The sequence below is a fragment of the Pseudomonas monachiensis genome (assembly GCF_047345015.1).
Taxonomy (GTDB): Bacteria; Pseudomonadota; Gammaproteobacteria; order Pseudomonadales; family Pseudomonadaceae; genus Aquipseudomonas; species Aquipseudomonas monachiensis.
In genome coordinates this window covers 3313532-3426448 of the sequence record NZ_CP178857.1, presented here as the reverse complement: position 1 = coordinate 3426448, position 112917 = coordinate 3313532, and the positions used below count along the sequence as shown (strand labels likewise).

Genomic DNA, 112917 nt, shown 5'->3' with positions numbered 1-112917 from the left:
CGGCGTCAGCAAAACGCTCGGGCTTAGATGTTACAATTTGCATTAATTAGTTACATTTATAGAATTAGCTGATCAATCCAACGGTCCCTCTCGAGTAGTCCCCCATGGCGATCAACTTCGACCTCAATGACCTGCAGGCCTTCCGTGCCGTGGTCGAGCAGGGCAGCTTTCGCAAGGCAGCCGATACGGTGCGCATTTCCCAGCCAGCCTTGAGCCGGCGCATCGAAAAGCTTGAAGACGCCCTCGGCGTGCGGCTGTTCGAGCGCACCACGCGCAAGGTCAGCCTGACCCAGGCCGGACGGGGGTTCATGCCCAGCGTCGAGCGCCTGCTGGACGATCTGGACGTGGCATTGCTGGGCATCAGCGAAGTCGCTTCGACCCGGCTCGGCCATGTCACGGTTGCTTGCGTGCCCTCGGCGGCTTACTACTTCATGCCACGGGTGATCGCGCATTATCACCGGCAGTTTCCGCGGATCAAGGTCAAGGTGCTGGACTCCAGCGCCCACGACGTATTGAGCGCGGTGGTCAATGGCGAAGCGGATTTCGGCCTGAGCTTCATGGGCACGCTGGAAGCCGAAGTGGATTTCGAGCCCCTGGTGCAAGAAGGGTATGTCGTAGCGTGCCGGCGCGATCATCCACTGGCGGGGCGAAGCAGCGTCACCTGGGACGAGTTCTATCAGCAGGATTACATCTCGCTGGATAAAACCTCGGGCAACCGTTTTCTGCTGGATCAGGCGTTGACCGGCGTGGTGCCGCAGCGGCCGAGTATCTGCGAAACCCGTCACGTGACCACTATGATCGGTCTGGTGGAGGCCGGGTTGGGCGTGGCGGCGGTGCCGCTGATGGCGATGCCGGCAGCGGACCATCCGATCCTGACGCGGGTACCGTTGACCGATCCGCAGGTGATGCGCAGCGTCGGTCTGATCAAGCGCCGGGGTCGAACCCTGACCCCGGCGGCATTGGAGCTGGAACGGCTGGTGGTGGAAATGAAAGTCCTGCAGCCGTCGGTCAGCGACTGACCGAGTCCAGCCCGGTCGCTTTCACGTCCGGTTGAGCCTGGGCCGAGGCCATGTATTGCAGCAAGGCCTTGGCTTCGGCCGGGTGCCGGGCACCTACCGGGATGCCGGCGGCAAACCGGGTGACCGACTGCACCGACTCCGGAATCTTCGCCACGAAACTGACCCCCGGCACCGGCAACAATTCGCTGACCTGCTGGAAGCCCAGTTGATAGTCGCCAGTGGCAACCACCGAGCCCACGGGGACTTTCGGCACCATGGTCGACTTGGGCTTGAGCTGGTCCTCGATCCCCAGGCGCTTGAACAGTTGCTGCTCGATGTACACGCCGCTGGCGCTGTCGGAGTAGGCCACTGATTTAGCGTCAAGCAGGGTCTTTTTCAGGCCCTCGACGTTGCTGATATCCGGTTTCGGTGCACCTTCGCGCACCACCAGGCCAATGCGTGAGTCCGCCAGTTCGACACGGGAAGCCGGATCGACCTTGCCCTGCTTGATCAAGTCGTCCAGTGCGTAGCCGACCATGATCACCACGTCGGCTTGCTCACCCCGGGCCAGGCGATTGGGAATCGCTTCCGGGGCCTTGCCCATGGAGGGACCGAGCGCGGTGTCGAGTGTGTTGCCGGTGGCGGCGGCGAACTTCGGGCCGAGGATCTTGTAGGCTGCCGTGAAGCCGCCGGAGGTCATTACACGGATCTCTTCAGCCTGGGCAATGCTGCTCAAGCCCAGGCTGGCCACCAATGCGAGGGCGGCAAGATTGAAGATTTTTTTCATGGTCATGTTCTCGATGAAGGGCCGGTTCACGACGCCACCGGTTGCAGATGATTCGAGGCGCGGCGATAGAGCATTAGCGTGGCGCACAGTGCGCAAAGTGCTGCAAAGCTCATCCAGTAACCCGGTGCCGCCTTGTCGCCGGTGTACTGGATCAGCAAGGTCGACATCGCCGGGGTGAACCCGCCGAACACGGCCGTGGCCAGGCTATAGGCAAGGGAGAAACCGGCCACCCGGACTTCCACGGGCATGATCTCCGTCAGCGCAGGGATCATCGCGCCGTTGTACAGGCCGTAGATGAACGACAGCCACAACAGCACCATTAGCATGTGGAGGAAGCTGGGCGCGTTCACCAGATAGGTCAGCACCGGGTAAGTAGTGGCGATGGCCAGCAGGGCCATGGCGATCAACACCGGGCGTCGACCGATGCGGTCCGAGAGTGCGCCGCCGATCGGCAGCCAGATGAAATTCGAAACGCCCACCAGCAATGTCACCAGCAACGCATCGGACGTGCTCAGGTGCAGCACGGTTTTACCGAAGGTCGGCGCGTACACCGTGATCAGGTAGAACGCGGTGGTGGTCAGGGCGACCATCATCATGCCCGCGAACACCGTCAGCCAGTTTTTCCCCAGGGTGCGGAACACTTCACCCATGCTCGGGCGGTGTTTGCGGTTGGCGAACTCTTCGGTTTCCTCCAGGTTGCGGCGCAGCAGGAAGATGAACGGCACGATCATGCAGCCGACGAAGAACGGAATCCGCCAGCCCCAATCGACAATCACACTCGGTGCCATCCACTGGTTCAAGGCGTAACCCAGGGCAGCGGCGACAATGATCGCCACCTGCTGGCTGCCCGACTGCCAACTGGTGAAAAAGCCCTTGTGGCCGGGTGTGGCGATCTCGGCGAGATACACCGATACGCCGCCCAGTTCCGCACCGGCGGAAAAGCCCTGCAGCAGCCGCCCGATCAGCACCAGGGCCGGGGCGAACAAACCTATGGTTTCGTAACCGGGCACCAGCACAATCAGGATGGTGCCGCTGGCCATGATCGACAGGGTCACGATCAACCCTTTGCGTCGACCCACATCATCGATATAGGCGCCCAGCACCACGGCGCCCAACGGACGCATCAAAAAGCCTGCACCGAACACGGCGAAGGTCATCATCAGAGAGGCGAATTCGCTGCTGGCCGGAAAGAACACGGCAGCGATCTGCGTGGCATAGAAGCCGAAAAGGAAGAAGTCGAACTGTTCGAGGAAGTTGCCCGAGGTGACCCGGAAAATGGCACTGGCGCGAGAGCGTCCGCGCGGGATTGAGGCTGTCATCGATAAGTACTCCACCGCTTTTATGACATGCGCTGCCTGGACGCGGCGCACGGTTCTTATTGGGGCGGATAGTGGAGCAGAGGCATCGATATGTTAATTGCATTGTTGGCATGCATTGATGCGCGAAGTGAATCAATGCATCGGTGGACTCGCTCGTGCAGTTACCGGTACAGGCACCCGTCGACGAAACGCTATTCGCTATGTGCCCGCACCACGCTTTCGGTGCCCAGCCGATACTGATTGTTCCCACTGCGCTTGGCCTCATACATCGCCAGGTCGGCAATGTGCAGCAAGCGGTCAATGCTTGGCGCATGATCGGGGAACACGGCGACGCCGAGGCTGGTGCCGATGTGGCGCTGGTCGTTGCCGATGGTGACGGGCGGGGAAAGTTCGACGAAGATTTTCTGGCAGATGGTGCGCGCTTCGTCTTGCAGGCTTTTGCCTTTGGGCAGGTCCTGGAGGATGACCACGAATTCGTCGCCACCGATCCGGGCGACGGTGTCGGTGCCGCGCAGGATGCGCTTGAGCCGTGTGGCGGTCGTGACCAGCACGCGGTCGCCGGCGGCATGACCATAATGATCGTTGATGGCCTTGAAACCATTGAGGTCGACAAACACCAGCGCCACCCGCGTGGCACTGGTGCGCGCGAGCTCCAGGGCTTCGGACAGGCGCTCTTCGAGCACCAGGCGATTGGGCAGACCGGTCAAGGGGTCGTAATGGGCCAAGTGCTTGAGGTAGTTGGCCGAGGCCTTTTCTTCGGTGATGTCGCGCACCACGCCCATCATCTTGATCGTTTCGTCGTGGTCGTTCTTGACCACGTTGCCGGTTTCCCGCAGCCAGCGGATCGTTCCGTCGGGCCAGACCACGCGGTATTCCTCGTCATGGTTTTCGCCGGTTTCCAGGCAGCGCATTTCGCCGGCCCGAACCCTGGGCCGGTCGTCTGGATGAACGCAGGAGCAAAACAGCGCGTAGGAGGGCGTCACTTCGCCGATCTTGAAGCCGAACATGCCGAAAATCGCATCTGACCAATACAATCGGTCGGTGTCGACATCCCAGTCCCAGGTGCCGATGCGGGCAAAGTACTGGCTGCGTTTGAAGCGCTCGACATCGCCGTCCTGGTGGATGCTCTGGCCTTCGGAGAGGCGGGTGACGATGCTGCGATATTCGGCCAGTTGTTTTTGCAGCGAACGTTCGCGCCAGACCAGCGCGACGATCAGGGTAAGCGTCGTTGAACCAAGGATGACGCTGGTCCAGAGCAGGATCATTCGGGGATGGCCATCAGGGCGGTGAACCGTAGGGTAATTGTTGATTATTTTAGTTCAGCAAACAGCTTTAAACGTCGCGCGGGAGGTGGCAATGGTTGCCAATCAAGGGCAAATCTGGGAAAACGGCGCCCATCAGGCCCTTGAGGGCGAGAGAGCATACGAGTGAATTCAATGAAAGACGAGCTTCAGGTAATCGATCTTCAGGTGGGTGACGGAAAAGCCGCCGTAAAAGGCGCACTGATCACTACCCAGTACCGTGGCTGGCTGGAGGACGGCAGCGAATTCGACTCTTCCTACAGCCGGGGCAAACCCTTCCAGTGCGTGATCGGTACCGGGCGGGTCATCAAGGGTTGGGACCAGGGCATCATGGGCATGCAAGTCGGTGGCAAGCGCAAATTGCTGGTACCGGCGCACCTGGCCTATGGCGAACGCACCATGGGCAAGATCACGCCGAATTCGAACCTGATTTTCGAGATCGAGCTGCTGGAAGTGCTGACGCGGGATGATTGACTTGTAGTTGGCCAGCCAACTTGCCAGGTTCTGCTCTTTCGGCGAACATACGCGCCATATAGGGGTAGGGGGTATAGGTATGTCGCACATTCACGAACACAAGGATGACTTGATCAAGCGGGTCAGACGGATTGCCGGGCAGGTGGAAGCCGTGGAGCGAGCGCTTGAGTCCGACGCCGATTGTGCCAAGACCCTGCACCTGGTCGCCGCCATCCGGGGCGCGGTCAATGGTTTGCTGGAGCAGTTCATCGACGCTCATGCCCGCGAGCACGTGGCCCATCCGGACTTGAGCGATGAGGATCGCGCCCAGGGCGTGGAAGACTTGTTGCTGGCCATCCGCCGCTATGCCAAATAGAGGCCTGAATCCCATGAAACAGACACCCCAGGCTTCGCGTTTTGCCCATGACCATGTGTTTCTCGGTGCATCCCATGATGAAAACGCCCGACGCACCTTATGGGTGGTGGCGCTGACGTTCGTGATGATGATTGGTGAAATTGCCGCCGGTTACCTCACCGGTTCCATGGCGCTGCTGGCCGATGGTTTTCACATGGCCACCCATGCCGGGGCCTTGGGCATCGCGGCGGCGGCCTATGGATTCGCACGGCGCAATGCCAATAACGCGCGTTACAGCTTCGGCACCGGCAAGGTCGGGGATCTCGCCGGATTTGCCTCGGCCATGGTGCTGGGGGTGGTGGCGATCGGCATTGCCGGTGAATCCGTTTATCGTCTGTTTCAACCAACGACCGTGGCATTCACCGAAGCGACGGTGATTGCAGTGGTGGGGCTGGCGGTGAACATCGCCAGTGCCTTTTTGCTGGCGGGCGGCCACGGTCATCATGGCCACGATCACGGACACAGCCATGAGCACGGCCATCATCACCATCACGACAACAACCTGCGCTCGGCTTATGTCCATGTGCTGGCCGATGCCTTGACATCGGTGCTGGCGATTGCCGCATTGCTGGCCGGGCGCTATCTGGGGTGGGTGTGGCTGGACCCGGTGATGGGCATCGTGGGCGCCATCGTGATCGCGAAATGGGCCGTTGGATTGATGCGTGACAGCGCTGCGGTGTTGCTCGATGTCACGGATGAGCACGTTGCCGATGAAATCCGTGAACTGCTGGAGTCATCGGACGATGTGCGCATCAGCGATCTGCATGTCTGGCAGGTCGGCCCCCAGGCACGGGCCGCGATTGTCAGCGTTGTGGCCGCGGCCAATGTCAGTGCCGACACCATTCGCGAACGCCTGGCGCCGGTCCATGAACTGTCTCATCTGACCGTCGAATACCGCACGGCTTGAGCGGTTTTCGCTCAATCACTGAACAGCGCAATCCGTCCATTCGTGGATGGGCGGTATTGCCATTTCAGCTGCTCCAGTGCCGGCCCTATCGCCAGAAGCTGCTTGAGCGTGGCGCCGGCAATGCTCAACGCCAGGTGTTGCCCCGGACATTGATGGCGCCCCGCACCGAAGGTAAAGCTGCGCCGGTTCGGGCGCTCGAGCAGGAAGGTGTCGGGGTTGTCGTTGAGCTGCGGGTCGCGATTGGCCGAGGCCAGCAGCACCAGGATCACGTCGGTGGCGTTCAGCCTCACGCCATCAATTTCGCAGGGGGCGGTGACGAAGCGGCGGGTGTTCTGTACCGGCGGGTCGAAGCGCTGCACTTCGGCCAGCAGGTCTTCGACAGGGGGTGATTCGCTGCGCAGCGACGGGTGTTCAATCAATGTCAGCACGGCGTTGCCGATGAGCCCGGCAGTGGCCTCGAAGGTCTGGGAGAGCAGGCCTATCAGGTTGGCGATCAGGGTTTGCGGTGCGCCGGATGCGAAGCGCTGGCCGATACCTGCAAGCAATTGGCTGTGGTTGTGCGCATCGTCGAGCAATTCGATGAAGTAACCGCTCAATTGTTCGGCGGCAGCGTGGGCGGCGGTCAATTGTGCCGCGTTGCTCAAGGGCGACAGGCAGGCGACGAAATCCGCCGTCAGCTCGCTGATGGCGCGGCCCTGGGCCGGGGTGAACCCCAACAACGCCGCCACCACGCACACCGGTCCACGAAACATGGCATTGTACAGGCCAGCGGCATCCGCGGTGATCAATCGGGCGCCAACCAGGGCTTCGACTTCCCGCGCGTCGATCAACTCCAGCCCCGGCGCAATCGCCGACCGTGGGCAACGTTGGCGCTCACCTTCATTCATGCGCATCAATTGGCCGAACACCTGGCCGGCCATGCCGTCGGCAATTGCCCTGGGGACTGGTTCGTGCGCGGGGCGAACGTGGCAATCGGGATGCGCCAGCACGGCGGCCACCGCCCGGGCGCTGCTGGCCACCCACAGGTTCAGCCCCGGATGAAAGGCCAGCCCACCTTCGGCACGCAATTGTGCGTAGTAGGAATAAGGATCGGCATGGGTTGCAGCGATGATCGGGTCCATGGGGCACAGCCTTTTGTTGTTGGAAAGTGTTGCTACTATCTCCAGTCCGAAAGGGCATTGATTCGTCCGGGAGCGAAATATGAGCGCAGAACAACACGACATCGGCGTCTCGCAGGTGGCGGCAGCCATCGCTGAGCCGGCACGGACGAAAATCCTCTGCTCGCTGATGGACGGCCACGCCCGCACCAGCACCGAACTGGCGGCGGTGGCCGAAGTCAGCGCGTCGACCGCCAGTGCCCACTTGGCCAAACTCAAGGAACTGGCACTGGTGCGGCTGCACGTTCAGGGACGTCACCGCTATTACAGCCTGGCGGACAAACGCGTGGCCCAGGCCCTGGAGGCACTGATGGTGATCGGCCAGAACAGCGCGCCAAGTTTCCAGGCGCGCACCCCGGATCGCCTGCAATTTGCCCGCACCTGCTACGACCACATGGCGGGAACCCTGGCCGTGCTGTTGCATGACCGGATGCTTGAAGCGGGCTGGCTTGAGGAAACCGACGAACAGGCCTATCGCTTGAGCGACAGCGGTACGGCAATGTTTCAAGGACTCGGGATCGAAGTGCAGGACTTGAGCACCTTGCGCCGTCGTTTTGCCTGCCCGTGCCTGGACTGGAGCATGCGCCGGCCGCATCTGGGCGGGTCGCTGGGGGCGGCGTTGCTGCAAACGGCGCTCAGGCGCAAGTGGGTGACCCAGGATCTGGACAGTCGGGCATTGGCGTTGACGGCGTTGGGGCGCAGGGAGATGGCGGGGCGGTTCGGGGTTGAGTTGCGGTTGGATATTGAGGAGAAGAGCAAAAGATCGCAGCCTGCGGCAGCTCCTACAGGGGCTGCGAAATATCCATTGTAGGAGCTGCCGCAGGCTGCGATCTTTTTACGCTCATGAAAAAGCCCCCCATCGGTCACCCGATGGGGGGCTTTTGTGCGTCTGGCGTCAGGTCAAACCTTGACGATCCAGCCCGCTGGCGCTTCGATGTCGCCGGTTTGCACGCCGGTCAGCTCTTTGTAGAGCTTCTGGGTGACCGGGCCGACTTCGGTTTCGCTGTGGAACACGTGCAGGTGGTCGTTGTAGTCGATCCCGCCAATCGGCGTGATCACCGCAGCGGTACCGCAAGCACCGGCTTCCTTGAAGTCGGAGAGCTTGTCGATGAACACGTCGCCTTCGATCACTTCCAGGCCCAGACGGGTCTTGGCCAGCTCGATCAGCGACAGACGGGTGATGCCCGGCAGTACCGATGGCGAGTTCGGGGTCACGAACTTGTTGTCGTGGGTGATCCCGAAGAAGTTGGCCGAACCGACTTCCTCGATCTTGGTGTGGGTCATCGGATCCAGGTAGATGGCGTCGGCGAAGTGGGCTTTCTTGGCCTTGGAGCCCGGCATCAGGCTGGCGGCGTAGTTGCCCCCGACCTTGGCGGCTCCGGTGCCTTGTGGCGCGGCGCGGTCGTAGCTGGAAATCTGGAAGTTGTGCGGGGTCAGGCCGCCCTTGAAGTAGGCGCCGACCGGAATGCAGAAGATCGAGAAGATGAACTCGGGGGCGGTACGCACGCCGATGTTGTCACCCACGCCGATCACGAACGGGCGCAGGTACAGCGCGCCGCCGGTGCCGTACGGTGGAATGAAACGCTCGTTGGCACGCACCACTGCCTTGCAGGCTTCGATGAACTGCTCGGTTTCCACCTGCGGCATCAGCAGGCGGGCGCAGCTGCGCTGCATGCGCAGGGCGTTCTGGTCCGGGCGGAACAGGTTGATCGAGCCGTCCTTGCAACGATAGGCCTTCATGCCCTCGAAGCATTGCTGGCCATAGTGAAGGGCTGTGGAGCCTTCGCTGATGTGCAGCACGTTATCTTCGGTCAGGGTGCCTTTGTCCCACTCGCCATTGCGAAAGTACGACAGATAGCGCTTGTCGGTCTTGATGTAGTCAAAACCCAGCTTGTCCCAATTGATGCTTTCGTTACCCATGACACCCTCTATCACTGAACAACCGTCGAAACGGTTCAAGGCTTCTGACGTTTTTTGGATGGGGACAACAATACTTCATTCTTGGGCTAAATCGCAGCCCAGACGATAGGGGGAGAAGCAGATTTATTAGCCTGCTTATTAAACTTCCCGGTTCTTCGTCGAAAAGATCGCAGCCTGCGGCAGCTCCTACGGGATCGGCGGCCACCTGTAGGAGCTGCCGAAGGCTGCGATCTTTTGATCTTTACAGGTGCAACGCATGCCCCAGAGCGCGCAACGCCGCTTCCTGCACCGCCTCACCCAGGGTCGGGTGCGCATGGATGGTGCCGCCGATGTCTTCCAGCCGCGCGCCCATCTCCTGGCTTTGCGCGAACGCCGTGGACAACTCCGACACGCCGACGCCCACCGCCTGCCAGCCGACAATCACATGATTGTCCCGACGGGCGACCACCCGCACGAAGCCGCTTTTCGACTCCAGGGTCATCGCCCGGCCATTGGCGGCGAACGGGAAGCTCGACACGATGCAATCCAGGCCGGCGGCATTGGCCTCGTCCGGGGTCTTGCCGACCACCACCAGTTCCGGGTCGGTGAAGCACACGGCGGCGATGGCGGTCGGGTTGAACTCACGGGATTTACCGCTGATCAGCTCGGCGACCATCTCGCCCTGGGCCATGGCCCGGTGCGCGAGCATCGGTTCGCCGCTCAGGTCACCGATGGCATACACGTTGCGCATGCTGGTCTGGCAGCGGTGGTCGATCTTGATCGACGAACCGTTCATGTCCAGGTTCAGCGCTTCGAGGTTCCAGCCCTGGGTGTTCGGCTTGCGACCGACGGCCACCAGCACCTGATCGGTTTCCAGGTTCAGGGTCGCGCCGTTCGGGGCCAAAATCTGCAAGGTATTTTCTTTTGAATCAAAGCCTTGCACGCTATGCTTCAAGTAAAGCTTCACACCGAGTTTTCTCAGTTCGTCGTGCACCGGCTGGGTCAGTTCGGCATCGTAGGCCGGCAGGATGCGTTCCTGCGCTTCCACCACGCTGACCTCGGCGCCGAGCTTGCGATAGGCAATGCCCAGCTCCAGGCCGATGTAGCCACCGCCGACCACAATCAAGCGCTTGGGCACGGAGGTCGGCACCAGGGCTTCGGTGGACGAGATGATCGGTCCGCCAATCGGCAACATCGGCAGGTTCACGCTTTTCGAACCGGTGGCCAGCACCAGGTGCTCGCACTGGATGCGCGTGTCGCCGACATCCACGGTTTTACCGTCAACCACTTTGGCCCAGCCTTGGATGACCTGGACCTTGTTCTTTTTCAGCAGCGCGGCAACGCCGGTGGTCAGGCGATCGACGATGCCGTCTTTCCATTCGACGCTCTTGGTGATGTCCAGCGTCGGCGCGGAAACGCTGATGCCCAGGGGCGAAAGCTGATGGTGGTGCCGGGTCTGGTGAAACTGCTCGGCGACGTGAATCAGTGCCTTGGACGGAATGCAGCCGATGTTCAGGCAGGTGCCGCCCAGGGATTGGCCTTCTACCAGGATGGTCGGGATGCCCAACTGGCCGGCACGGATCGCTGTCACATAACCGCCAGGACCGCCGCCGATGATCAGCAGCGTGGTGTTCAAAGTTTGCATGGTGCTCTCCAACAAAAATCAGTCCACAAACAAGGTAGCGGGTTGTTCGAGCAAGCCACGGATGGCCTGGATGAATAGCGCCGCGTCCATGCCGTCGACCACGCGGTGATCGAAGGAGCTGGAGAGGTTCATCATCTTGCGGATCACGATCTGGCCTTTGATCACCATTGGTCGTTCGACGATCTTGTTCACGCCGACGATCGCCACTTCCGGCAGGTTCAGCACCGGCGTGCTGACGATGCCGCCCAAGGCGCCAAGGCTGGTCAGGGTGATGGTCGAGCCGGACAGTTCATCGCGGCTGGCCTTGCCGTTGCGCGCAGCGTTGGCCAGGCGAGCGATTTCCGCCGCGCTGTCCCACAGGCTGCGAGCTTCGGCATGACGTACCACCGGTACCATCAGGCCGACATCGCTCTGGGTAGCGACGCCCACATGCACCGCGCCGAGGCGGGTGATGACCTGGGCTTCGTCGTCGTAGCGAGCGTTCATTTGCGGGAAGTCGCGCAGGGCGACGACCATGGCGCGGACCAGGAACGGCAGCAAAGTCAGCTTGCCACGGGTCGCACCGTGTTTTTCATTGAGGTGCGTGCGCAGCTCTTCCACGGCGGTGACGTCGATTTCTTCGACATAACTGAAGTGGGCGGCACGCTGGGTGGCGTCCTGCATGCGCTGGGCGATCTTGCGGCGCATGCCGATCACCGGGATCTGCTGTTCATCGGTACGTTGGGCGTAAGCAGCCGCCACCGGTGCCGAAGCGTTCGACTGACCCTGGGTCAGGTAGGCCTCGAGGTCTTCATGCAGTACGCGGCCGGCGGGGCCGGTGCCACGCACCAGGCGCAATTGAATGCCGAGGTCCAGCGCATGCTTGCGCACGGCCGGGGAGGCCAGCGGACGCTCATCGGCTGCGCGAGCCACCATCGGGCCCTGGCAGACGGCAGCTTTCGGCGATGGGGCAGCGACCGGTTTGCTTTCAACTACGGTTTCAACTTTGGCTGCGGCCACCGGGGCTTCTTTAACAGGTGCCGGTTGCGCCGACTCCTTAACGTTGCCCGCGCCTTCGACTTCAATGCTGATCAGCACACTGCCGACCGCCATGACTTCGCCCGGCTGTCCGCCGAGGGCGATGACCTTGCCATGCACTGGCGACGGGATATCGACCATCGCCTTGTCGGTCATCACATCGGCCAGTACCTGATCTTCGACGACCATGTCGCCGACCTTGACGTGCCATACCGACAATTCAACTTCTGCAATGCCTTCACCAATGTCCGGCATTTTAATGACGTGCGTGCCCATTCAAACCTCCATGACCCGTTTCAACGCCGCGCCCACTCGGGACGGACCTGGGAAATACGCCCACTCTTGCGCGTGCGGGTAAGGGGTGTCCCAACCGGTGACGCGTTCGATCGGCGCTTCCAGGTGATGGAAGCAATGTTCCTGCACCAGCGACACCAGTTCGGCGCCGAAGCCGCAGGTGCGTGTGGCTTCGTGCACCACCACGCAACGGCCGGTCTTTTTCACCGACTTGACGATGGTTTCCAGGTCCAGCGGCCACAGGCTGCGCAGGTCGATGACTTCGGCGTCGACGCCGCTTTCTTCAGCAGCGACTTGCGACACGTACACGGTGGTGCCGTAGGTCAGCACGGTGACGTCCTTGCCCGGACGGGTGATCGCAGCGACGTCCAGCGGCACGGTGTAGTAGCCATCCGGCACTTGCGCGGCGGGGTGCTTCGACCACGGGGTTACCGGGCGGTCGTGATGGCCGTCGAACGGGCCGTTGTACAGGCGTTTTGGCTCGAGGAAGATCACCGGGTCATCGTTTTCGATGGAGGCAATCAAAAGGCCCTTGGCGTCGTACGGGTTGGACGGCATCACCGTGCGCAAACCGCAGACCTGGGTGAACATCGCCTCGATGCTCTGGCTGTGGGTCTGGCCGCCGTAGATGCCGCCGCCGCAAGGCATGCGCAGGGTCATCGGCGCGGTGAACTCGCCGGCCGAGCGATAACGCAGGCGGGCGGCTTCGGAAATGATCTGGTCGGAGGCCGGGTAGACGTAGTCGGCGAACTGGATCTCGGCCACCGGACGCAGGCCGTAGGCGCCCATGCCCACGGCGACACCGACGATGCCGCTTTCGGAGATCGGCGCGTCGAACACGCGGGAGGTGCCGTACTTGTTCTGCAGGCCTTCGGTGCAGCGGAACACTCCGCCGAAGTAGCCCACGTCCTGGCCGAAGACCACGACGTTGTCATCACGCTCAAGCATCACATCCATGGCCGAGCGCAGGGCCTGGATCATGGTCATGGTGGTCGTGGTCATGGCGGTTTCCAGCTCGATATTGTTGTTGTGATCGTTCATGTCAGATCCCCAACTCTTGGCGCTGGCGCTTCAAGTGCTCCGGCATCTCTTTGTAGACGTCTTCGAACATGGTCGCGGCGCTTGGAATCTGGCCGCCGGCGAGGGTGCCGTACTGTTCGGCTTCTTTCTGTGCGGCGATCACTTCGGCTTCCAGCTCGGCGCTGACCGCAGCGTGCTCCTCTTCGGACCAGTGACCGGTCTTGATCAGGTGCTGCTTGAGGCGTGCGATCGGATCACCCAGGGGGAAGTGGCTCCAGTCATCGGCGGGACGGTATTTCGACGGATCATCGGAGGTCGAGTGCGGGCCGGCGCGGTAGGTGACCCATTCGATCATGGTCGGGCCGAGGCCACGGCGCGCACGTTCGGCGGCCCAGGCCGAGGCGGCGTAGACCGCATAGAAATCGTTGCCGTCGACCCGCAGGGAGGCAATGCCGCAACCGACGCCGCGCCCGGCGAAGGTGGTCGCTTCACCACCGGCAATCGCCTGGAAGGTGGAGATCGCCCACTGGTTGTTGACCACGTTGAGGATCACCGGCGCGCGGTACACGTGGGCGAAGGTCAGGGCGGTGTGGAAGTCCGACTCGGCGGTGGCGCCGTCGCCGATCCAGGCCGAGGCGATTTTGGTGTCGCCCTTGATCGCCGAAGCCATGCCCCAGCCCACGCCCTGGATGAACTGGGTGGCGAGGTTGCCGGAGATGGTGAAGAAACCGGACTCCTTGACCGAGTACATGATTGGCAACTGACGTCCCTTGAGCGGATCGCGCTCGTTGGACAGCAACTGGCAGATCAGGCCGACCAGCGGCACGTCGCGGGCCATCAGGATGCTTTGCTGGCGGTAGGTCGGGAAACACATGTCGTCGATGTTCAGGGCCAGGGCCTGGGCGCTGCCGATGGCTTCTTCGCCAAGGCTCTGCATGTAGAACGACATCTTTTTCTGACGCTGGGCGACCACCATGCGGTTGTCGTAGATGCGGGTCTTGAGCATGGCACGCATGCCCTTGCGCAGGATCTCGCTAGAGACGCCTTCGGCCCAGGGACCGAGGGCATTGCCCTGGTCGTCGAGCACGCGAATCAGGCCACGGGCCAGGTCAGCCGTGTCAGCCGGTTCAACGTCGATTTGGGGTTTGCGCACCGTGCCGGCATCGGTCAGATGCAGGTAGGAGAAGTCGGTTTTACAGCCGGGACGGCCCGAGGGTTCGGGGACGTGCAGGCGCAGCGGTTCATACGCTTGGGTCATGGCTTCTACGCTCGATCTTGTGAATTTCTTGTAGTGAGCTGACAGATTTCGTTCGGTAGAAGAAATCTTGTCCTACAACAATCATAGGCCCGCCGAAGAAGAATATTTCTCTCTGTTTCGTTGCGCTGAAGATCATTTGCAGATAAAAAACCTGCATAAACATAAAAAGCAGGTGTTTTTATCTCATGCGCAAACTGGACCGTACCGATATCGGCATTCTCAACAGCCTTCAGGAGAACGCGCGCATCACCAACGCCGACCTGGCGCGTTCGGTGAACCTGTCGCCGACGCCGTGTTTCAACCGGGTCAAGGCCATGGAAGAACTGGGGGTGATTCGCGAGCAAGTGACGCTGCTGGACGCCGACCTGCTGGGGCTGCATGTGAACGTGTTCATTCACGTCAGCCTGGAGAAACAGGTGGAGGAGGCGTTGCAGCATTTCGAAGAGGCGATTTCCGATCGTCCCGAGGTGATGGAGTGCTACCTGATGGCAGGCGACCCGGACTATCTGATCCGGGTGCTGGTGCCGACCATTCAGTCGCTGGAGCGTTTCATGATGGACTTTCTGACCAAGGTGCCGGGGGTAGCGAACATCCGTTCGAGCTTTGCGCTCAAGCAAGTGCGGTACAAGACCGCGTTGCCGTTACCGGCCAATGGGTTGACGCTGGATAAATAAGGATTGGCGGTGTCACTGCTTTTACTGACGCAATAAGTCACAGCTGTACAACGCCGTTCTACAGTTTGAGCTTGTATTTGTGTGGTGCGGTTTTCTTTATGTTTTGCTCTCCACTATTGATTAACTAGAGTGAAACATAATGAAGTCTGTATTAGATAAAATTGCTTTGGCCTACTCGCTGGACGTCAATCCAGATGATCTGGATGATTACGGAAATATAAAAGAATATGTTCCTCCTGTTTTTGAGCCCTTTGTCGAGGACATGGGTGGAACTGATTTGATGGATATCCAGGCCGCTCTGGACGGAGGGCCGGGTCCATCTGCCCTGGAGAGCGATATTGGAATTACCGCCGGTTGGTGCCCGAACGGGAGCTGGAGTGGCGGGATATGCAAACCCTTCAATAATATTCGTACCCACTGGATGCGCGCGCACGGTGTTGTCAACAATTTGCCGATTCATATGGCGATTCTACCCGGCACTCACAATTCGGGTTTCGACAAACAAGCAGCATCTACCCCAAGTTCGGAAGTATGTCAGGACGTCGCGCCGTACCATCAATTGACCGCCGGTATTCGAGTACTGGATCTCAGAGTTCAACATTATTGGGGATACCCGGTTGGTGATCCACGGCGTTATTCGATTTTTCATTCGACAAACAACGGGCGAACGGTCCAGGGCGATATTCTCGATGCTGTGCGCATGTTTCGTCAAAGCTCTGATGGGGACACTCAACGCGAGATCGTGATTCTGAATTTTCATCAGTTCAGGAATTTTACGGCCGATGCCCATCGTGAACTAGCTGGAATAATAAAGTCCTATTTGGGCGAATCGATCATATCGCCTGTGTATCGAGATCTAACGGTGTCGCAAATATGGACGTTGCCAAACTATAAAAATGTCGTCATTTCATACAACTCCGATCCTAGGGATGCGCTTTTTTGGAAAGGCGTCAATCAACGCTGGATAGGCTCCAACACCCCCTCCGACAAAGAACTCAAAGCCTTTATTGACAGGGTGGGCAACGAGGTCAAGCCGGCAGGTGAGCTGAGGGCGATTCAGGCCCATCGAATGGCACCGGTTATTTATATACCCAGCGATATTTCGGGCTCGTTGATGTCATGGTTTGCTGCCGGCTCCGCCAGCCATCCGATCATGAAGTACTACATCATCAATTGCGATTGGTCGTTACGGCATCGCCTGGTGGACAACATCATCTTTTCCAACCAGTTCCGCAGCCGAGCGTTGGGCATTCCTGATGTTGTACAGGCCAGCCCGACGAGCATTGGCGTTCAAGGCATGCCAAGCGCCCGGCATATGATCTTGCAGATCGATGACGCGCACTGGACTGAAACAGTGGCGCTGCCGCCGATTCTTGATGAAGAGCCACACCGGTTGCTGGTTTGCTCGGATGCGGACGCCGAATGTGAGCTGGATCTGCGTGGCAGTGATGTTCCGCTGCCTGGCGTCCGTCTATCGAAGGGGGAGGTGGTTGCCCTGGTGTGTCTTGATGGCTCGCGCCAATGGGCGTTGCAGGTGCGCGAATGCTCGCCGAATGAGCACGGACATGTGATTGCGGCGCCTTGCGACGGCGAGAAATTTATTCGCTATACATTGTCGATCGGCAATTACGCGCCGTTGGTGTACTTGCCGGCGGAAGCTCCCGCCAACAGTGTGGTGCTGATCGTGTGCGATGCACTCTATACCACCCGAATCGGCCACTCCCAGGGCACGGATGAACTTGAACATGTCATCTCTGCCGGTCAGGTTCTCGCGTTTACCTACAGCACGGCGTCCCGGCAGTGGCACAAGCAGGAGGTGCTGCCCGGCAGTCACAACTGATTGATCGGAATCTTCAAGTAAGTCACACCATTGTCTTCCGCGGGCGGCAAGTTCCCCGCCCGCACATTCACCTGGATCGCCGGCAGCAACAGTGTCGGCATCCCCAACCCCGCATCGCGCCGGGTGCGCATTTGCACAAAGGCCTTTTCGTTGATGCCGTCTCGCACGTGGATATTGCTTTTGCGCTGTTCACCCACGGTAGTCATGCATTGGGACACGCGACCCTCGGGCGGATAGTCGTGGCACACGTAGAGGCGCACGCTGGCGGGGAAGGCCAGCAGTTTCCGGATCGAGGCAAACATCTGGTTGGCATTGCCACCGGGGAAGTCACATCGGGCAGAGCCGACGTCGGGCATGAACATCGTATCGCCCACCAGAATCACATCACCGTCGATCAGGTAAGCCATGTCCGCCGGGGTATGGCCAGGCACGTGCAGGGCGGTCGCCTTGAGGTTGCCGATCATGAACGATTCGTCGGGGGCGAACAGGTGGTCGAACTGGGAACCGTCGACGTGAAAGGAAGGCTCCAGATTGAACAGCGCCTTGAACACGTCCTGGACCTTGCTGATCGATTCGCCAATGGCGATTTTGCCGCCAAGCTCCCTGCGCAGATACGGCGCGGCGGACAGGTGATCGGCATGGGCGTGGGTTTCCAGCAGCCATTGCACTTGCAAGTGGCGGGCGCGAACGAAGGCGATGATCCTGTCGGCCTGGGTGGTCGCGGTACGCCCGGAGGCCCCGTCGTAGTCGAGCACCGGGTCGACAATCGCACACTGCCCGCCATCAGCCTCGTAGACCACGTAGCTGTAGGTCGAGGAGGCGGGGTCGAGGAAAGCTTCAATCAGCGCGGGCATGGACACGAACCTGTGCAGGGGTAGAAAAGTCGGACGACGGAAAGTCAGCCATGGGTTGCAACACTTTATGTAAAGACATAATGTTCGCAGCTTAAGTGACGTTGAAGGCATCCTGCAAATGCAATCCAGTCTGACCGAATGTGAAGTCGCCCAACTGCGCGCATCGGCCTCCAAGGCCTGTGCGCTGCTCAAGGCCCTGGCCAATGAGGATCGCCTGTTGATCCTGTGCCAGCTGACCCAGGGCGAACGCAACGTAGGCGAACTGGAAAAAATGACCGGCGTACGCCAACCGACCCTGTCCCAGCAATTGGGGATCCTGCGCGATGAAGGACTGGTCGCGACCCGTCGTGAAGGCAAGTACATTTTTTACGGTCTCGCCAGCCACGAAGTGATCCAGGTGATGAAAACCCTCTCCGGGCTTTATTGTGGGGCGGTGTTTAAAAGCTGGGTTCAGCCCTGATGCCAGCCAACTCAACATAACCCTGTGGGAGCGGGCTTGCTCGCGAAGGCGGTGTGTCAGCCAACGTTTATGTCTACTGACACAATGCTTTCGCGAGCAAGTCGAATCGTCGCACCGCCGCTCCCACATTGGTTTTGTGTATTGACTAGAAAAATCCTTGCGTGCAGCAAAAGGAACAAGCAATGAACGATCAACACTGGGGCCCATCCATCAGTGCAGATATCGTGGTCATCGGCGGCGGCACCGCAGGCATCGGCCTGGTCGCCAGCCTGCTCAAGCGTAGCCCGCAGCTGAACATCACCGTGATCGAACCCGACTCCCGGCACTACTATCAACCGGCCTGGACGCTGGTCGGCGGCGGTGCCTACAACGTGGAAAACACCGTGCGGCCGATGGCGTCGGTGATGCCACGCGGGGCCCATTGGCTGCAGGCTGCCGTGACGGGCATCGATCCCGACAAGTGCCAACTCACCCTCGGTGACGGGCGCACGGTCAGCTATCAAAACCTGGTGGTCTGCCCCGGCCTGCGCCTGGCCTGGGAGAAAATCGAAGGCCTGGAGGACACCCTCGGCCAGCATGGTGTGACCTCCAATTACAGCTATCGCCACGCGACCTACACCTGGGACCAGGTGCGGAAATTGCGCGGCGGCAAGGTACTGTTCACCCAGCCGGGCATGCCGATCAAGTGTGCCGGCGCGCCACAAAAGGCGCTGTACCTGTCCTGCGATCACTGGAACAAGACCGGTGTGCTGAACAACATCGAGGTCGAGTTCAATCTTGCCGGCGCGGCGCTGTTCGGAGTGCCGACCTTTGTCCCGCCGCTGATGAAATACATCGAGAAGTACAAAGCCCGGTTGGCGTTCAACTCGAATCTGGTCAAGGTCGACGGCCCGGCGAAAACCGCGTGGTTCGACGTCAGGGATGCCGATGGCAGTGTCACCCGCCAGGCAAAGACCTTTGACCTGCTGCATGTCGTTCCGCCTCAGGTGGCCCCGGATTTTGTCGCCCGCAGCCCGTTGGCCGACGCCGCCGGCTGGTGTGAGGTCGATCCCCACAGCCTGCAGCATCCGTGTTACCCCGGCGTCTTCGCCCTGGGTGATATCTGCGGCACCACCAATGCAAAAACCGCCGCGGCGGCGCGCAAGCAGATCGTGGTGGTGGCCGAAAACCTGTTGGCCTGGCGCAAGCAACAGCCGCTGCCGCTGAAGTACGACGGCTATGGCTCCTGTCCGCTGACGGTGGAGAAGGGCAAGGTGATCCTTGCCGAGTTCGGGTACGCGGGCAAGTTGCTGCCGACCTTTCCCCTTGACCCGACGATACCGCGCTGCTCGGCGTGGTGGCTGAAGGCGACACTGCTGCCGTGGTTCTACTGGAACGGCATGCTCAAGGGCCGCGAGTGGCTGACACGTGTGTCCAAGGTGGACTGAGAACTCCCTATGTTGCTGGCAAGTCTGTTTGGTGTAGTGATGGGGTTGGTGCTCGGCTTGACTGGCGCCGGCGGCGGTATCCTTGCGGTCCCGGCCCTGGTGTTGGGACTGGGCTGGAGCATGACCCAGGCCGCTCCGGTGGCGTTGTTTGCGGTGGGCAGTGCGGCAGCGGTCGGCGCCATCGACGGCTTGCGCCATGGCCTGGTGCGTTATCGCGCGGCGCTGCTGATCGCCGCGCTCGGTGCGGTGTTTTCGCCGGTGGGCATCTACTTTGCCCATCAGTTGCCGGAAAAAATCCTGATGATCCTGTTCAGCCTGCTGATGGTCGTGGTGGCCGGGCGGATGTTGCGCCGCGAGCGCAAGGACGAGGGCCCCAGCGATCACGGTCAGGCCAACTGGGGCCAGAAGAACTGCATGCTCGATCAACAGACCGGGCGCTTTTCCTGGACCGCCAAATGCACCGCGACCCTCGCCGCGCTCGGGGCTGTGACCGGTGTGGTCTCGGGATTGCTGGGGGTGGGCGGCGGCTTTCTGATCGTCCCGGCGTTCAAGCAACTGACTGATGTGCAGATGCGCGGGATCGTTGCCACGTCGCTGATGGTGATCAGCCTGATTTCGGCGATCGGCGTGATCGGCGCCTTCCATGCCGGGGTGCGCATCGATGGTTTGGGCATCGCCTTCATCGTCTCCAGCATCGTTGGCATGATCATCGGCCGCAAGCTCTGCGCCCGGGTGCCGGCGCGGGCGTTGCAAGTCGGTTTCGCCAGCATCTGCGTCGTGGTCGCCGCCTACATGCTGTTTCGGGCCAACGCCTAGCCGGTACCGGTTCCTGTGGACGCCACCGGGGTCCACAGGCCTACATCCTAAGTGGCGAGCCTCGCCGACCGGCGGTCTTACGCCATGGTGCTCACGCACCGCCGGCCCATCCAAAGCAGCTGCAAACCAGCCCCAAGGCAGCGTATGGCGCCGCTCGTCAGGTTTCGATAATCGCCTCCGACACTCAGTCCCCGTTTCGGAGCGCGCCATGCACAACAATAAGAACGTCACGCATCGTTTTCTGCCTGCCTTCATCGCCAGCCTGTCTGCCCTTGGCCTGAGCCAGGTGGCCGAGGCGGATATCATGCTGTACGACAAGGACCAGACCACGTTCTCCACCGACGGCTACATCAACGCCTTCTACGTGAACAGCGATGTCGACCGCGCCGGCGATCAGTTCGACCGTCGACAGGCGCGGGTCAAGATGGGCTTTTTGCCCAACTACCTGGGGTTCAACATGGGCAAGCAGGTAGACGACCTCAAGCTCGGTGCCCGTGCCTCGTTCTGGGTCACCATCAACGACAGCGAAACCAACGGCACCGACACCGCCATCGATGTGCGGCAGTTCTTCGGCACCGTGGCCAACCCGGAATGGGGCGAAGTGCTGATCGGCAAGGACTTCGGCCTGTTCGCCCGTTCCAACATCCTGCTCGACGAAATGCTTGCCGGTTATGGTCAGGTCAGCGATACGTTGGGGCTGGTGGATGGCGGCGGGGTGTCGTTCGGCAACATCGGCACCGGTTACCCGTATCCGTTCCCGACCTCGCAGATCACCTATCGCACCCCGGTAATGGACGGTCTGCGCGTGGCGGTCGGCATCATGGACCCGGTGGACACCAACGACAGCAGCCCGACGGGCAAGGCCTACCAGGAAAACCCGCGTACCGAGAGTGAAGTCACCTATCAGTTCGACCTGGCCGGTGCCAAAATCTACAGCTGGGTCAACGGCAGCTACCAGACCTCGGACAACACCGATTCCACGGTCGATACCGTCACCTCCAAGGGTGTCGGTTATGGCGTGCAGGCGAAGATGGGCGGCTTGTCCCTCACCGGGTCCGGTTTCCAGGCCAAGGGCATCAACCCGTTTTTCACCAACAATGCCGGCGAGCCGACCCTGCGCAACGTCGACAGCGACGGCTACCTGATGCAGGGCTCCTACAAACTGGGCAAGAACCGCCTGGCCTTGTCCTACGGCAAGACCAATGACGATGGCAACGGCGTGGTCGGCAGCGGCGCGGACTACGAGACCCGCGGCATCGCGTTGTTCCATGACGTGAACGACAACCTCAAGCTGGTGGCCGAGTACAACCAGTTCGAAATCAACGGCCACGACACCGACGAGCAGAACGAAGACACCGACACCTTTGCCGTGGGTGCGGTGCTGACCTGGTAACCCCGGGAGGTGGCCCTGGCCGTGCGCATCGCGGCGAGGGTCGCCAACCGTCTCATCCCATCGAAGCGGCTACCCGCTACCCAAGTAGCATTCGTCGCACCCCACGGACTTCGTACACTCGTGCCTCATACACACGCACCTGCGGGAGGTAAGGATGCAGCAGAGCGAAGGCGTCATCAGTGCAATGTCCCAGGCCGCCGATGCCCGGCAGGTGGCGCAGGAACTGGCACGACAGTTGTTGCATCCGCACCTGGGGTTCGTGCTGTTCTTCTGTTCCGCCGAGTACGACTTGCAGGCGCTGGGCCAGGCCTTGCAGCAAAGCTTCGGCGGTATTCGCCTGGTGGGCTGCACCAGCGCCGGGGAAATCACCCCCCTGGGCTACGGGCGCAATTGCGTGACGGCGGTGGGTTTCGATCACCGGCACTTTTCCATTGCGATCGAGCTGATCGACCAGATGGAGCACTTCAGCCTGATCGACGCCCAGCAAATGGTCGAGCGCCTGGTCAGTGGTTGTCGCAGCAACACCCTGGCGCCGATCAAGGGCAACAGCTTTGCCCTGACCCTGCTCGATGGCCTGTCCAGCCGCGAGGAAATGGTCCTGGCGGCCTTGAGCGCGGCACTGGGCGACATTCCGCATTTCGGAGGTTCGGCCGGCGACGACAACTACCTGACCCATACCCATGTGTACTTCGATGGCGAATTCCACAGCGGCGCGGCCGTGGTGGTGCTGGTCAATACCTGGCTGGATTTCGAAGTGTTCACCACCCACCACGTGCTGCCCCGCGCCGAGAAGCTGGTGGTCACCGGGGCCGACAGCGCCTTGCGCCGGGTCTTCGAACTCAATGCCGAGCCGGCTGCCGAGGAGTACGCCCGGCACATCGGCGTGCCGGTGGCGCAGCTCGATCACCGGGTTTTCGCCGCGCACCCGTTGGCGGTGCGGATCAACCAGCAGTACTACGTGCGGGCCATCCAGCAGGTGCATCCGGACCTGAGCCTGAGTTTCTACTGCGCCGTGGAAAACGGCATCGTCCTCACCGCCATGACCCCGGGGCCGATGCTGCCGAACCTGCAGAGCCTGTTCGAGGGGTTGCAGGAGCGTCTGGGCGATTTGCTGCTGACCATCGGTTGCGACTGTTTCCTGCGGCGTCTGGAACTCGAAGACGACGGCAGTCTTGATCAGATCGGCGCGTTTTTGCGTGAGCAACGGGTGATGGGTTTCAACACCTACGGAGAACAGTTCAATGGCATGCACATCAACCAGACCTTCACCGGCGTTGCCATTGCCCGCGGCCGTGCCCCGGGACATCGCTGAGCTGCAGGCCGAACTGGCCAGGCTGCGCCTGGAAAACCATAAACTGCAGCGCATCAATGGCGCGCTGATCGAACGGGTCGAGTCCGGGGGGACTCGCGGCAACGATCCGTACGCGGCATTCCAGCATTCGGTGGTGCTGGCCGAGCAAGTGCGCGAACGCACCGATGCCCTGAACCAGGCCATGGCTGAACTCAAGGCCGGTAATCATCTGCTCAGCGAAGCCCGCCTGCGCGCGGAAACCGCGCATCAACACCTGATCGATGCCATCGAAAGCATTTCCGACGCCTTCGTGTTGTTCGACGCCGACCAGCGCATCGTGCTGTTCAACAGTCGCTTCAAGGCGTTCTGGAGCAACAGCCGGGTGCGGATCAATGCCGGCATGCGCCTGACCGAGGTCAAGCGGCTGATGATGAACAACGCCCTGTTCACCGAAGAGCCTCGCGGGCACGCCGACGAAAACCTGCTTTACCGTCTGCAGAACGGGCGTTGGCTGCAAGTCAGCGAGCGGCCGACCCAGGAAGGGGGGCGGGTGATTCTGTTCACCGACATTACCGACGTCAAACTCAGCGAAACCATGCGCCGCGAGCAGGCGGTGGCGCAGAAGTCGCACCTGTTGCAACGGGCGGTCGACAACCTGTCCCAAGGGGTGGCGATGGTCAGCGCCGAGGGCATCCTGGAATTGTGGAACCGGCGCTTCCTGGAATTGAGCGGCCTGGCGCCGGTGGCGGCCCATCGCCCTTTTGCCGAAGTGATCGCCGACAGCGAGTTGAACCTGCTGACCCCTGCCAGTCGCGACGGCAACGGGCGACCGGTCCGCGAATGCGAGCAGCGCCTGTACGATGGCCGGGTCCTGGAAATCCGCACCCATCCGTTGCCCACCGGCGGTTTCGTCAATACCTTCACCGACATCACCGAACGCTACCAGCACGCCGAAGCGCTGAGTGAAAGCGAACACTGGATCCGCCTGATCACCGATCACGTACCGGCATTGATTGCCTACCTCAACGCCGACCTGGTCTACGAGTTCACCAACAAGGTCTACGAGGAGTGGTACTGCTGGCCCCGCGGCGTGATGCTCGGCCAGAGCCTGCGTGAAGTGCACAGCGAACAGCATTACCAGCGCCTGGAGTCCTATGTGGCCAGGGCACTGGCCGGCGAGAGCGTGACCTTCGAGTTCGCCGAAACCAACGTCAACAACCAGGAGCGCTACATGCTGCGCTCCTATGTGCCCAACCGTCTGGCCAGTGGCGAGGTGGTGGGGATTTTCGTGCTGATCCGCGACATCACCGAACGCCGCCGCACCGCCGAGGCGCTGCATCAGGCGTATCAGAACCTTGAGCTGCGGGTACGCGAGCGCACGGCGGAGTTGACCACCCTCAACGACCAGTTGCTGCGCGAGATCGATGAGCGGCGCCTGGTCGAGTCACGCTTGCGCGAAGCCAAGCAGGAAGCCGAGCAAGCCAACCTGTCGAAAACCAAGTTCCTCGCCGCCGTCAGCCACGACCTGCTGCAACCGCTGAATGCGGCGCGATTGTTCACCAGTGCCTTGCTGGAACGCCGAGAGCCGATGTCCAGCGAGATTCTGGTACGCAACGTGAGTAATTCCCTGGAAGACGTGGAGAACCTGCTCGGCACCCTGGTGGATATTTCCAAGCTCGATGCAGGGGTGATCAAGGCCGACATCGCGCCGTTTGCCCTCAGTGAACTGCTGGACAACCTGGCCGCCGAATACACCCAGGTGGCGCGCAGTGAAGGCCTGCAACTGCACTTCATCGGCTGTTCGGCGCTGGTGCGCAGCGACATCCAGTTGCTGGCGCGGATTCTGCGCAACCTGCTGAGCAACGCGATTCGCTATACCTACAGTGGTCGCGTGGTGCTCGGTTGCCGGCGGCATCATCAGTGCCTGACGATCGAAGTCTGGGACAGCGGCATGGGCATTGCCGAGCATCGCCTGGAGGAGATTTTCCAGGAATTCAAGCGCGGCGATGTGCAGCGACCGGATCAGGATCGCGGACTGGGCCTGGGCCTGGCGATCGTCGAGAAAATTGCCGGCATCCTCGGGCATCCCATTCATGTGCGCTCGTGGCCGGGCCGGGGTTCGATGTTCTCGGTCGAAGTACCCTTGAGCGCCACCGCGCCGACACCGCCGCCGACGCTGCAGATGAGCGAGCCGATGCTTGAGCGCCTGCGGGGTGCCAGGATATGGGTGCTGGACAATGACGCGACCATCTGTGCCGGCATGCGCACCTTGCTGGAGGGGTGGGGGTGTCGGGTGGTGACGGCGCTGTCGGAGGAGGACCTGGCACGGCAAGTGGACAACTACCGCGCCGAGGCCGACCTGCTGATCGCCGACTATCACCTGGATAACGATCAGAACGGTGTCGATGCAGTGGCCCGGATCAATGCCCGTCGTGCCTCACCGATCCCGGCGATGATGATCACGGCCAACTACAGCAATGAGCTCAAGCAGCAGATCCGCGAACTGGGCCACACCCTGATGCACAAGCCGGTGCGGCCGATGAAACTGAAGACGGCGATGAGTCATTTGCTCGGCAGGCCTTGATTTTCTGGGTGTCGGTGCTGGCCTCTTCGCGAGCAAGCCCGCTCCCACATTTGATCTTCATCAAACACAGATTTTGTGTACGACGCAGGTCCAGTGTGGGAGCGGGCTTGCTCGCGAAGGGGGCGCCGCGGCCTGGCTGACTCAACGCCGCAGATAAGACCCGAAATCAATATCCCCGGCACTCAGGATCGCCTGCACCCGGTTGTGCACGTTGAGCTTGCGCAGGATTGCCGAGACGTGGGCCTTGACCGTGGTCTCGGCGATTTCCAGGGTGTAGGCGATCTGCTTGTTCGATTCGCCCTTGGTCATGCGCTCCAGCACTTGCAGTTGCTTGCGGGTCAGGGCCTGGAGCAGTTCGGGCGGGAAGCTCGGGGTGTCGTTCATCCGCCGGTGGGTGCTGCTTTTGGCGGTGCGGATGATGTCCGGGGGCAGGTAGACATTGCCATTGAGAATCTGCTGGATCGCATCGGTCATCTGGGCGCGGGGTGACGATTTGGTGATGAAACCCACCGCGCCGTAGGTGATGGCTTGCAGCACGATCTGTTTGTCCTGCTCGGCGGAAACAATCACCACCGGAATGGTCGGCGCTTCGTTGCGCAGGTTGATCAGGCCATTGAGCCCGTGCATGCCGGGCATGTTCAGGTCGAGCAGGATCAGGTCCAGGTCGTCGTGTTCCTGGGTCAGGGCCAGGGCGCTGTCCAGGTCGGCGGTTTCCATCACTTCGCTGCCGGCAAAACCGTCGCTGATGACGTTGTGAATGGCTTCACGAAACAGCGGGTGATCGTCGGCAATCAGGATTTTGTACATGGCCTTTCACCTCATTATTTTGATTATGGTGTGGCAACAACACGCACGCGTAAAGCTCAGGGAAAGGGTTCGGGCCGGGCAGGCGAAACCGGCAGGTTGGCCGCTTGCCAGGCGTCCAGGCCATCGCGATACCAATACAGAGTCTTATAGCCCATGGTGGCTGCGCGCTTGACCGCATTCCAGCTCAACCAGCAGTCGGAGCGGCAATAGAAGACCAGCGGTTGGGTCGGGTCGCCGGCGGTCAGCTTTTGCAGGTTGCCGGCGAAGTAGTCCTGCCATTGCGGCGTCAGGTCGCCATCCCCGGTATTGGCCAGCCAATGGCTGCCGGGCAGGTTTTCATGGGGCTGGTCTTCGATGAATTGCCCTTGCAGCCACTGACGGCGGTAGACGTCGATCAGCAGTGGGCGTGGGGTTTGGCCGAGCAGGGTTTGCAGGGTGAGGGTATCGACGATGGTTGCGCCTTGCAGTTGGTCGGGCGTCGGGCTGCGGTACAGGCCGATGCGATAACCCTCGGCGGAGAACAGCGCTGTGTCGGCCTGCGCGGTGCTCAGCAGCAGGCCCAGCGACAGGGCGGCGAGAGCGGGGCGCAACAGGCAACGTCGGGCACGTGGCATGGGTTCGGTCCTTATAGTTATGGACCTATTACATGCCAGTCGGGGGGGCGTTGGGAATGCGACGATAGACAGGTAAACCAGTACTAAAGTAGTAATTCTCCCTGTTCAATGAAGATCCCCCACCGGGGATTGTGGTGTTAGCTGGCTTTGCGCAAGGCAGCATGCTGCGGGTTGAAGGTCAGCACGGCGAGCAGGGCGAACAGCAGCGTCAGGCCCACGCACACCGCCAGCGCCAGCGGATTGAAGCGTTCATACAGGGCAAAACGCACCAGTTCCACCGCATGGGTAAAGGGATTCACCGCGCACAGCCAATACAGCCACTCGCTGGCCTCGCGCATCTTCCACAGCGGATACAGCGCCGATGACAGGAAAAACAGCGGGAAGATCACGAAATTCATCACCCCGGCAAAGTTCTCCAGCTGGCGGATCGCATTCGACAGCAACAGGCCCAAGGCGCTGAGCATCAACGCCACCAGCAGCAGGGCCGGCAACGCCAGCAACAGGCCCATGGCCGGTGGCTGCACGCCGTAGACCCAGGCAATCGCCAGGAACGCATACACCTGCAACAGCGAAATCAGCGAGGTGGCCAACAGTTTGCTGCACAGCAGAAAGGTGCGGGGCAGGGGGCTGGTCAGCAGCACGCGCATGCTGCCCATCTCGCGGTCGTAGACCATCGACAGTGATCCCTGCATGCCGTTGAACAGCAGGATCATGCAGGCCAGGCCGGGAATAATGTAGACCTCGTACGGGATGTAGGTGTCGTAGGGCTCGATGATCGCGATCCCCAGCGCTGCGCGAAAACCGGCGGCGAACACCAGCAGCCACAGCAGCGGCCGCACCAGGGCGCTGAGAAACCGCGTGCGTTGCAGCACAAAGCGCAGCCACTCGCGCAGCACGATGCCGCTAAAGCATTGCCAGTAAGCGTTCATTGGGCAACTCCCGATGTTGTCAGGCGGGTGAAGGCCGAACCGAGGTCACCGCCGTGTTCCAGGCTCAGGGCATCGGCCTGCCCACTGGCCACCAGCCGGCCTTGATGCAGGATCAGCAAGTCATCCCTGGGCTGCACTTCGTCGAGCAGGTGGGTGGTCCAGAGCACGCTGATGCGCTCCTCGCGACACAGGCCGCGGATGTGCTGGTTGAGTGCCAGGCGACTCGCCGGGTCGAGGCCGACACTGGCTTCATCGAGCAGCAACAGGCGCGGTTCGTGCAACAGGGCACGGGCAATTTCCACCCGGCGACGATGGCCGCCATTGAGTTCGCGCACCCGTTCGCGACGGCGATCGGTCAGGGTCTGACGGGCCAGTTCGGCGTCGACCCGAAGGTCGGTCTGGCGCCGGGACAGGCCATGCAATGCGGCGTGATAACGCAGGTTTTGCTCGACGCTGAGGTCCAGGTCCAGGGTGCTTTGCTGGAACACTACACCCAATTGCTTGAGTGCCGGGCGTGCCGCGCTGCGCAATGAATTGCCACCGACGCGGATCTCGCCGTGCTGCAGATCATAGAGCCGGGTGAGCAGGGCAATCAGGGTCGACTTGCCCGCGCCATTGGGACCCAACAGCGCGGCGAAACGCCCGGGTTCCAGGCTGAAACTCACCTTGCGCAAGGCCTCTCGGGCGCCGTAGGCGAAACTCAGGTCGCTGACTTCAAGGGCGTTCATGGCGTCACCACTACGCCCCAAGGGTAGCGTCCGACTTTCACCGATTTGCTGACCTTGAGGCTGTCGACATCGATCACCGAGACATCGCCGCTGACGCCGTTGGTGGCCAGCAGTTGCTTCTGATCCGGGGTGAATGCCATCTGCCAGACTCGTCGACCCACCAGCAGGTAATCGAGAATCTCGAAGGTCTTGGCATCGATCACCGCCACATGATTGGCCGGGCCCAGTGCGACGAAGCCGTACTTGCCATCGGCGCTGAGCTTGATGCCGACCGGCTGGACCTTGTCCGGGTGCACGCCCTTGATCTGGAAGTTCAGGGTCTTGAGCACGGTGCGGCTGGCCACATCGAGAATGGTCACGGTGCCGCCGATTTCCGCCGAGGCCCAGAGCTGGGCGCCATCGGGGGAGAACTCGACGAAGCGCGGGCGCTGGTCGACCAGGGTGCTGTCGGCCAGGGTCTGGGTGCTGGTGTCGATCCAGTGCAGCATGTTGGTGGTTTCGCTGGTGTTGACCGCCCACTTGCCGTCAGGGCTGACGGCCATGCCTTCGGGTTCGACACCGACGTTGATCTGGCCGAGCACCTTGGACGTCTCGGTGTCGATCACCGTGACCAGCGCATCGTCCTCGTTGGAGACGTACAACCAGCGATTATTCGGATGCAGGGCGAATTGCTCGGGGTCTTTGCCCGAGGGCAGTTCCTTGATGATCTTGCGCGTGGCCACGTCCATCACCTGGACCCGGTCCGAGTCGCTGGCGCAGATGTACAGCAGTTTGTTGTCATGGGACAGCAGCAGGCCGCGGGGGCGCTGGCCGACGGGCAGGGTGTCGGTGACTTGCAGGGTCTGCAGGTCGATCAGGCTCAGGCTGTTGTCCTTTTCGTTGGAGACCCAGGCAGTGCTGGCAACGGCATGGCCAGCGGCGAGCAGCATGATGCAAGAGAGCAGGGTGCGGCGCATGGCGGATTCCTTGTTGTTGTGATTATCGGATCAGGGAAAACGGCAGCTGACCTCGGGTTTGTCGTAGCCCAGGCTGTCCATCTCGTTGAAGGGGTGCAGAAAGCCGTCCTGGGGTGAGGTGCTGACCAGCGCCCGTGGCTGGACGATGGGAATCGGCTGGCGCAACTGGCCGTTCCACGGCCGATAGCTGAGCTTGCGGCCCTTGAAGCCGTCGAGGGGCAACTGGTCGCTGATTTCCAGCGTACGGATCGCCCTCGGCTCGGCCTGGCGCAGTTTGCTCACGGCGCTGGCGATACTGCGCACGGCCATCCATGCCGCGAAATCACGGTCATTCATCCAGCGCCCGGTCAGGGCTTCGAAGCGTTTTTGCAGCTGCGCGGCGCCGTAGGTTTCCACGGTCTTGTGCCAGCCCACCGGGGTCAGGCCCTGGGTGCCGGCGACCGGGCGCGGGTACCAGGTCTGGTAGGGCACGTATTCTCCGAAGTCGCCGCGTTCATCGGCCACCAGTACCACGTCGTACTCGGCGGTCTGGGTGAACAGCGGCATGTCCGCCTGGGCGCTGCGGCGTTGGTCGTTATCGAAGCTCCAGGGTTTTTCCGCCACCAGTTGCAAGCCAAAGCGCTTGGCCCCGCGGCGCAGGGCGGCGGCATAGGCTTGATCGTCGGGCGTCGGGCCGACGATCAGCAGCGCCCGCTGCCATTTGCGCAGCACCAGAAACTGCGCCAGCGCATCGGCGAGCATCGCCCGGCTCGGCAAGGTATGCAGCACGTTCGCCAGGCAATCGGTGGTGCGCAGGCTGTCATCGGGGCTACCGGCGTTGAACAGCAGACTGTCGGGCAGTGCTGCACTCAATTGGCGCAGGCTGGTCGCGGGGGCATTGACTACAAACAGGCGCAGGCCTTGTTCATGCTGCGCCTTTGCCGCTTCGAGCAAGGCCTCGGGGCTGTCGACATTGGCGCTGACCAGGCTGTAGCCGTGGTTGAGAAAACGCCCGGTGCTGTTGCTGTCGGTGATCGCCAGTTCGGCGCCGCGCAGCCCGGCATCGGTGGGCTCGGGGATGACGCTGGACAGCAGCGGGCCGGGGTCGGGGCGATAACCCAGGTAGCCGATCCGCACCTGCAAGGGCGCTTCGCTGGCCTGGCTCTGGGTGGCCAGGCCGGCGGCGCAGGCAATCGCCAGCAGGTAGATCAGGGCGTAAGGGATGAGCGGGCGCATAGGGCACTCCATTACAGGTAGCGCCAGCTTAGGTAGCCCGTGAAGCTGAGGAAATATGCAGAAAGTACCGGTGGTGTCCATCCAGCGCCTTACTACCAAGGGACTAGGTGGCGACCACCAAAGCAGCATGGGGTGAGTGCGATACCGTTTCTAAGATGGCTGCCATAGCCTCTGCCAAGAGGTTTTGCGTGCAATCCAGAGGGCATAACAATGACAACAAGACGCAACGCCTTGCTCGTGACCGGGCTATTGGCCAGTTTGATCAGTGCAGGTTCCGTCTGGGCCCACGGCAACGTGGTGCCACAGGCCGTGGCCACCCCGGGGCTGACCCCGATCAAGGACGCCGGTGTGCAACTCGATGCCGATGGCTGGGCCGCGGTGAACCCGTATCGCACCGCCCCGGAACATGACAAAGCAGTGGAAATCGGTGCTTCTGCGTACACCCAGAACTGCGCGGCCTGTCATGGCCTGGAAGCCAAGTCCGGCGGTATCGCCCCCGACTTGCGCATGCTTGATGTCGGTGAGTCGGGCGATGAATGGTTCGCCGAACGGGTGCGCCATGGCGCGGTGCGCGACGGTCGGGTGTACATGCCGAAGATGGCCGACTACCTGAGTCAGGAAGCCCTGTGGGCAGTGCGCACTTATCTGGACACTGTGCACGTCGAGGAGTGACCCATGCGCCTGCTCGCGGTGTTGATCGGCGCTCTGTGGCTGTGCTGCCAGGCGGCGCAGGCGCAGGTTCGCAACTACGACGAAATGATCGCCGCCGGGGAGCTTAAGGTGGCGGTCTACAAGGACTTCGCCCCCTACAGCTTTGAACGCGCCGGAAAGCCCCAGGGTGTCGATGTCGAGCTCGCCGAGGCCCTGGCCAAGGCGCTCGGCGTGCGCCTGACACTGATCTGGGCACCGGCCGGGGAAAAGCTCGACGACGACCTGCGCGATTACATCTGGCGTGCCAGTGCCTTGCACAACCAGCAACTGGCCGACCTGATGATGCGCGTGCCCTACGACCGTGACTACGCGCAGAAGCGCAACGAGTTCGGCGAACTGGTCAACGGCCAAGTGGTGATGTTCGGTCCGTACCAGAACGAACAATGGCAGGTGGCCTATGACCGCCGGCGGCTGGACAAGGTCGCCAGCGTCGCGGTGTTCGAGCATCACCCGATTGGTGTCGAAGTCGACAGCGTGCCGTCGTTCTACCTGACGTCGGTGTTCAACGGCATGCTCGCTGGCAAGACCCATCACTATCCCGGCGTGCCCCAGGCGTTTGCCGGGATGAAGGCCGGCGAGGTCGACGCGGTGATGGCCATGCGCGGCGAAATCGACTGGCAGGTCCATGAAGCGGCCGACCCGCAAGTGGCACTGGCTGAGAACGCCTACCCGAACATGGGCAAGCAACTTTGGGAAATCGGCATGGCGGTGCACGAAAGCAACCGGCAACTGGCCTATGCCGTGGAAGAGGCGCTCGAAGGCCTGATCCGCGAGGGTTCGGTGAAGACCATCTACGGCCATTACGGCCTGCAGTACGACGTGCCCGAGATGTATCAATAAGGAGCAGGCGATGAAATGGCGAGGGAGTTGTCTGTTGGCCTGCTGGTTAAGCCTGGCGGCACAAGCTGGCGCTATCGATCCCGGTAAGGACCCGGTGCCATCGGTGATGTGGAATTTCTATCAGCAGCAGTTCCTCGGTAATGCGCCGTTCGTTTTCGATGAGCGGGTCAAGTTGCTGGCGCCGCCGTTTGCCGAAGATGCCCGGCAGGTGCCGCTGGAAATCGACGCCCGGGCGTTCAAGGGCGAGGTGGTGAAAATCCTCGCCTGGGCAGAGCTGAACCCGTTGCCGAAAATCGTCGACTTCCAGCCGCTTGATTCGGTTTTGCCTTGGCTGTCGTTGCGCATTCGCATCGAACAGGCCACGCCCTTGCGCGCGGCGGTGTTGACCCGCGACGGCGTGTGGCATGTCGGCTCGACCCTGATTGATGCGGCGGGTGGCGGCTGCACCGCGCCGAGCGTGGTGCGCACGCAACCAGGCTGGGAAGAGCACATCGGCGAAGTGTTCGGCGGCCGTTACCCCCGGGGCGAATTCAGCCGTTTGCGGTTGCAGGTGGCCCATCCCATGGACAATGGCATGGTCAGCGGCATTCCGGAGTTCTTCATCAACCATGTCGAGTTGCGCGACCACAACGAGCAGGTGCTGGCCCGGCTGGAGCTGTTTCCCGCAGTCAGCGAAAACCCCAACCTGGCCTTCGACATCGAAGGAGCAGGGCAAACGCGCCTGTTAATACGGGACAACAGTGGCAATGAGTTCAATGCGTCGATCCTCTGACCCCAAGGAGCGTGACCTCAAGGAGCGTGGCATGCGCTGGATCCTGTTGATGGTGCTGAGCGTCAGTCTGCCGGCCCTGGCCGATCTCGAGTACTCACTCAAGCCCCGGCAGATCGCCCGGGACACTTGGCTGCTGGAAGGCAGCACCGATAATTTTGCCAAGGCCAACGGCGGCAACATCGTCAACACCGCGTTCATCGTCACTGACCGCGGTGTGGTGGTGATCGATACCGGTCCGTCGAAGCGCTACGGCGAAGCGATGCGCAAGGCCATTGCCGCCACCACCGACAAGCCAGTGATCGAGGTCTTGCTGACCCATCATCACCCGGACCATGTGCTGGGCAACCAAGCCTTCAGCGACGTGCCGATCGGCGCCTTGGCCGGCACCACCGAGCTGTTGCACCGGCAAGGCGATGCCATGGCCGAGAATATGTACCGGATGGTCGGCGACTGGATGCGTGGCACCGAAGTGGTGATGCCTACCCAGGTGCTGACACCCGGCGTGAAAAGTTTTGGGAATCACGATCTGCGTCTGCTGAGCCTGGGTGGGCATACGGGCGCGGATCTGGCTATTCTCGACCAGCGAACCGGCGTGTTGTTTGCCGGGGACCTGGTGTTTTATCAACGGGCGCTGACCACACCCAACAGTCCAGGGCTGGCAGTGTGGCTGGCGGACATCGCGACCCTGCAAGGCTTGCCCTGGACGCAGGTTGTGCCGGGCCATGGCCCGGTGGCGAGCGACCCACAACCCTTCGAGCAAATGCGCGATTACCTGACCTGGCTCGATCAACTGATGCGCGACGGCGCCGCCAATGGCAGCGACATGGCCGAGATGATCCGCAGCCCCATCCCCGAACGTTTCGCCGGGATCAACCTGAGCCGCTACGAACTGATCCGCAGCGTCAGTCATCTGTACCCGCGCTACGAGCGTGGGCGGATGACGCGGGTGGATTCCAACGCGCAAAAGTGAGCAAACACAGACCCCTGGGGGACTTTCATCGGGCACAAAATCCGCGGCTCATCACCCCCCACCCTGTACCAAGGAACTAGCAATCTCCTCATTGCGGGCAATTGTTGCCAGGGCGGCGGCGCTCAAGAATCTGCACCAGACCGGGAAAATTTTCCGGACATAACAAAAATCCGCAGAGGAAGCCGTCATGACCCAACCCGCACGTCGCCAGCCCTTCGTCTTGAGCCTGCTGCTCAGTGCCATGCTGTTGTCCGGCCAGGCATTGGCCGGGGTTTCCGACCAGGACATTCTCCAGGACCCGAAGAACCCGGAACAAGTCGTGACCAACGGACTCGGCGTTCAAGGGCAGCGCTACAGCCCGCTGGATATTCTCAACGTCGACAACGTCAAGGAGCTGCGCCCGGTGTGGGCGTTTTCCTTCGGCGGTGAAAAACAACGTGGCCAGCAAGCGCAGCCGATGGTCAAGGACGGCGTGATGTACATGACCGGTTCCTATTCCCGGGTGTTCGCCGTGGATGCGCGCACCGGCAAGAAACTCTGGCAATACGATGCACGCCTGCCCGATGACATCCGTCCTTGTTGCGACGTGATCAACCGCGGCGTCGCGCTGTATGGTGACCTGGTGATTTTCGGCACCCTCGACGCCAAGCTCGTGGCGCTGAACAAGGACACCGGCAAGGTGGTGTGGAGCAAGAAAGTCGCCGACCACAAGGAAGGCTACTCGATCAGTGCCGCGCCGCTGGTGATCAACGGCAAGCTGATTACCGGCGTGGCCGGTGGCGAGTTTGGCGTGGTGGGCAAGATCGAGGCCTACGACCCGAAAAACGGTGATCTGCTGTGGACCCGGCCGACGGTCGAAGGCCATATGGGCTACGTCTACAAGGACGGCAAAGCGGTGGAAAACGGCATCTCCGGCGGCGAGGCAGGCAAGACCTGGCCGGGCGATCTCTGGAAAACCGGCGGCGCGGCCCCGTGGCTGGGCGGCTATTACGACCCGGAAACCAACCTGCTGCTGTTCGGTACCGGCAACCCGGCACCGTGGAACTCGCACCTGCGCCCTGGAGACAACCTCTACTCCTCATCGCGCCTGGCGCTCAACCCGGACGATGGCACCATCAAGTGGCACTTCCAGAGCACGCCCCACGACGGTTGGGACTACGACGGCGTGAACGAGCTGGTGTCGTTCAACTACAGCGAAGGCGGCAAGGAGATCAAGGCGGCGGCCACTGCCGACCGTAACGGCTTCTTCTACGTGCTGGATCGTACCAACGGCAAATTCATCCGCGGCTTCCCGTTCGTGGACAAGATCACCTGGGCCACCGGCCTGGATAAGAACGGCCGGCCGATCTACAACGAGGCCAGCCGTCCCGGTGCCCCAGGCTCGGAAGTCAAGGGCAGTTCGGTCTTCGTGGCACCGGCGTTCCTCGGCGCGAAAAACTGGATGCCGATGGCCTACAACCAAGACACCGGGCTGTTCTATGTGCCGTCCAACGAGTGGGGCATGGACATCTGGAACGAAGGCATCGCCTACAAGAAAGGCGCGGCGTTCCTCGGCGCCGGCTTCACCATCAAACCGTTGAACGAAGACTACATCGGCGTGTTGCGGGCCATCGATCCGAAAACCGGCAAGGAAGTCTGGCGCCACAAGAACTACGCGCCGCTGTGGGGCGGGGTGCTGACCACCAAGGGCAATCTGGTGTTTACCGGCACGCCTGAAGGCTTCCTGCAGGCGTTCAACGCCAAGACCGGCGAAAAGGTCTGGGAATTCCAGACCGGTTCCGGCGTGCTCGGCTCGCCCGTGACCTGGGAAATGGACGGCGAACAGTACGTCTCGGTGCTCTCCGGCTGGGGCGGCGCGGTACCGCTGTGGGGCGGTGAAGTGGCCAAGCGGGTGAAGGACTTCAACCAGGGCGGCATGCTCTGGACCTTCAAGTTGCCCAAGGACCTTGTCGCCAAGCATTAACGTCAGGACCACCACATAACCTGTGGGAGCGAGCTTGCTCGCGATAGCGGTCTGACAGTCGACATCAATGGCGAATGTGCTGGCCTCATCGTCGGAACGCCGCCCGGAGCAAGCTCGCTCCCACAGTGTTTTGTGTGAAATCTACGACCAAATAACGAGAGCCCCTCCTGCCAACGATGCATTCGTCTGGCACGCGGGGCTCTCTAGTATCGGTTCATCGCCTGTCAGTACGACAGGCATCGACCCAGACAGAGGCCCACCATGATCTACGCACAACCCGGAACCCCAGGCGCCGTCATTACCTTCAAGCCGCGCTACGGCAACTTCATCGGTGGCGAGTTCGTTGCCCCGATCAATGGCGAGTACTTCACCAACACCTCGCCGGTCAACGGTGAAGTGATCGCCGAATTCCCGCGCTCCAGCGCCGCCGACATCGACAAGGCTCTCGACGCTGCCCATGCCGCTGCCGACGCCTGGGGCAAAACCTCGGCCCAGGACCGCTCCCTGGTGCTGCTGAAAATCGCCGACCGCATCGAGCAGAACCTGGAAGTGCTGGCCGTCACCGAAACCTGGGATAACGGCAAGGCCGTGCGCGAAACCCTGAACGCCGACGTGCCGCTGGCGGCCGACCACTTCCGTTACTTCGCCGGCTGCATCCGCGCCCAGGAAGGCGGGGCTGCGGAGATCAACGAGCTGACCACGGCCTATCACTTCCATGAACCCCTGGGCGTGGTCGGGCAGATCATTCCGTGGAACTTCCCGCTGCTGATGGCCGCCTGGAAACTCGCCCCGGCCCTGGCCGCCGGCAACTGCATCGTGCTCAAGCCTGCCGAGCAAACACCGCTGTCGATCATGGTCTTCGCCGAGCTGATCGCCGACCTGCTGCCGGCGGGCGTGCTGAACATCGTCCAGGGCTTCGGTCGCGAAGCCGGCGAGGCCCTGGCCACCAGCAAGCGCATCGCCAAGATCGCCTTCACCGGCTCGACCCCGGTGGGCGCGCACATCATGCATTGCGCCGCCGAGAACATCATCCCGAGCACCGTCGAGCTGGGAGGCAAGTCGCCGAACATCTTCTTCGAAGACATCATGAACTCGGAACCCGAGTTCATCGAAAAAGCCGCCGAAGGTCTGGTGCTGGCGTTCTTCAACCAGGGCGAAGTCTGCACCTGCCCGTCCCGGGCGCTGGTCCAGGAGTCGATCTACGAGCCGTTCATGGCCGAGGTGATGAAGAAAGTCGTCAAGATCAAGCGTGGTAACCCGCTGGACACCGAGACCATGGTCGGCGCCCAGGCGTCCGAGCAGCAATACGACAAGATTCTCTCGTACCTGACCATTGCCCAGGAGGAGGGCGCCGAGCTGCTCACCGGCGGCGCGGCCGAACGTCTGGAGGGCGACCTGTCCAGCGGTTACTACATCCAGCCGACCCTGCTCAAGGGTCACAACAAGATGCGTGTGTTCCAGGAAGAAATCTTCGGCCCGGTGGTGGGGATCACCACCTTCAAGGACGAAGCCGAAGCCCTGGCCATTGCCAACGACAGCGAGTTCGGCCTCGGTGCCGGCCTGTGGACCCGCGACATCAACCGCGCCTACCGCATGGGCCGGGCGATCAAGGCCGGGCGCGTGTGGACCAACTGCTACCACCTGTACCCGGCGCACGCGGCGTTCGGTGGCTACAAGAAGTCCGGCGTCGGTCGGGAAAACCACAAGATGATGCTCGATCATTACCAGCAGACCAAAAACCTGCTGGTGAGCTACGACATCAATCCGCTGGGGTTCTTCTGATTCCTCAAGAACACTGAAAAACCTGTGGGAGCGAGCTTGCTCGCGATGAGGCCATGACATCCAACATCTATGTTGACTGTTGCGCCGTCATCGCGAGCAAGCTCGCTCCCACATTGGTTTTTGGTGTGTACAGAATTTGTGCAACACCCCCTACCAAATCACCCCGCCAACTCCTTCGAAAGTAGCATTCGGGCCCTCGTCGCCCCGTGCATTAATGGCTCTACCGGAATCACCCGGGCACAAGAAGAGGAATGACCCATGTGGACTAAACCCGCGTTTACCGATCTGCGCATTGGCTTCGAAGTGACGATGTATTTCGCCAACCGTTGATTGATCACCCGGCCAGCCGATGCGTTGGCCGGGCCTGCCTTCTGGAGCATCCGCCATGCACATCCGCGTTCTCGGTTCCGCCGCTGGCGGTGGTTTCCCCCAGTGGAATTGCAACTGCCGCCAGTGCGCCGGGGTGCGCAATGGCAGCCTGCGGGCACAGCGCCGTACGCAGTCGTCGATTGCCCTGAGTGACGACGGTGTCGAGTGGGTGCTGTGTAACGCGTCACCGGACATTCGCGCGCAATTCGAGAGTTTTGCGCCGTTGCAACCGGCGCGGCGCCTGCGTGACAGCGCCATCGCCGGCATCGTGCTGCTGGACAGCCAGATTGACCATTGCACCGGTTTGCTCAGCCTGCGTGAAGGTTGCCCGCATGACGTGTGGTGCACCGAGCGCGTGCACCAGGACCTGAGCAGCGGTTTCCCGTTGTTCAACATGCTCGGACACTGGAACGGCGGATTGCACTGGCAACCGGTCGGCCTCGATCGCCAGCCATTCAGCATCGCGGCCTGCGGGCATCTGCAATTTCGCGCGGTTCCCCTGGTGAGCAACGCGCCGCCGTATTCGCCCAATCGCGGCAATCCGCAACCGGGCGACACCATTGGCTTGTTCATTGAAGACCTGCGCAACGGCGCATCGCTGTTCTATGCCCCGGGCCTTGGTCGAATCGACGATGAAGTGCTGGGCTGGATGCAGCGCGCCGATTGCCTGCTGCTGGACGGCACAATGTGGCGCGACGACGAGATGCGTATTTGCGAAGTCGGCCAGAGCCTGGGCAGCGAAATGGGGCACCTCCCGCAAAGCGGCCCCGGCGGGATGCTTGAAGTGCTGGAGGGGTTCAACCGCCAGCGCAAGGTGCTGATCCACATCAACAACACCAATCCCATTCTCGATGAAGACTCGGCCGAGCGGGCGCTGCTGGAGCGGCGGGGGATCGAAGTGGCTTATGACGGCATGGATATCGTGCTGTAGCGACTGACACCTTCGCGAGCAAGCCCGCTCCCACAATGGATTTCTGCAGTACATGAAATTTGTGTTCCCACCGAACACCTGTGGGAGCGAGCTTGCTCGCGATAGGGCCAGCGCGGGCACCGCAAAAATTCCCGGAGAACAAAATGACTGACACCCCCATGTCCCCCACAGAATTCGAAGCCGCCCTGCGCGCCAAGGGCGCCTACTACCACATCCACCATCCCTTCCACCAAGCCATGTACGCCGGCCGCGCCAGCCGCGAGCAGATCCAGGGCTGGGTCGCCAATCGCTTCTACTATCAGATCAACATCCCCCTGAAGGACGCCGCGATTCTCGCCAACTGCCCGGACCGCGACGTGCGCCGGGAATGGCTGCAACGGATCCTCGACCACGATGGTGTCCCCGGCAGCGAGGGCGGCATCGAAGCCTGGCTACGCCTGGGCGAAGCGGTGGGGCTGGATCGCGAGCAGATCCTCTCCCAGGAACGGGTGCTGCCCGGCGTGCGTTTCGCGGTGGACGCCTACGTCAATTTCGCCCGTCGCGCGTGCTGGCAGGAAGCGGCCAGCAGTTCGCTGACCGAACTCTTTGCCCCCCAGATCCATCAGTCGCGACTCGACGCCTGGCCGACCCACTACCCATGGATCGACGCTGCTGGCTACGACTATTTCCGCACGCGCCTGAGCCAGGCGCGGCGCGATGTCGAGCATGGCTTGCGCGTCACCCTGGCGCACTACGTGACGGCCGAGGGGCAACAACGCATGCTGCAGATTCTGCAATTCAAGCTCGACGTGCTGTGGAGCATGCTCGATGCCATGAGCATGGCCTACGAGCTTGCGCGCCCGCCGTATCACACGGTTACCGATAACAAAGTCTGGCACCGGGGGATCGCCCTGTGAGCCTGATCAATCGCCAACAGTCACCGGCCTTGCGTCGCGGTTTTCGTCTGCAATGGGAGCCCCGTCAGGACTGCCACGTGCTGCTGTACCCCGAAGGCATGATCAAGCTCAATGCCAGTGCCGGACAGATTCTCGACCTGGTGGATGGCCAGCGCAGCGTGGCGGCGATCATCGAGCGATTGAGCGCGAATTTTCCCGGCGTACCGGGGATCGACGAAGACGTGCTGGCGTTTCTGGAGGTGGCCCATGCGCAATTCTGGATCGAGTGAGACGCTGCCCGGACCGCCGTTGTGGCTGCTCGCCGAGCTGACCTACCGCTGTCCGCTGCAGTGCCCCTATTGCTCCAACCCGCTGGATTTTGCCCGGCACGGCGAGGAACTGAGCACGGAGGAATGGATTCGTGTATTCCGTGAAGCACGGGACATGGGCGCCGCGCAATTGGGCTTTTCCGGTGGCGAGCCGCTGGTACGCCAGGACCTCGCCGAACTGATCAAGGCCGCCCGGGACATGGGCTACTACACCAACCTGATCACCTCCGGCATCGGCCTGACCGAGCAGAAGGTGCGTGACTTCAAGGTGGCCGGGCTGGACCATATCCAGATCAGCTTCCAGGCCGCCGACGAGGCGGTGAACAACATGCTCGCCGGTTCGCGCAAGGCCTTCGCCCAGAAACTCGCCATGGCCCGTGCGGTGAAAGCCCAGGGTTATCCGATGGTGCTGAACTTCGTCACCCATCGGCACAACATCGACCGGATCGCGCAGATCATCGAACTGTGCCTGGAGCTGGAAGCGGACTTCGTCGAATTGGCCACCTGCCAGTTCTATGGCTGGGCCGAACTGAATCGCGTCGGCCTGTTGCCCACCCGCGAGCAATTGCAGCGTGCCGAGCGCATCACCAACGAGTACCGCCAACGCCTTGAAGCCCAGGGCCACCCGTGCAAGCTGATCTTCGTCACCCCGGACTACTACGAAGAGCGTCCCAAGACCTGCATGAACGGCTGGGCCAACCTGTTTCTCGACATCACTCCCGACGGCACGGCCTTGCCTTGCCACAGCGCCCGGCAGTTACCGGTGCAGTTTCCCAATGTGCGCGAGCACAGCCTCTCGCACATCTGGAACGACTCGTTCGGCTTCAATCGTTTTCGCGGCGATGACTGGATGAAGGAGCCATGCCGCTCCTGCGATGAAAAGCACAAGGACCTGGGCGGGTGTCGCTGCCAGGCTTTCATGCTGACCGGCGATGCCAGCAATGCCGACCCGGTGTGCAGCAAGTCTGCGCACCACGGCGTGATCCTCAAGGCCCGGGAGGAAGCGCAGGCACCGGGGTTGGGGATCGAACACCTCACGTTGCGTAATGCGAAGGCTTCGCAGCTGATCTATCGCGGATAGTTCTAGCGCCGCAGATCCCCTGTGGGATCTGTTACAGCCCGGGCAGTGCTGTTCTTTGGTCTGATTGCATTCACAGCTGGATGGTTTAGTGTGGTTTCTACCTTCCAAAACAATAAAAACAGGCTTTCCAATGAGCCAGAGTCTCAACCAGCTGCGTAAGTTCGTTTCACCTGAAATCATCTTCGGTGCCGGTAGCCGGCACAGTGTCGGCAATTACGCCAAGACCTTTGGCGCACGCAAGGTCCTGGTGGTCAGTGATCCCGGCGTGATTGCCGCTGGCTGGGTCGCCGATGTCGAAGCCAGCCTGCAAGCCCTGGGTATCGAGTATTGCCTTTACAGTGATGTCTCGCCCAACCCTCGGGTCGAAGAGGTAATGCTCGGTGCCGAGATGTACCGGGAAAACCACTGCGACGTGATCGTCGCCGTCGGTGGTGGCAGCCCGATGGACTGCGGCAAAGGCATCGGTATCGTCGTTGCCCATGGCCGCAGCATTCTCGATTTCGAGGGTGTGGACACCATCCGCGTGCCCAGCCCGCCGCTGATCCTGATTCCGACCACCGCCGGCACCTCGGCGGACGTCTCGCAGTTCGTGATCATTTCCAACCAGCAGGAACGCATGAAGTTCTCCATCGTCAGCAAGGCGGTGGTGCCGGACGTTTCGCTGATCGACCCGGAAACCACCCTGAGCATGGACCCGTTCCTGTCGGCCTGTACCGGCATTGACGCGTTGGTGCATGCCATCGAAGCCTTCGTGTCCACCGGCCACGGGCCGCTGACCGACCCCCATGCGCTGGAGGCGATGCGCCTGATCAATGGCAACCTGGTGCAAATGATCGCCAACCCGACGGACATCGCCCTGCGCGAGAAGATCATGCTCGGCAGCATGCAGGCCGGGCTGGCGTTCTCCAACGCCATCCTTGGTGCCGTGCATGCCATGTCCCACAGCCTCGGCGGCTTTCTCGATCTGCCCCACGGCCTGTGCAACGCGGTCCTTGTCGAGCACGTGGTGGCCTTCAATTACAACTCGGCGCCAGACCGCTTCAAGGTGATCGCCGAGACGTTGGGCATCGACTGCCGAGGCCTGAATCACCGGCAGATCTGCGGGCGCCTGGTCGAACACCTGATCGCCCTCAAGCACGCCATCGGCTTTCACGAAACCCTTGGTTTGCATGGCGTCAGGACCTCGGATATTCCGTTCCTGTCGCAGCATGCGATGCACGACCCGTGCATCCTGACCAACCCGCGCGAATCCAGCCAGCGTGATGTCGAGGTCGTCTATGGCGAAGCCCTCTGACGAGCAACAACGGGCCCTGGCCGGGCTGCTGGGGCTGGGCAGCCACTCGGCGCGCAAGAGTCATTACCCGGAACTGGCCGCGCGCCTGGATGATCTGGAAGCCGAGCGTAATCGCTACAAGTGGCTGTTCGAAAACGCGGTGCACGGCATCTTCCAGGCCAGCCTGCACGACGGCATGCGCGCCGCCAACCCGGCACTGGCACGCATGCTCGGTTACCAGGACCCGCAGGAGGTGCTGTTCTCCCTGACTGACCTGGGCAGCACCCTGTTCGTCGACGGCGCGCAGGAGCTGGAAAGCATTGGCGAAATCCTCCGGCACCAGCGCAGCCTGCACGGCTATGAAACCCGTTTGCGGCGCAAGGACGGCAGTCACCTGGATGTATTGATGAACCTGCTGCTCAAGCCCGGCCAGGAGGGGCTGGTGGAAGGGTTCGTCTCCGATATCACTGAGCGCAAACTGGCCCAGCGACGCCTGCAGCAACTCAATGACGAACTGGAGCAGCGCGTCGTGGCGCGCACCGATGAATTGCTCGAGGCCAACCGTAACCTTCAGCAGCAGATCACCCAGCGTAAACAGATCGCCAAGGCCTTGCGCGACGCCCGCGATGCCGCCGAGGCCGCCAATCACAGCAAGGACAAATACCTCGCCGCCGCCAGCCACGACCTGCTGCAACCGCTGAACGCCGCGCGGTTGCTGATCTCGACCTTGCGTGAACGCAAATTGCCGGAAGCCGAACAGGTGCTGGTGGAGCGCACTCACCAGGCCCTGGAAGGGGCCGAAGACCTGCTGACGGATCTGCTCGACATTTCCCGGCTCGACCAGGCCGCGGTCAAACCGGACGTTGCGTTGTACCGCCTCGACGAACTGCTCGGGCCGCTGGTGTCGGAGTTCCAGTCTGTCACCCAGGCGGCCGGCTTGAACCTGCGGGTGCGCATGGCCGATTACGCCATCAGTACCGACTTGCGCCTGATGACGCGGATCCTGCGCAACTTCCTCAGCAATGCCTGCCGCTACACCGATGAAGGCAGCATCCTGCTGGCGGCAAGGCGTCGGGGCGAGATGTTGCGCCTGGAGGTCTGGGACACCGGGCGTGGCATCGCCGCCGACCGGCTCGATTCGATCTTCCTCGAGTTCAACCAGCTGGACGTCGGCCGCGCCGCCGACCGCAAGGGCGTGGGCCTGGGGCTGGCGATTGTCGAGCGCATCGCCAAGATCCTTGGCTACAGGATCGGCGTGTACTCGTTACCGGGGCGGGGTTCGATGTTCAGCATCGAGGTGCCGATATCCGACGAGGTTCCGCTGCCCGTGAGCCAGGCGGTGCCACAACCGGGCACCGGCAACCCGCTGCCGGGCCGCCGTTTACTGGTGATCGACAACGAAGTGAGCATTCTCGACAGCATGAGCGCGTTGCTCGGGCAGTGGGGCTGTGACGTCCTGGTCGCCACCGATGAAGAGGCTGCGCTGGCGGCGCTGCGCGGGCAGGCGCCGGAACTGATTCTGGCGGACTATCACCTCGATCACGGGGTGGTCGGCTGTGATGTGGTGCGACATTTGCGCGAGCATTTTCACCAGGACATTCCCGCGGTGATCATTACCGCCGACCGCACCGACCATTGTCGGCGTGCGTTGCAGCGACTCAACGCACCCTTGCTGAACAAACCGGTGAAGCCCGGCAAGTTGCGAGCGGTGTTGAGTCAATTGTTGGGGGTATCTGCCTGAAGCGGCCGGTACTGCAGGGTGAAGCCCAGTTCGGTGGATTGACCCTGTTCCAGCAAACGCAACCCTGGCCGGCCGGGCAGGTGGTGCGCGTTGACCGGGTGGCTCACCGGTTCGATGCAGAAAAACCCCAGGCCCACAGGGCAGTAGAGCAGGTAGTAGTCGCTGCCGGTGGCCTGGCAGTCGAGCGCGTAACCAAGATCCGCTTGCTCGATCAGGCAGTGGCCGTTCCATTCGCAGAAACTGTTGTCCACCAGGGATTGTGGCAATGCCTTCAGTTGCTGGAAATCCCACTCGACCGGCAATGCGCCGAGTTCGGTCGGCAGTTTTGCCCCGTCGCACATCCACACATGCCGGGCGGGCGCCTGTAGGCGGGTGTTCGGTGTGCGCGGCAGGTACGGATGCAGTCCCAGGCCATGCCACGCAGCGTGTTCAGCCAGGTGCGTGACGTGCAGTTCGATGCTCAGCTTGCCCGCGCTCAAATGGAAACGTTGCCGGGCGCGATAAGCGAAGGGGGTTGTGCTGTCGAGTTGCAGGAGCACTTCATTTTTCGACCGCGAAACCACGTCCCACGCCTGCTGCCAGGCGCTGCCGTGAATCGGCAGGGGATCGGTGAGGCTGTTGGGCGCCAGTGCCAGCCAGCCATCGGGGCAATCGAAACCGCCATCGGCGATACGGTTGGACCAGGGGATCAAGGGAAAACAGCCGAGCTTGCCGGGCAGGCCGGTGTTCAGGGCATGAGCATCAGCGTGTCGCAACAAGGGCTGGCCAGTGCTGCGCACGGTCCAGTTGACGAGGCTGGCGCCGAGTTCCGGGGCGAGGGTGAGGTGGGTGAATTCGTCTTCGAGTTGCAGAAGGTTCATGGTTTATCGATTCGCGTTCAATGGTGGAAAAGATCGCAGCCTGCGGCAGCTCCTACAGGAAACCGTGTCCGACGCAGGAGCTGCCGAAGGCTGTGATCTTTTTAAGGGTTTACAACACCAAATGCGGCAACCACAGCGACAGTGCCGGAATGTAGGTCACGGCCAACAGCACCAGGAACAGCACGCCGTAGAACGGCAGCAGGGCTTTGACGGTGGACTCAATGCTGACTTTACCCACGGCTGACCCCACAAAGAGTACCGCACCCACCGGCGGTGTAATCAAACCAATGCCCAGGTTCACCAGCATGATCATGCCGAACTGCACCGGATCCACGCCAATGCCGAGGATCACCGGCATCAGGATCGGCGTGAGAATCAGGATCAACGGCGCCATGTCCATGACCGTACCGAGCAACAGCAGCATGACGTTGATGCACATCAGGATCACGTAGCGGTTGTCCGACAGGGTCAGGAAAAGCGTGGTGATCTTCGCCGGGATCTGCATCAGGGTCATGATGTAGCCGAAGCTGGCGGCGAAACCGATCAGGATCATCACGATCGAAATCGTGCGCACGGTGCGGTGCATCAGTTTGGGCAGTTCGCTCCATTTGTAGTCGCGGTAGATGAACATGGTCACGAAGAACGACCACAGCACGGCAATCGCCGCCGACTCGGTGGCGGTGAAAATACCCGACAGGATGCCGCCGAGGATGATCACCATCGCCATCAGGCCCCACAACGCTTCGCCGCAGATCTTCAGCGCTTCGCGCATCGGGATGACTTCGCCTTTCGGGTAGTCGCGCTTCTTGGCGAAGATCAGGCACAGCACCATCAGGCACGCGCTCATCAACAGGCCCGGCACCACACCGGCCATGAACAGCGAGGCAATCGACACCGTGCCGCCGGCGGCCAGGGAGTAGAGCACCGAGTTGTGGCTGGGTGGTGTCAGCAGCGCTTGCACCGAACCGCTGACGGTCACTGCCGTGGCGAATTCCCGGGGATAACCACGGCGTTCCATTTCCGGAATCAGCACCGAACCGACCGAGGCGGTGTCCGCCACCGAGGAGCCGGAGATCGCGCCAAAGAAGGTCGAGGCCATGATATTGACCAGCGACAAGCCGCCACGCACGAAGCCCACCAGCACCCCGGCGAACGCCACCAGGCGCCGGGACATGCCGCCCTCGGCCATGATCGCGCCCGCCAGGACGAAGAACGGAATCGCCAGCAGGGAGAACTTGTTCACGCCCCCGGCCACCTGGATCATCAGGGCCTGGAACGGGATGTCGATCCACCACGCGCCGATCAGTGCGGCAAACCCCAGGGCGTAGGCGACCGGCATGCCGATCAGGATCAACGCGATAAAACTGCCCAACAGAATTAAAGCGTCCATTCAGGCAGCCCCTTCGTTTTCTTCAACGAGGTCGAAACGCACGACCCGACGGTTGCTCTGGTCACCGAGCAAGAGTTTTTCCAGGACAAACACCAGCGTCAGCACGCCGCCAATCGGAATCGGCATGTAGGTGATGCCCACGCGCAGGGTCGGCAGGGCGCTCATGAACTGGTTCCAGGTGGACATGCACAGCTTGCTGCCCCAGATGGCCATGAACAGGCAGATGGTTGCCATCAACAGTTGCGCGGCAATGGCCGCGGCCTTGCGCAGGTTCGGCGCAAGGCGATCGGTGAGCATCGCCACCGCCATGTGCGAACCGGACCGGTAGCTGGCGGCGGCGCCGATGAAGGTGAACACCATCATCAGCAGGATAGCGGTGGGCTCCGGCCAGCTGGAGCCGGTACCGAGCACGTAACGGGCAAAAACGCCCCAGGGGATCATCAGGGAAATGGCCAGGACCGACAGGCCGGCAACCCAGATGCAGGCCATGTAAATCCTGTCGTTGATACGCAGCAGCAGATTCTTCATCGGGTTCCACCGTAACCGGGCGCGCACTGACGTACACCAACGTCAGCGGCGCCGGGCCTTTCTTGAATGCAGGGAGGGTTACTGAACGGCTTCGATGCGCTTGATCAGGTCGGCGTAGGGCGCGCCGTATTTCTCGCGGATCGAGGCGGTGGCCTCGTAGAAAGGTTTCTTGTCGACGGTGATGAACTCGACGCCGGCGGCCTTGAGTTTCTCTTCGCTGCTGGCCGATTTCGCATCCCACAGGGTGCGTTCCTGGGCCTGGGCCGCCTTGGCGGTTTTCTTCACCAGGGCCTGCTGCTCGGGGGTGAGCTTTTCCCAGGTGATTTTTGACATGACGATCGGCTCGGGCAGGATCAGGTGGCCGGTCAGGCTGTAGTACTTGGCGTTCTGGTAGTGGTTGTGTTCGAGCAGGGTCGGCGGGTTGTTTTCCGCGCCGTCGATCACGCCGGTCTGCAGGGCGCTGAAGATTTCGCCGGTGTCCATCGCGATACCGTTGCCGCCCATGGCGTTGATGGTTTCGATGAACATCGGATTGCCTTGCACGCGGATCTTCATGCCCTTGAGGTCTTCAAGGCTGCGTACCGGTTTCTTGGTGTAGAGGTTGCGCGTACCGCCGTCCATCCAGGCCAGGGCGACCAGGTTGAATTCGGAGTTGGTGATCTTGTCGAGGATTTCATCGCCCACCGCACCGTCGATGACCTTGCGCATATGCGCCTGGTCACGGAACACGAACGGCATGTTGAACACGTTCACGTCCGGCACCACCGGCCCGACGATGCCGAGGCTGACCCGGGCCATCTGCACGGCACCGACCTGGGCCTGTTCGACCACTTCTTTTTCCGAGCCGAGCACGCCACCGGCGAACATCTTGAAGGTCAGCGCGCCATTGCTGTCGGCCACCAGGGTTTTGCCCAGTTGCTCTTCAGCCACCACGGTCGGGTAACCGGCGGGGTGGATGTCGGCGAATTTGATTTCCAGTGCCTGGGTGGCACTGCTGAGGGAGAAGGCTAATGGAAGTGCAGCGGCGAGCAAGGTGCGTTTGAAGTCCATGGGGGTGTCTCCAGTTTTATTGTTTTTTTTTATTCAAGGCACAGCGATGCAGCGGGAGCGCTTTTCTTTCGAGAAGGTCAGTCGTTGAACAGGGGTTCGGGTAAGCCTTTTACTCCGGGGGCTAGGGCGAACACGCCACCGGCCAGTGATTGCCGGTCATGGTCGTCGCCGGGGCGGATCGAGGTCACGAACAGTGTGTCCAGTCGAGGGCCACCGAAGGCGCACATGGTGGGTTTTTTCACCGGTACGGCGAGGGAACGGTCAAGTCGGCCATCGGGGGTAAAACGGTGGATCAAGCCAGCGTCGTTGGCGCAAATCCAGTAGCAGCCATCGGCGTCGACCGCTGCGCCGTCGGGGCGACCTTCATACTGGTTCATGTCCACGAACACGCGGCGATTCGAAGGCGTACCGGTGTCGATGTCATAGTCGAAGGCCCAGATCTGCTGGACCTGAGGGTGAGAGTCGGACAGGTACAGGGTGCGTCCGTCCGGGCTGAAGCCCAGGCCGTTGGGCACGATGAAACCGCTCAGTCGCGCGTCGAGTGGCCCGGGTTGCCCGGCGCTGTAGCGATACAACGCCCCCTCGGCAGCGTTGGCGCCCATGTTCAGCACCATGCTGCCGGCCCAAAAACGTCCCTGACGGTCACAGCGGCCGTCGTTCAAACGCATGTCGGTGCGGACATGCTCGATCTGGGCCAGCGGTTCACTGTCGAGGCTGCCGTCGTGGCGCGGATGCAGGCGGAAGAACCCGCTCTCCATGCCGGCGACCCAGCCGCCGTCCCGGTGACGGGCGATGCAAGCGAGCATCTGCGGGGTTTTCCAGGCATCCACTTGCCCGGTGTCGGCACTCCAGCGCTGTAAACCGCCAGCGGGAATATCGACCCAGTACAGCGCGTTTTCCTCAGACACCCAGACCGGGCTTTCACCGACCGCGTTGCGGGCGTCGACAATCAGTTCAGCTTGCATGGCAACTCATTCCCTTGGTTTTTGTCGGGGGCAAGCAACGCGCGAAGGCTCAGTCACCGAAAGGCCCGGCTGCGCAGAAGGCGCCGCCCTGATAGAGCCGCGCCGGGTCATCGGCGGCGGGCATCGGCTGGGCTTCGACTTTTTCGCGGAACACTTCGGAGCTGTCCTGCGGGGCAAAACCCAGGGCCGTGGCATAACGGTTGTCCCACCAGATCTCCTTGTTGTCGGACATGCCATAGACCACGGTGTGGCCTACATTCGGGGTGTACAGGGCGCGCTCGAGCAGTTGGGTCAGGTCGCCGAAGCTCAGCCAGGTGCTCATCATCCGGCGGTTGTGCGGTTCCGGGAACGACGAGCCGATACGCACGCTGACGGTCTCGATGCCATAGCGGTCGAAGTAGAAGGTGGCCATGTCTTCGCCGTAGGACTTGGACAAGCCGTAGTAACTGTCCGGGCGGCGAGGGGAGTGGGCATCGATGACTTCGTCCTGGCTGTAGAAACCGATCACGTGGTTGGAGCTGGCGAAGATCACTCGTTTCACACCGTGGCGGCGCGCGGCTTCGTAAATGTGGAACACGCCGCAGATGTTGGCGCCGAGGATCTCTTCGAACGAGCGCTCGGTCGACACCCCGCCGAAGTGCAGGATCGCATCCACGCCTTCGACCAGTTGATGCACGGCTTGCTTGTCGGCCAGATCACACGGCACGACTTCTTCTCGGTCATCGATGGCTGGCGCAATGTCGGCGATGTCCGACAGGCGAATCACATTGGCGTAGGGGCGCAGGCTTTCGCGCAGGACTTTCCCTAGGCCACCGGCGGCGCCGGTCAGCAGCAGGCGATTGAAAGGGATGCGGGCGGTTGTGGTGGTCGTCATGGGAATCCTGGACAAACAGTTGTTGTTATTGGTTCGTTGTAGGTTGTCGTATGACTGTGCTGAGTATCATTAGGGTTTCCGGCTCTTGTCAACGCGACATTGGTTGAAAATGACGGAGGGTCGTTTCCTTTGGCTGAACCAAGCCGCACGCACTGAAATACCATCCACAGGGGGGTTACAGCAGGCTGATCGGATAGCTGATGAAAATCCGGTTCTCATCGAATTCGTTGGTGCTGAAGCTCTTGCGAATCGTTGCGTTACGCCATTTCAAGTTGAGGTTTTTCAACGCACCACTCTGCACGGTGTAGGCCAGCTCCGATTCGCGGCCCCATTCCTCGCCGTCGGTAATTTTCCCGGTGTGCACGTTGTCACCGCTGATGTAGCGGTTCATCAGGGTCAGGCCGGGGACGCCGAGCGCTGCGAAGTTGTAGTCGTGGCGCACCTGCCAGGATTTCTCCCGGGCGTTGTCATAGCTGGAGTTGTAGCTGTCGTTGGCCAGGGTGCCGCCGCTGGTGCCGTTGACCCGCATCCAGACGTCATCGCCGGTGAGTTTTTGCAGGCCGACGTAGAAAGTGTTGCCGCCATATTTGGCCGAGAGCAGGGCGAACGCGGTCTTGTTGTCGAGGTCACCGGCCAGCGCGCTGCCGTCCTCCTTGCCGATGAAGTAGCCGAGGTTGGCGCCCAGGGTCCAGTCGCCCAGGGGCTGGCTGTGGGTCAGGTTGAAGTATTGCTGCTGGTAAATGTCACTGAGTTCCGAGTACCAGACACCGACCTGCGTGCGCTTTTCATTGAACGCATATTCACCGCCGCCGAAGTTGAAACGGTCCGAGGTGAACGCCGCTTTACCGTTCATGAACATGTCTTCCATGCTCGCGTCGTTACGCGGGCTGTTTTTCTGGAATTGACCGCCATAGAGCGTCAGGCCGCTGATTTCGCTGGAGGTCACCTGAGCGCCCTGGAAGGTCTGCGGCAGCGAGCGGCCATCGTCGGAACGCAGGATCGGCAGCACCGGCATCCATTCACCGACCTTCAATTCGGTTTTCGAGATCTTGCCTTTGAGCGCCACGCCGAGCCGGCCGAAATTGTCGGCGGGGCGGCCGTCGTCGTGGATCGGCAACAGTTGGGTGCCGCCGCTGCCTTTGCCGCCATCGAGCTTCTGCGAGTACAGGCCCAGCACATCGACACCGAAGCCCACAGGACCCTGGGTGAAACCGGAGCGGGCATCGAGAATGAAGTTCTGCGTCCACTCTTCAGCCTTGCCCTGGGGGTAGGCCGGGTTGGTGTAGTTGCGGTTGATGTAGGCGTTGCGCAGGTTCAACGTGGCCTTGGCGTCGTCGGTGAAACCTTCGGCCTGGCAGGTGATGGGCAGGACGAGGGCCAGGCCGCTGCAGCCGATCAGGCTGAGAGAATGGCGACGGGTGAGGGTAGGCCGTGAACTACGGATTGACGAATTGCGGGCGAGCTTGCTCACTGTGACGCTCCCTTTCTTTTTTGTTTTTATTGTTTGTCATACGTCATCGTACAACATTGGCGGCGATTATTTACAGGCCGCTTCAGTGTTGTCAATCGGAAGTTATACGATGACCTGTCTGGCAGATGGGGAGTGAAATGTTTGGTTTGACTCTGTCGCCGCGAGCTAGAGCGGATGCTAGTCTTGCTCAACGTTGGGGTCGGGGATCCGCATGGGCAATCACAAGATCGAGATACGTCGCAGTAACGTCGAAAAAATCCTGCTGGGGGCGGAAAAAGTCTTCGCTGAAAAGGGCTTCGGCAGCACCGCCATGGCCGACATCGCCGCTGAAGTGCAACTGCCGCGTTCCAACCTGCACTACTACTTCAGCACCAAGACCGAGTTGTACAGCGCCGTGCTGTTCGACTTGCTGGAAGTCTGGAAGCAGGACGCGCTGTGCTTCGAGATGTTCGATGACCCGCGCGTGGTACTCAGCAGCTACATCCGCGCCAAGATGAACCATTCCCGCAGCCGGCCGTATGGCTCGAAAGTCTGGGCCAACGAAATCATCCATGGCGCGCCGACCCTCGGCGAAGCGCTGGATGCGAGCCTGTACGACTGGGCCAAGATGAAGGAAGCGAAAATCCGCCAGTGGGTGGAGGACAAACGCATCCTGCCGGTGGAGCCCTCGAGCCTGCTGTACATGATCTGGGCCTCGACCCAGCACTACGCCGACTTCGATCACCAGGTGAACATTCTCAACGATCATCAGCCACTGTCGGACATGCAGTTCGAAAAGGCGGTGCAGACGGTGACGAGCGTGATTTTGCGGGGGATCGGGTTGGAGCCTTGAGATCTTACAGGCAGAAAAGATCGCAGCCTTCGGCAGCTCCTACAAAGAAATGCGTCCCCTGTAGGAGCTGCCGAAGGCTGCGATCTTTTGATCTTATAATTCAAACCACGACGTGATACGGATTCCTCGGATCATGATTCCAGTCCAGGAACGGCTTGCCGGTCTCCACCGGCACCATCTCGATGCAGTCCTGTACCGGGCAGGTGATCTGGCACAGGTTGCAGCCTACGCACTCCTCATCGATCACTTGATACTTGTGGGTGCCGTCCGCTTGCTTGAGGCTGGCCACGGCCTGGTGCGAGGTGTCCTCACACGCGATATGGCAACGACCGCAACCAATACACGCCTCCTGATCGATTTTCGCGATCACCTGGTAGTTGATGTCCAGGTACTTCCAGTCTGTGGTGTTGGCCACCGCGCGGCCGGAAAACTCCGAAATGCTGGCATAGCCCTGACTGTCCATCCAGCGTGACAAACCGTCCTTCATCTCTTCGACAATCCGGAAACCATGCAACATCGCTGCCGTGCACACCTGCACCGAGCCACTGCCCAGGGCGATGAATTCCGCGGCGTCGCGCCAGTTGCCGATACCGCCGATGCCGCTGATCGGCAGGCCCTGGGTCTGCGGGTCGCGGGCGATTTCGGCGACCATGTTCAAGGCAATCGGCTTGACCGCCGAGCCGCAGTAACCGCCGTGGGTGCTTTGGCTGCCGACCATGGGGTTGGCGACCATGCGTTCGAGGTTGACGCTGGTGATCGAATTGATGGTGTTGATCAACGACACCGCATCGGCACCGCCTCGGTGGGCGGCACGGGCGGCGACGCGGATGTCGGTGATGTTCGGCGTGAGCTTGACGATCACCGGCAACGAGCAATACGTCTTGCACCAGCGGGTGACCTGTTCCACGTATTCCGGCACCTGGCCGACCGCTGCGCCCATGCCGCGCTCCGGCATGCCGTGGGGGCAACCGAAGTTCAGCTCGATGCCGTCGGCGCCGGTGGCTTCCACCAGTGGGAGGATGTGTTTCCAGGACTCTTCGACGCAAGGCACCATCAAGGACACAATCAGCGCGCGGTCCGGCCAGTCCTTTTTGACCTGGGTGATTTCCCGCAGGTTGATCTCCAGCGAGCGGTCAGTGATCAACTCGATGTTGTTAAAGCCCAGTACCTCCCGGTTAGCCCCGAAGTGCGCCGAGTAGCGCGACGACACGTTCACCGCCGCCGGGTCCTCACCCAGGGTTTTCCAGACCACGCCGCCCCAGCCGGCCTCGAAGGCGCGGACCACGTTGTAGGCCTTGTCGGTCGGCGGCGCGGAGGCCAGCCAGAATGGATTGGGTGCTTTGATGCCGGCGAAGACAATCGACAGATCGGCCATTTACGCAGCCTCCACGTTGAGCATCAGTTGAGCATTGATCGCCTCGGCGGCGCGCTTGCCATGCTGCACGGCTTGCACGGTGAGGTCTTGATCGAGGCTGGTGCAGTCACCGCCGGCATACACGCCGGGGATGCTGGTGCGCAGGTTTTCATCGACTTCGATGCGCTCGCCCTGACGCTTGAGTTCCCGGGCCAGCGGATCGCTGAGGGCGCTGCCGTCGAAGGCCTGGCCGATGGCTTTGAAGATCGCGTCGGCGGCCAGTTCGAAGGTTTCACCGGTGGTTTGCAGGCGACCTTCCACCAGATGAGTGCGGGCGAAACGCATGCCGCGCACGCGGCCCTGGTCATCGAGCAGCACTTCTTCGGGTTGTGCCCAGGTCATCAGCCGCACCTGATTGGCCTTGGCAATCTCCTGTTCGTGATGGGTGGCCCCCATGTCCTCGACGCCACGGCGATACACCAGATTCACATCGTGGGCACCGAGGCGGGCCATTTGCACCGCCATGTCGATGGCGGTGTTGCCCGCGCCTAGGACAATGCAGTGGTCGGCCAGGGGCAGTTGGCTCAGGTCATCGGCCTGGCGCAGTTCGCGAATGTAATCGGTGGCGGCGAGCAGGCCGGGCGCGTCTTCGTGGGCCAGGCCCAGTTGTTTGCTGGCATCGAGCCCGAGGCCGAGGAACACCGCGTCGAACTGTTGGTGCAGTTCGCTGAGGGTCAGGTTGTCCCCGAGTTTTTGCCCGTGGCGGATTTCAATCCCGCCAATCTGCAACAGGAACTCAAGCTCCTTTTGCGCGTAGTCATCCACCAGTTTGTATTTGGCGATCCCGTACTCGTTGAGGCCGCCAGCCTTCTCCCGCGCCTCGAAGATCACCACGTCATGCCCGTGCATGGCGCTGCGGTGGGCGCAGGACAAACCGGCCGGACCGGCACCGACCACGGCGATGCGTTTGCCGGTGGCGGCAGCACGCTGGAACGGGTGCGTGCTGAAGTGGGCGTTGTCCACGGCGTAGCGTTGCAACAGGCCGATCATGACCGGCGCGCATTCGTGAGCGTTGTTGCGCACGCAGGCTTGCTGGCAAAGAATTTCCGTCGGGCACACCCGGGCGCAACTGCCGCCGAGGATGTTGGCCGAGAGGATCTTCTGCGCGGCGCCTTGCACGTTGTCCTGCGCAATGTTGCGGATGAATGAGGGAATGTCGATTTCGCTCGGACAGGCATTCACGCAGGGCGCGTCGTAGCAATACAGGCAGCGCGAGGCTTCCAGGTGCGCCTGGCGCTCGTTGAGCGGCGGCGCCAGATCGGTGAAGTGGCCGGCGAGGGCGGCCGCATTCTCTTGGGGATGCGGGAGGTGGTCCAGGGTCTTGATCACGGTTTTGGCCTCACGGTTATTTGAGGTGCTGCCTCTGAATGGGCATTATTTGAATCTTGCTCAGTCCCCCCCGTAGGAGCTGCCGAAGGCTGCGATCTTTTGATTTTGCTTTTTTAGATCAAAGTCAAAAGATCGCAGCCTTCGGCAGCTCCTACAGAGGGATGGGTCGTTCTCAGCGTTTCACAGCAACCGGCTTGTGCAACTCAGCCCGCTTGCTCAGCAAATCAAACACCGCCGGGTACGCCGGCCGTTCGATGTAGCGCCCGGCGCCACGCTCGGCCCGCAGGTCGCCGTCGGCCCAGACCACGCGGCCCTGGCTGATGGTGTGGCTGGGCACGCCGCGCACGGTCTTGCCTTCGAAGATGTTGAAGTCCACCTGCTGATGGTGGGTCTTGGCGGAAATGGTCCGCGTGCCTTGCGGGTCCCATAGCACCAGGTCGGCATCGGCACCCACGCGTATCGAGCCTTTGCGTGGGTAGAGGTTGAAGATCTTCGCTGTGTTGGTGGAGGTCAGCGCGACGAATTGCTGCATCGAAAAGCGTCCGCTGTTCACGCCTTCCTCCCACAACACGGCCATGCGGTCTTCGATGCCGGCGGTGCCGTTGGGGATCTTGCTGAAGTCGTCGCGGCCAGCGGCTTTTTGCTCGGCGCAGAAGCAGCAGTGATCGGTGGCGGTGGTGTGCAGGTTGCCTGACTGCAGGCCATGCCAGAGCGCCTCTTGATGGCCGCGAGGACGGAACGGCGGGCTCATCACGTAACCGGCGGCGGTTTGCCAGTCCGGATCGCGGTAGACGCTGTCGTCCAGCAGCAGGTGCCCGGCCAGCACTTCGCCGTAGACCGGCTGGCCCTTGCCCCGGGCGTAGGTGATTTCGTCCAGGGCTTCCTTGGTCGAGACGTGGACCAGGTACAGCGGCGTGCCCAGGGTTTCGGCGATGCGGATCGCCCGGCTCGCGGCTTCGCCTTCAACCTGGGAAGGACGCGACAGGGGATGCGCTTCCGGCCCGGTGATGCCCTGGGCCATCAGCTTGCGTTGCAGGTGATACACCAGTTCACCGTTTTCCGCGTGAACGGTCGGCACTGCGCCCAATTCCAGGCAGCGTTCGAAACTCGCCACCAGGGTGTCATCGGCGGCCATGATCGCGTTCTTGTAGGCCATGAAATGCTTGAAGCTGTTGACGCCGTGCTGGCTGACCAGCTCGGCCATTTCCTCGCGGACCTGTTCGCTCCACCAGGTGATGGCGACGTGAAAGCCGTAGTCCGACGCCGACTTCTCGGCCCAGCCGCGCCACTGATGGAAGGCTTCGAGCAAGGATTGCTGCGGGTTGGGAATCACGAAGTCGATGATTGAGGTGGTACCGCCGGCCAGTCCCGCCGCCGTACCGCTGAAGAAGTCTTCGCTGGCCACTGTGCCCATGAAGGGCAGTTGCATGTGGGTGTGCGGGTCGATGCCGCCGGGCATCAGGTATTGGCCGCTGCCGTCGAGCACTTCGGCGCCTGCGGGTACATCGAGATTTTCGCCGATGGCCTTGATCACGCCGTCTGCGCAATACACATCGGCGCGATAACTTTCATCATGGGTAATAAGGGTGGCGCCACGGATCAACAGAGACATTCCGAGTTCCTCGCAGGCAATGACCGGCTTATGCCGGTTCTAGATGTTCTATTTAAAAAACAGCCCGGCCAGATTGATTCCTGTCAGTACTGTCAGGATTAAACGCTAGCTGCAGTTTTACGAATCGGCAAGAATATTTTTTATAAGCTTATTCTGTTACTAACTTATTGATATTTAAGTATTAAATTTAAGAATCACCAAAATGGTGAGGCTGTTCACCATTTTGACGCACTTGACAGGATCGAAAAATAGTCAAGATTTCTTATGTGAAATCAGCTGTTTGAGTATGGTCTATGGTTGATGCGCAGCCATTGAAAAAAAGATCAATGCACCAGTTTGAGTCCTGACTGTTTCGACAACTTGCCTGGCATTCGGCCTGAGTGGCCTGACAAATAGTCGAGTCAGCGAATAAAACTGATAAACATCAGTGGGTTGCAATGTGTTTATGGAACTGCCCGATGCGTATTCGGGGTACACGGCACGTTTATTGATGTCGCCAGCCCCCGATGAGCAACAATAATCAAAAGAACAGTGGAGCGGCCATGCAACAGATCAGATCGCAAGTGACCGAGCGCGACGGCTTGTTCGAGCTTGAAGCCGGCAGCGATGTCCTCGACAGTCCCCGTTACAACCACGACATTGCACCGACCAAGGTGCGCGAACGCACCTGGAACAAATGGCACATCACCGCGCTGTGGGTCGGCATGGCGATCTGCGTGCCGACCTACACCCTCGGTGGCGTGCTGACCGCGTACTTCGGCCTGTCCGTCGGTGAAGCGCTGCTGGCGATTCTGTTTGCCAACATCATCGTGCTGATTCCCCTGACGCTTAACGCCTTTCCCGGCACCAAGTACGGCATTCCCTTTCCGGTGTTGCTGCGCTCGTCCTTCGGCGTGCTCGGCTCCAATATTCCGTGCCTGATTCGCGCCCTGGTGGCGTGCGGCTGGTTCGGCATCCAGACCATGTTCGGCGGGCTGGCGATTCACCTGTTCCTCGGCTCGGTGTTCGAGGGCTGGAAGTCCCTGGGCGGCACCGGCGAGGTCATCGGCTTCATGGTGTTCTGGGCGCTGAACCTGTGGGTGGTGATTCGCGGCGCCGAGTCGATCAAATGGCTGGAAACCCTGTCGGCTCCGCTACTGGTGCTGGTGGGCGTAGGCCTGTTGGTCTGGGCCATGCCCAACGTGTCGATGACCGAATTGCTGGCAATTCCGGCCAAGCGTCCCGAAGGCGCCGGCGTGGCCAGCTACTTCGCCGCCGGGCTGACGGCGATGGTCGGCTTTTGGGCCACGCTGTCACTGAACATCCCGGACTTCAGTCGCTACGCGAAAAGCCAGAAGGACCAGATCGTCGGGCAGATCATCGGTTTGCCGCTGACCATGTTCCTGTTCGCGTCCCTCGGCGTGGTGATGACCGCCGCGTCGGTGAAACTGGTGGGGGTGACGGTGTCCGATCCGGTGACCTTGATCGGCCATATCCAGAGCCCCGTTTGGGTCGCACTGGCAATGGCGCTGATCATCATCGCCACGCTGTCGACCAATACCGCAGCCAACATCGTGTCGCCGACCAATGACTTCCAGAACATCGCGCCCAAGGCGATCAACCGCACCAAGGCAGTATTGCTCACCGGGTTTGTCGGGTTGGCATTGATGGCCCATGAGCTGCTGAAAAAACTGGGCCTGATTGTCTCGGACGTCAGTCTCGAAACCGTCTATTCCAACTGGTTGCTTGGCTATTCCAGCCTGCTGGGGCCGATCGCCGGGATCATGGTGGTGGACTATTTCCTGATCAAGAAACAGCAACTGGACCTTGCGGGCCTGTATCGCGATGACGTGTATCCGGCGTGGAACTGGAGCGGGTTCATCGCGTTTGGTGTGCCGGTGGTGCTGACGTTGTTGTCCCTGGGCAGCGATGCGTTCAGCTGGTTCTACAGCTATGGCTGGTTTACCGGCTCGGCGCTGGGTGGGGTTATTTATTATGGGTTGAGTGTGATGCGGCCCAGCCCGTCTGTTGCGAAATCTGCGGTGTGAACACCGGCCCCATCGCGAGCAAGCTCGCTCCCACAGGTCTTGTGAACACCCGAGAACCCTGTGGGAGCGGGCTTGCTCGCGAAGACGGCCGCACAAACACCAACAAATTGCCTGAAGAAACACACAAGAACAGCCTGAGGAGATCATCATGAACGCGGCCGTAGACGTTCTGCAGTCCAGCCATCAGCACATCAACCGCGACCGCCTGTGGCAATCGCTCATGGAACTGGCCAGGCTCGGCGCCACGGTCAAGGGCGGCGTGTGTCGCCTGGCCCTGACCGACCTCGACCGCCAGGCCCGGGACATCTTCGTCAAGTGGTGTGAGGAGGCCGGCTGCACCGTCAGCATCGACGCTGTCGGCAATATCTTCGCCCGTCGTCCCGGGCGCAATCCCGACCTGCCACCGGTGATGACCGGCAGTCACATCGACACCCAGCCCACCGGCGGCAAGTTCGATGGCTGCTTCGGGGTGCTGGCGGGCGTCGAAGTGCTGCGCACCCTCAATGATCTGAACATCGAAACCGAAGCGCCGCTGGAAGTGGTGGTCTGGACCAACGAGGAAGGCTCGCGCTTCGCCCCGTGCATGATGGGTTCCGGCGTGTTCGCGGAAAAATTCACCCTCGAGGAAACCCTGGCCAAGGTCGATGCCGAGGGTGTGACCGTGGGTGAAGCACTGAATGCCATTGGCTATGCCGGCCCACGCAACGTCAGCGGCCACAAAGTCGGTGCCTACTTTGAAGCTCACATCGAGCAAGGCCCGATCCTTGAAGACGAACACAAGACCATAGGCGTGGTCATGGGCGCCCTCGGGCAGAAATGGTTTGACCTCAAGTTGCGCGGTGTCGAAGCCCACGCCGGCCCGACCCCGATGCACCTGCGCAAGGACGCCCTGGTCGGCGCCGCGGTAATCGTCGGTGCGCTCAACCGCGCCGCCCTGAGCCACCAACCTCATGCCTGCGGCACCGTGGGTTGCCTGCAAGCCTATCCCGGCTCGCGCAACGTCATACCCGGCGAAGTGCGCATGACCCTGGACTTCCGGCACCTGGAACCGGCGCGCCTGGACTCGATGATCGCCGAAGTGCGCGAAGTCATCGAAACCACCTGCGAAGAACACGGCCTGACCTTCGAACTCACGCCAACGGCCGACTTCCCGCCGCTGTACTTCGACAAAGGCTGCGTCGAAGCCGTGCGCGGCGCCGCCCAAGGCCTGGGCCTGTCGCACATGGACATCGTCAGCGGCGCAGGCCACGACGCAATCTTCCTCGCCGAACTCGGCCCGGCCGGGATGATCTTCGTGCCCTGCGAAGGCGGCATCAGCCACAACGAAATCGAAAACGCCGCGCCGGATGACCTCGCGGCCGGTTGTGCGGTGTTGTTGCGGGCGATGCTGGCGGCTTCGGCGGCATTGGCTGCTTGATCAGCAAAAGATCGCAGCCTGCGGCAGCTCCTACAGGGGACGCATTCTCCGTAGGAGCTGCCGCAGGCTGCGATCTTTTGATCGTGATTCTTCAAACCCAAATGGCATCCCACAACGGATAATCCCCAATTCGCTTCACCAGCCCTGCGCGCAAGGGATTCATAACGATGTAGCGGGCAGCGTCTTTGATGTCTTCCTCTTTGCGCAGTGCCCGATCGTAGTAGCCGCGTTGCCACACTTGGCCTAAGTCTCCCAACATCAGATTGATCGACCGGCTGCTTCTGGATTTGATGCGACACATAAGCTCGGCCAATGTGCCTTGGTTCAGTTCGACCAACCAATGCAAATGGTCCGGCATCACTACCCAGGCCAAGGAATTTACGGTGGCGCTTTCATCGGCACTGCGCAGTTGACTGACAAGCTGACGTCCCAAATGAACGTCTGAGAACACCGGTCGACGTTGATGAGTGACTGCGGTCAGCAGATAGATACGCCCTGATTCGGAAACCCGAGCTTTACGCAGACGGCATCCTTTTGCAGCGATAGGCATTCCGTTGCCCTCTTTGAACGAGTGGATCATTGAACACTAGCCGAGAGTTTTCGCTCCATTTGCCCGAGGTTTTTCGGTTTGTTTCGAGTAACTTGAAAAGATCGCAGCCTGCGGCAGCTCCTACAGGGGATGCATTCTCCGTAGGAGCTGCCGCAGGCTGCGATCTTTTGATCTTCAACCCACCGCTACGACCTCAAGCTTTTCACTGATCGACAGATCCGCCGGGTGAATCGGTTTGCGCCGATGCCTGAGCATCCCGCCCTGGCGTTGATTCATCACCGCCGTCATCTCCGCGAGTATCGACAGCGCCACGTTTTCCGGTGCATCGCCACCCAGGTCGAGGCCCATCGGGTAATACAGGGCGCACGTGCCCGGACCGATTTCAGCCAGCAAGCGCTCCGTGCGCTCCTTCGGACCGAGTTGGCCAAGGTAGGCGGGCGCGGCTTGCAACAGTTGTCCGAGCCAGTGCCGGTCCTGGCAATAGCTGTGGGTCATCACGGTCACGGCGGCGCCGTCGGTCAGGGGGCGCAGGTCGAACGGGTTGTCGAGGCTGGCGAAGATCACCGCATCGGCCTGGGGGAAGCGTTCGGGGCGAGAGAAGTGGCTGCGACTGTCGATCACCGAGACGTGCCAGTTCAGCAGTTTGGCCATGCGCACCAAGGGCTGCGCGTCGTGGCCGGCACCGAAGATCACCAAACGAGGTGGCGGGGCGATGTATTCGAAAAACACTTCGACTTCACCACGGGCGTCGGTGTAGAGGCGTATCGATGATTTTTTTTGCGCCAGTGTCTTGCGCAGGTCCTGGCGAATCGCGATTTTCAATGGCAGGTTGCGCAGGGTGCCATCGGTGTCGGACAGCAGACGGTCACCGACCCGCGCCGAGGCATTGCGAGACGTGGCGATCACCGTGGCCATGGCGGCCGGTTGTTGACTGTCACGTACACGGCGCAGCAGTTCGATTGCAGGTGAAGGCGACTTTGCGTGCAGGCGTTCAAGCATGACGAATACCGTGCCGTTGCAACCCAGGCCAAAGGTCAGGGCGCTTTGCTCATCGTCCTCATCCTCGGTGGCGCCGGTGCTGTAGCGGCGCACCACGGGTTCGCCGGAGTCGGTCAGCCACCAGGCTTTTTTCGCCAGGTCCTGCTCCAGGCAACCGCCGCTGACGGTGCCGACGGTGCGGCCGTGCAGGGGAATGAGCATTCGTGCGCCGGGGCGGCGATAGGCCGAGCCTTCGACCTTGACCACGGTGGCGAGGATGGTTTCTTCGCCGGCCTGGGCGCCGGTGTCGATGGCTTGTAGAAGTTCATTGAGGCCGGACATGGCATCTCTTCCTGAAAATGAACGCGATCCTGTAGGAGCTGTCGAAGGCGGCGATCTTTTGACCTTGATCTTAAAAAAAGCAAAATCAAAAGATCGCAGCCTTCGGCAGCTCCTACAGGGGGATTTGTGTTGGTGGTGGGTCAGTCGTCCACGCTCATCAACTGCCGCACCCCATCCCACGCCTCGGCCCGCATCCGCTGCACATCCAGCCCCGGAATCACGCCGTTATCGACCACCACCCGGCCACCGACCAGGCTGTACTTCACCGCAATCGGTTCGCCCGCCACCACGGGCGCCACGGCAATGTCGTGGAAGCCGAAGAAGCGCGGATGGTCCAGACCGTAGATCACCAGGTCCGCCGCCTGACCGATTTCAAGGGTGCCGACCGCACCCAGCCCCAGCACCTGTGCACCACCCGCCGTGCCCCAGTGGATGACATCTTCGGCGGTGGTGGCCGAGGCGCCTTGCCCGGCCCGGTGAATCAGCCACGCGGTGTTCGCTTCACCGACCATGCTTCCGGATTCGTTGGACGCCACGCCATCCACGCCGAGGGAAATCGGCACCCCGGCTTCGAACATCTGCGGCACCGGTGCCACGCCGCTACCCAGGCGCGCATTGCTCACCGGGCAGTGGGAAATGCCGGTGCCGGTTTGCGCGAGCATGCGGATTTCACCGGGTTGCAGGTGCACCGCGTGGGCGAACCACACGTCCGGGCCGAGCCATTCGTGTTCGGCGACGAACTCCACCGGCAGGCAGTTATATTTCTCGCGGCAGAAATTCACGTAGTTCTGGGTTTCCGACAGGTGCGTGTGCAGGCGCAAGCCAAGGCCCCGGGCGGTGTGGGCCAGTTCCCGCAGCAGCGTCGGCGGCAGGGAAAAAGTCGGCGTGGTCGGTGCGACGACCACCCGGCGCAAGGCGTCCGGGGTGTCCTGGTGATAACGGGATTTCAGTCGTTCGATGTCACCGACCATCTGGTCCAGGGTTTCCGGTTGCAGCGCGGTCTTCGAGAAACCCGGATGGGCGCTGGCCGACTCCAGCGCGCCGCCCCGGCACAGCACGAAACGCAGGCCGAATTCCCCGGCCATGTCGAACAGCAGGTCACCGGTCTCGGTGCTGCCGTTGGCATGGTAGAGGTAATGGTGATCGGCGCAGGTGGTCACCCCCGACAGTAGCAACTCGGCCATGCCCAGTTGTGCGGCGATCCGCGCCAATTGTGGGGTGAAGCGGTTGAGGCGCGGGTAGGGCACGCTGGCCAGCCAGCCTTGCAGGTCCTGGTTCAAGCCTTCGGGCACGGCTTTGAGCAGGTTCTGGAACAGGTGATGGTGGGTGTTGATCCAGCCCGGATACACCACCGAGTTGCGCGCATCGATCACCCGTTCACCGGGTTGCGCGTCAAGGCCGGCGGCCATTTCGGCGATGCGACCGTTGACGATGCGGATATCCACGGCGCCGGCCCGGGCCCGTGGGCCGCGCAGGCCGGTCATTACCGCCAGCGGGTTCTTGATCAGGATGTTTTGCAGTTCAGTCATGGTCGGCTCCGGTCAGAGGCTGTGGGTGGCGGATTTGCTGGCGGCGGCATCAGGCACGCTGACACCGTTGAGGGTGGCGTTGAGCAACACCGACACCAGGCAGGCGATGACCACGCTGCTGTGCAGGAACGGCTGCGACCACTCGGGCAGTTGCTTGAACAGGGCCGGGGCCAGCACCGGCACCAGGGCGGCGGCGATGGTGAAGCCGACGATCAGCACGTTGTAGCGATTGCGCTCGTAGTCGACCTTGGCCAGGGTCTGGATCCCCGCCGCCGCGACCACGCCGAACATGGCGATCCCGGCACCGCCGAGGGCTGCGGTCGGCATCGAGGCGATGATCGCGCCGGCCTTTGGCACCAGCGCCACCGAGCACATCAGCAGGCCGCTGACCGCGACGACCCAGCGACTGCGCACGCCGGTGAGGATCACCAGCCCGACGTTCTCCATGAAGGCAATGAACGGAAACGCCGCGAACATCCCGGCGATGGTGCTGGCCAGGCCATTGGCGCGCAGGCCGTTGATCACCTGTTTTTCTTCCACCGGTTTGTCGACGATGTCGCCGATGGCCACGAACAGCCCCATGGACTCGACCATCTGCACGATCATCACCACCACCATGGTGGCGATGGGGATCAGGCTGAAGGTCGGCAAGCCGAAGTAGAAGGGGTACGGCACGGTGAGCCATGGCGACTCCTGCACACTGTGAAAACTGCCCATGCCCAGCCCGTAGGCCAGCGCCGCGCCCACCAGCATGCCCACCAGCACCGCCATATTGCGCAGCATCGGGCTGCCGTAGCGGTTGACCAGCAGGATGCTGAGCAATACCACTGCCGCAACAGCCAGGTACGCCGGTGCCCCGAAGTCGCTGGCATGCCGCCCGCCGCCGACCCACTCATAGGCAATCGGGAACAACTGCAAGCCGATCACGGTGACGATGCAACCGGTGACCACCGGTGGAAAGAAGCGCCGCAGTCGACCCACGAAGGGTGCCATCAGCATGGTGAAAATCCCTGCGCCGATCACCGCGCCGCAGACTCCGGCGAAACCGACTTGCGGGTTGGTGCCGATGGCGATCACCGGCCCCACGCTGCTGAACGCCACGCCCTGCAGGATCGGCAGGCGCACGCCGAATTTCCAGAAACCGACGGTTTGCAGCAGGGTGGCGATGCCCGAGCAGAACAGCGTGGTGCTGATCAGCACCACGGTATCGGCCTGTGACATCTTCAAGGCGCTGGCGACAATCAACGGCACGGCGATGGCGCCGATGTACGAGACGGCCATGTGTTGCAGGCCGAGGGTGAGCATTTGCCGTACCGGCAGAATCCGGTCGACGGGGTGGATGGTGGACGTTACAGGGGTATTGGCTGACGACATGGGGAATCACCTCTTGCTGTTTTTATGCTGTAGAGAGGGGTATTCGTTCTGATGCCGGAGAGTTCAGGTTCACAGTGATCCCGGTGGGAGCGGGCTTGCTCGCGAAAGCGGTGTGTCAGTCAACGAAGATGTTGAGTGTGACGGCCTCTTCGCGAGCAAGCCCGCTCCCACAGGTTCTGTGTTGCCTTGACCGATTGGCATCAGTCATTCGTGTGCCCGGAACCGCCATCCACCGGCTCCGATGCCTTTTTTCAGCCTGCCAGGCAGGCGGCAAAGCCCTGGTTCAGGGCCGCGCGGTCCAGGTCGCGGCCGATGAACACAATCTTGCTGGAGCGCGGTTCGGTGCCCCATGAAGTGGAGGCCCGGAACTCGACGAGGCTGTGCACCCCTTGCAGCACATAGCGCTGGTCTTGATCGGCCACCGCCAGCACGCCCTTCATGCGGTACAGGTTGTCGGCCTGCTCGGTACGCAGTTTCGTGATCCAGCGATGGAAATCACCGAGGTTGACCGCGCCGTCCACGGCGATGCCCACCGACGACACGCTCGGGTCGTGCTCATGGTCGGGCTCGTCATGGTCGTGATGATGCTCATCGGCGCGGTGGTCGTGTTCGGCGCCGATTTCCATGAGTTTCTGCGTGGACTCGAAGGCACCGATACCAAGGATCTTCGACAGATCGATCTCGGCGTAGCTCGAGGTCACCAGGTCCGCCGTGGCATTCAGGCCCCGGATTTTGTCGCTCAGGGACGCCACTTCGGCGGCGCTGACCAGGTCGACCTTGTTGATGACGATGCGGTCGGCGCAGACGATCTGGTCCACCGCCTGGTTGTCCACGCCGTCGAGTTGCAGGTCTTCCAGGTGCTGGGCGATGTGCTTGGCATCGACCATGGTGACGATGGCGTCCAGTTCCACTTCATCGGCAATCGGGTCGTTGATGAAGAAGCTCTGGGCCACCGGGTAGGGGTCGGCCAGGCCACTGGTTTCGATCAGGATGTGGTCGAGCCGCACGGGCCGCGCCACCAGTTCGCGGACGATGCGCACCAGGTCCTCGCGGACCTCGGCGGTGCAGCACACGCAGCCGTTGACCATCTCGTAGATTTCTTCGGTTTCGGAGCTGAGCACCAGGTCGCCGTCGATGCCGACTTCGCCGAATTCGTTTTCGATCACGGCGATCTTGCGTCCGTGGTTTTCCTTGAGGATGTAGTTGAGCAGGGTGGTTTTGCCGGCGCCGAGGAAGCCTGTGAGGATGGTCACCGGGATTTTGGTGTTCGGGGTCGGGGCGTTGAATGGGGTGTTCATGTGATGCTCCTTGGTAACGATCGGTCGGAGTGCTTTCAACTGTGGGAGCGAGCTTGCTCGCGATGAGGCCATATCAGCTGGCATTGATGCGGACTGACCCACCGCTATCGCGAGCAAGCTCGCTCCCACAGGGGGTTGGGTGTTCTCTCCAGCGTCGCGCTGTCCCGGCGTCGAGGCCGAACAGGTCGAGGACACGGCCGAGGCTGTGGTCGACCATTTGCGCAAGGTCTTGCGGGCGGGCGTAAAAGGCCGGCACGGGCGGGGCGATGATCCCGCCCATCTCGGTGATTGCCGTCATGTTGCGCAGGTGGGCGAGGGTCAGCGGGGTTTCCCGGGCCATCAGCACCAGGGTGCGGCGTTCCTTGAGGGTGACGTCGGCGGCGCGGCCGATCAGGCCCGAAGAGGTGCCGGTGGCGATTTCCGCCAGGGTGCGCATGGAGCAGGGCGCCACCACCATGCCCAGGCAACGGAACGAACCGCTGGCGATCCCGGCGGCCACGTCGTCGGCACGGTGGTAATGGCTGGCCAGCGCGGTGACGTCGGCCAGTTTGTAGTCGGTTTCGTGGGCCATGGTCAGCAGTGCGGCGCGGCTGATGACCAGATGGGTTTCGATGTTCAACTCGGCGAGCAATTGCAGCAGGCGCACGCCGTAGATAAAGCCCGACGCACCGCTGATGCCGACCACCATGCGCTGGCGGTTCATGATTGCAGGCCTGCGAGCAGTTGGCGGGCACGCTCGACCACCTCCTGGTCCAGCTGCGCCTTGATCCCGTCGAAACCAGAGCCGCGAGTGGCGTCCAGGCCCATGCGCGAGGTGGTGCCGTTGACCGAGGACGACGGGTCCAGCGGGCTGCCGGGCAGGCCATCGATGACGAAGATGTCCTGATGCGGCTGGAAGTGCGTGGCCAGCGCCCACAGCACCTGGCTGTCGTCGCCGATGTCGATGTCGCTGTCCACCGCGATCACGGTCTTCAGGTACGGGTCCCAGCCGAGCAGGGCGAGCATGATCTGCCGCGCCTCGCCGTCGCGGCTCTGGTCCAGGGCGACGTAGCAGTGGAAATGGGTGCCGGAATTGGGGTAGTGCACGGCGGTGACGGCGGGGAAGCGAGCTTTGAGTTTCTCGCTCATTTCCGCTTCCCGGGGCAGCCGCGCCAGGGTCAGGTGTTCGGCATATCGCCCACCGACCACGTCCACCAGCCAGGCATCCTTGCGCCGCATCAGGGTGTCGACCCGCAGCACATTGTTGGTCGAACGATCCGAGGAATAGCCGCTGAACTCACCGAACGGGCCTTCTTCGGCATAGGCCGTCGGATCGATGGCGCCTTCCAGGACAAACTCCGCAAAGGCCGGCACGCCGATGCCGTAGCGCGGGGTTTTCACCAGCTCCAGCGGCGCGCCGAACAAGCCGCCGGCCACCGCGCGCTCATCGCTACCGAACGGCAAGCGTGCCGCCGCCGCCAGCATGAACAGCGGGTGCGCGCCGACCACCATGGCCACGCGCAATTCTTCGCCGCGCTCCCGGGCGGTTTGCAGCATGCGCCACAGGTGACCGCGTGAATGCAGGCTGGTGGCGAGGGTCTGCCGTGCATGGCGCATCGAGCGGTGATAGCTCATGTTGGCAATGCCGGTGACCGGGTCTTCGGCAATGATGATCGCGTTGGTGATATAGGGGCCGCGGTCACTGTCAAAGTGCTTGAGCATTGGCAGCAGCGCAAGGTCCACGGCTTCGCCTTCGAAGATTTCATCCAGCACCGGGCCGGTTTCCACGTAGCGCGGGGCGATGGGGTTGTTGGCGCGCTTCTGGAAAGTCTCGTGCAATTGCGCCGGGGCAACGCCGAACATCCGGGCGATGCGGGTGCGGGAGGCGAACAGGTTGGTGACCACCGGCGCGCCGAAGTTGCCGACTTTTTCGCAGATCAGCAGCGGATCGCGGCCCTGGGTGGCGAGGGTGTCGACCAGGGCGGTGACGTCCTGGTCGGCTGAAAGGGATTGCCGGACGGTGAGCACATCGTCCGGGTATTGCCGGCGATAGGCGTCTAGAAAATCGTGAAAATCCTGGGTATCGCCGAGCGTCGAGAGGGTCATGGTTTCACCTCGTGAAAAGCAATGCTGTGCGTTCAAGTAACTCTTGAAGCTAGCGAGAACCCTGTGGGAGCGAGCTTGCTCGCGATAGCGGAGGGTCAGTTGACGTCAGTGTTGAATGTGACGCCGTCATCGTCGGAACGCCGCCCGGAACAAGCTCGCTCCCACAGGTTCCGAGGCGCTAGAGGTAAGTCGTGGTCAGACGAATGTCCGCCTCGATCAGGTCCTTGGGCGGCGGTGTCGGTTCGATGCCGCACAACCGGGCGATGTTGTTGCCCAGGTAGTCCTCAAGGTGATCCTCATCGATGCCCAGGCCTTGCGGCGCAGGCGAGCACAACACTTCGAGTTCGCGTAGCCACATGCCCGGTTCATTCGGCGGCGAGTCAGTGCCGAACACGATCTTGTTACGCGGCAGGTCCTTGGCGAACTCGACGATCCGCGACTGGAAGCACCAACCGGATTCGCAATAGACGTTCGGCGTGTCCATCGCCATCCAGAACGCTTCGAACGAGTAGTTGCCGCCGGTCTGGATGCCGAAGTGGCCGATGATGAAATTGACCATCGGAAACTCGCGGATGATCGGGTAGAACATCGTCGGGATGGTGTACGGCCCGTCCCCGGTGTGGATCAGCACCACGATGTTGTACTTGGCGCAGACCTTCATCGCCGGACGCAACCAGTCCAGCGCCCGGTCCGGGCGATAGCCGTGCATGTTGGCGTGTAGCTTGAGCATCTTGAAGCCGTATTCCTTGATGTGGAATTCCAGCTCCGCCGCACCGTTTTCCGGTCCCCAGCGCGGGTTGAAGTTGAAGTTGCCGATGAAGCGGTCCGGGTATTTCACGCACAGTTCGGCGACGTAGGACATGTAGTCACGCACACCCTCACGACCCCGGCGGTTGCCGTCGCGATAACCAGTGTTGCCTGGTGGCGGCTGGATGAAGCCCATGTCGATGCGGCGCGGCTTGCCGTTGATCATGTACGGGCCGTCCATCAGCTTGAGCATGCGCTCGCCGGTGAAGGGTTCGCCGGTGTGGCGCCAGGCCTCGTCGACCAGGTTGGTAGGGTGCAGATGGGTATCGATAATCATCGGTTCAGCTCCTGGCCAGTTGCGTGGTGACGGGGCGCTTGAGCTGCGCCTCTGCTTCGCAAACAGAACGAGGTGGCGGGGTCGGTTCGAGGCCGATCATCCGTGCGGTGTTGTTGCCCAGGTACTCTTCGAGGGTGTCCTCGTCGAGGTTCAGGCCCTGCGGCGGTTCGTGGCACAACACTTCCAGCAGGCGCAGCCACATGCCGGGTTCGTTCGGCGGCGTATCGGTTCCGAACAGGATCTTGTGGGTCGGCAGGACCTTGGCGAACTCGACGATCCGCGACTGCAGGCACCAGCCCGATTCGCAGTAGACGTTGGGCAATTCCATCGCCCATTGCATCGGCTCGAACACGTAGACCCCGCCGGTCTGCACGCCGAAGTGGGCCATGATGAAATCGACGTTGGGGAATTCCTTGATCATCGGCACCCATTCCGACGGGATGCTGTAAGGCCCGTCGCCGGTGTGCAGCTTGACCGGGATGCCCAGCTCGGCGCATTTCTCGAAGGCCGGGCGCACCCAGTCCAGGGCGCGGTCCGGACGGTAGGCGTGCATATTGGCCTGCATCTGGACCATCTTGAAGCCGTGTTCCTTGACATAGCGCTCGATGGCCTCGACGCCGTTCTCCACGCCGCAGCGCGGGTTGTAGACGAAGCAGCCGATGAAACGGTCCGGGTAGGTCTGGACCATTTTCAGCGTGTAGGCCATGTAGGCGTCGATGGACTCGCGGCCGGTCAGATCGCCGTCGGTCCAGGTGTAGATGGTGTTGCCCTGGGGTGGCTGGATGAAGGCTTTGTCGATGCGGCGAGGTTTGCCGTTGACCATGTACGGGCCATCCATCATCTCCAGCAGACGCTCGCCGGTGAACGGGTCACCGTCATGCCTCCAGGCGAGGTCCACCAAATCGGTGGGATAGCAGCTGATATCGATGATCATTGAAGTCGATCTCCTGATAGCGGGGAAGGGAACCTTGCGGTTCACAGCAGCCACGTCCCGGGTAATCGGCCATTTCTATGCGCAAAGCATCACGCATTCCCTCGCCTGGTCGCATCCGGCTCGGGACGCTGGCTGCTTGGGGGCAAGTATTGGAAGGGGGTGTCGGGTTCGTACAATATTAATTGGGCGAGGGGTTGATATGCGTTCGATATGGGGGAAGGAAAATCAAAGATCGCAGCCTTCGGCAGCTCCTACGGGAGACGAGTGCAGGAGCTGCCGAAGGCTGCGATCTTTTGACCCTAAAGCAATGTGTTTTCAGCCAACTGCTTGACCGCCTCAACCACCGGCGCCACCCGCTCGGCCTGCCCCGGCGGCCACACCGCATACAGGTTGTAATGCGCCGCAATCTGCGCCTCGTTCAGCACCACCAGCCGACCGCTGCGCAACGCATCCGCCGCCAGCAACCCACGCACCAATCCTGCACCGACGCCGGCCTCGGCAGCGGCAATCAGGTTCGCTGCGTTATCGAACACCACCCGCGCCGCAGGTTCGACGGGAGGCATGCCGGCCGCATCCAGCCACGGAATCCATGACCGTCGCGTATACCCCAGCAATGGCAGTTGAAGGATCTGCGCCGGACTCAACGGCAGCTCCAGACCATGACGTTTCAGCAGTTCCGGTGAAGCCACCGCCATCACCCGGTCCCCGCAAATCTGCGTCATCTCGCAGTCGTCCCAGTCGCCATAACCGTAGCGCAAGGCCAGGTCCACCCGTTCGAATGCACTGCGGTCCGAGCGTGGCATCGACAACAGCACCACCTCATGGTCGGGCAACAGGTCCAGCAGTTGCGGCAGGCGCGGATTGAGCCAGCTCTGGGCCAGTTCGCTGTCGATGTCGAGGGTCAGGCGCTGGGCCACGCTGCGGTTCTTCACCGAAGACAGCGCCCGGTCGATCTGCGCCAAGCCGTCGGACAACACACTGGCGAACAGTTGCCCGGCATCGGTCAGGTTGCTGCCGCCGCCTTCGCGCACGAACAGCGGCTGGCCGATGAAGTCTTCCAGCGAGCGGATCTGCTGGCTGATGGCGCTGTGGGTCAGGTCGAGTTTGCGCGCCGCGCTGGAGAAACTGCCGCTGCGCGCCGCCTGGATGAACGCGCTCATGGACTGCACCGACGGGTATCGCTTGTACATGCTGTTAGTCCTACTTACACAGGATGGCAGAAATCGTCGCTGGCCCGTTTTTCCCAAGGCTTCCAATAATCGATCACCAGGCCTGCACAAAGACGGGCCGCTCTCTTGGAGCCTGACAATGATCGAATTCACGGTAAACGGCGAACGACGCGAGCTGGCAGAGACATCACCCTCCATGCCCTTGTTATGGGTGCTGCGTGACCACTTGAAACTCACCGGCACCAAGTTCGGTTGCGGCATGGGCCTGTGCGGTGCCTGCACCGTACACCTGGACGGCGTCGCGGTGCGCTCCTGCCAACTGCCGGTCGCCGCCGTGGCGGGGCACAGCATCACCACCATCGAAGGCTTGTCGCCGACTGAGCAGCATCCGCTGCAACTGGCCTGGGTTGCCGAAGATGTGCCGCAATGCGGTTACTGTCAATCGGGTCAGATCATGTCCGCCGCCGCGTTGCTCAACACTGGTGCCGCGGTGACCGACGATTCGATCCGCAATGCCATGTCCGGCAATCTGTGCCGCTGCGGCACTTACGGGCGGATCAACAAAGCGATCAAGCACGCGGCAAACGCGCCGAAGGAGGCGTGATGACGATCTCCCCGATGGATGTTTCGCGACGGGTGTTTCTCAAGCAAACCGCGACTGTTGCTTCCGGCCTGGCCATTGCGTTTTACCTGCCTTCGAGCCTTGCCGCGACTGACCCGAAAGCCCCGGCACCTGCCGGTGAATTCGAACCCAACGCCTGGGTGCGTATCCTGCCCGACGGCACGGTAAAGCTGGTGGTGCATAAACACGATTCCGGCACTGGAACACACACGGCCCTGGCCGCCTGCGTGGCCGAGGAACTGGACGTCAATCCGATGACCGTGCAGGTGATCTCGCCGGAAGATCCGTTCTTCGAAACCTACATTCACCCGATCTGGAAAGTCTTCTCCACCGGCGGCAGCACCAGCGTCTCGCTGGAATACGACCGCCTGCGCATGGCCGGTGCCACGGCCCGGGCGTTGCTGATCACGGCGGCTGCCAAACAGTGGAAAGTCAGCCCCGACAGTTGCATCACTGAAGAAGGCCGCGTGGTTCATGGGGCGAGCAAGCGCAGCCTCGGTTATGGCGAACTGGTGGGTGTCGCCGCGCATCTGCCGGCACCGGCCAAGGTCACGCTCAAGGACCCGGCGCAGTTCAGGTACATCGGCAAGCTGCGGCACAAGCGCGATGCCCAGGCCAAGGTCTGCGGGCGCTTCAAATACAGCATCGACGTGGTGTTGCCGGACATGCTGGTGGCGGTGATTCAGCGCGCTCCCGTGCTGGGGGCGACCGTTGTGTCGATGGACAGCGCGGCTGCGCTGCAGGTACCGGGCGTGCGTAAGGTGATCAAGGTGCCGGGGCGTCCCGATGTCCTCGGCGGTAACGTCGAAGGCGTGGCGGTATTGGCGGATAGTTACTGGGCCGCGCATCAGGGGCGCGAATTGCTCAAGGTGCAGTGGAGCGACTCGCCGCTGGCGGGTTTCGACAGTGATGAACTGGCCAAGGCCCAGGTAGCGGCGCTGGCGGACCAAGGCGCGCAACGGGTGTCCGCCATGGCTGCGGGTGATGTGAACGCACAATGGCCGAATGCGGCAAAGCTGCTCGAAGCCGATTACCGCATGCCCTACAAGGTGCAGAACCCGCTTGAGCCAATCTGCATCACCGCGCAGGTCAAGGACAACGCCATCACCTATTGGGGCGGGGTGCAGGTGCCTTCGTCGGCGCTGGAAGCGGCGCAAGTCATATGCAAGTTCACCAAGGACAAAGTCACCATCAACGAACGGGTGTCCGGCGGCAGCTTCGGAGCGCGGGAGGCCAAGTATTGGTTGTTCGAAGTGGCCTACCTGGCGCAGCAAGCCAGGGTGCCGGTGAAGCTGATGAACAGCCGCGAAGACGAAATGCGTTCATTGTTCATGCACCCGGCCACGCTGCACCGGGCCAAAGGTGCGCTGGATGCGCAGGGTCGCTTGACCGCGCTGCAGCTCGACGCGGTGTCGCCGGCCTCGCCGGAGCAGTGGGAGCCGGGCTATTTCGAGCGCCCCGACAAAATGGACTACAGCACCACCGAAGCCATCACCGCTTGGGATTTCGCCTATCGCCCGGCCAACCTCGACCTGACGTGGGTCAGGCACGAGAGCCAGGTGCCCAGTGGCTGGTATCGCTCGGTGAGCTTCATCCCCAATGTGTTCGCCGTGGAAAGCTTCATGGATGAACTGGCCCATGGAGCCGGGCAAGACCCGTTGGCTTTTCGCCTGGCCAACATGCAGGACCGGCCACGGCATGTCGCTGTTTTGAAAAGCGCTGCCGAGCGTGCCGGCTGGGGGCAGCCGCTGCCCGAAGGCACGGCGCTGGGAATCGCCACGAACCAGGGTTACACCAGTTTCATTGCGGTGGTCGCGCGCCTGTCGCAAAAGGACGGCGTGATCAAGGTCGAGAAGCTCACCTGCGTGGTCGATTGCGGCCTGGCGGTGTCGCCCGGCGGCGTTGAAGAGCAGATCTACGGCGGCTTGATGTGGGGGCTCGGCCACGCGTTGTTCGATCGGATGGACATCAAGCAAGGCAGGGTGGTGCAGAGCAACTTCCATGATTACCGGGTGACGCGCATGTCGGACATGCCGGCGGTGGACATCCTGCTGGTCGACGGCGATCCGGCCAAGCCCGGTGGTGTCGGTGAGCTGGGCAGCCCGTCGGTGGCCCCGGCCATTGCCAATGCCCTGTTCAGCCTGACCGGCGTGCGCCAGCGCTCTACACCGCTGAACCTGGGATAACGGGCATGGACTTGCGCTTGCTGAGGTACTTCATGGCCCTGGCTGAAGAGCTGCATTTCGGCCGGGCCGCCACCCGCTTGCATATCTGCCAGCCACCCCTGAGCCAGCAGATCCGTCTGCTGGAGGAGGAACTGGGCACGCCATTGTTCGAGCGCAGCCATCACCGGGTCGAGTTGACCGCCGCCGGGCAGATGCTCAAGGAACAGGCGCCGCTGGTGTTCGAACAACTCAACCGCGCGCTGGACCTGACGCGCCAGACCGGCCGTGGCCAGTTGGGCGAACTGGAAATCGGCATGATCAGCTCAGTGATGGTCGGGGTGCTGCCTCGGGCTTTGCACCTGTTTCGCGAGCGTTATCCGCAAGTAAACTGGCGCCTGCATGAGATGACCCCGGCGGCGCAGGTCAAGGCGCTCAAGGAAAAACGCATCGACGCCTGTGTGTTCCGGGTCGGGTATGACGACCCGCAGTTGCGCAATGAACTGCTGATCTACGAGCCGATCCGGGTGGTCATGCCGGTCGATCATCCGTTGGCAAAGCGTGAAACCCTGGCGCCGTCGGATCTGGCTCAGGAGCCATTCGTCGCCCTGGAGTTGAAGCAATCGCGGTTCGCCGATTTTCTCTTCCAGTGCTGCATCCAGGCCGGGTTCACCCCGCAGATCCGCCAGCAGGTGATCGAGGTGCAAACCTTGCTCAGCCTGGTGCGGGCAGGTTTCGGCGTGGCGTTGCTGCCGGCATCCATCGAGCAATTGGCGCCGGCGGGCCTGGTGTTCCGGCGCCTGACCCCGGCGTTGCCGGAGGTGCCGCTGTACGCCACGTACCGCGCGGACGATGATTCGCCGGTGCTCAAGCTGTTTCTCGATACGTTGCGCGAACTGGTGTTGCAAAACTCCAACTGAACACTAATTCCTGTGGGAGCGGGCAAGCCCGCTCCCACAGGGTTCGTTGCACTAACCTTAAGCTCGAAGGTCGTACTCTTCACAGGGTCACCATACTTGTGGGGTCGCAATGAGCCAGGACGTCCTGACCACCGAAACCAATCGTCGCCAGTTGCAGCAGATCATCGCCGGGCTGTCCGACGGGGTGATCCTGCTCGACCCCGACCAGACCATTCGCTGGGCCAATGAGGCTGCCCTGGCCATGCACGGCGTCTCGCAGGTCAGCGATCTGGGGCCCGATGCCAAGGCCTACGCCAAGCGCTTCGTCCTGCGCTATCGCAACAATCACCTGGTGCCGGTCGACAGCTATCCAATCAACCGTGTGGCCCGTGGCGAGACGTTTAGTGACGTGCTGGTGGTGGTGGCATCGGCGGCCGATGAAGAAGAGCACAGCTGGGTCCATCGCGTGCGCAGCCTGGTACTGGCCGACAGCCAGGGCGAACCAGAGTCGTTGGTGCTGATCATGGACGATGTCACCGAGTGGGCCAGCGCCGAGCAGCGCTTCGAGAAAACCTTCGCTGCCAACCCCGCGCCAGCGGTGATCTGTCGCCTCAGTGATCTGCGCTACATCAAGGTCAATCCCGGCTTCCTTGAAATGACCGGCTACTCCCGCGATCAGGTGATCGGCACATCCACCTATGAACTGGATGTACTGGAGCAAGCCGAAAACAAGGCATTGGCCAAGCAATGTTTGCGCGAAGGGGGGACCATCGCGCAGATGCAGGCCGAATTGCGGCTACCGGATGGCGGCAGCAAGCAGGTCATCGTCGCCGGCCAGCCGCTGGAACTCAACGATGAGGCCTGCATGCTGTTTTCCTTCGTCGACATGGAGCCTCGACACAAGGCCGAAGTGGCTCTGCGCCAAAGCGAAGAACGCTTTGCCAAGGCGTTTCGGCTGTCTCCGGTGCCAATACTGGTGTGTGGCGCGGGTGACCAGGTGGTGCTGGACGTCAACGAAGCGTTCCTCGATACGCTCGGTTATCCGGGTGAAGAGGTGCTGGGCGAGAACATCGCGCAGATCGATTTCATCGACGACAAGGGCGCACGCACTCGGTTGTTCGCCGCATTGGAGAAAACCGGCAGCCTGGATCGCATCGACGTGCGCCTGCGCAGGAAAGACGCCGGGCTGATCGATTGCGCGGTGTCGGCGGACACCGTGAACATTCAGGGCATCCCCTGTTATCTGCTGGTGCTGATGGACATCACCGAGCGCAAGCGCACCGAGCTGGAACTGGTGTCGGCCATCGAGGAGGTGATGAAGGACGCCTCATGGTTCAGCCGCACGCTGATTGAAAAACTGGCCAACGTGAAGCGCTTCAACTCACCGGAACTGCCCGGTGTGTCCTTCGCCGACCTGACCGCCAGGGAGCGCGATGTGCTGGGGCTGATCTGCGAAGGCCGGGCCGACAAGGAAATCGCCGCGCGCCTGAAGCTGGCGCCGAACACGGTGCGCAACCATGTGGCGACGGTGTATTCCAAGCTCGGTGTGCACAGCCGCAGCGAGGCGATTGTCTGGGCGAGGGAGCGGGGACTGTTCTCCAGTGAATGGCGACCCAGGGGGTAGCGTTAAGGTGCAAATGCACTAGAGCGCAGGGTGCAAATTCATGTGTCGACCCGGTGTGGTGGTTTTTAGGCTGAGGAGGTGCGGCAGATGGCTTCAAGTCGTCGGCGCCGCCTTGGTAAACCGCCAAAAGGAACAGCCTCATGAGCCAGTTACCCGATGCTTCAACCCGCCAGGCCTCGCTGTAATGATTACCCAGGCGCAACTGCGGATGCTGATCGAGCGCAGTTTTTCACCCCTGGCTTGCGAATGCAGTGTCACCGGCGACCATTCGCTGACCGTGAAGCTCTACCACCCGGTGTCGGGCCAGGTGGACCTGGTGGTCAGTGGCCTGCACATGAGCACGTTGCAGACGGCGCAGTCGGTCACTGCATTGATCGAAGAACTGCGTTACGAGCTGGACAGTAATTCCTTGCAACGGCCTGATACGGCGATGTAAGAACTGTCAGCTTTTACGGGTGTTGGCCACGGGCTGCGCTATGGGTGATTCGCAGATATTTATTTTTTTGACAGGTGTATGGACTTTGCGCGCCGGTTTTGTTGTCACAAAAAATGTGTCTATCACTTATCGCGGGTCAACCTATGAAAACTCTTGGGAAACGCGTTATCTCACCCTTGTCGCTGGCATTGTGCGTGGCGATCCTCGGCGGCTGCTCCAGTCCGCCACCCCCGCCTGTGGTCACTCCACCCCCTCCTGAACGCACCTGCCAGGCCATGGATAAAACCGATGTCCTGGGCGATGTACGGGCTGAAGACGGGCAGGTGACCCGAGTCACCACCACGACGCGTTGCGTCACGCAGTAAATCGGGTTTTTACGCTGTGGGAGCGAGCAGGCTCGCTCCTACAGGGATTTGTGCTGTTCAGACGATCAGGACAGGAAACCGCCATCCACATTCAGCGAAACGCCGGTGGTGTAGCTGGAAGCATCGCTGGCCAGGTACAACACTGCGCCGGCCATTTCGCTTGGGTCCGCCACGCGCTTGAGCGGGATCTGTTGCAGCGCGGTGTTCAGGATGGCTTCGTTTTTCACCAGTGCCGAGGCGAACTTGGTGTCGGTCAGGCCCGGCAGCAAGGCATTGCAGCGAATCCCGAACTGCGCGCATTCCTTGGCGAAGACTTTGGTCATGTTGATCACCGCCGCCTTGGTCACCGAGTAGATGCCCTGGAAGATGCCCGGCGAAACACCGTTGATCGACGCCACGTTGATGATGCTGCCGCCACCGTTTTCGCGCATCAGCTTGCCGGCTTCGACCGACATGAAGAAGTAGCCGCGGATGTTCACGTCGACGGTTTTCTGGAAAGCGCTGAGGTCGGTGTCCAGCACGTTGCAGAACTGCGGGTTGGTCGCGGCGTTGTTGACCAGGATGTCGAGACGGCCGAACTGTTCCTTGATGCCGGCGAAGACTTGGCTGATCTGTTCCATTTCGCCGATGTGGCAGGCAACGGCAGTGGCCTTGCCGCCGGCGGCGATGATCGCGTCGGCGACGTGCTGGCAGCCTTCGAGCTTGCGGCTCGACACGATCACGTGGGCGCCTTGCTGGGCCAGCAGTTTGGCAATGGCTTCACCGATGCCACGGCTGGCGCCGGAGACGAAAGCGATCTTGCCGTCGAGGTCGAACAACTGAGTCTTGGACATGGGATTCCCTTGTAATGAAGCCGATCAGAGGCTGGATTTCGATATGACCTGCAAGCTCATCTGCTCCAGCAGCTTGTTCATGTGAATGAACTGCGCGAAGCGTTTGTCCTGGGTCTGGCCGTGGTAGAAGCGGTAGTAGATCTGCTGCACGATGCCCGCCAGGCGGAACAGGCCGTAGGTGTAGTAGAAGTCGAAATTGTCGATGCGGATGCCCGAGCGTTCGGCGTAGTAATCGACGAACTCGCGGCGGGTCAGCATGCCCGGCGCATGGCTCGGCTGGCGGCGCATCATCTGTACCGGCGCCGGATCATCGGCTTCGATCCAGTAGGCGAGGGTGTTGCCCAGGTCCATCAGCGGATCGCCCAGGGTGGTCAGTTCCCAATCGAGCACGCCGATGATCTGCATCGGGTTGTTCGGGTCAAGGATCACGTTGTCGAAGCGGTAGTCGTTGTGCACGATGCTGGAGGTCGGATGGTCGGCCGGCATCTTGTCGTTGAGCCAGGCCTTCACCGTGTCCCAATGTGGCGCATCGGGGGTCAGGGCCTTTTCGTAGCGATCGCTCCAGCCTTTGATTTGCCGCGCCACGTAACCTTCGGGTTTACCCAGGTCACCCAGGCCGTAGGCGTTGTAGTCGACGCGGTGCAGCTCTACGAACTTGTCGATGAAGCTCTTGCACAGGGCTTCGGTTTTCGCCGAGTCCAGGCCCAGTTCCGGCGGCAGGTCTGAGCGCAGGATGATGCCGTTGACCCGTTCCATGACATAGAACTCGGCACCGATCACCGATTCGTCGGTGCAGTGCACGTAGGCTTTCGGGCAGTACGGAAAACCGTCGCGCAGTTGATTGAGGATGCGGAATTCACGGCCCATGTCGTGGGCCGACTTGGCCTTGTGGCCGAAGGGCGGGCGACGCAGGACTAATTCCTGTTCGGGGTATTCCAGCAAGTAGGTGAGGTTTGAAGCGCCGCCCGGAAACTGGCTGATCCGTGGCAAGCCGCTGAGCCCCGGAATATGGGCCTTGAGATACGGATCGATCAGGCTGGCATCGAGCTCTTCGCCGGTGCGGATACGGGTGGACTGGTCGTTAAGCGCCATGCTTATCCCTTCTGCTTATTCTGGAGGCCTTGAACTATTGGCTAATCTAATGCGCACACTGCGCACCTACAACCGCGAACGGCTCTTATAGGTGAGCGTGTTGCCGGCCAATCATTGTTTTTGATACAGCTGTTTGACTCGCCATCAATGGGCGAGCTGGCTCTCGGCCGACGGTAGTTCGATCGGTGTGAGCACCGGTTGGCCGGAGAAAAATGCCACGAGGTTCTTGCCCACCAGTTCGACGGTGCCCTGGGTGGCTTCCGGGGACAGCCCGGCGACATGGGGAGTGAGGATCACGTTGCTCAGGGTCTTGAGTGCATCCGGCACCTTCGGCTCGGCGTCGAACACATCCAGCGCGGCACCGGCGATCCGGCGTTGCTCCAGGGCGGCGATCAGGTCGGCCGTGGCAATCACGCTGGCCCGGGCGATATTGACGATAAACCCGTTGGGGCCCAACGCGTCCAGCACCTGGCGATTGATCAGTTGCCGGGTGCCCACGCCGCCGGGGGTGGCGACGATCAGGAAGTCCGAGGCCCGTGCCAGTTCGGTCGGGGTCGAGCACAAGGTGTAGGACACATCGCTGCGACGCTGGCGATTGTGGTAGCAAATGTCCATGTCGAAACCGGCGCTGGCGCGTTTGGCAATCGCCATGCCGACCGCGCCGAGGCCGAGGATGCCCAGGCGTTTGCCGGCCAGGGAAGGGCGCATGATCTTCGGCCACTCGCCGCGCCGTACGGCGGCGTCACAGCGAGGAATGTCGCGTACCAGCGACAGCAGCAGCGCCATGGCATGGTCGGCGACGGACGAGGCGTTGACCCCGGCGCCATTGGTGACGGTGATGCCCCGGTTCGCCGCGGCCTGCAGGTCGACGTGTTCATAGCCGGCGCCGATCACGCAGATGATCTTGAGGTTGGGCAGGGCGGCGATTTCATCGGCATATAGCCCCAGAGGGCCACGGGTGAGGACGGCGTCGATCTGCCCGGTGTGGCGGGCGATGGCTTCGGCGCGCTCGGTGGGCGTCGGGGCCAGGATCAGGTGAAAGCCCTGATGTTCAAGGATAGGCAGGTAATCATTGATGGTTTCAACCAGTACCAGAACGGTTACGGGCATGCTTGGCTCCCTGGGCATCGAAAAATCGGTTCGAACGTCACTTGAGATTGCTGATTTCAGGGTGGCTTGGCAACCACCAGCGATCGCGGCCCGTGGCAGCTCCTGCGCCGTTGAGGGCACTGCGCTGAGTGTAGGATCTGGCGAAGCCTGCGATCTTTTTATTGCGTGGGGGCGGGCGATTTACTTCGACGGCGTGAGGGCGGCCCGGGCAGCTTCGAGAATTTCATCCGACAGCGGATCGCCGCGGGTGGCCCGGGACAGCATCAGCGCGCCGAACATCAGCGAATACTGCACCAGCGCCTGCTGCCGTTTGCCGGCTTCGTCCTCTGCGTCCAGCAGCGAGCCGAGGGAATCAAGCAGGTTGTTCAGGCCTTGCAGATAGGTTTGGCGCAATCCGCTCTCGGCGGCCTCATGGCACATGTCCCCGGCAAACGCCACCACTGGGCAGCTGTCGCCCGGATTGTCCCGGCTTTCGTTGGACAGGTAGGTTTCGAGCACGGCGCGGCGGGCTGCGTCCTTGCTGTCATGCTCGGCCACCCGTCCCAGCCAGCGTTGCGCGGCCTGATCGAAAGCCCGGCCACTGGCCTCTTGCGCCAGGGCTTCCCTGGATTCGAAGTGCCCGTAGAAACCGCCGTGGGTCAGGCCCGCGGCGGCCATCACATCGACCACACTGATCCCGTGCAAGCCGCGTTCACGAAACAGCCGTGTGGCGGCATCGACTATGGTCTCGCGGTTGAGGTCGGCTTGTTTGCGGGAAACTCGGGGCATGGGTCATTCTCGGTTTGCAGGTTGGACATCAGAGGGCGTATTGGGCAACTCCGTTGCCGAATGACCAATTCTCTTTTTTCACTTCCACCAGATTAATGAAAACGTCTTCCAGGCGCACGGCCAGCTCTGCGTTAAGGCTTTCGGCGATGGTTTTGTAGAGGTTTTTTTTCTGCTCCAGGGTTCGCCCTTCGTTGAGGGTGATCTGGATGACGACCAGGTTGTCGCTGCGGTTGATGCCCAGATACTCGGGATCAAAGATGAAATGCTGCTCGTCGTGTTCGGCCAGGATCTGGAAGTTGTCGTGTTCCGGTACGCCAATGGTCTGGCGCATGGCGGCATAGATCAGCTGCCCTATGCGTTTGGCGTGGGTGGGGTCCCGGTGTTTTTTGATGTCGACGCGAACCAGTGGCATGGGAAGACTCCGGAAGGAATGTTGGTCGGTTATAAATACATGATGGTAGACCTTTATCAAGCGCGCATTGCGTTTTGGCGATGACGCGCAGTTGCACCGCAGGTCCTTGTGGGAGCGAGCTTGCTCGCGATGGCTGCGGCACATGCAACCTATTCTCCGACTGATACACCGCTATCGTCGGAACGCCGCCCGGAGCAAGCTCGCTCCCACAGGGGATATCCCACAGAGGATTTTCGTCTATCTGGTACCACCGTTCCTCACCTAAGTCTTTGCTTCTGCTCACTAATCCCCCAGAATGCCGCCCCTGTTTCGGCCGGACGCCGCCTGTCGGGTATTCCGACGCGTCCTGGCCGGGTGGCAAGTGACCGGAATGTGGAGATCCCACCGGATGAATGATCAGGCCAATAGCGTTAACGAACGCTATGTAGAAGCGACACCCGCGACGCTTTCAAGCTGGAATCGCCAGGACACCACCTGGATGCTGGGCCTTTTTGGCACGGCGATTGGTGCCGGAACCCTGTTTTTGCCGATCAACGCAGGCCTGGGCGGCTTCTGGCCGCTGCTGATCCTGGCGTTGCTGGCGTTCCCGATGACGTTCTACGCGCACCGCGGGCTGACCCGGTTCGTGCTGTCCGGTCGCGAAGGCGCCGACATCACTGAGGTGGTGGAAGAGCATTTCGGCATCAAGGCCGGCGCGCTGATCACCTTGCTGTACTTCTTCGCGATTTTCCCGATCCTGCTGATCTACAGCGTGGCCCTGACCAACACGGTCGGCAGCTTCATGGAGCATCAACTGCACATCATGCCGCCACCGCGCGCCGTGCTGTCGCTGGTGCTGATCCTCGGCCTGCTGGCGGTGGTGCGTTGCGGTGAGCAATTGATCGTCAAGGCCATGAGCCTGATGGTCTATCCGTTCATCGTCGCGCTGCTGTTCCTGGCGGTGTACCTGGTTCCGCACTGGAACGGCGGCATCCTCGCCACCGCGAGCAACGTGCCGGCGCCATCGGCGCTGTTGCATACCCTGTGGCTGGCGATTCCGGTGATGGTGTTCTCGTTCAACCACTCGCCGATCATCTCGGCGTTCGCCGTGGACCAGAAGCGTCGCTACGGTGAGCACGCCGAGGAGCGTAGCTCGCAGATTCTGTCCCGCGCCCACCTGCTGATGGTGGTGATGGTGCTGTTCTTCGTCTTCAGTTGCGTGCTGACCCTGTCGCCAGCGCAACTGGCTGAAGCCAAGGCGCAGAACCTGTCGATCCTCTCGTACCTGGCCAACCACTTCAGCAATCCGACCATCGCCTTCGCGGCGCCGTTGATTGCCTTCGTGGCCATTTCCAAGTCGTTCCTGGGGCATTACATCGGCGCCAGCGAAGGCCTCAAGGGCCTGATCGTCAAGAGCGGCAAGCGTCCGTCCGCCAAGGCCCTGGACCGTATGACTGCCGCGTTCATGCTGGTGGTGTGCTGGATCGTCGCTACGCTGAACCCGAGCATCCTCGGCATGATCGAAACCCTCGGCGGCCCGGTGATCGCGGCGATCCTGTTCCTGATGCCGATGTACGCCATCCGCAAGGTGCCGGCGATGGCACGCTATCGCGGTCAGGCATCCAACGTCTTCGTGACGGCGGTGGGCCTGGTGGCGATCACGGCGTTGATCTACTCGCTGACCGCATGATCGACCGGCCTGCTCGCGCAGTGCCGGATTGACAGCTACAGTGGCCGCTGCACGTGATACGTGCAGCGGTTTTTTTTCGCCTGGAGGCACTGGATTGTCGAACGCCCCAAAGGCTAATCCCACCGAGCAACCCAACCGCTGGCAGGACCTGTTGGCCGGTTTGTCGATTGCCGGCCTGTTGCTGCCCGAAGCGGTCGCCTATTCAAGCATCGCCGCACTGGCGCCTCAGGCCGGGGTGATCGCCTTGTTTGCCGGGCTGCTGTGTTATGGCCTGTTCGGCACCAGCCGCTTTGCGATTGTCTCGGCCACTTCATCCTCCGCCGCCGTACTGGCTGCGGCGACCGCCACCCTGGCCAATGGCGACCCCGGGCTTCGCTCGACCCTGGCCTTCGGCCTGGTGCTGGTGACCGGGGTGTTTTTTTTGCTGGCCGGGATGTTCAAGCTCGGCGGCGTGACCTCGTTCATTGCCAAGCCGGTACTGCGCGGCTTTGCCTTTGGCCTGGCGCTGACCATCATCCTCAAGCAGGTCGCCAGCGTGGTCGGCGTGCATTTGACCGATGCCAATCTGGTGGGGTTTCTGCCGCAACTGCTGGAGCAATTGCCGCAATGGAACCGGACCGCAGCGGTGGTCGGTGCCGTGGCGTTGGCCCTGTTATGGCTGTTTGCGCGGTTTCGGCGTTTGCCGGGTGGTTTGTTGGTGGTGGTGATCGGCATTGCGGCAGGACAGTGGCTGGACCTGCCGGCCTATGGCGTGAAGCTGATCGGCGTGATCGACCTGAGCCTGGAGGTGCCGAAGCTGCCGGTGCTGCCGTTTGCCGACTGGTTGCGTCTGGGGGAATTGGCGTTCGCCATGGTGTTGATTCTGTATGCGGAATCCTATGGCTCGATCAGTGCCTATGCGCTCAAGCATGGCGACCGCGTCAACTCGAACCGCGACCTGCTGGCGCTGGGGGCTTCCAACCTGTTGTCCGGCCTGTTCCACGGCATGCCGGCGGGCGCGGGGTATTCGGCGACGTCGGCCAATGAGGCAGCCGGTGCCACTTCGCGCCTGGCCGGTATCGTGGCGGCGCTGGTGGTGCTGGTCATTGTCCTGACGGTGCTGCCTTACATCGCCCTGACCCCGGAACCGATCCTCGCCGCCATCGTCATTCATGCCCTGGGGCGGGGCTTGAGCCTGCAGCCGCTGGGACGCTATTTCATCTGGCGCCGAGACCGCTTGCTGGTGATCTGCGCCGTGGGGGCTGTGTTGCTGCTGGGGGTGCTGGACGGTTTGCTGGTGGCGGTGGCGATCAGTGTGTTGCTGATGCTCAAGCAGATGTCGGCGGCGGATATCCAGATCCTGGGGCGCATCGATAGCGGTCACGACTTTGTCGACCTGCAGCGCCATCCAACGGCGCAAACGGTGCCGGGCGTGTTGATTGTGCGGCCGGGTGAGGCGTTGTTTTTTGCCAACGTCGAGCGGATTCTTGGCGGTGCCTTGCACTTGATCCGGCATTCGCAAACGCCGGTTCATACGGTGATCCTCAGTCTTGAGGAATCGCCCGATCTGGATGGCACCAGCATTGAGGCGTTGCAGGAGTTTTTTGTGCGGGTGCATCAGGGGGGCAAACAGCTGATTCTGGCGCGTCTGAAAGACGACGCACAAGCGGCGTTGGCGGTGTTGCCGCAGGCGGAGGTTAGTGGGGTGGTGCTGAGTGGGTTGAGTGTGGATGGGGCGGTGCAGCAGGCCCTCCAGTTGAATGCATGACCCTCTGTGTGGGCGGTGTTCAAATTGAAGGCATAAAAAAACGCCGCTCATCTCACGATGGGCGGCGTTTTTCATTGCGTTGCTACGTTAGGCTTGAACGACCGGGATGTTGGCGTTCGCAGCAGCTTCACGGAACTCGGCGATCTGGTCGAAGGACAGGTAGCGGTAGACATCGGCCGCCATGCTGTCGATCTTGCCGGCGTATTCCATGTACTCCTCGACGGTCGGCAGGCGACCCAGGATGGAAGCCACGGACGCCAGTTCAGCCGAAGCCAGGTAGACGTTCGCGCCGTCACCCAGACGGTTCGGGAAGTTACGGGTCGAAGTCGACACCACAGTCGAGTTCGGCTCTACACGTGCCTGGTTACCCATGCACAGTGAGCAACCCGGCATTTCCATGCGCGCGCCAGCCTTGCCGTAGATGCCGTAGTAGCCTTCTTCGGTCAGTTGGTGAGCGTCCATCTTGGTCGGCGGCGACAGCCACAGACGGGTTGGCAGCTGACCCTTGACCTGTTCCAGCAGCTTACCGGCAGCGCGGAAGTGACCGATGTTGGTCATGCACGAACCGATGAACACTTCGTCGATCTTCTCGCCAGCAACGCTGGAGAGCAGGCGGGCGTCGTCCGGGTCGTTTGGCGCGCAGAGCACAGGCTCCTTGATGTCGGCCAGGTCGATCTCGATGATTTCAGCGTATTCGGCGTCTTTGTCCGCTTGCAGCAGCTCAGGGTTGGCCAGCCAGGCTTCCATCGCTTGAGCGCGACGTTCAAGAGTACGTGCATCGCCGTAGCCTTCGCCGATCATCCAGCGCAGCAGGGTGATGTTGGACTGCAGGTATTCGGCAATCGACTCTTTGGACAGCTGGATGGTGCAACCGGCAGCCGAACGTTCAGCCGAGGCGTCAGACAGTTCGAACGCTTGCTCGACGGTCAGCTTAGGCAGACCTTCGATCTCCAGGATGCGACCGGAGAAGGCGTTCTTCTTGCCTTTCTTCTCTACGGTCAGCAGGCCAGCCTGGATCGCGTAGTAAGGAATGGCGTGAACCAGGTCACGCAAGGTGACGCCTGGTTGCAGTTCGCCTTTGAAGCGAACCAGGATCGACTCAGGCATGTCCAGCGGCATGACGCCGGTGGCAGCGGCGAAAGCAACCAGGCCGGAACCGGCCGGGAACGAGATGCCGATCGGGAAACGGGTGTGGGAGTCACCACCGGTACCGACGGTGTCTGGCAGCAGCATGCGGTTCAGCCACGAGTGGATGATGCCGTCGCCCGGACGCAGGGAAACGCCGCCGCGGGTCATGATGAAGTCAGGCAGGGTGTGGTGGGTGGTCACGTCGATCGGCTTTGGATAAGCCGCGGTGTGGCAGAAGGACTGCATCACCAGGTCGGTCGAGAAGCCCAGGCACGCCAGGTCTTTGAGTTCGTCACGGGTCATTGGACCGGTGGTGTCCTGGGAACCGACGGTGGTCATCTTCGGTTCGCAGTAGGTGCCTGGACGCACACCAGCTACGCCGCACGCCTTGCCGACCATTTTCTGCGCCAGGGTGAAACCCTTGGTGCTTTCAGCCGGAGCTTCAGGCTTCTTGAACAGGGTCGAAGGTGGCAGACCCAGCTCGGTGCGAGCCTTCTCGGTCAGGCCACGGCCGATGATCAGCGGAATACGGCCGCCAGCACGAACTTCGTCCAACAGTACCGGAGTCTTCATTTCGAAGGTGGTCAGGACTTCGTCGGTGCCGTGCTTGCAGACTTTGCCAGCATGCGGGTACAGGTCGATCACGTCGCCCATGTGCATGTTGGAAACGTCGAATTCGATTGGCAGTGCGCCGGCATCTTCCATGGTGTTGTAGAAGATCGGAGCGATTTTGCTGCCGAAGCAGAAACCGCCGGCACGCTTGTTCGGCACGTAAGGAACGTCGTCGCCGAAGAACCACAGTACGGAGTTGGTCGCCGATTTACGCGAAGAACCGGTACCGACCACATCGCCGACGTAGGCGATAGGGAAGCCGGCGTTGCGCATTTCTTCGATCTGCTTCATCGGACCGGTGACGCCTTGTGCGTCAGGCACGATGCCGTCGCGAGCCATTTTCAGCATGGCCAGGGCGTGCAGCGGGATGTCTGGACGGGACCAGGCATCAGGCGCAGGGGACAGGTCGTCGGTGTTGGTTTCGCCGGTGACCTTGAACACGCGCAGGCTGATCTTGTCGGCCAGGGTCGGGCGCTTCACGAACCACTCGCCGTCAGCCCAGGATTGCAGCACGCCTTGGGCGTGAACGTTACCGTTCTTGGCTTTTTCAGCGACGTCGTGGAAGGCGTCGAACATCAGCAGGGTGTGCTTGAGTTCTTCAGCCGCTACTGGAGCCAGTTCGGCGTCATCCAGCAGGTTAACCAGAGTCACGATGTTGTAGCCGCCCTGCATGGTGCCGAGCAGTTCAACAGCGCGCTTCTTGTCGATCAGGGGGGATTTGGCTTCGCCTTTGGCGATGGCGGACAGGAAGCCGGCCTTTACATAGGCAGCTTCGTCCACTCCAGGCGGAACGCGATTGGTGATCAGGTCAACGAGGAATGCTTCTTCGCCAGCCGGGGGATTTTTCAGCAGCTCGACCAGGCCTGCAGTTTGTTCGGCGTTTAGCGGCTGGGGAACGATACCCAGTGCTGCGCGCTCTTCGATATGTTTGCGGTAGGCTTCAAGCACAGTTATTACCCTCATCAGTGGTCCCAAATGGGTGTCCGGGACGCTCATCCCGAAATTGCCGTACTCATGCGCTGCATGGCGTTGTGAGCCACTTAGCCAGAATTACCGGCAATTCCTTACAGAAGCTGCTTTCAAAGTTTTACGCCTGCAGAACGGGAGCTGATGAGGGTTGGCGTTGGGCTTTTCCCCGCTGGAAAAACCCCTCGCCAACACCGCTCTGAAGGAACGACTGTGCTCGTGACGCTTTGAAAACAGCTTCTAACGGACATTGGCGCCTAAAAAGGCAGGCTGATTCTACGGCAAAAAAAAATTAAAGGTAAGTCAGTGTTTATTGGACTTTGGTGGAGGCGCTCAGCAGAGCCCGATTCTCCATGGGCCCTGAACTTTGAGGGGTGATCAATGGCCGACAAAGGGCTAACATGCGGGCCTGTTCTGCTTTCTCGCGTTTTTGCCTATCTATGCCCAATCAGACCATCAAGACCCCCTGCGTCGGCCTCTGCTCCACCGTTTACGGTGACCTGGTGTGCCGTGGCTGCAAGCGTTTCCACCACGAAGTGATCCACTGGAACGGTTACAACGAGGAAGAAAAGCGCGCGGTATGGCTGCGTCTTGAGCAGTTGCTGTCGCAGGTGATGGCCGCCAAGGTGGAAATTTTCGATCCGGCGCTGCTCAGAATGCAGCTGGAGCAACGCAAGATCCGCTTCGTGCCCCATCAGTCGGAATATTGCTGGGCCTATCAGTTGATTGCGCGAGGCGCGCGGGTGATCAACAACCTGGAAGCCTACGGGATGGTGCTGCTGCCGGAGTTTCGTGAGTGGAACCTGCCGGAATTGCGCGACGCCATTGATCGGGAATTTTTCCTGCTCTCCGAAGCCCATTACCAGCGCTACATTGCGCCGGGGTTCCTGAAAGATGCCTTTGGTGGGTAGCCCTTAAAAGCATCGCGAGCAAGCTCGCTCCCACAGGGGATCTGTATCGTTCACAAATCCTCTGTGGGAGCGAGCTTGCTCGCGATGGCGTCCGGCCAAACAGCAAAGATCTCAATGCTTGTCGGTAATCTCCTCAAGATGATCCGCCACTTCCATCGGCTTGAGCACCAGCACGTCGCTCTCGACCGAATCGAGCACCACTTCCGCCGTATTGCCGATCAGTGCCCCTGATAACCCGCTACGTGCCACGGTACCGATCACTGTCACCGCCGCCTGCAGCTTGTGCACCATGAACGGAATCAACACGTCCGCCGGGCCTTCCTCGATGTGCAGGTGATCATCGTCGATGTCGAATTCCGCCTGGAACGCCTTGCACTGTTCGCGATAGCGCGCCTGGATGGTTTCGCTGAGTTGAAACGTCGGGTCGGCCGCCGACAGCATGGGCGACGGGTGGGCGCTGATCACGTGCAAGTGGGCCTTGGCCAGGGTGGCGATGTCATAGCCATGATCAATGATGGTGTCGTGCAAGTGGCGGTGTTCGAGATCGGTGTTGCCGACGTCGACGGCTGCCAGAATCACTTTGTCTTTCCATGAACCGGCGGTTTTCACCAGCAGCACCGGAGTCGGGCAGGACCGCAACAGTTTCCAGTCCTCTGGGGTCAGCAGGGCTTTTTTCAACGGGCTGTCGGGGAAGTGCTGCTTGACCACCAGACCGCAGCCTTCGGCTTGCTGCACATCAATGATGGTTTCGTGCAGGCTCTCGTTCCAGGCCTGCTCGGTGGTGACGACGTAGCCGTCCTCCGTTAATGCGGCCTTGAGCACACCCAGCATGCCACTGTGATCATGCTTGCGGTCGCACACCAGCAGATGCAACTGTGCCTGGGTCACGCTGGCAATCAGTTTGGCCCGTTTGAGCGCCAGGCTTTCCGAGTGCTCGGGTTCGATGACCACCAGAATGCTGCGAATGGCTTGCATGTGCGGGATCTCCTGAAAATAAAAAAGCACGGCGTTGCACAACTATAGTTGCTGTCTGCGATTCGGGGACTTGATGCATATCAACGGTTGGCGACTGGTGGTCTGCGGGCAGGCCGGTATAATCGGCGCCCTTCGTTTTGAACCTATTTTTCCGTGAGCCCCATGATCCTTCCCGAAATTCACGAGTTCCTTGGCTGCCGCACCCCCGACGGCTGGATCCAGGCCGCGCTGGCCGATCAGGAAACCCTGCTGATCGACCACAAGAACTGCGAATTCAAGGCCGCCAGCACCGCGTTGAGCCTGATCGCCAAGTATCACTCCCACGTCGATCTGATCAACATGATGTCGCGCCTGGCCCGGGAAGAGCTGGTGCACCACGAACAGGTCATGCGCCTGATGAAACGGCGCAAGATCGAACTGCGCCAGCTGTCCGCCGGGCGTTACGCGTCGGGGCTGCGCAAGGTGGTACGCAGTCACGAGCCGGTGAAGCTGGTTGACACATTGGTGGTGGGCGCGTTCATCGAGGCCCGCAGTTGTGAGCGTTTCGAAGCGCTGGTGCCGCATCTGGACGAAGAACTGGGCAAGTTCTATTTCGGCTTGCTCAAGAGCGAAGCCAGGCATTTCCAGGGTTACCTGAAGCTGGCTTATCAATATGGAGACGCCAAGGACATCGCCCAGGTGATCGACAGGGTCCGCGCCGCCGAGCAGGAACTGATCGAGTCGCCGGACGTGGAATTCCGTTTTCATAGTGGTGTGCCGGCGGCGTAATCCTGCACCACCCAGTCATGAACGGCTCAAACCCAGCCGTTCATGCCATTGCGCGATGGACTCTTCGGGGTACACATCGAACTGTTTATCCCCGGGTTGCGCCTCGACTTCCACCCACGTTGCCTTCGAACCCAGCATCAGGTGCGTGTGTTCCGGCGGCACCGGCAACGGTGTATCGATGGCCGAGGCGAACGGGTGAATCAACTCCGGCCACTGCGGACTGAACAACCACAGGCCCGAGCCGCAGACCGAGCAGAAATGCCGCTCGGCGGTGCTGCTGTGGGCGCGCTTGTCGCCTTCTTCCTTGAGTCGCGCATGGTAAATCGCGATGTGTTTGCGTCCGCGAACCTTGAGGCTGGCGGCATCGCCACCGAGGTTGATCGCATAACCGCCGCCGCCCTGGGTCTTGCGGCAGATCGAGCAGTAGCAGCGCTGGTAAGGGTAGGGGTGGACGCTGGTCAAACTGAACGACACCGCGCCGCAATGGCAGGAACCTTCGAGTTGCATGGGAGCCTCCGGCTGTCTGGAACGTACCCCGGACAGCCTAGACCGTCAGGGCTACTCGACCGGCACCAGGATCGCGTCGCCGGTCGCCACCAGTTTCAGTTGATCACCGGTTTGCGCGAACAACTCGGCGCGGGCGAACACCTGCTTCTTGCCAGCCTTCACCACCCGGCCCCGGGCGATGAACACTTCACCGATCGCAGGCGCCAGGCAGTTGACTGAAAAGTGCGAGGCCAGCACGTTGCCTGCCACGGTTCCAGCCGCGAAGCCACAGGCTGTGTCGAGCATCGCGCCAATCAGGCCGGCATGCAGGAAACCGGCGTATTGCGCCATGTCAGTCTTGCGAAAAGCCATGGTGAGTTCGACTTCGCCGCTTTCGGCGCGGGTGACTTCGAAGCCGGCCCAGCGGTTGAAGGCCGAGGTTGCGTTGATCTGTTTGAGTGTGTTGAGCATGGCGAATCCCTCCGGTTGAAGCATCAACATGCGCCGGGTGCGGGTGGATGTCATGGTCCATAAGGGAAGGTGATGGGCTGGTTGGTTGGTGGTGAATGGGCTGGCCTCATCGCGAGCAGGCTCGCTTCTACAGTGAGTGGTGGTGAACACAATCTCTATGTTCGACCGCAAAACCTGTGGGAGCTGGCTTGCCTGCGATGAACGATAACGCGGTCCCACTGGACGCCCACCAAAGGCCAAGTCAGCATGTCCCCCTCGAAACCGGGACACGACCTGATGCGACGACTACCCTCCCTGGCAGCCCTGCGAACCTTCGAATGCGCCGCCCGCCACGCCCATTTCGGTCGGGCGGCGGCTGAGTTGTGCGTCACCGACAGCGCGGTCAGCCACCAGATTCGCCAGCTCGAAGAGCAACTCGGCGTGCCGCTGTTCGTGCGCGAGGGTCGGCAGATTCGCCCGACCCTGGCTGCCGGGCGCCTGATGCAGAGCTTGCAGCAGGCTTTCGAACTGATCGGCGATGCCTGCGATGAACTGCGCGACCCTTCATCCCTGGCGGTATTGCGTCTGGCGGTCACCGCCGAGCTTGCGCAAAAGTGGCTGATGAGCCGGCTCACGGATTTCTACGCGCGCTACCCGCACATCACCTTGCATCTGTACGAACAGCCGATCGACGCCACGGCGCCCGGAGAAGATATCGACCTGGCGATCACCTACGGCACCGGCCCGGTGGACAGCTCCGCGTATTTCGTCCGGCCGCTGCCGGCGTTGCAGTTCTTCCCGGTGTGCAGTCCCGGCCTGTTCAACCAGGGCACCTTGAAAACCCCGAAGGACCTGGCTCGCCACTGTCTGCTGCACGACGACCAGGACGGCAAGACCTGGACCGCGTGGCTCACCAGCCATGCCGGTGACCAGCGCCCCGACCGGCAACTGTATTTCGCCCACGCCGGGCTGGCACTGGAGGCCGCGGCCCAAGGGCAGGGCGTGGCCATGGGCGACAACCTCACAGCCCAGGAAGATTTGCTCAGTGGGCGGCTGGTACGGCCGTTTACGTCGAGCATGACTGCGCTGGGGCAATACGCACTGGTGTGCGAGCGGCTGCGGCTGGAGCGCCCGGCGGTGGCGCAGATGCTGGAGTGGTTCAACGATCAGTTGCTCGATTGATGAGTTAGATTCAAGTATTCCGAAATAATCATCGTTGGCGAGCCAGTCGCCAACGCCCTTAGCCTGTGGTCATTCCAATCCCCGTTGAAGAGGTTTGACCATGGCCCGCTTGCTCGACACCACTCCCAAACAGGACGGTTTCCGTCTGCCCGGCGAATTCGAAACCAAGTCCGGTTGCTGGCTCGGCTGGCCGGAGCGCACCGACGTCTGGCGCAACGGGGCCAAGCCTGCGCAGAAAGTCTGGGTGCAGATCGTCACCGCCATTTCCATGAGCGAACCGGTCACCGTCTGCGCCTCGGCGGCTCAGTTCGCCACCGCCCGTCGCCAACTGCCGCCGCAAGTGCGCGTGGTGGAAATGACCTGCAACGACACCTGGTTCCGCGACAGCGGCCCATGCTTCGTGGTCAATGACCAGAGCGGCGAAGTGCGCGGCGTCGACTTCGAATTCAACGCGTATGGTGGCCTCGATGGCGGCTTGTACTACCCGTGGGACAAGGACGACCAGATCGCGAGCAAGATCCTCGAAATCGAGCGCTTCGACCGCTATCGCGCGCCGTTGATCGCCGAACTGGGCGGTATCCAGAGCGACGGCCAGGGCAGCATCCTGACCACCGAGCAATGCCTGCTCAACCGCAACCGCAACCAGCACCTGGGCAAGGACGAAGTCACCCGTCGCCTGACCGATTACCTCGGCGCCGAGCAGGTGATCTGGCTGCCACGGGGCTGCAAGTTCGACGAAACCGACGGCCATGTCGACGACCTCGCGTGCTTCGTGCGCCCCGGTGAAGTGGTGCTGCAATGGACCGACAACCGCGACGACCCGCAGTGGGAAATCTATCAGGAGGCCTACGACATCCTGCGCAGCACCCGCGACAGTCGCGGCCGCGAATTGATCGTGCACAAGCTGCCGCAGCCGGATGTGCTGGAGTGGACCGCCGAAGAAGCCGAAGGCCTGGACCAGCAGGACAGCACCCATACCCGCCAGGCCGGGACGAAGATCTGCGCGTCGTACATCAACTACTACGCCGGCAACAGTTCGATCGTGGTGCCGCTGTTCGGTGATCGCAACGACAAGGTGGCGCTGGCGACCCTGGCCGAGCTGTTCCCGAAACACAGCATCGTCGGCATCGAAAACTCCCGGGAAATCCTTCTCGGTGGCGGCAACGTCGCGTGCATCACCATGCCGCAGTACGCCGCCCCCCACTCCAACAAGAAAGGAGCGTGACCGTGGGCCTGCACAAACTGACTCAAGCAATACTGCTGGTGCTTGCACCCCTGTGTGTGCAGGCCGCCGACACCGCCAAACCGGTGGTCAACCTGTACATCTGGGGCGAGTACCTGGCCCCGGACACCTTGAAGAATTTTGAAGCGAAAACCGGCATCCATGTGGTGGTCGACCACTTCGACTCCCTGGAAACCGTCGAGACCAAGCTGCTGACCGGTCGTAGTGGCTACGACCTGGTGCTGACGGCGGGGCAGCATCTGTCCCGGGCCATCGAGAGTGGCGCGGTGCAGCCGGTCGACAAGCAGCAACTGCCGCATTTCGCCGGGGTCGGCGAGGAGTTCCGCCAGCACATGGCGGTGTTCGATCCGGGCAACCGCCATGCCGGGATCTACGCCTGGGGCACCACGGGCGTGGGTTATCAGGAGCAGGCGGTCAAACAGCGGCTGCCCGACGCGCCGACCGACAGTTGGGCGATGCTGTTCGACCCGGCCGTGGTGTCGAAATTCGCCGATTGCGGGGTCAGCCTGCTCAACGATCCCAACGAAGTGTTTGCGGCGGTCATGAAGTACATGGGCCTGGACATCAACCGCCAGAACCTCGATGACCTGAAGCTGGCCGAGCAGCAACTGGCGAAGATTCGGCCGTACATTCGCTATTTCGACAACGACCTGAACATCAGCGACCTGGCCAACGGCAACACCTGCGTGGCGATGTCGTGGAACGGCAACGTGGCCATCGCGGCGGGCCAGGCCGAGGCGGCGGGCAAGCCGTATTCGCTCAAGTACCGCATTCCGAAGGAGGGCACGTTGATCTGGTTCGATGCCATGGTCATTCCCAAGGATGCGCCGCACCCGAAGGCCGGCCTGGCATTGATGGACTACCTGATGATCCCGCAAGTGATCGCGCCGATCACCGACACTATCCATTACGCCAATGCGATCACGGCGGCGGACGCCCTGGTCGACCCGGCGATTCGCAACGATCCGGGGACGTATCCGCCGGCGGCGGTCAGGGCTTCGCTGTACAGCAAGAATGACAATGGCAAGGCGTTCAACCGGGCGTTGATCAGGGCGTTCAGTCGGTTGAAGTCGGGGTTGTGAGGTCAAGCCGACCCCTGTAGGAGCTGCCGAAGGCTGCGATCTTTTGATTTTGTTTTTCAGGATCAAGATCAAAAGATCGCAGCCTTCGGCAGCTCCTACAGGGACCGCGATGTGGTCTAACGGTTGGGCACCCGCCACAAATACCAGGAGGCCACCGTCCGGTAGGGACTCCACGCCAACCCGATCTCGATCATCTGCTTGCGCGTCGGCTGCATCTCCAGGCCCTTGAGTCGTCGATAACCCTCGCGCACACCAAAATCATCGGCCGGCAGGATATCCGGCCGCTCCAGGCTGTAGATCAGCAGCATCTCCACGGTCCAGCGACCCACGCCGCGCAGGGTGATCAAGCGCTCGATCAGCGCTTCATCGTCCATGGCCAGCGCCGTGGCGTAATCCGGCACCACGCCGTCCAGCGACGCCTGTGCGATGCCCTGGATAGTCGCGATCTTGCTCGCGGAAAACCCGCAACTGCGCAGTCGGTCGAAATCCGTGGCGACGATCTGTTCCGGCCTGGGAAACGAACCCGAACCGAACAGCGCCAGCAACCGGCCGACAATCGCATCCCCAGCCTTGGCATGCAGTTGCTGATAGGCAATCGCCCGCACCAGCGACTCATACGGATCATGTGCCGCATGCGGCTGGTGCAGGCACGGGCCGATGGCGTCGATGTGGCGGCGCCAGTCATCATCGATGGCCGCCAGGAACGCACTGGCCGCCTGATAGCCGTCGACCATGGGCTCAGGCTTTCCCGGACGGTTGCAGCAGGGCGTTCACTTCGCCGTAGGTCAAGGCCTTCAGGTCGTGGCTATCGAACTTGCCGGTTTGCAGAAAGCTTTTGGCGATGCCGGCCATGGCACCGTAGAGGAATTCGGCGATGCCTGAACCCGCGGTCAGGCGGCGTACACCGAGTGCCTCAAGCGCTTCGGGGGACGGCAGGCCGGGGAACCCCAGCACATTCAGTGGCAGCGAGGTTCCTTGGCACAACGCCTTGATCTCGTACTCTGCAGTAACGCCGGCGGCAAACAGGCCATTGGCACCGGCGGCCTGATACAGCGCGGCGCGCCTGAGGGTTTCGGCGACGCGATCTTCGGCGGGCACCAGGCCCCGCAGGTAAACATCGGTGCGCGCATTGATAAACAGGTTCACGTTGCGCCGGTCGGCCACCTGGCGCGCGATTTCGATCTTGCGTACCAGCAACTCCGGCGGTGAGGAACCGTCTTCGATGTTGATCCCGACAGCGCCGGCGGCGATCACCGCATCAACCACCTGGGTCACCCGTTCCAGGTCATCGGAATAACCGGCCTCGATGTCCACGGTCAGCGGTACCGAAATGACCCGGGCAATCGACTCGACCGTCGAGACCAGGCGCTCAAGGGGCAGGGTGTTGCCGTCCGGATAACCATGCACCCAGGCCACTGCCGCGCTGCTGGTGGCTACGGCCTTGTTGCCCAGTTGTTCTACCAACCGCGCCCCGGCGGCATCGGCGACGTTGGTGAGGATCAGCAAACCCTCGTGATGCAGTTGGTGCAATTGATTGTCGAGCCTGTCCATCGGGTTTCCTTCCTTTTGAAAAAGTCGTGGGGATCAGAACGCCAGTTGCTCCGTGAGCTGCACCGCCGCGTTCTCCAGCCTGAGCAAAAACGCCTTGCGTGGCTGGCCTCCAGCGTAGCCGGTCAACGAGCCGTCGGCGCCGATCACCCGGTGGCAGGGCACGACAATCGATAAGCGGTTATGCCCGTTGGCCAGACCCACCGCCCGGCTGGCACCTGGCTTGCCCAGGCTCGCCGCGATGGCGCCGTAGGTGGTGGTCCGGCCGTAGGGGATCTTCGCCAGTTCGGCCCAGACCCGGCGGGAGAACTCGCTGCCGGGCATGTGCAAGGCCACGCTGAACTCAGTGAGCGTGCCGGCGAAATACGCGGACAATTGTTCTTCGATCTGCTGCAAATGCGCGTTGTGCCCCGGTGCCACGGCATAACCGAAACGGTTTTGCAGCGCTTCGACCGCTGGGTTCAGCGAGGCCTGGCCGAGAAACTCCAGCAGCACCAGTCCACGCCGCTCGGCCATGGCGATCATCGGTCCCAGCGGCGTGGTCAGGCGCGTGAACAGCAGCGGCTCGCTGTTGGCCGCGCGGCCCGGGGTGATGTGAAACGATTTCTGGAAGGCATCGCGAAATCCGCTCAGGGACTCGTAGCCCGAATCGAACGCGACGTCGTCGATGGAGTCGCCCTGTCTGATCCCGCCCAACGCCATGCCCAGGCGTCGGGCGCGCAGCCAGGCGTGGAAGGTCATGCCGAAATGCTGCTTGAACCAACGGCGCAGTTTCAGTGGTTCGATGCCTTGGGCCAGTAGTTGGGCGTCGGTCCAGCGCTGCTCCGGGTCGGCGTCTAGCGATTTGAACAGTGTCTGCACCCAGTCCGGCGCGCTGGCGGCGGTGTCCAGCGGTTTGCAGCGCAGGCAGGCGCGATAGCCCGCCGCCAGGCATTGTTCGGCGTTGGCAAAGAACTCGACATTCTCAGGCTTCGGGCTGCGGGCGGTGCAGCCGGGGCGGCAGAAGATGCCTGTGGTCTTGACCGCCGTGAAGAACACCCCCTCGTAGGAGGTGTCTCGCTCGAGCATGGCGCGAACCATCTCGGCACGGGGTGGAAGCAGCGTTTTCTGTAGGTTCATGGGCGCAGCATAGATCGCGTCATGGGCGACCTCCACCGGAGAATCGACAGTGAATTTCGCTCCTTTGATCACTGCGAGTCAATGTGGGAGCGAGCAAGCGCGCTCACATGGGGAAAATATCGACTTCAGGCGCGTCTGGCCATCAGAAGCACCGAAGCTGCCGCCGACAGTAACCCCGCACAGCAACGGTTGAACATCCGCTTGCCCGACGGCCTGGCGAACCAACGGCGCATGTGCAGGCCCATGTAGGCGTAGGCGCCGATGGCGATCCATTCCAGCACCAGAAACAGCGCGCCCAACACCACGAATTGCGGCCCGATGGCGTGGGTCGAGTCGACGAATTGCGGCAGGAACGCGGTGAAGATCAGGATGGCCTTGGGGTTGCCGGCCGCCACCAGGAACTCCTGCCGGGCCAGCGCCAGCGTGCCCACGGGGGCTGAGGCCACGACGTTTTCCACGCCCGGATCGGCGCGCCACAATTGCCAGGCGAGGTAGAACAGGTAGGCCGCGCCGAGGATCTTGATCGCGTAGAACAGCAGCTCGGAGGTTTGCAACACCACCGCCAGCCCCGCCGAGGCCAGGGCAATCATCCCGGCGAACGCCAGTAGCCGGCCGATCCCCGCCACACACGCGGTGCGGTAGCCATAGCGGGTCGAATTACTGACCGACAGCAGGTTGTTGGGGCCGGGTGCCATGTTGAGGGCGAAGCAGGCCGGCAGGAACAGGGTGAGGGTGGCGAGGTCCATGGTGGGCTCCTGTAGCAAGAGCGCTATTTTTATCACGGCTCAGCGGTGGCCAGACCCATACAGTCATGGGCGCAAACCACCGTACACAGGGCTATCTGGCGAACTTTTTCGCCCCGGCGACGCAGAGGATCACGGCGACGGTGACACCCAGCATGCCGATGCTGACATGTTCATGCAGCAGGGTGGCGGCCAGCGTCAGCCCGAAAAACGGCTGGAGCAGCTGCAATTGCCCGACGGCGGCGATGCCCCCCTGGGCCAGGCCGCGATACCAGAACACGAAACCGATCAGCATGCTGAACAGCGAGACGTAAGCCAGGCTGAACCAGGCCGGCGTGCTGATGCCGCTGAACGAGGCCGGCATGCGCATCCAGCTGAGCACCGCCACGACCGGCAGCGACAGCACCAGCGCCCAGCTGATCACCTGCCAGCCACCGAGGGTGCGCGACAGCTTCGCGCCTTCGGCATAACCCAGGCCGCAGGCGAGGATGGCCAGCAGCATCAGGATGTCGCCTTGGGGGGAAGCGGTCAGCCCCTGGGACAGGGCAAACCCGACCACCAGCAAGCTGCCCAGCACCGAGAAAATCCAGAACGCCGCCCGTGGCCGCTCGCCGCCGCGCAGGACGCCGAACACCGCTGTCGCCAGGGGCAGCAGGCCGACGAAGACGATCGAGTGCGTGGACGTCACGTATTGCAGCGCCAGCGCGGTCAACAGGGGAAAGCCGATGACCACGCCCAGGGCAACGATGAGCAGCGGTATCAGTTGCTGGCGCGCCGGGCGTTTTTCCTTGAACAGCCACAGCAGGCACAGCGCCAGGACCGCTGCGATGGTCGCGCGTGCGACGGTCAGGAACACCGGGTCAAACTCCAGCACCGCCACCCGTGTCGCCGGCAGCGAGCCGCTGAAGATCACCACGCCGATCAGGCCGTTGATCCAGCCGCTGGTGCTGTTTTCCAGCGTCCGGTGTTGCAGGTTCGAAGTCCGTTCCATTTGGCTCACGCTCATTGTCTGATTGCACGAAACTCATCCTATGAGCGACTATCGATACAATCAAAAAATTGTCATGGATACATCTCGACATGCCTCGATCCCGCTACAAAACCCTGGTGGATGCCTTTGCCGCCGACATCCGCTCCGGGCGTCTGCCGCCCGGCACGCGCCTGCCGACTCACCGGCAACTGGCCACCGAGCACGGTCTGGCGCTGGTCACCGCCAGCCGGGTGTATGCCGAGCTGGAGGGCATGGGCCTGGTCAGCGGCGAAACCGGGCGCGGTACCTTTGTCAGGGAAACCTCGCTGCCGCCGGGGCAGGGCATCTCGCAGCACGTGGTGGCGGCGGGGATGATCGACCTGAATTTCAACTACCCGTCATTGCCCGGTCAGGCCGACCTGTTGCGCATGGCCTTGCGTCAGCTGGCGTTGTCCGGGGACCTGGAATCGCTCCTGCGCTATCAGCCCCACGCGGGACGCCTGCATGAGCGGGCCTCGGTCGCGCGTCATCTGCTTGACCGCGGGCTGAGCGTGCCGGCCGAGCAGGTGTTGATCGTCAGCGGTGCCCAGCATGGCCTGGCGGTGGCGATGATGACGCTGCTCAAGCCCGGCGATGTAATTGCCGCCGATGCGTTGACCTATCCCGGTTTCAAGACCTTGGCCGAAACCCTGCATCTGGAAGTCTTGCCGATTCCGGTCACCGATACCGGGCCTGATTTGCCTGCCCTGGAAAAACTCTGCCGCAGCCGATCGGTACGGGCCGTGTACTCGATGCCGACCTTGCATAACCCGCTGGGCTGGGTGATGGATCTGGATCAGCGCGAGCAGTTGGTAGCGATTGCGCGTCGGCATGAGTTGACGATCATCGAGGACGCTGCCTACGCGTTCCTGGCCGAAGACGTACCGCCACCGCTGGCCGAGCTGGCACCGGAGAGAACGGTGTACGTGTCCGGCCTGTCGAAGAATGTCGCCACCGGGCTGCGCGTCGGTTTCATCGCCGCACCCGCGCAATGGGTCGCCGCCTTCGAGCGCACGATCATGGCGACCACCTGGAACACCCCGGGCGTGATGACCGCCATCGCCACGGCCTGGCTCGACGACGGCACCGTCAGCCAGTTGGAGGCGCAAAAACGCGCGGATGCCCGGGCCCGGCAAACCCTGGCCCGCGAGGTGCTGGCGGGGCTCAGGACCGTCAGCCACCCGAACTCTTATTTCATCTGGCTGCCGTTGGCGGAAGACGCCCGGGCCGACCAGATCGCCATGGCGCTGATGCGCGAGCAGGTGTCGGTGTCGCCGGCCGAGCCCTTTGCGATTTCGGCCTATGTACCGCACGCGATACGCCTGGCCCTGGGTTCGGTGGACATGGATTCGCTGCGTATTGCCCTGGGCAAGGTTGAAAAGATCGTTGGCTATTACTCATAGCGCTGCAGGGCAGTTTTCTTCAATACGCGAGCCGCTCGGCTCTTTACCTTGGGGGCCTTGTTCAATCCGATGGAAGAAGGTGTGCAATGAATCTGATGATGTCCATGGCGGCGTTTGCGCTGGTCGCTTCCATCACGCCGGGGCCGGTCAACATTGTGGCGTTGAGCTCCGGCGCACGCTTTGGTTTCCGGGCCAGCCAGCGTCACGTGGCCGGGGCGACGCTGGGGTTTGTCTTGCTGTTGGTGCTGATGGGGTTGGGCCTGCATGAGGTGTTGCAACGCTGGCCGGCACTGACCCAGGTGGTGCAATGGGCGGGGGTGGCCTTTCTGTTGTACATGGCCTACAAGCTGGCGGCCGACAATGGGCAGGTGCAGGCCAGTGAGTCGGCCCAGTCGCCATCGATGCTGTATGGCGCCATCATGCAATGGCTCAACCCGAAGGCCTGGCTGGCCTGCGTGGCCGGCATGGGCGCGTTCGTCGCCGATGGCGAGGCGCGCCTGGTCTGGCAGTTCGCCGCGATCTATCTGGTGATCTGTTATGTGTCGGTCGGTTGCTGGGCGTATGCCGGGACGTTTTTACGCGGCTTCCTGAACAACCCGGCGGGTATGCGCCTGTTCAATCGCGCCATGGCGTTGTTGCTGGTGGTGAGTGCGGTGTATCTGGTGTTGCCGTAACGGCAGTCACCACGGTTTTGTGGCGAAGTTACAGCTTTTGTGGCGAGGGAGCTTGCTCCCGCTGGGCTGCGAAGCGGCCCCGCTTTCCTTCAGACAAATCTTGCATGCCGGTTTTGCGACGGCTTTGCCGCCGAGCGGGAGCAAGCTCCCTCGCCGCAGGTTCAACCAAATCACAGGTTCTGTAAGGCCACAGACTCATACAACGCTTCACCCCCGATACTGCCCCGGCGTAGCCGCCAGATGCTGTTTGAAGGCCCGTTGAAAATGCGCCTGATCGGAGAACCCCGCTTCCAGCGCCACGTCCGCGATCAGTTTGCCGCTGCGCAATTGATCCTGGGCGTACTGGATGCGCCGGTTGACCAGGAACGCGTGGGGCGTCATGCCGTAATGCTGTTTGAAGGCGCGGATCAGGTAGGACGGTGACAGTTGCGCCGCCTCGCATATGTCTTCGAGCCTGAGGGTTTGCGTGCAGTGGTCGCGGATGTAATCGGCTGCGCGTTCCAGCTTGAAATTGGGTTCGCGCAGCGGCGGGTTGGCCGGGTTGAGTCGTAGCTGAACCTCGGTAAAGAACTCCACGGCCACGCTGTGTTTGCGCAGCACGTCCTGCTGGGGATCGACCAGCACCTCATGCAAGCCCGCGAGGCCGGCAAACAGTTGGGCGTCCCGGGTGTGGGTCAGCGAGAAGCGGCGAAACGCCGCGTCATCGCTGAAGCCGAGCTGATGCTGCAAATCGGTCAGCCATGGCGTATCGACGTACAGCATCAGGTACGACCAGGGTTGGTCTTCGATCGGGTTGCAGGCGTGGACGTCGCCGGGGTTCATCAGCACCACCGTGCCGACGCCGACCTCGAACGCCGACTGCTCATGCAGATAAGTACTGCGCCCGGCGGTGATCGCCCCGATGGAAAAGTGCTCGTGGGCGTGCCGGGTGTAGCAGACTTCGCGCCCGTCGGCGATGGAGCGGGCTTCGATGAAGGGCAGGGCATCATCACGCCAGAAGCGCGGGGCCTTGTCGGCGTTCTTGGCAACGGCGTGCTTCATGCTCACTCCTCGGCAGGTCAGCGCCCGAGTGTATTAGCTCTCGCCGTCAAAGGCTCGTTGCAGTGTGGCGATATCGAGTTTTTTCATCTGCATCATCGCCTGCATGGCCCGCTGGGATTTCTTCGTGTCGGGGTCCTTGATCATGTCCATCATCGCGACGGGGACGATCTGCCACGACAGCCCGAACTTGTCCTTGAGCCAACCGCATTGCTGGGCTTCGGGCGCGCCACCGGCCGACAGGTTGCCCCAGTAATGATCGACTTCATCCTGTGTCAGGCAATTGACCTGAAACGAAACCGCCTCGCTGAACTTGAACAAAGGCCCGCCGTTGAGGCCGGTGAAACTCTGCCCGTCGAGCTCGAAGCTGACGGTCATGACCGAACCCACGGGCCGGCCGTGGAACTCGAATCCGGCGTGGCCGTAATGGGTGATGGCAGTGATTTTCGAGTGGTCGAAGATCGAGCAATAGAATTTCGCCGCCTCTTCGGCCTGATCGTCGAACCACAGGCAGGGCGTGAGTTTTTGTACGCGTAGCATGGCGCCAGCTCCTCTGCAGGTAACGCATGTTCCGGACTTTCAGCGTAGTCAGCCTCTGGTCGTCTGGCCGTACCGTAGATCGAGAAAATTGCCGCAGGGTAGCGTGACGGTAGTCAAAATGACTTTAAGTGGAGTCAAACAGACTATTTTTGCCGTGGGTCGTTATGACTCGTATATGCGCAAGTGCCTGGATTTAAAGGGGCAAAAAGCTGGCACGGGACTTGAAGAGGTAAAGGTGCAACTGAACGCCTTCAGGAGTACGCACAATGTTCAACTTCTTCAGCAACCCTCGGAACGTTCTTCAATGGTCGAGCCGTATGCTCGGCGCGTATCGCCTGAGCCAGTTCCCGGCTCGAGTGGTGGCTTGATGCGTCGGCTTGCCGTTGCACCAGTCTTCAGCCTGGGCTTTCGCCCCTTCTTTCTGGCGGGGGCCGGGTTCGCGGCCCTCGCCATCGCGATCTGGGCCTTATGGCTGTACGGCCGCTTGCCCGGTGCGCAGCCGGTGGGCGGCATGCTCGCCTGGCACCGACATGAAATGCCTTTCGGATTTGCCACGGCCATCATTGCCGGGTTCCTGCTCACGGCGGTGCCCAACTGGACCGGCCGGCCAGGGCTCAAGGGTTGGCCGCTGATCGGCCTGGTGCTGGTGTGGCTGCTGGCACGGCTGGCCTGGTGCCTGCCGATACCTGCGCCCTGGCTGCTGGCCTTGCAGGTTCCGTTTCTGCCGTTGCTGGCGTGGGCGTTGGGGTGCGATCTGCTGGCGGCGGGCAAACGCGAGAATTATCCGATTCTGTTGATGGTGACGCTGCTGGCCGGGTGTCAGGCGTTGACGTTGCTGGGGCTCGCCGTTGAAGACGCCAATCTGCAACGTCATGGCGTGCTGGCTGCCTTGTGGCTGGTGGGCGCGCTGATGAGCGTGATCGGCGGACGGGTGATTCCGTTTTTTATCCAGCGCGGCTTGAACCGTCCCGCAACGCCTGCTGCCCATCCATTGCCGGGCAAGGTGTTGCTGATCAGCGCCATGCTGGCAGCGGTGTCCTTTGCCGCCGGTTTGAATGACGTCCCACGGGTGTGGCTGGCGCTGATGTTTGCGTTGATCAGCGGTTTGCATCTGCTGCGATTGTGGCGCTGGCATGATCGCGGCCTGTGGCGCGTGCCGCTGCTGTGGTCGCTGTACCTGGCTTACGCCTGGCTAGCGGTGGCGACGCTGGCCATGGCGCTGTGGCACCTGGGCTGGATGCCGCAACAAAGCCTGGCCACCCATGCGCTGGCCGTCGGCGGCATCGGCGGGCTGGTTCTGGCGATGATCGCCCGGGTCAGCCTGGGGCATACCGGGCGCTTGTTGCAGCCGTCCAAAGCGATCGTCGCGGGGTTTTCCCTGTTGCTGCTGGCGGGTGTACTTCGAGTGTGGTTGGTGCCGTTTTCCAGTCATGGCCTGGCGCTGTCGGCGTTGCTGTGGTGTAGCGCTTTCGGTGTTTTTGTCTGGCGCTACACCGGCATTTTATTGGGGCCGAGGCTCTAGCCAAGACCTTCAGGGCCGCCTTTCGAGGCGGCTTTTTCATGACCGGTGGTCGATGCGCCACGGCCTGCCGGCAAATTTGCGCTTAGCTGAAGGGATAGCCTGAGGCGCGCGCAGGTTTTACAAGGCCGCAGCGACGCCCCTTCAGATCACCCTGAGTCTGAGGAACTGCGCCATGCTGACCCTGAACATCAATGGCCAGGATCAGGAGCTGGATGTCCCCGCCGACATGCCGCTGCTCTGGGTCTTGCGCGATGTTGCCCACCTCACCGGCACCAAGTTCGGCTGTGGCATCGCCCAATGCGGGGCTTGCACCGTACACGTCGATGGCGCGCCGCTGCGCTCGTGCATCACACCGGCCACGGCCGTGGCCCATGGGCAAAAAATTCTCACCATCGAAGGCCTTTCCGCGGACGGCTCGCACCCGGTGCAACAGGCCTGGGCGGAGCTTGACGTGGTTCAGTGTGGTTACTGCCAGTCCGGGCAGATCATGTCGGCGGCGGCATTGCTGGCGAAGATTCCGAAGCCAACCGACAACGACATCGATCAGGCGCTGTCCGGCAACATCTGCCGTTGCGGCACTTACCCGCGGATCCGTGCGGCGGTCAAACGCGCCGCCGAGCTGGGTTGAGGTGGCCATGAACATCATCAATGCATTATCCCGTCGTGGTTTTCTCAAGGGCAGTGCCGTGCTGGGCGGTGGACTGGTGGTCGCGTTTGCCATGCCCGGTGCGCACCGTTTCGCCATGGGCGCGGAGAACCAGGGCAACGTGTTTGCGCCCAACGCCTTCCTGCGCATTGGCAACGACAACAGTGTCACCGTGTTGCTCGGCCACTCGGAAATGGGCCAGGGCATCTGGACCGGCCTGACCATGCTGATCGCTGAAGAACTGGACGCCGACTGGACGAAAATCCGCGTCGAGCATTCCCCGGCCTCGGCCGCCGACTACGGCCTGCCAGGCTTTGGCGGGATGCAAATCACCGGCGGCTCGACGTCCACCTGGATGGAGTTCGACCGCTATCGCCAGGCCGGCGCGGCGGCGCGCTTGATGTTGATCGACGCGGCGGCCAAGCGTTTCAGCGTCGCGCCATCCGAGATTCATACCGAATCGGGGGTGGTTATTGCCGGTGAACACCGTGCCACCTATGGCGAATTGGCCGATGACGCCGGGCAGTTGCCACGGCCAGATCCGGCTTCGATCAAGCTCAAGGACGCGAAAGACTGGTGGCTGATCGGCAAGCCCACCAAGCGTCTGGACACACCGGAAAAAATCACTGGCCGTGCGAAATTCGGCATGGACGTGCAGTTTGACGGGCTGATGACTGCGATGGTCGCCCGCTCACCCACCTTCGGCGGCAGCGTCAAATCCTTTGAGGGCGCCGAAGCGCTGGCGATTCCGGGGGTGCACAAAGTGGTGCAAGTACCGACGGGTATTGCGGTGATTGCCGATCATTTCTGGGCGGCGAAGCTGGGGCGCGATGCGCTGAAAATCGAGTGGGATCCGGGACCGAACGCCGGGCTCAATAGCCAGGCGCTGCTGGAAAGCTTCCGCAAACTCGCCACCACCTCAGGCACCAACGCCGGTCAGGCGGGGGATACCCAGGCTGCGCTGGCGAAAGCGACCAGGAGGATCGACGTTGAATACAGTGTGCCGTATCTGGCCCACGCGCCGATGGAACCGCTGAACTGCACGGTGAGCATTACCCAGGACAAATGCGAAATCTGGACCGGCACCCAGTTCCAGACCCTGGACCAGATAGTCGCCGGGAAAATCACCGGTCTCAAACCGGAACAGGTGGTGATCCATACCGAGTTTCTCGGCGGCGGCTTCGGGCGCCGGGCCAATCCGACGTCGGACTTCGTCAGTGAAGCGGTGTATGTCGCCAAGGCCGCCGGTGCGCCGGTGAAAACCGTGTGGGCGCGGGAGGACGACATCCGGGGCGGCTATTACCGCTCGGCGTTCCTGCACCATGCGCTTATCGGGGTGGGCGCCGACGGTCTGCCACTGGCCTGGAAACATGTGATGGTCGGACAGTCGATCATGGCCGGGACCTCGCTTGAAGCGACCATGGTCAAGGACGGGATCGACAAGACCTCCGTCGAAGGCGTGGCCGACAGCCCTTACTTCGAAGGACTGGCCAATCACCAGATCGAACTGCACTCCCCGCAAACCGGCATCAGCGTGTTGTGGTTGCGTTCGGTGGGGCACACCCACACCGCGTTTGTCATGGAGTCGCTGATCGATGAGCTGGCCACGGCGGCCGGCAAGGATCCGGTGGAATATCGGCGCACCTTGCTCAAGGACCATCCGCGCCACCTCGGTGTGCTGAACCTTGCGGTGGAGAAGGCCAACTGGACGGCGCCACTGCCGGACGGCCATGCCCTGGGTGTGGCGGTGCATGAGTCGTTCGGCAGCTACGTGGCCCAGGTGGCCGAGGTGTCCCAGGACAACCTCGCCATCCGCGTGCACCGGGTGGTCTGTGCGGTGGACTGCGGTATTGCAGTCAATCCGCAGAGCATCGCCGCGCAGATGGAGTCGTGCATTACCTTTGGCCTCAGCTTCGCCTTGCACAGCAAGCTGACGCTCAAGGACGGGCAGGTGGTGCAGTCCAACTATCACGACTATCAGGTGCTGCGGCTCAACGAAATGCCGGTGGTCGAAGTGCATATCGTGCCCAGCAGTGACAAACCCGGCGGTATCGGCGAGGCCGGTGTGCCACCCATGGCGCCGGCGGTGGCCAACGCGGTGTTTGCCTTGACCGGGCAGCGCCTGCGGGAGCTGCCCTTGCAGCTGTCGGGGGTGTGAAATGAAACGACATCACTGGTTGGTTGGGACGGTGATCCTGATCGTTCTCGTCGCTTACGCCTCCCACGTGTTCGCCGATGACCGCGAGGCCTTGCAGGCGTTCGATACTGTGAAGAAGGTCTTCCAGAGCCCCCGTTGCCAGAACTGCCACATTCCCGGGGAATCGCCGCTGCAATTCGATGCCGGCGTTCCCCATGCCATGAATGTCGTGCGGGGCATGGACGGCAAAGGCTCGGCCGGGTTGCCTTGTGCCACATGTCATGCCGAAAGCAATCCGCCGGCCAGTTACGGACCTCACGCGCCACCGGGTGCGCCGCACTGGAGTTTGCCTGCGGCCGCGCACCGCATGGCCTGGATCGGCCTGCCCGCCGACCGGCTGTGCGCGATGATCAAGGATCGCTCCAGCAACGGCGATCGGGATTTTGCCGCGCTGATCAAGCACGTCAGCGACGACAAGCTGGTGCTGTGGGGCTGGAACCCCGGCGGCAATCGCGCGCCGGTGCCGGTCCCTCACGATATTTTCGTCACCCGGTTCAAGCGCTGGGCCGATGCGGGAGGACCGTGTCCGGTGGCGGGTAGCTGACCAGCGGCACGCTTACAGGGAGTCAATGTGGGTATGGGCGACTCTAACGTACATACCCGCCAAGGGAGTGAACGATGTTGATCTCAGGCAAAACAGGCAAATCGGGCCGACCAGCCAACCCGCTGCTCACGCCACAGCAAGAGCGTGAACGCTTGCGCGAACTGGCTCGCCAGGCAGAACAAGAACTGGCAGGGGTGCAGATGGCGAGCATGGACGAGTTGACGCTGCTGTCCAATCGCCATGGTTTCATCGCTCTGGCCCAACTCGGGCTGGACGTCTGTCGACAGCTGGAGACCCCGGCGACGCTGCTGTACTTCAGCCTCGATGAATTCAAGCTCATCTGCTATCTGTATGGCCGGGACAAAGGTGACGACGCACTCAGGACGTTCGCCGATGTCCTGCGGATCGGCTTTCGTGAAAACGATGTGGTCGGCCGACTCGACGGCGACCGGTTCGTGGCGCTGCTGACCGGGTCCAGCGCCGTGGAGATTGCGGCGATCAAGGCACGGCTCGCTGAGATGCTCGATGAGCGCAACGCCACGGCGCATCGCAGCTATGACATTCGGTTCAGCGTTACCCAGGTCGAATATGACCCCATTGTTCATGACTCAATCGAGGAACTGCTTGAGGAGGCCGAGCGGGTGATGAGCCGTTAGGGCGGTGTTGTATTAGCGGGTATTGTTCACTCAATCCCTGTGGGAGCGGGCTTGCCCGCGAAGAGGCCCGAACAGGCACCACAACTTTCACTTGGCAAACAACTGCCCAATGTCCTTGAACGCCTTGAACTCCAGCGCATTCCCGCAAGGATCAAACAGAAACATCGTCGCCTGTTCGCCCACCAGCCCCTGAAAACGAATCCCCGGTTCGATCACGAAGCGCGTCCCCAGTGACTTCAACCGCTCGGCCAGCACCTCCCACTCGGCCATCCCGAGCACCACGCCAAAATGCGGCACCGGTACATCGTGACCATCCACGGCATTGGTGTGCGCGGCTTCTTGCGCGGGGTTTTTCGGTGCCAGGTGAATCACCAGTTGATGGCCGAAAAAATTGAAATCCACCCAATGCTCGCTTGAACGACCTTCTTCCAGGCCAAACACTGAACCGTAGAATTGTCGGGCGGCCGCCAAGTCGTAGACCGGGATGGCCAAGTGAAAAGGGGACAGTTGCATCAGGCTTACCTCGGTGTGGCTGGGAATGTGTCGAGTTTAGTCCTGTGATTCTTGATTGAAAGACGATAATTTTTGCATCGAGCTCAAATTATTTCGATCAATCGAGGTCGCCATGCTGCGAGAACTGAAAACCTTTATCGCCGTGGCGCGTTACGGAACCTTCGCCGCCGCCGGCATGCACATCGGCCTGACACAGTCGGCGGTGAGCGCGCAGATTCGCAATCTGGAACAGGCTCTTGGCATCCGTCTGTTCGACCGCACCGGCCGCCAGGCGCTGCTCAATGCGGCGGGGCAGCGAGCGTTGCCGATGGCCAGGGAAATGCTCGAGACCTTCAGCCGCATGGCCGTCAGTGACGATGTCAGCGAGTACCGTGGCGAACTGAAAGTCGGCGCAGTGGCCACCGCCCAGACCGGGCTCCTGCCCCAGGTGATCCGCTGCAACTGCTCGCCGAGCACCCTCATGTGCGCTACGACCGCAATTCATTCGGCGGGCGGCTGGTGACGCGGTTTCTGCGGGAGCGGCAGATCGAGGTAAAGGTGGCGCTGGAACTGGATGAACTGGAGGCCATCGTGAAAATGGTCGAGTGTGGCTTGGGGGTTTCCCTGTTGCCGGAGGCCGGGTTGTGGCTTGAGCATGGGGCGAAGGTCAGGGTGATCCGATTGGGCGAGCTGACCTTCTTTCGAGAGATTGTCTTGTTGCAGCGTTACAGCCAGCGTAATCAGCCGATTCAGCGGTTGTTTGCGAACTGCTTGCTCTGAAGGTCAAAAGATCGCAGCCTTCGGCAGCTCCTACAGAGATCTGTGTAGGAGCTGCCGAAGGCTGCGATCTTTTGATTGTGGTGCCCATAAAAAACCCGCCAAAACAGGCGGGTTTTTTATGGGCTGACCGAAGATTACTCTTCGATGCTGCCCATGGCCGTGGTGTTGAAACCACCGTCCACGTACATGATTTCACCGCTGATGCCGGACGCCAGGTCCGAGCACAGGAAGGCGCCGGCGTTGCCGACTTCGTCGATGGTGACGTTGCGGCGCAGTGGGGTTTGCGCTTCGTTGGCGGCCAGCATCTTGCGGAAGTTCTTGATGCCGGAAGCGGCGAGGGTGCGGATCGGACCTGCCGATACGCAGTTGACGCGAGTACCGTCCGGGCCCAGGGAGCCGGCCAGGTAGCGTACGCCAGCTTCCAGGGAAGCCTTGGCCATGCCCATGACGTTGTAGTTCGGCATGGTGCGCTCGGCGCCCAGGTACGACAGGGTCAGCAGGCTGCCGTTGCGGCCTTTCATCATTTCGCGGCCGGCCTTGGCCAGGGCCACGAAGCTGTAGGCGCTGATGTCGTGAGCGATGCGGAAACCTTCGCGGGTGGTGGCTTCGGTGAAGTCGCCGTCCAGTTGGTCGCCCGGGGCGAAGCCGACGGAGTGCACGATGCAGTCCAGGCCGTCCCACTTCTTGCTCAGTGCTTCGAAGACCTTGGCGATTTCTTCATCGCTGGCCACGTCGCACGGGAAGCACAGCTCAGGGTTCGAACCCCAGCCTTGTGCGAACTCTTCGACACGACCCTTGAGTTTGTCGTTCTGATAAGTGAAGGCAAGCTCAGCGCCCTCGCGATGCATGGCGGCAGCGATGCCGGATGCGATGGACAGCTTGCTGGCGACACCGACGATCAGTACGCGCTTACCGGCGAGAAAACCCATGTGTTGCTCCTCTTTCAGGTTATTGCGCAGTGGCCGGAGCCAAAAAAGCGGCTTCCAGCAACTGCTGTGTATACGGATGTTGGGGGGCGGCAAAAATGCTTTGCGCGTCTCCCTGTTCGACCACTTGGCCATGCTTGACCACCATCAACTGGTGGCTCAGCGCTTTCACCACAGCCAGGTCATGGCTGATAAACAGATACGTCAGGTTGTACTTGCTTTGCAGTGAACGCAAAAGCTCCACTACCTGGCGTTGTACCGTGCGGTCGAGGGCCGAAGTCGGCTCGTCCAGCAAAATCAACGCCGGTTTTAACACCAATGCCCGGGCAATGGCGATTCTCTGCCGTTGCCCGCCGGAAAATTCGTGGGGGTAGCGGTGCCGGGTTTCCGGATCCAGACCTACCTCCTTGAGTGCCGCAATAATCGCTTGTTCCTGTTGCGCCTCGGTGCCCATCTTGTGGATCCGCAGGCCCTCGCCAACGATCTGGCTCACGCACATCCGCGGGCTCAGGCTGCCGAACGGGTCCTGAAACACCACTTGCATCTCCCGCCGCAGCGGCCGTACCTGTTGCTGCGTCAGGCAGTCTAGCGGCTGGCCTTCAAAGCGGATGGCGCCTTTGCTGGCGATCAACCGCAAAATCGCCAGGCCCAGGGTCGATTTGCCGGAACCGCTTTCTCCCACGATCCCCAGGGTCTGGCCCTGGGGCAGGCTGAAATTGATGCCGTCGACCGCCTTGACGTAATCCACCGTGCGCTTGAACAGGCCTTTCTTGATCGGAAACCAGACTTTCAGGTCTTCGACCGCCAGCAAGGGCGGGCCGATCACGTTGCTTGCAGGCTTGCCGTCGGGCTCCGCTGCCAGCAGTTCCCGAGTGTACGGATGCTGCGGCGCGCGGAACAGTTCTTCGCACGATGCCTGTTCGACGATGCAACCTTGCTGCATGACACATACGCGATGCGCAATTCTTCGCACAAGGTTCAAATCATGGCTGATCAGTAGCAGCGCCATGCCCAAACGGGCCTGCAATTGCTTGAGCAATTCGAGGATTTTCAGCTGGACGGTCACGTCCAGCGCGGTGGTCGGCTCGTCGGCAATCAGCAGTTCCGGCTCGTTGGCCAGGGCCATGGCGATCATCACCCGTTGGCGCTGGCCGCCGGACAATTCGTGGGGCAGGGCCTTGAGGCGCTTGTGCGGCTCGGGGATGCCGACCATCTCCAGCAGTTCCAGGGTGCGCTTGGTCGCGACCTTGCCGGTCAGGCCCTTGTGGATGCCCAGCACCTCGTTGATCTGCTTCTCGATCGAGTGCAGCGGGTTGAGCGAGGTCATCGGCTCCTGGAAGATCATCGCAATCCGGTTGCCGCGAATGTGGCGGATGGTTTTTTCTTTCAGGTCCAGCAGGTTCTGCCCGGAATATTCGATGGTGCCGGACGGATGCCGGGCGAGCGGGTAGGGCAGCAGGCGCAGGATCGAGTGTGCGGTGACCGACTTGCCGGAACCGCTCTCGCCGACCAGGGCCAGGGTTTCGCCGCGCTTGATGTCGAAGCTGACGCCTTCGACCGCCCGTTGGCAGCGATTGCCGACGACGAATTCGACGGACAGGTCGCGCACTTCGATCAGATTGTCCTGATTCATTTCACTTCCTCGGGTCGAAGGCATCGCGAGCGGACTCGCCGATGAACACCAGCAGACTCAACATCAAGGCCAGCACAGCAAAGGCGCTGATACCCAGC

General features: G+C 61.7%; 105 protein-coding genes and 1 pseudogene (1 of these 106 running past the window's edge). 50 read left to right on the top strand and 56 right to left on the bottom strand.

Features of this window, described 5'->3' with window-relative positions; all coding sequences use genetic code 11:
- The first annotated feature begins 104 nt into the window (after positions 1 to 104).
- On the top strand, positions 105 to 1019 hold the full coding sequence (locus ACMDB8_RS15195) for a LysR family transcriptional regulator (RefSeq protein WP_056727844.1): 915 nt from the start codon (positions 105 to 107) through the stop codon (positions 1017 to 1019).
- On the opposite strand, the gene ACMDB8_RS15190 is transcribed toward ACMDB8_RS15195, so the two are convergent.
- The 3 genes from ACMDB8_RS15190 to ACMDB8_RS15180 all read right to left on the bottom strand — a co-directional run bounded on the left by ACMDB8_RS15190 (position 1009) and on the right by ACMDB8_RS15180 (position 4369).
- A complete protein-coding gene (locus ACMDB8_RS15190; protein WP_056727843.1) occupies positions 1009 to 1785 on the bottom strand; it encodes a substrate-binding domain-containing protein in 777 nt (258 codons plus the stop codon). The two genes, ACMDB8_RS15195 and ACMDB8_RS15190, sit on opposite strands and share 11 nt — an antisense overlap.
- 26 nt (positions 1786 to 1811) lie before the next feature.
- Positions 1812 to 3104, bottom strand: a complete 1293-nt coding sequence (locus tag ACMDB8_RS15185) for an MFS transporter (RefSeq protein WP_056727841.1) — start codon at positions 3102 to 3104, stop codon at positions 1812 to 1814.
- A 191-nt stretch (positions 3105 to 3295) separates the two neighbouring features.
- A complete protein-coding gene (locus ACMDB8_RS15180; protein ID WP_409078759.1) occupies positions 3296 to 4369 on the bottom strand; it encodes a diguanylate cyclase domain-containing protein in 1074 nt (357 codons plus the stop codon).
- A gap of 171 nt (positions 4370 to 4540) precedes the next feature.
- Here ACMDB8_RS15180 and ACMDB8_RS15175 point away from each other — a divergent pair, with 171 nt between their 5' ends.
- The 3 genes from ACMDB8_RS15175 (at position 4541) to dmeF (ending at position 6180) form a co-directional block, all read left to right on the top strand.
- Entirely contained in the window at positions 4541 to 4879 is a 339-nt protein-coding gene (locus tag ACMDB8_RS15175; RefSeq protein WP_409078760.1) for an FKBP-type peptidyl-prolyl cis-trans isomerase, read from the top strand.
- Between the two features lie 79 nt (positions 4880 to 4958).
- On the top strand, positions 4959 to 5234 hold the full coding sequence (locus ACMDB8_RS15170) for a metal/formaldehyde-sensitive transcriptional repressor (protein ID WP_008052742.1): 276 nt from the start codon (positions 4959 to 4961) through the stop codon (positions 5232 to 5234).
- A gap of 13 nt (positions 5235 to 5247) precedes the next feature.
- Positions 5248 to 6180: a CDF family Co(II)/Ni(II) efflux transporter DmeF gene (gene dmeF / locus ACMDB8_RS15165; RefSeq protein ID WP_056727836.1), complete on the top strand. Its 933-nt coding sequence runs from the start codon at positions 5248 to 5250 to the stop codon at positions 6178 to 6180.
- Positions 6181 to 6191: 11 nt separating this feature from the next.
- Here dmeF and ACMDB8_RS15160 read toward each other — a convergent pair whose 3' ends face one another.
- A complete protein-coding gene (locus tag ACMDB8_RS15160; RefSeq protein WP_409078761.1) occupies positions 6192 to 7301 on the bottom strand; it encodes a cytochrome P450 in 1110 nt (369 codons plus the stop codon).
- Between the two features lie 79 nt (positions 7302 to 7380).
- On the opposite strand from ACMDB8_RS15160, the gene ACMDB8_RS15155 reads away from it, so the two are divergent.
- A complete protein-coding gene (locus ACMDB8_RS15155; RefSeq protein ID WP_223542607.1) occupies positions 7381 to 8148 on the top strand; it encodes an ArsR/SmtB family transcription factor in 768 nt (255 codons plus the stop codon).
- Positions 8149 to 8237: 89 nt separating this feature from the next.
- Here the strand turns inward: ACMDB8_RS15155 and ACMDB8_RS15150 are convergent, their stop codons facing one another.
- The 5 genes from ACMDB8_RS15150 to ACMDB8_RS15130 all read right to left on the bottom strand — a co-directional run bounded on the left by ACMDB8_RS15150 (position 8238) and on the right by ACMDB8_RS15130 (position 14470).
- A complete protein-coding gene (locus ACMDB8_RS15150; RefSeq protein WP_008052737.1) occupies positions 8238 to 9257 on the bottom strand; it encodes a branched-chain amino acid aminotransferase in 1020 nt (339 codons plus the stop codon).
- 241 nt (positions 9258 to 9498) lie between these two features.
- The gene (gene lpdA, locus ACMDB8_RS15145) at positions 9499 to 10881 is read right to left on the bottom strand and encodes a dihydrolipoyl dehydrogenase (RefSeq protein WP_056727832.1); all 1383 of its coding nucleotides are present in this window, start codon (positions 10879 to 10881) and stop codon (positions 9499 to 9501) included.
- Positions 10882 to 10899: 18 nt separating this feature from the next.
- Positions 10900 to 12174, bottom strand: a complete 1275-nt coding sequence (locus ACMDB8_RS15140; protein ID WP_056727830.1) for a dihydrolipoamide acetyltransferase family protein — start codon at positions 12172 to 12174, stop codon at positions 10900 to 10902.
- Positions 12175 to 13233, bottom strand: coding sequence for an alpha-ketoacid dehydrogenase subunit beta (locus ACMDB8_RS15135; RefSeq protein ID WP_015095444.1), 1059 nt, complete (start codon positions 13231 to 13233; stop codon positions 12175 to 12177).
- Between the two features lies 1 nt (position 13234).
- Positions 13235 to 14470: a 3-methyl-2-oxobutanoate dehydrogenase (2-methylpropanoyl-transferring) subunit alpha gene (locus ACMDB8_RS15130; RefSeq protein ID WP_056727828.1), complete on the bottom strand. Its 1236-nt coding sequence runs from the start codon at positions 14468 to 14470 to the stop codon at positions 13235 to 13237.
- Positions 14471 to 14655: 185 nt separating this feature from the next.
- Between ACMDB8_RS15130 and bkdR the strand changes: the two genes are divergently transcribed.
- A complete protein-coding gene (gene bkdR, locus ACMDB8_RS15125) occupies positions 14656 to 15144 on the top strand; it encodes a Bkd operon transcriptional regulator BkdR (RefSeq protein ID WP_046037311.1) in 489 nt (162 codons plus the stop codon).
- A gap of 139 nt (positions 15145 to 15283) precedes the next feature.
- Positions 15284 to 16984 carry a hypothetical protein gene (locus tag ACMDB8_RS15120; protein ID WP_409078762.1) on the top strand — a complete coding sequence of 567 codons (1701 nt, stop codon included), beginning with the start codon at positions 15284 to 15286 and terminating at the stop codon, positions 16982 to 16984.
- On the opposite strand, the gene ACMDB8_RS15115 is transcribed toward ACMDB8_RS15120, so the two are convergent.
- Entirely contained in the window at positions 16975 to 17838 is an 864-nt protein-coding gene (locus tag ACMDB8_RS15115) for an MBL fold metallo-hydrolase (protein WP_409078763.1), read from the bottom strand. The genes ACMDB8_RS15120 and ACMDB8_RS15115 overlap by 10 nt on opposite strands.
- A 118-nt stretch (positions 17839 to 17956) precedes the next feature.
- Here ACMDB8_RS15115 and ACMDB8_RS15110 point away from each other — a divergent pair, with 118 nt between their 5' ends.
- The 6 genes from ACMDB8_RS15110 (at position 17957) to nahK (ending at position 25809) form a co-directional block, all read left to right on the top strand.
- On the top strand, positions 17957 to 18298 hold the full coding sequence (locus tag ACMDB8_RS15110) for an ArsR/SmtB family transcription factor (RefSeq protein WP_056727818.1): 342 nt from the start codon (positions 17957 to 17959) through the stop codon (positions 18296 to 18298).
- A gap of 182 nt (positions 18299 to 18480) precedes the next feature.
- On the top strand, positions 18481 to 19725 hold the full coding sequence (locus ACMDB8_RS15105) for an FAD/NAD(P)-binding oxidoreductase (RefSeq protein ID WP_056727816.1): 1245 nt from the start codon (positions 18481 to 18483) through the stop codon (positions 19723 to 19725).
- A gap of 9 nt (positions 19726 to 19734) precedes the next feature.
- Positions 19735 to 20541, top strand: a complete 807-nt coding sequence (locus ACMDB8_RS15100) for a sulfite exporter TauE/SafE family protein (protein ID WP_409078764.1) — start codon at positions 19735 to 19737, stop codon at positions 20539 to 20541.
- Positions 20542 to 20749: 208 nt separating this feature from the next.
- Entirely contained in the window at positions 20750 to 21934 is a 1185-nt protein-coding gene (locus ACMDB8_RS15095; protein WP_223542606.1) for a porin, read from the top strand.
- A 154-nt stretch (positions 21935 to 22088) separates the two neighbouring features.
- Positions 22089 to 23246, top strand: coding sequence for a nitric oxide-sensing protein NosP (gene nosP, locus ACMDB8_RS15090; RefSeq protein ID WP_223542605.1), 1158 nt, complete (start codon positions 22089 to 22091; stop codon positions 23244 to 23246).
- Positions 23176 to 25809, top strand: a complete 2634-nt coding sequence (gene nahK, locus ACMDB8_RS15085) for a hybrid sensor histidine kinase/response regulator NahK/ErcS' (RefSeq protein ID WP_409078765.1) — start codon at positions 23176 to 23178, stop codon at positions 25807 to 25809. The genes nosP and nahK overlap by 71 nt, the downstream gene beginning before the upstream one ends.
- Before the next feature lie 141 nt (positions 25810 to 25950).
- Here the strand turns inward: nahK and ACMDB8_RS15080 are convergent, their stop codons facing one another.
- The 6 genes from ACMDB8_RS15080 to ACMDB8_RS15055 form a co-directional block, all read right to left on the bottom strand.
- Positions 25951 to 26616 (bottom strand): response regulator transcription factor, encoded by a 666-nt coding sequence (locus tag ACMDB8_RS15080; RefSeq protein ID WP_007976602.1) that lies wholly within the window; start codon positions 26614 to 26616, stop codon positions 25951 to 25953.
- 56 nt (positions 26617 to 26672) lie between these two features.
- Positions 26673 to 27230, bottom strand: coding sequence for a PQQ-dependent catabolism-associated CXXCW motif protein (locus ACMDB8_RS15075; protein WP_056727806.1), 558 nt, complete (start codon positions 27228 to 27230; stop codon positions 26673 to 26675).
- A gap of 137 nt (positions 27231 to 27367) precedes the next feature.
- On the bottom strand, positions 27368 to 28159 hold the full coding sequence (locus ACMDB8_RS15070) for an ABC transporter permease (RefSeq protein ID WP_056727804.1): 792 nt from the start codon (positions 28157 to 28159) through the stop codon (positions 27368 to 27370).
- On the bottom strand, positions 28156 to 28887 hold the full coding sequence (locus ACMDB8_RS15065) for an ABC transporter ATP-binding protein (protein ID WP_409078766.1): 732 nt from the start codon (positions 28885 to 28887) through the stop codon (positions 28156 to 28158). The genes ACMDB8_RS15070 and ACMDB8_RS15065 overlap by 4 nt, the downstream gene beginning before the upstream one ends.
- A complete protein-coding gene (locus ACMDB8_RS15060; protein WP_056727801.1) occupies positions 28884 to 29843 on the bottom strand; it encodes a YVTN family beta-propeller repeat protein in 960 nt (319 codons plus the stop codon). Before ACMDB8_RS15060 ends, ACMDB8_RS15065 begins: the two co-directional genes overlap by 4 nt.
- A 30-nt stretch (positions 29844 to 29873) precedes the next feature.
- Positions 29874 to 31058, bottom strand: coding sequence for an ABC transporter substrate-binding protein (locus ACMDB8_RS15055; protein WP_409078767.1), 1185 nt, complete (start codon positions 31056 to 31058; stop codon positions 29874 to 29876).
- A gap of 210 nt (positions 31059 to 31268) precedes the next feature.
- Here ACMDB8_RS15055 and pedF point away from each other — a divergent pair, with 210 nt between their 5' ends.
- From pedF to ACMDB8_RS14990, 13 genes are all read left to right on the top strand, one after another.
- Entirely contained in the window at positions 31269 to 31730 is a 462-nt protein-coding gene (gene pedF, locus ACMDB8_RS15050) for a cytochrome c-550 PedF (RefSeq protein WP_056727798.1), read from the top strand.
- 3 nt (positions 31731 to 31733) lie between these two features.
- Positions 31734 to 32609: a substrate-binding periplasmic protein gene (locus ACMDB8_RS15045; RefSeq protein WP_223542602.1), complete on the top strand. Its 876-nt coding sequence runs from the start codon at positions 31734 to 31736 to the stop codon at positions 32607 to 32609.
- A 10-nt stretch (positions 32610 to 32619) separates the two neighbouring features.
- On the top strand, positions 32620 to 33381 hold the full coding sequence (locus tag ACMDB8_RS15040) for a quinoprotein dehydrogenase-associated SoxYZ-like carrier (RefSeq protein WP_056727794.1): 762 nt from the start codon (positions 32620 to 32622) through the stop codon (positions 33379 to 33381).
- A 31-nt stretch (positions 33382 to 33412) separates the two neighbouring features.
- Entirely contained in the window at positions 33413 to 34351 is a 939-nt protein-coding gene (locus ACMDB8_RS15035; RefSeq protein WP_409078799.1) for a quinoprotein relay system zinc metallohydrolase 1, read from the top strand.
- A 187-nt stretch (positions 34352 to 34538) separates the two neighbouring features.
- Positions 34539 to 36314 carry a PQQ-dependent methanol/ethanol family dehydrogenase gene (locus ACMDB8_RS15030; RefSeq protein ID WP_056727790.1) on the top strand — a complete coding sequence of 592 codons (1776 nt, stop codon included), beginning with the start codon at positions 34539 to 34541 and terminating at the stop codon, positions 36312 to 36314.
- A gap of 261 nt (positions 36315 to 36575) precedes the next feature.
- Positions 36576 to 38096, top strand: coding sequence for an acetaldehyde dehydrogenase ExaC (gene exaC / locus ACMDB8_RS15025; RefSeq protein ID WP_409078768.1), 1521 nt, complete (start codon positions 36576 to 36578; stop codon positions 38094 to 38096).
- A gap of 258 nt (positions 38097 to 38354) precedes the next feature.
- Entirely contained in the window at positions 38355 to 38426 is a 72-nt protein-coding gene (pqqA, locus tag ACMDB8_RS15020) for a pyrroloquinoline quinone precursor peptide PqqA (RefSeq protein WP_003253598.1), read from the top strand.
- Between the two features lie 55 nt (positions 38427 to 38481).
- The gene (gene pqqB, locus ACMDB8_RS15015; RefSeq protein ID WP_223542600.1) at positions 38482 to 39396 is read left to right on the top strand and encodes a pyrroloquinoline quinone biosynthesis protein PqqB; all 915 of its coding nucleotides are present in this window, start codon (positions 38482 to 38484) and stop codon (positions 39394 to 39396) included.
- 143 nt (positions 39397 to 39539) lie between these two features.
- Positions 39540 to 40292 (top strand): pyrroloquinoline-quinone synthase PqqC, encoded by a 753-nt coding sequence (gene pqqC / locus ACMDB8_RS15010; RefSeq protein WP_056727785.1) that lies wholly within the window; start codon positions 39540 to 39542, stop codon positions 40290 to 40292.
- Positions 40289 to 40561 carry a pyrroloquinoline quinone biosynthesis peptide chaperone PqqD gene (pqqD, locus tag ACMDB8_RS15005; protein WP_056727783.1) on the top strand — a complete coding sequence of 91 codons (273 nt, stop codon included), beginning with the start codon at positions 40289 to 40291 and terminating at the stop codon, positions 40559 to 40561. The genes pqqC and pqqD overlap by 4 nt, the downstream gene beginning before the upstream one ends.
- A complete protein-coding gene (pqqE, locus tag ACMDB8_RS15000) occupies positions 40539 to 41681 on the top strand; it encodes a pyrroloquinoline quinone biosynthesis protein PqqE (RefSeq protein ID WP_056727781.1) in 1143 nt (380 codons plus the stop codon). The genes pqqD and pqqE overlap by 23 nt, the downstream gene beginning before the upstream one ends.
- Before the next feature lie 130 nt (positions 41682 to 41811).
- The gene (ercA, locus tag ACMDB8_RS14995; protein ID WP_056727778.1) at positions 41812 to 42975 is read left to right on the top strand and encodes an alcohol dehydrogenase-like regulatory protein ErcA; all 1164 of its coding nucleotides are present in this window, start codon (positions 41812 to 41814) and stop codon (positions 42973 to 42975) included.
- Entirely contained in the window at positions 42959 to 44695 is a 1737-nt protein-coding gene (locus ACMDB8_RS14990) for a PAS domain-containing hybrid sensor histidine kinase/response regulator (RefSeq protein WP_056727775.1), read from the top strand. The genes ercA and ACMDB8_RS14990 overlap by 17 nt, the downstream gene beginning before the upstream one ends.
- Here ACMDB8_RS14990 and ACMDB8_RS14985 read toward each other — a convergent pair.
- From ACMDB8_RS14985 to ACMDB8_RS14955, 7 genes are all read right to left on the bottom strand, one after another.
- Positions 44671 to 45555, bottom strand: coding sequence for an aldose 1-epimerase (locus tag ACMDB8_RS14985; RefSeq protein WP_056727772.1), 885 nt, complete (start codon positions 45553 to 45555; stop codon positions 44671 to 44673). The genes ACMDB8_RS14990 and ACMDB8_RS14985 overlap by 25 nt on opposite strands.
- Positions 45556 to 45664: 109 nt before the next feature.
- Positions 45665 to 46945: a TRAP transporter large permease gene (locus tag ACMDB8_RS14980; RefSeq protein WP_409078769.1), complete on the bottom strand. Its 1281-nt coding sequence runs from the start codon at positions 46943 to 46945 to the stop codon at positions 45665 to 45667.
- Positions 46946 to 47473 (bottom strand): TRAP transporter small permease, encoded by a 528-nt coding sequence (locus ACMDB8_RS14975; RefSeq protein WP_409078770.1) that lies wholly within the window; start codon positions 47471 to 47473, stop codon positions 46946 to 46948.
- Between the two features lie 78 nt (positions 47474 to 47551).
- The gene (locus ACMDB8_RS14970) at positions 47552 to 48523 is read right to left on the bottom strand and encodes a TRAP transporter substrate-binding protein (RefSeq protein ID WP_056727766.1); all 972 of its coding nucleotides are present in this window, start codon (positions 48521 to 48523) and stop codon (positions 47552 to 47554) included.
- Positions 48524 to 48600: 77 nt separating this feature from the next.
- Entirely contained in the window at positions 48601 to 49488 is an 888-nt protein-coding gene (locus tag ACMDB8_RS14965; protein WP_409078771.1) for an SMP-30/gluconolactonase/LRE family protein, read from the bottom strand.
- Positions 49489 to 49537: 49 nt separating this feature from the next.
- Positions 49538 to 50362, bottom strand: coding sequence for an NAD-dependent epimerase/dehydratase family protein (locus tag ACMDB8_RS14960; RefSeq protein ID WP_409078772.1), 825 nt, complete (start codon positions 50360 to 50362; stop codon positions 49538 to 49540).
- A 175-nt stretch (positions 50363 to 50537) separates the two neighbouring features.
- Positions 50538 to 51833, bottom strand: a complete 1296-nt coding sequence (locus ACMDB8_RS14955) for an OprD family porin (RefSeq protein WP_409078773.1) — start codon at positions 51831 to 51833, stop codon at positions 50538 to 50540.
- Between the two features lie 211 nt (positions 51834 to 52044).
- Here ACMDB8_RS14955 and ACMDB8_RS14950 point away from each other — a divergent pair, with 211 nt between their 5' ends.
- Complete coding sequence (locus ACMDB8_RS14950) at positions 52045 to 52665, top strand: TetR/AcrR family transcriptional regulator (protein ID WP_223542598.1); 621 nt, start codon at positions 52045 to 52047, stop codon at positions 52663 to 52665.
- Between the two features lie 100 nt (positions 52666 to 52765).
- On the opposite strand, the gene preA is transcribed toward ACMDB8_RS14950, so the two are convergent.
- The 3 genes from preA to hydA all read right to left on the bottom strand — a co-directional run bounded on the left by preA (position 52766) and on the right by hydA (position 57020).
- Positions 52766 to 54040 (bottom strand): NAD-dependent dihydropyrimidine dehydrogenase subunit PreA, encoded by a 1275-nt coding sequence (gene preA / locus ACMDB8_RS14945; RefSeq protein WP_223542597.1) that lies wholly within the window; start codon positions 54038 to 54040, stop codon positions 52766 to 52768.
- Positions 54041 to 55408, bottom strand: a complete 1368-nt coding sequence (locus ACMDB8_RS14940; RefSeq protein WP_409078774.1) for an NAD(P)-dependent oxidoreductase — start codon at positions 55406 to 55408, stop codon at positions 54041 to 54043. It abuts the gene before it with no gap.
- A 172-nt stretch (positions 55409 to 55580) separates the two neighbouring features.
- Positions 55581 to 57020, bottom strand: coding sequence for a dihydropyrimidinase (gene hydA / locus ACMDB8_RS14935; RefSeq protein WP_056727754.1), 1440 nt, complete (start codon positions 57018 to 57020; stop codon positions 55581 to 55583).
- 542 nt (positions 57021 to 57562) lie between these two features.
- Here hydA and ACMDB8_RS14930 point away from each other — a divergent pair.
- Positions 57563 to 59047, top strand: coding sequence for an NCS1 family nucleobase:cation symporter-1 (locus ACMDB8_RS14930; protein WP_409078775.1), 1485 nt, complete (start codon positions 57563 to 57565; stop codon positions 59045 to 59047).
- Between the two features lie 148 nt (positions 59048 to 59195).
- A complete protein-coding gene (locus ACMDB8_RS14925; RefSeq protein ID WP_056727749.1) occupies positions 59196 to 60464 on the top strand; it encodes a Zn-dependent hydrolase in 1269 nt (422 codons plus the stop codon).
- Positions 60465 to 60555: 91 nt separating this feature from the next.
- Here the strand turns inward: ACMDB8_RS14925 and ACMDB8_RS14920 are convergent, their stop codons facing one another.
- From ACMDB8_RS14920 to ACMDB8_RS14875, 10 genes are all read right to left on the bottom strand, one after another.
- Positions 60556 to 61014, bottom strand: coding sequence for an REP-associated tyrosine transposase (locus ACMDB8_RS14920; RefSeq protein ID WP_056728094.1), 459 nt, complete (start codon positions 61012 to 61014; stop codon positions 60556 to 60558).
- 174 nt (positions 61015 to 61188) lie between these two features.
- Positions 61189 to 62334 (bottom strand): XdhC family protein, encoded by a 1146-nt coding sequence (locus ACMDB8_RS14915; protein WP_409078776.1) that lies wholly within the window; start codon positions 62332 to 62334, stop codon positions 61189 to 61191.
- A 140-nt stretch (positions 62335 to 62474) separates the two neighbouring features.
- Entirely contained in the window at positions 62475 to 63863 is a 1389-nt protein-coding gene (locus ACMDB8_RS14910; RefSeq protein WP_056727745.1) for an amidohydrolase family protein, read from the bottom strand.
- 12 nt (positions 63864 to 63875) lie between these two features.
- On the bottom strand, positions 63876 to 65237 hold the full coding sequence (locus ACMDB8_RS14905; RefSeq protein WP_056727743.1) for a nucleobase:cation symporter-2 family protein: 1362 nt from the start codon (positions 65235 to 65237) through the stop codon (positions 63876 to 63878).
- 251 nt (positions 65238 to 65488) lie between these two features.
- On the bottom strand, positions 65489 to 66535 hold the full coding sequence (locus ACMDB8_RS14900) for a CobW family GTP-binding protein (RefSeq protein WP_409078777.1): 1047 nt from the start codon (positions 66533 to 66535) through the stop codon (positions 65489 to 65491).
- A gap of 73 nt (positions 66536 to 66608) precedes the next feature.
- Positions 66609 to 67238 (bottom strand): UbiX family flavin prenyltransferase, encoded by a 630-nt coding sequence (locus tag ACMDB8_RS14895; RefSeq protein ID WP_056727739.1) that lies wholly within the window; start codon positions 67236 to 67238, stop codon positions 66609 to 66611.
- Positions 67235 to 68620 (bottom strand): UbiD family decarboxylase, encoded by a 1386-nt coding sequence (locus ACMDB8_RS14890; protein ID WP_056727738.1) that lies wholly within the window; start codon positions 68618 to 68620, stop codon positions 67235 to 67237. The genes ACMDB8_RS14895 and ACMDB8_RS14890 overlap by 4 nt, the downstream gene beginning before the upstream one ends.
- A gap of 178 nt (positions 68621 to 68798) precedes the next feature.
- Positions 68799 to 69704 carry an amidohydrolase family protein gene (locus ACMDB8_RS14885; RefSeq protein WP_053158646.1) on the bottom strand — a complete coding sequence of 302 codons (906 nt, stop codon included), beginning with the start codon at positions 69702 to 69704 and terminating at the stop codon, positions 68799 to 68801.
- A gap of 4 nt (positions 69705 to 69708) precedes the next feature.
- Positions 69709 to 70638 (bottom strand): amidohydrolase family protein, encoded by a 930-nt coding sequence (locus ACMDB8_RS14880; RefSeq protein WP_056727736.1) that lies wholly within the window; start codon positions 70636 to 70638, stop codon positions 69709 to 69711.
- Positions 70639 to 70937: 299 nt separating this feature from the next.
- Positions 70938 to 71828: a LysR substrate-binding domain-containing protein gene (locus ACMDB8_RS14875; RefSeq protein ID WP_223542592.1), complete on the bottom strand. Its 891-nt coding sequence runs from the start codon at positions 71826 to 71828 to the stop codon at positions 70938 to 70940.
- A gap of 118 nt (positions 71829 to 71946) precedes the next feature.
- Between ACMDB8_RS14875 and ACMDB8_RS14870 the strand changes: the two genes are divergently transcribed.
- From ACMDB8_RS14870 to ACMDB8_RS14845, 6 genes are all read left to right on the top strand, one after another.
- Positions 71947 to 72411, top strand: coding sequence for a (2Fe-2S)-binding protein (locus ACMDB8_RS14870; protein ID WP_223542591.1), 465 nt, complete (start codon positions 71947 to 71949; stop codon positions 72409 to 72411).
- Positions 72411 to 74615, top strand: coding sequence for a xanthine dehydrogenase family protein molybdopterin-binding subunit (locus ACMDB8_RS14865; protein ID WP_223542590.1), 2205 nt, complete (start codon positions 72411 to 72413; stop codon positions 74613 to 74615). The genes ACMDB8_RS14870 and ACMDB8_RS14865 overlap by 1 nt, the downstream gene beginning before the upstream one ends.
- Positions 74616 to 74620: 5 nt before the next feature.
- On the top strand, positions 74621 to 75511 hold the full coding sequence (locus ACMDB8_RS14860; protein WP_056727727.1) for a LysR substrate-binding domain-containing protein: 891 nt from the start codon (positions 74621 to 74623) through the stop codon (positions 75509 to 75511).
- Positions 75512 to 75620: 109 nt separating this feature from the next.
- A complete protein-coding gene (locus tag ACMDB8_RS14855; protein WP_056727724.1) occupies positions 75621 to 77114 on the top strand; it encodes a helix-turn-helix transcriptional regulator in 1494 nt (497 codons plus the stop codon).
- A gap of 184 nt (positions 77115 to 77298) precedes the next feature.
- The gene (locus tag ACMDB8_RS14850) at positions 77299 to 77550 is read left to right on the top strand and encodes a DUF1652 domain-containing protein (RefSeq protein ID WP_223542588.1); all 252 of its coding nucleotides are present in this window, start codon (positions 77299 to 77301) and stop codon (positions 77548 to 77550) included.
- A 143-nt stretch (positions 77551 to 77693) separates the two neighbouring features.
- A complete protein-coding gene (locus tag ACMDB8_RS14845) occupies positions 77694 to 77915 on the top strand; it encodes a hypothetical protein (RefSeq protein WP_156385868.1) in 222 nt (73 codons plus the stop codon).
- A gap of 65 nt (positions 77916 to 77980) precedes the next feature.
- Here the strand turns inward: ACMDB8_RS14845 and ACMDB8_RS14840 are convergent, their stop codons facing one another.
- The 5 genes from ACMDB8_RS14840 to ACMDB8_RS14820 all read right to left on the bottom strand — a co-directional run bounded on the left by ACMDB8_RS14840 (position 77981) and on the right by ACMDB8_RS14820 (position 82130).
- Positions 77981 to 78748: an SDR family oxidoreductase gene (locus tag ACMDB8_RS14840; protein WP_008046696.1), complete on the bottom strand. Its 768-nt coding sequence runs from the start codon at positions 78746 to 78748 to the stop codon at positions 77981 to 77983.
- 24 nt (positions 78749 to 78772) lie between these two features.
- A complete protein-coding gene (locus ACMDB8_RS14835) occupies positions 78773 to 79840 on the bottom strand; it encodes a phosphotransferase family protein (protein WP_056727719.1) in 1068 nt (355 codons plus the stop codon).
- A 144-nt stretch (positions 79841 to 79984) separates the two neighbouring features.
- Entirely contained in the window at positions 79985 to 80950 is a 966-nt protein-coding gene (locus tag ACMDB8_RS14830) for a 2-hydroxyacid dehydrogenase (protein ID WP_409078778.1), read from the bottom strand.
- Positions 80951 to 81130: 180 nt separating this feature from the next.
- Positions 81131 to 81718, bottom strand: a complete 588-nt coding sequence (locus ACMDB8_RS14825) for a TetR/AcrR family transcriptional regulator (protein WP_056727716.1) — start codon at positions 81716 to 81718, stop codon at positions 81131 to 81133.
- Positions 81719 to 81746: 28 nt separating this feature from the next.
- Positions 81747 to 82130, bottom strand: a complete 384-nt coding sequence (locus ACMDB8_RS14820) for a tautomerase family protein (RefSeq protein WP_056727714.1) — start codon at positions 82128 to 82130, stop codon at positions 81747 to 81749.
- Positions 82131 to 82518: 388 nt separating this feature from the next.
- On the opposite strand from ACMDB8_RS14820, the gene ACMDB8_RS14815 reads away from it, so the two are divergent.
- Together ACMDB8_RS14815 and ACMDB8_RS14810 are read left to right on the top strand one after the other, a co-directional pair.
- Positions 82519 to 83799 (top strand): serine/threonine transporter, encoded by a 1281-nt coding sequence (locus ACMDB8_RS14815; protein WP_409078779.1) that lies wholly within the window; start codon positions 82519 to 82521, stop codon positions 83797 to 83799.
- 94 nt (positions 83800 to 83893) lie between these two features.
- A complete protein-coding gene (locus tag ACMDB8_RS14810) occupies positions 83894 to 85546 on the top strand; it encodes a SulP family inorganic anion transporter (protein WP_409078780.1) in 1653 nt (550 codons plus the stop codon).
- Between the two features lie 87 nt (positions 85547 to 85633).
- Here the strand turns inward: ACMDB8_RS14810 and acnB are convergent, their stop codons facing one another.
- Positions 85634 to 88234 (bottom strand): bifunctional aconitate hydratase 2/2-methylisocitrate dehydratase, encoded by a 2601-nt coding sequence (gene acnB / locus ACMDB8_RS14805; RefSeq protein WP_056727708.1) that lies wholly within the window; start codon positions 88232 to 88234, stop codon positions 85634 to 85636.
- A gap of 458 nt (positions 88235 to 88692) precedes the next feature.
- On the opposite strand from acnB, the gene ACMDB8_RS14800 reads away from it, so the two are divergent.
- Positions 88693 to 89163: a DUF1289 domain-containing protein gene (locus ACMDB8_RS14800; protein ID WP_056727706.1), complete on the top strand. Its 471-nt coding sequence runs from the start codon at positions 88693 to 88695 to the stop codon at positions 89161 to 89163.
- Between the two features lie 111 nt (positions 89164 to 89274).
- Here the strand turns inward: ACMDB8_RS14800 and ACMDB8_RS14795 are convergent, their stop codons facing one another.
- Positions 89275 to 90138, bottom strand: coding sequence for a universal stress protein (locus ACMDB8_RS14795; RefSeq protein WP_056727703.1), 864 nt, complete (start codon positions 90136 to 90138; stop codon positions 89275 to 89277).
- Positions 90139 to 90300: 162 nt separating this feature from the next.
- Here ACMDB8_RS14795 and ACMDB8_RS14790 point away from each other — a divergent pair, with 162 nt between their 5' ends.
- Complete coding sequence (locus tag ACMDB8_RS14790; RefSeq protein WP_056727701.1) at positions 90301 to 90906, top strand: tRNA-(ms[2]io[6]A)-hydroxylase; 606 nt, start codon at positions 90301 to 90303, stop codon at positions 90904 to 90906.
- Between the two features lie 15 nt (positions 90907 to 90921).
- On the opposite strand, the gene ACMDB8_RS14785 is transcribed toward ACMDB8_RS14790, so the two are convergent.
- Complete coding sequence (locus tag ACMDB8_RS14785) at positions 90922 to 91413, bottom strand: GFA family protein (RefSeq protein WP_409078781.1); 492 nt, start codon at positions 91411 to 91413, stop codon at positions 90922 to 90924.
- Between the two features lie 51 nt (positions 91414 to 91464).
- A complete protein-coding gene (locus tag ACMDB8_RS14780; RefSeq protein WP_056727697.1) occupies positions 91465 to 91863 on the bottom strand; it encodes a PaaI family thioesterase in 399 nt (132 codons plus the stop codon).
- Between the two features lie 276 nt (positions 91864 to 92139).
- On the opposite strand from ACMDB8_RS14780, the gene ACMDB8_RS14775 reads away from it, so the two are divergent.
- From ACMDB8_RS14775 to ACMDB8_RS14765, 3 genes are all read left to right on the top strand, one after another.
- Positions 92140 to 93024: a LysR substrate-binding domain-containing protein gene (locus ACMDB8_RS14775; protein WP_223441856.1), complete on the top strand. Its 885-nt coding sequence runs from the start codon at positions 92140 to 92142 to the stop codon at positions 93022 to 93024.
- A gap of 100 nt (positions 93025 to 93124) precedes the next feature.
- On the top strand, positions 93125 to 94249 hold the full coding sequence (aguA, locus tag ACMDB8_RS14770) for an agmatine deiminase (protein ID WP_223542581.1): 1125 nt from the start codon (positions 93125 to 93127) through the stop codon (positions 94247 to 94249).
- Between the two features lie 2 nt (positions 94250 to 94251).
- Positions 94252 to 95349, top strand: coding sequence for an extracellular solute-binding protein (locus tag ACMDB8_RS14765; protein WP_056727692.1), 1098 nt, complete (start codon positions 94252 to 94254; stop codon positions 95347 to 95349).
- Between the two features lie 116 nt (positions 95350 to 95465).
- On the opposite strand, the gene ACMDB8_RS14760 is transcribed toward ACMDB8_RS14765, so the two are convergent.
- The 5 genes from ACMDB8_RS14760 to ACMDB8_RS14740 form a co-directional block, all read right to left on the bottom strand.
- A complete protein-coding gene (locus tag ACMDB8_RS14760) occupies positions 95466 to 96083 on the bottom strand; it encodes a DNA-3-methyladenine glycosylase family protein (protein ID WP_409078782.1) in 618 nt (205 codons plus the stop codon).
- 4 nt (positions 96084 to 96087) lie between these two features.
- Complete coding sequence (locus tag ACMDB8_RS14755; RefSeq protein WP_056727689.1) at positions 96088 to 96900, bottom strand: isocitrate lyase/PEP mutase family protein; 813 nt, start codon at positions 96898 to 96900, stop codon at positions 96088 to 96090.
- A gap of 33 nt (positions 96901 to 96933) precedes the next feature.
- Positions 96934 to 98016: a bifunctional transcriptional activator/DNA repair enzyme AdaA gene (locus tag ACMDB8_RS14750; protein WP_056728092.1), complete on the bottom strand. Its 1083-nt coding sequence runs from the start codon at positions 98014 to 98016 to the stop codon at positions 96934 to 96936.
- Positions 98017 to 98141: 125 nt separating this feature from the next.
- On the bottom strand, positions 98142 to 98762 hold the full coding sequence (locus ACMDB8_RS14745) for a LysE family translocator (protein ID WP_056727687.1): 621 nt from the start codon (positions 98760 to 98762) through the stop codon (positions 98142 to 98144).
- Positions 98763 to 98853: 91 nt separating this feature from the next.
- On the bottom strand, positions 98854 to 99750 hold the full coding sequence (locus ACMDB8_RS14740; RefSeq protein WP_409078783.1) for a DMT family transporter: 897 nt from the start codon (positions 99748 to 99750) through the stop codon (positions 98854 to 98856).
- A gap of 89 nt (positions 99751 to 99839) precedes the next feature.
- On the opposite strand from ACMDB8_RS14740, the gene ACMDB8_RS14735 reads away from it, so the two are divergent.
- On the top strand, positions 99840 to 101171 hold the full coding sequence (locus ACMDB8_RS14735) for a PLP-dependent aminotransferase family protein (RefSeq protein ID WP_409078784.1): 1332 nt from the start codon (positions 99840 to 99842) through the stop codon (positions 101169 to 101171).
- A gap of 86 nt (positions 101172 to 101257) precedes the next feature.
- Positions 101258 to 101845 carry a LysE family translocator gene (locus ACMDB8_RS14730; protein ID WP_409078785.1) on the top strand — a complete coding sequence of 196 codons (588 nt, stop codon included), beginning with the start codon at positions 101258 to 101260 and terminating at the stop codon, positions 101843 to 101845.
- Positions 101846 to 102052: 207 nt separating this feature from the next.
- Here the strand turns inward: ACMDB8_RS14730 and ACMDB8_RS14725 are convergent, their stop codons facing one another.
- Both ACMDB8_RS14725 and ACMDB8_RS14720 read right to left on the bottom strand, forming a co-directional pair.
- Positions 102053 to 102886, bottom strand: coding sequence for a helix-turn-helix transcriptional regulator (locus ACMDB8_RS14725; protein WP_409078786.1), 834 nt, complete (start codon positions 102884 to 102886; stop codon positions 102053 to 102055).
- Between the two features lie 33 nt (positions 102887 to 102919).
- Positions 102920 to 103423, bottom strand: a complete 504-nt coding sequence (locus ACMDB8_RS14720) for a VOC family protein (RefSeq protein ID WP_056727670.1) — start codon at positions 103421 to 103423, stop codon at positions 102920 to 102922.
- A 367-nt stretch (positions 103424 to 103790) separates the two neighbouring features.
- On the opposite strand from ACMDB8_RS14720, the gene ACMDB8_RS14715 reads away from it, so the two are divergent.
- From ACMDB8_RS14715 to ACMDB8_RS14695, 5 genes are all read left to right on the top strand, one after another.
- Complete coding sequence (locus ACMDB8_RS14715; protein WP_409078787.1) at positions 103791 to 104945, top strand: NnrS family protein; 1155 nt, start codon at positions 103791 to 103793, stop codon at positions 104943 to 104945.
- Between the two features lie 172 nt (positions 104946 to 105117).
- Entirely contained in the window at positions 105118 to 105573 is a 456-nt protein-coding gene (locus ACMDB8_RS14710) for a (2Fe-2S)-binding protein (RefSeq protein ID WP_056727666.1), read from the top strand.
- A gap of 7 nt (positions 105574 to 105580) precedes the next feature.
- Positions 105581 to 107749 carry a xanthine dehydrogenase family protein molybdopterin-binding subunit gene (locus ACMDB8_RS14705; RefSeq protein ID WP_409078788.1) on the top strand — a complete coding sequence of 723 codons (2169 nt, stop codon included), beginning with the start codon at positions 105581 to 105583 and terminating at the stop codon, positions 107747 to 107749.
- A gap of 1 nt (position 107750) precedes the next feature.
- Entirely contained in the window at positions 107751 to 108332 is a 582-nt protein-coding gene (locus tag ACMDB8_RS14700) for a hypothetical protein (RefSeq protein ID WP_409078789.1), read from the top strand.
- A gap of 74 nt (positions 108333 to 108406) precedes the next feature.
- Positions 108407 to 108988 carry a GGDEF domain-containing protein gene (locus ACMDB8_RS14695; protein ID WP_056727661.1) on the top strand — a complete coding sequence of 194 codons (582 nt, stop codon included), beginning with the start codon at positions 108407 to 108409 and terminating at the stop codon, positions 108986 to 108988.
- An 87-nt stretch (positions 108989 to 109075) separates the two neighbouring features.
- On the opposite strand, the gene ACMDB8_RS14690 is transcribed toward ACMDB8_RS14695, so the two are convergent.
- The gene (locus tag ACMDB8_RS14690; protein WP_056727659.1) at positions 109076 to 109501 is read right to left on the bottom strand and encodes a VOC family protein; all 426 of its coding nucleotides are present in this window, start codon (positions 109499 to 109501) and stop codon (positions 109076 to 109078) included.
- 112 nt (positions 109502 to 109613) lie between these two features.
- Between ACMDB8_RS14690 and ACMDB8_RS14685 the strand changes: the two are divergent.
- Positions 109614 to 110260, top strand: a pseudogene (locus tag ACMDB8_RS14685) (LysR family transcriptional regulator).
- Positions 110261 to 110394: 134 nt separating this feature from the next.
- Here ACMDB8_RS14685 and fabI read toward each other — a convergent pair.
- The 3 genes in view from fabI to ACMDB8_RS14670 are tightly spaced (at most 19 nt apart) and all read right to left on the bottom strand, a layout consistent with a single transcriptional unit that may run on beyond the window.
- Entirely contained in the window at positions 110395 to 111189 is a 795-nt protein-coding gene (gene fabI / locus ACMDB8_RS14680) for an enoyl-ACP reductase FabI (RefSeq protein ID WP_150718343.1), read from the bottom strand.
- Positions 111190 to 111208: 19 nt separating this feature from the next.
- A complete protein-coding gene (locus ACMDB8_RS14675) occupies positions 111209 to 112819 on the bottom strand; it encodes an ABC transporter ATP-binding protein (RefSeq protein WP_056727655.1) in 1611 nt (536 codons plus the stop codon).
- 1 nt (position 112820) lies between these two features.
- Positions 112821 to 112917 carry the 3' portion of an ABC transporter permease gene (locus ACMDB8_RS14670; RefSeq protein WP_056727653.1) on the bottom strand. The gene runs 923 nt beyond the window's last position, so 97 of the gene's 1020 nt are visible here — the last part of the coding sequence; its start codon lies beyond the right edge, outside the window; it ends in the stop codon at positions 112821 to 112823.

What these genes read in the sequence shown, in the direction of transcription:
- ACMDB8_RS15195 (WP_056727844.1), top strand. Translation starts at nt 105, where the DNA reads ATGGCGATCAACTTCGACCTCAATGACCTGCAGGCCTTCCGTGCCGTG.
- ACMDB8_RS15190 (WP_056727843.1), bottom strand. Translation starts at nt 1,785, where the DNA reads ATGAAAAAAATCTTCAATCTTGCCGCCCTCGCATTGGTGGCCAGCCTG.
- ACMDB8_RS15185 (WP_056727841.1), bottom strand. Translation starts at nt 3,104, where the DNA reads ATGACAGCCTCAATCCCGCGCGGACGCTCTCGCGCCAGTGCCATTTTC.
- ACMDB8_RS15180 (WP_409078759.1), bottom strand. Translation starts at nt 4,369, where the DNA reads ATGATCCTGCTCTGGACCAGCGTCATCCTTGGTTCAACGACGCTTACC.
- ACMDB8_RS15175 (WP_409078760.1), top strand. Translation starts at nt 4,541, where the DNA reads ATGAAAGACGAGCTTCAGGTAATCGATCTTCAGGTGGGTGACGGAAAA.
- ACMDB8_RS15170 (WP_008052742.1), top strand. Translation starts at nt 4,959, where the DNA reads ATGTCGCACATTCACGAACACAAGGATGACTTGATCAAGCGGGTCAGA.
- dmeF (WP_056727836.1), top strand. Translation starts at nt 5,248, where the DNA reads ATGAAACAGACACCCCAGGCTTCGCGTTTTGCCCATGACCATGTGTTT.
- ACMDB8_RS15160 (WP_409078761.1), bottom strand. Translation starts at nt 7,301, where the DNA reads ATGGACCCGATCATCGCTGCAACCCATGCCGATCCTTATTCCTACTAC.
- ACMDB8_RS15155 (WP_223542607.1), top strand. Translation starts at nt 7,381, where the DNA reads ATGAGCGCAGAACAACACGACATCGGCGTCTCGCAGGTGGCGGCAGCC.
- ACMDB8_RS15150 (WP_008052737.1), bottom strand. Translation starts at nt 9,257, where the DNA reads ATGGGTAACGAAAGCATCAATTGGGACAAGCTGGGTTTTGACTACATC.
- lpdA (WP_056727832.1), bottom strand. Translation starts at nt 10,881, where the DNA reads ATGCAAACTTTGAACACCACGCTGCTGATCATCGGCGGCGGTCCTGGC.
- ACMDB8_RS15140 (WP_056727830.1), bottom strand. Translation starts at nt 12,174, where the DNA reads ATGGGCACGCACGTCATTAAAATGCCGGACATTGGTGAAGGCATTGCA.
- ACMDB8_RS15135 (WP_015095444.1), bottom strand. Translation starts at nt 13,233, where the DNA reads ATGAACGATCACAACAACAATATCGAGCTGGAAACCGCCATGACCACG.
- ACMDB8_RS15130 (WP_056727828.1), bottom strand. Translation starts at nt 14,470, where the DNA reads ATGACCCAAGCGTATGAACCGCTGCGCCTGCACGTCCCCGAACCCTCG.
- bkdR (WP_046037311.1), top strand. Translation starts at nt 14,656, where the DNA reads ATGCGCAAACTGGACCGTACCGATATCGGCATTCTCAACAGCCTTCAG.
- ACMDB8_RS15120 (WP_409078762.1), top strand. Translation starts at nt 15,284, where the DNA reads ATGAAGTCTGTATTAGATAAAATTGCTTTGGCCTACTCGCTGGACGTC.
- ACMDB8_RS15115 (WP_409078763.1), bottom strand. Translation starts at nt 17,838, where the DNA reads ATGCCCGCGCTGATTGAAGCTTTCCTCGACCCCGCCTCCTCGACCTAC.
- ACMDB8_RS15110 (WP_056727818.1), top strand. Translation starts at nt 17,957, where the DNA reads ATGCAATCCAGTCTGACCGAATGTGAAGTCGCCCAACTGCGCGCATCG.
- ACMDB8_RS15105 (WP_056727816.1), top strand. Translation starts at nt 18,481, where the DNA reads ATGAACGATCAACACTGGGGCCCATCCATCAGTGCAGATATCGTGGTC.
- ACMDB8_RS15100 (WP_409078764.1), top strand. Translation starts at nt 19,735, where the DNA reads ATGTTGCTGGCAAGTCTGTTTGGTGTAGTGATGGGGTTGGTGCTCGGC.
- ACMDB8_RS15095 (WP_223542606.1), top strand. Translation starts at nt 20,750, where the DNA reads ATGCACAACAATAAGAACGTCACGCATCGTTTTCTGCCTGCCTTCATC.
- nosP (WP_223542605.1), top strand. Translation starts at nt 22,089, where the DNA reads ATGCAGCAGAGCGAAGGCGTCATCAGTGCAATGTCCCAGGCCGCCGAT.
- nahK (WP_409078765.1), top strand. Translation starts at nt 23,176, where the DNA reads ATGGCATGCACATCAACCAGACCTTCACCGGCGTTGCCATTGCCCGCG.
- ACMDB8_RS15080 (WP_007976602.1), bottom strand. Translation starts at nt 26,616, where the DNA reads ATGTACAAAATCCTGATTGCCGACGATCACCCGCTGTTTCGTGAAGCC.
- ACMDB8_RS15075 (WP_056727806.1), bottom strand. Translation starts at nt 27,230, where the DNA reads ATGCCACGTGCCCGACGTTGCCTGTTGCGCCCCGCTCTCGCCGCCCTG.
- ACMDB8_RS15070 (WP_056727804.1), bottom strand. Translation starts at nt 28,159, where the DNA reads ATGAACGCTTACTGGCAATGCTTTAGCGGCATCGTGCTGCGCGAGTGG.
- ACMDB8_RS15065 (WP_409078766.1), bottom strand. Translation starts at nt 28,887, where the DNA reads ATGAACGCCCTTGAAGTCAGCGACCTGAGTTTCGCCTACGGCGCCCGA.
- ACMDB8_RS15060 (WP_056727801.1), bottom strand. Translation starts at nt 29,843, where the DNA reads ATGCGCCGCACCCTGCTCTCTTGCATCATGCTGCTCGCCGCTGGCCAT.
- ACMDB8_RS15055 (WP_409078767.1), bottom strand. Translation starts at nt 31,058, where the DNA reads ATGCGCCCGCTCATCCCTTACGCCCTGATCTACCTGCTGGCGATTGCC.
- pedF (WP_056727798.1), top strand. Translation starts at nt 31,269, where the DNA reads ATGACAACAAGACGCAACGCCTTGCTCGTGACCGGGCTATTGGCCAGT.
- ACMDB8_RS15045 (WP_223542602.1), top strand. Translation starts at nt 31,734, where the DNA reads ATGCGCCTGCTCGCGGTGTTGATCGGCGCTCTGTGGCTGTGCTGCCAG.
- ACMDB8_RS15040 (WP_056727794.1), top strand. Translation starts at nt 32,620, where the DNA reads ATGAAATGGCGAGGGAGTTGTCTGTTGGCCTGCTGGTTAAGCCTGGCG.
- ACMDB8_RS15035 (WP_409078799.1), top strand. Translation starts at nt 33,413, where the DNA reads ATGCGCTGGATCCTGTTGATGGTGCTGAGCGTCAGTCTGCCGGCCCTG.
- ACMDB8_RS15030 (WP_056727790.1), top strand. Translation starts at nt 34,539, where the DNA reads ATGACCCAACCCGCACGTCGCCAGCCCTTCGTCTTGAGCCTGCTGCTC.
- exaC (WP_409078768.1), top strand. Translation starts at nt 36,576, where the DNA reads ATGATCTACGCACAACCCGGAACCCCAGGCGCCGTCATTACCTTCAAG.
- pqqB (WP_223542600.1), top strand. Translation starts at nt 38,482, where the DNA reads ATGCACATCCGCGTTCTCGGTTCCGCCGCTGGCGGTGGTTTCCCCCAG.
- pqqC (WP_056727785.1), top strand. Translation starts at nt 39,540, where the DNA reads ATGACTGACACCCCCATGTCCCCCACAGAATTCGAAGCCGCCCTGCGC.
- pqqE (WP_056727781.1), top strand. Translation starts at nt 40,539, where the DNA reads ATGCGCAATTCTGGATCGAGTGAGACGCTGCCCGGACCGCCGTTGTGG.
- ercA (WP_056727778.1), top strand. Translation starts at nt 41,812, where the DNA reads ATGAGCCAGAGTCTCAACCAGCTGCGTAAGTTCGTTTCACCTGAAATC.
- ACMDB8_RS14990 (WP_056727775.1), top strand. Translation starts at nt 42,959, where the DNA reads ATGGCGAAGCCCTCTGACGAGCAACAACGGGCCCTGGCCGGGCTGCTG.
- ACMDB8_RS14985 (WP_056727772.1), bottom strand. Translation starts at nt 45,555, where the DNA reads ATGAACCTTCTGCAACTCGAAGACGAATTCACCCACCTCACCCTCGCC.
- ACMDB8_RS14980 (WP_409078769.1), bottom strand. Translation starts at nt 46,945, where the DNA reads ATGGACGCTTTAATTCTGTTGGGCAGTTTTATCGCGTTGATCCTGATC.
- ACMDB8_RS14975 (WP_409078770.1), bottom strand. Translation starts at nt 47,473, where the DNA reads ATGAAGAATCTGCTGCTGCGTATCAACGACAGGATTTACATGGCCTGC.
- ACMDB8_RS14970 (WP_056727766.1), bottom strand. Translation starts at nt 48,523, where the DNA reads ATGGACTTCAAACGCACCTTGCTCGCCGCTGCACTTCCATTAGCCTTC.
- ACMDB8_RS14965 (WP_409078771.1), bottom strand. Translation starts at nt 49,488, where the DNA reads ATGCAAGCTGAACTGATTGTCGACGCCCGCAACGCGGTCGGTGAAAGC.
- ACMDB8_RS14960 (WP_409078772.1), bottom strand. Translation starts at nt 50,362, where the DNA reads ATGACGACCACCACAACCGCCCGCATCCCTTTCAATCGCCTGCTGCTG.
- ACMDB8_RS14950 (WP_223542598.1), top strand. Translation starts at nt 52,045, where the DNA reads ATGGGCAATCACAAGATCGAGATACGTCGCAGTAACGTCGAAAAAATC.
- preA (WP_223542597.1), bottom strand. Translation starts at nt 54,040, where the DNA reads ATGGCCGATCTGTCGATTGTCTTCGCCGGCATCAAAGCACCCAATCCA.
- hydA (WP_056727754.1), bottom strand. Translation starts at nt 57,020, where the DNA reads ATGTCTCTGTTGATCCGTGGCGCCACCCTTATTACCCATGATGAAAGT.
- ACMDB8_RS14930 (WP_409078775.1), top strand. Translation starts at nt 57,563, where the DNA reads ATGCAACAGATCAGATCGCAAGTGACCGAGCGCGACGGCTTGTTCGAG.
- ACMDB8_RS14925 (WP_056727749.1), top strand. Translation starts at nt 59,196, where the DNA reads ATGAACGCGGCCGTAGACGTTCTGCAGTCCAGCCATCAGCACATCAAC.
- ACMDB8_RS14920 (WP_056728094.1), bottom strand. Translation starts at nt 61,014, where the DNA reads ATGCCTATCGCTGCAAAAGGATGCCGTCTGCGTAAAGCTCGGGTTTCC.
- ACMDB8_RS14915 (WP_409078776.1), bottom strand. Translation starts at nt 62,334, where the DNA reads ATGTCCGGCCTCAATGAACTTCTACAAGCCATCGACACCGGCGCCCAG.
- ACMDB8_RS14910 (WP_056727745.1), bottom strand. Translation starts at nt 63,863, where the DNA reads ATGACTGAACTGCAAAACATCCTGATCAAGAACCCGCTGGCGGTAATG.
- ACMDB8_RS14905 (WP_056727743.1), bottom strand. Translation starts at nt 65,237, where the DNA reads ATGTCGTCAGCCAATACCCCTGTAACGTCCACCATCCACCCCGTCGAC.
- ACMDB8_RS14900 (WP_409078777.1), bottom strand. Translation starts at nt 66,535, where the DNA reads ATGAACACCCCATTCAACGCCCCGACCCCGAACACCAAAATCCCGGTG.
- ACMDB8_RS14895 (WP_056727739.1), bottom strand. Translation starts at nt 67,238, where the DNA reads ATGAACCGCCAGCGCATGGTGGTCGGCATCAGCGGTGCGTCGGGCTTT.
- ACMDB8_RS14890 (WP_056727738.1), bottom strand. Translation starts at nt 68,620, where the DNA reads ATGACCCTCTCGACGCTCGGCGATACCCAGGATTTTCACGATTTTCTA.
- ACMDB8_RS14885 (WP_053158646.1), bottom strand. Translation starts at nt 69,704, where the DNA reads ATGATTATCGATACCCATCTGCACCCTACCAACCTGGTCGACGAGGCC.
- ACMDB8_RS14880 (WP_056727736.1), bottom strand. Translation starts at nt 70,638, where the DNA reads ATGATCATCGATATCAGCTGCTATCCCACCGATTTGGTGGACCTCGCC.
- ACMDB8_RS14875 (WP_223542592.1), bottom strand. Translation starts at nt 71,828, where the DNA reads ATGTACAAGCGATACCCGTCGGTGCAGTCCATGAGCGCGTTCATCCAG.
- ACMDB8_RS14870 (WP_223542591.1), top strand. Translation starts at nt 71,947, where the DNA reads ATGATCGAATTCACGGTAAACGGCGAACGACGCGAGCTGGCAGAGACA.
- ACMDB8_RS14865 (WP_223542590.1), top strand. Translation starts at nt 72,411, where the DNA reads ATGACGATCTCCCCGATGGATGTTTCGCGACGGGTGTTTCTCAAGCAA.
- ACMDB8_RS14860 (WP_056727727.1), top strand. Translation starts at nt 74,621, where the DNA reads ATGGACTTGCGCTTGCTGAGGTACTTCATGGCCCTGGCTGAAGAGCTG.
- ACMDB8_RS14855 (WP_056727724.1), top strand. Translation starts at nt 75,621, where the DNA reads ATGAGCCAGGACGTCCTGACCACCGAAACCAATCGTCGCCAGTTGCAG.
- ACMDB8_RS14850 (WP_223542588.1), top strand. Translation starts at nt 77,299, where the DNA reads ATGATTACCCAGGCGCAACTGCGGATGCTGATCGAGCGCAGTTTTTCA.
- ACMDB8_RS14845 (WP_156385868.1), top strand. Translation starts at nt 77,694, where the DNA reads ATGAAAACTCTTGGGAAACGCGTTATCTCACCCTTGTCGCTGGCATTG.
- ACMDB8_RS14840 (WP_008046696.1), bottom strand. Translation starts at nt 78,748, where the DNA reads ATGTCCAAGACTCAGTTGTTCGACCTCGACGGCAAGATCGCTTTCGTC.
- ACMDB8_RS14835 (WP_056727719.1), bottom strand. Translation starts at nt 79,840, where the DNA reads ATGGCGCTTAACGACCAGTCCACCCGTATCCGCACCGGCGAAGAGCTC.
- ACMDB8_RS14830 (WP_409078778.1), bottom strand. Translation starts at nt 80,950, where the DNA reads ATGCCCGTAACCGTTCTGGTACTGGTTGAAACCATCAATGATTACCTG.
- ACMDB8_RS14825 (WP_056727716.1), bottom strand. Translation starts at nt 81,718, where the DNA reads ATGCCCCGAGTTTCCCGCAAACAAGCCGACCTCAACCGCGAGACCATA.
- ACMDB8_RS14820 (WP_056727714.1), bottom strand. Translation starts at nt 82,130, where the DNA reads ATGCCACTGGTTCGCGTCGACATCAAAAAACACCGGGACCCCACCCAC.
- ACMDB8_RS14815 (WP_409078779.1), top strand. Translation starts at nt 82,519, where the DNA reads ATGAATGATCAGGCCAATAGCGTTAACGAACGCTATGTAGAAGCGACA.
- ACMDB8_RS14800 (WP_056727706.1), top strand. Translation starts at nt 88,693, where the DNA reads ATGCCCAATCAGACCATCAAGACCCCCTGCGTCGGCCTCTGCTCCACC.
- ACMDB8_RS14795 (WP_056727703.1), bottom strand. Translation starts at nt 90,138, where the DNA reads ATGCAAGCCATTCGCAGCATTCTGGTGGTCATCGAACCCGAGCACTCG.
- ACMDB8_RS14790 (WP_056727701.1), top strand. Translation starts at nt 90,301, where the DNA reads ATGATCCTTCCCGAAATTCACGAGTTCCTTGGCTGCCGCACCCCCGAC.
- ACMDB8_RS14785 (WP_409078781.1), bottom strand. Translation starts at nt 91,413, where the DNA reads ATGCAACTCGAAGGTTCCTGCCATTGCGGCGCGGTGTCGTTCAGTTTG.
- ACMDB8_RS14780 (WP_056727697.1), bottom strand. Translation starts at nt 91,863, where the DNA reads ATGCTCAACACACTCAAACAGATCAACGCAACCTCGGCCTTCAACCGC.
- ACMDB8_RS14775 (WP_223441856.1), top strand. Translation starts at nt 92,140, where the DNA reads ATGCGACGACTACCCTCCCTGGCAGCCCTGCGAACCTTCGAATGCGCC.
- aguA (WP_223542581.1), top strand. Translation starts at nt 93,125, where the DNA reads ATGGCCCGCTTGCTCGACACCACTCCCAAACAGGACGGTTTCCGTCTG.
- ACMDB8_RS14760 (WP_409078782.1), bottom strand. Translation starts at nt 96,083, where the DNA reads ATGGTCGACGGCTATCAGGCGGCCAGTGCGTTCCTGGCGGCCATCGAT.
- ACMDB8_RS14755 (WP_056727689.1), bottom strand. Translation starts at nt 96,900, where the DNA reads ATGGACAGGCTCGACAATCAATTGCACCAACTGCATCACGAGGGTTTG.
- ACMDB8_RS14750 (WP_056728092.1), bottom strand. Translation starts at nt 98,016, where the DNA reads ATGAACCTACAGAAAACGCTGCTTCCACCCCGTGCCGAGATGGTTCGC.
- ACMDB8_RS14745 (WP_056727687.1), bottom strand. Translation starts at nt 98,762, where the DNA reads ATGGACCTCGCCACCCTCACCCTGTTCCTGCCGGCCTGCTTCGCCCTC.
- ACMDB8_RS14740 (WP_409078783.1), bottom strand. Translation starts at nt 99,750, where the DNA reads ATGGAACGGACTTCGAACCTGCAACACCGGACGCTGGAAAACAGCACC.
- ACMDB8_RS14735 (WP_409078784.1), top strand. Translation starts at nt 99,840, where the DNA reads ATGCCTCGATCCCGCTACAAAACCCTGGTGGATGCCTTTGCCGCCGAC.
- ACMDB8_RS14730 (WP_409078785.1), top strand. Translation starts at nt 101,258, where the DNA reads ATGAATCTGATGATGTCCATGGCGGCGTTTGCGCTGGTCGCTTCCATC.
- ACMDB8_RS14725 (WP_409078786.1), bottom strand. Translation starts at nt 102,886, where the DNA reads ATGAAGCACGCCGTTGCCAAGAACGCCGACAAGGCCCCGCGCTTCTGG.
- ACMDB8_RS14720 (WP_056727670.1), bottom strand. Translation starts at nt 103,423, where the DNA reads ATGCTACGCGTACAAAAACTCACGCCCTGCCTGTGGTTCGACGATCAG.
- ACMDB8_RS14715 (WP_409078787.1), top strand. Translation starts at nt 103,791, where the DNA reads ATGCGTCGGCTTGCCGTTGCACCAGTCTTCAGCCTGGGCTTTCGCCCC.
- ACMDB8_RS14710 (WP_056727666.1), top strand. Translation starts at nt 105,118, where the DNA reads ATGCTGACCCTGAACATCAATGGCCAGGATCAGGAGCTGGATGTCCCC.
- ACMDB8_RS14705 (WP_409078788.1), top strand. Translation starts at nt 105,581, where the DNA reads ATGAACATCATCAATGCATTATCCCGTCGTGGTTTTCTCAAGGGCAGT.
- ACMDB8_RS14700 (WP_409078789.1), top strand. Translation starts at nt 107,751, where the DNA reads ATGAAACGACATCACTGGTTGGTTGGGACGGTGATCCTGATCGTTCTC.
- ACMDB8_RS14695 (WP_056727661.1), top strand. Translation starts at nt 108,407, where the DNA reads ATGTTGATCTCAGGCAAAACAGGCAAATCGGGCCGACCAGCCAACCCG.
- ACMDB8_RS14690 (WP_056727659.1), bottom strand. Translation starts at nt 109,501, where the DNA reads ATGCAACTGTCCCCTTTTCACTTGGCCATCCCGGTCTACGACTTGGCG.
- fabI (WP_150718343.1), bottom strand. Translation starts at nt 111,189, where the DNA reads ATGGGTTTTCTCGCCGGTAAGCGCGTACTGATCGTCGGTGTCGCCAGC.
- ACMDB8_RS14675 (WP_056727655.1), bottom strand. Translation starts at nt 112,819, where the DNA reads ATGAATCAGGACAATCTGATCGAAGTGCGCGACCTGTCCGTCGAATTC.